This is a genomic window from Homoserinibacter sp. GY 40078, from assembly GCF_008017545.1.
In the GTDB taxonomy this organism is placed as follows: Bacteria; Actinomycetota; Actinomycetes; order Actinomycetales; family Microbacteriaceae; genus Homoserinibacter.
In genome coordinates this window covers 335416-450062 of sequence record NZ_VRTZ01000001.1, presented here as the reverse complement: position 1 = coordinate 450062, position 114647 = coordinate 335416, and the positions used below count along the sequence as shown (strand labels likewise).

Sequence of the window (114647 nt, the reverse complement as noted above, 5' to 3'; positions counted from 1 at the left end):
CGCGTGCCCGTCGCCCAGCTCGATGCGGGCGCGCGGCACCTCATCGCTGCCTTCGACCTCGATGACGGCGCTGCCGTGCACGTCGCCCCTCGCGGCCTCGACCCGGAGGTGAGCTATCGAGTGACCGACCTCGCCACCGGTGCCGAGCGCGTCGCCGCGGGATCCGAGCTCGCTGCGGGGTGGACCCTGAGCGACGGCACCGATCCCGCCACCCGTTCCTGGCTGCTGCTCGTCGAGCCGGCCGCCTGATCCGGAAGGACACCATGCACGACGATCGCGAGCTCGTCGAGGCGCGCCTCGACCGGTTCCTGCGCGACCATCTGCGTCCCGCGCTCTACCGCGATGCGCGTCCGCTGCAGGCGACCGCCTGGCAGGTGCCGCGGGAGCCGGTGCCCTTCGCCGAGGCATCCACGCAGGTGTTCACCCCGGTTCCGCTCGGCTGGAAGTGGGGGCGGGCGTGGTCGACGGTGTGGCTGCGGATCACCGGCGAGCTGCCTCGCGAGTGGATCGACTCCCCCCAGCCCGGCACGCGCGCCGAGATCCTCATCGACTTCGGCTACAACCGCTCGCGCAGCGGCTTCCAGGCCGAGGGGCTCGCCTATCGCCCGGATGGCACCCTCATCAAGTCGATCGCGCCGATGAACTCGTACCTGCCGTGGTCTGCCGCCGACGGCCCGATCGACGTGTTCGTGGAGGCCGCCGCCAACCCGGATGTCGCGGGCGACTACGACTTCGACCCGACGCCGTACGGCGAGTGGGACACCGCGCCCGACGAGCCGCTCTACGAGCTCAAGCAGCTCGAGGTGGCGCTCATCGACGAGACCGTCTGGGAGCTGCTACAAGACGTCTGGACCCTCCGCGGCCTCATGCTCGAGCTGCCGGTCACCTCGTCGCGGCGGCATGAGCTGTTGCGCGCTCTCGAGTCGATGCTCGACGTGCTCGATCCGGACGACATCCCCGGCACGGCCCAGGCCGCACGCGACGCCCTCGCCGACGTCGCCGCGCGACCCGCGCATGCCTCCGCGCACCGCGTGGTCGCGACCGGGCACGCCCACATCGACTCCGCGTGGCTCTGGCCGCTGCGCGAGACGGTGCGCAAGTGTGCACGCACCTTCACCAACGTGATGGCGCTCATGGACGAGCACCCGGACTTCGTGTTCGCGTGCTCATCGGCGCAGCAGTACCAATGGATGAAGGAGTACCACCCGCAGGTATTCGAGCGGATCCGCGAGAAGGTCGCCGCGGGGCAGTTCGTGCCCGTCGGCGGCATGTGGGTCGAGTCCGACACCAACATGCCCGGCTCCGAGGCGATGGCCCGGCAGTTCATCGCCGGCAAGCGCTTCTTCCTCGAGGAGTTCGGGGTGGACTGCGAGGAGGCCTGGCTGCCCGACTCGTTCGGCTACTCGGGCGCGCTTCCGCAGATCGTCGCCGCGGCGGGCGAGCGCTGGTTCCTCACCCAGAAGATCTCGTGGAACCAGACCAACAAGATGCCGCACCACACCTTCCGCTGGGAGGGCATCGACGGCACGCGCGTGTTCACGCACTTCCCGCCGGTCGACTCGTACAACTGCGAGATCTCGGCGGCCGAGCTCGCCCACGCGGAGGCGAACTTCAGCGAGAAGGGACGCGCGACCGTGTCGCTCGCGCCGTTCGGCTGGGGCGACGGCGGCGGCGGCCCGACCCGCGAGATGATCGCGGCCGCGCACCGCACCGCCGACCTCGAAGGGTCGCCCGCCGTGCGCATCGGCACGCCGCGCTCGTTCTTCGAGGAGGCGGAGGCCGAGTACCCCGACGCCCCCGTCTGGAACGGCGAGATGTACCTCGAACTGCACCGCGGGGTGTTCACCTCGCAGCTGCGCACCAAGCAGGGCAACCGCCGCAACGAGGCGCTGTTGCGCGAGGCCGAGCTGTGGGCGGCCACCGCATCCGTGCGCACCGGCTTCGCGTATCCGCAGGACGAGCTCGACCGGGCTTGGCAGACGGTGCTGCTGCTGCAGTTCCACGACATCCTGCCGGGTTCGGCGATCGCGTGGGTTCATCGCGAGGCCGAGCGCCGTCATGCCGAGGTGAGTGCAGTACTCGAGCGCATCATCGCGGAGGCGCTCTCGGCGCTCGCCGGTGACGGCGACGACGAGCTCGTCGTGAACGCCTCGCCCTTCGCCCGCGGAGGCGTGCCGCCGCTCGCCGCCGCCCCCTCCGCATCCGCAGCCCCCCTTGGGGAGGATGACGCGCCGCCCCCGACCGAGTCCCAGCTCGCCGGCGGCGTGTCGTCCTCCCGAAGCACCATCGGGGACGTGCTCGACAACGGCATCGTGCGCGCGGTGATCGACGACCACGGCCACCTCGTGTCGCTCGTCGCTCATGCCGACGGCCGCGAGGCGATCCCCGCCGGGGAGCCCGCCAACGTGCTGCGCCTGCACCGCGACCTGCCGAACCTCTGGGACGCCTGGGACCTCGACGCCCACTACCGGCGCACCGTCACCGAGCTGACCGAGGTCGCCGAGCGGCGCATCGAGCACGCCGACGACGGATCGGTCGCCGTCGTGACGGTGCGTGTACTGGGTGCCGAGCGGGAGCAGCCCTCGACCATCACCCAGCGCCTCGTGTTGCGCCCGGGCGCCGACGCGATCGAGATCGAGAACCTCGTCGACTGGCACGAGCGCGAGAAGATCCTGAAGCTCGCCGTGCCGCTCGATGTGCACGCGGATCGCATCGCGGCCGAGACGCAGTTCGGCCACATCTTCCGCTCCACGCACGTGAACACCAGCTGGGATGCCGCACGCTTCGAGGCCTGCCAGCACCGCTTCGTGCACATCGCGGAGCCCGGATACGGGGTCGCGATCGCGAACGACTCCACCTACGGCTACGACACCGGCCGCCACACCCGCGCCGACGGGGGAACGACGACCACCGTCCGCTTCTCGCTGCTGCGGGCGCCGCTGTTCCCTGATCCGGAGTCGGATCAGGGCGAGCACATGATGCGCTTCCGCATCCGGCCGGGTGCCGCGATCGGCGACGCCGTCGCCCTCGGGTTCGACCTGCAGAACGCGCCGCGCCGCATCTGGGGCACCGCGTTCGCGCCGCTCGTGACGTCGAGCGATCCGGCGGTCGTCGTGCAGACGGTGAAGCTTGCGGAGGACGGCAGCGGCGACGTGGTCGTGCGGCTCTACGAGTCGCGCGGCGGGCGGGCGCGTACGCGCATCCGTCTCGATGCGGCCGCCCGAAGCGTCGAGCTCACCGACCTGCTCGAGCGTCCGCTGCCAGAGCAGGAGGGCATCGCCGGTTCGACCGCTGAGGTCGAGCTTCCCTTCCGGCCGTTCCAGCTGCGCACGCTGCGCTTCCGGATGCCGCGATGACCCCGCGCCCGCAGCCGCTCGACGATCTCGGGGCGCCGCTCGGCCTGCTGCCGACCGCTCCGACGATGACGACGAGCGCCCGCGTGATCGAGCTGAGCGGCCACGGCGGACCGCACGAGTGGCGGTTCCGGTGGTCCGCGACCCCGGTCGACGACGGCTTCGAGCGGCCCGACTACGACGACTCGGCGTGGGGCGGCGTGCTCGTGCCGGCGAGCTTCGTGATGCCCGCACTCGACGGGGTGATCGGCGCCCCACACGGCGCGCCCGCCTACACGAACGTGAGGTACCCGTTCCCGCTGGATGTGCCGCATCCGCCGGATGCGAACCCCGCGGGCGACTACCGTCTCCGGTTCGCGCTCGACGAGGTGCCCCCGCGCGCGGAGTTGCGCTTCGACGGCATCGAGGGCGCCGGGACGGTGTGGCTCAACGGGGTGCTGATCGGCTCGACCCGCGGCAGCCGCCTGCCGTCGTCGTTCGATGTCTCGGGGGCCCTCGCCGCCGACAACGTGCTCGCGGTGCGCGTGCACACCTTCTCTGCTGCGTCGTACCTCGAGGATCAGGACGAGTGGTGGGCGCCGGGGATCATCCGCGCCGTCACGCTGCGTGAACGACCATCGGACGGCGTGGACGCCGTGCGGGTGCGGGCCGATTGGGTGGATGGCGTGGCCCTGCTGCGTGTCGAGATCGACACCGCCGCCACGGATGTGGTCGTGTGGCTGCCGGAGCTCGGCATCCAGGTCACGCCGGGAGTGGACACCCCGCTGCCCGGCGCAGCACCCTGGTCGGCCGAGTCGCCGTGCCTGTGGCGTCTGCGCGTCGGAACCCCGGGCGAGACGGTGGAGCTGCGCATCGGGTTCCGCACGATCGAGATCGTCGACGGCGTCTTCCGGGTGAATGGCGCCCCCGTGCGATTCCGTGGGGTGAACCGGCACGAGCACCATCCGCGATTCGGGCGGCACGTTCCCGCCGAGGTGTTGCGCGAGGAGCTGCTGCTCATGAAGCGCAGCAACGTGAACGCGATCCGCACTTCGCACTACCCGCCGGATCCGGCGATGCTCGCGCTCGCCGACGAGCTCGGCTTCTGGGTGATCGACGAGTGCGACTTCGAGACCCACGGCTTCGGCGATGCCGCGTGGCGGGGGAACCCCACGGACGATCCGAGGTGGGAGTCGGCGCTCCGGCACCGGGCCGCCCGGATGGTCGAGCGCGACCGGAACCATCCGTCGATCGTGCTCTGGTCGCTCGGGAACGAGGCGGGCGTCGGCCGGAACCTCGCGGCGATGGCCGACGAGATCCGCGGGCGCGACGACACCCGACCGCTGCACTACGAGGGCGACCAGAGCTCGGCGGATGTCGACGTGTGGTCGCGCATGTACGCGAGCCACGACGAGATGGAACTCATCGCGCGCCGCGCGGAGCCCCCGCTCGACGACCCCGCCCTCGATGCGCGGCGCCGCGCGATGCCGTTCGTGCAGTGCGAGTACGCCCACGCGATGGGCACCGGCCCCGGCGGACTCACGGAGTACCAGGACATTTTCGACTCGTCCGATCGGATGATGGGCGGGTTCATCTGGGAGTGGCTCGAGCACGGCATCGAGGCGACGCTCGACGGCATGCCGGCGACGGCATATGGCGGTGACTTCGGCGAGCCGGTGCACGACGGCAACTTCGTGATCGATGGGCTCGTCGCCGCCGACCGCACCCCGCGGGCCCAGCTCGCCGACCTCGCGCAGGTGTTCGCGCCGGTGGCGATCTCGATGGGAGAGACGCTTGTCGTCCGCTCGCGCCTCGACCACACGGATACCGCGCACCTCGTGCTCCGATGGCGGATCGAGAGCGGCGCGAGGGTGATCGCGACCGGCGAGCTGCCCGCCGATCCGATCCCACCGCGCGGCGCGGTCGAGCTCGATTGGCCGGTGGCCGTCGCGTCCGCTCTGGCGGAGCCGGGGAACGTGGTCGTGGTCGAGGCGGTCGACGCCCACCAGCGCCCGTGGGCGGATGCGGGCGCGGTGGTCGCACGGGTCGCCCGGTCGACGGTCGATGCCCCGACGGCTCGCCCCGCCGCCCTGTCCGTGCCCGACGGCACGCTCGACCTCGACGCGCTCCAGCTTGATCCGCGCACCGGAGCGGTAACCGCCATCGGCGGTGTCGAGGTGCAGGACTGGCGCCTCGAGCTCTGGCGCGCCCCGACCGACAACGACCGCGGCGTCCCGTGGGATCTGCCGGAGCTGGCACCGGCTGCGGACCGCTGGGCCGCGCTCGGTCTCGACCGGCTGGTCTCGCGGCTCGTCGGCATCGAGCGCGAGCCGGGCCGAGTGGTCGTGCGTACCCGGGTGGGTGCCGCAGCCACCGACGCCGCAGTCGACATGACGTGCACGTGGACCGCGGCCGAGGGCGGGCTCCGGCTCGACCTCGCGCTCGATCCGATCGATGGGGTGCCCGCCGAGTGGGCGCGTGCCGGGATCTCGTTCGCCCTTCCCGCCGCTCCCGATCGGATGGCGTGGCAGGGTCGCGGCCCTGGCCCCGCCTACCCCGACACCGGCCAGGCGGCCGTGCCCGGGTGGTTCGAGGCGAGCGTCGACGAGCTGCAGGAGTGCACCGTCCGCCCCCAGGAGGCGGGGGCGCGTGCCGAGGTGGCGTGGCTGCGGCTCGACTCGGCATCCGCTGGCCCGGCATCCGCCGCGCTCGAGGTGACGGCCGACCCCGCCGTGGCGGTCACTGTGCGCCCCTGGTCGACCGAGCACCTCGCGGCGGTCGAGCACGACCACCTGCTCCGCACGGACGGTCGCACCCACGTGGTGCTCGACCTCGCCCAGGAGGGCGTCGGCACGGCCGCGTGCGGGCCGGGCCCGTTGCCTGCGTATCGACTTCCGGCACGAGCGTTGCGTGGGGCGTTCACCTTCCGCACCGACCGGGCCCGCGAATCATGACAGAGAGAAGGAACCCCATGAGCACACGCACCGCACTCGTCACGGGAGGCGCCAGCGGACTGGGCGCGGCGACGGCCGAGCGGCTGCGAGCCGAGGGGCTCCGCGTGGTGACGATCGACCTCGCGCCCGGGGCCGACCATGCCGTCGACGTGACCGATGACGCTGCACTCGCGGCGCTCGTCGCCGAGCTCGGGGGAGTGGACGTGCTCGTCAACTCGGCGGGCGTGGTCGGGCCGAACAAGCCGCTCCTCGAGACCACGGCGGAGGAGTGGAACCGCACTCTCGCGGTGAATGTATTGGGAACCGTCGCGACGATCCGCGCGGTCGCTCCCGGGATGGTGGAGCGCGGCTGGGGCCGCATCGTGAACATCGCGAGCATGGCGGGGAAGGACGGCAATCCGAACCTCTCCGCCTACAGCGCCAGCAAGGCCGCGGTGATCGCCCTCACGAAGTCCGTCGGCAAGGAGCTCGCCACGAGCGGCGTGCTCGTCAACGCCATCGCCCCCGCCGTGATCGCGACCCCCATGAACGCCACCACGGCTCCCGAGGTGCTCGAGCACATCACGAGCCTCATCCCGATGAAGCGGGTGGGGAAGCCGGAGGAGGTCGCCGAGCTGATCGCGTGGCTCACGAGCGATGCGGTGAGCTTCTCGACGGGCGCCGTATACGACATCAGCGGCGGACGCGCCACCTACTGACGGCCGCGGCCGGGAACGGAGACAACAGATGAAGCTCATGCGCGTGGGTGAGGCGGGGCACGAGGTGCCTGTCGTGCGGGTCGGAGACGACCTCGTGGTCGACGTGTCGGAGGTGACGCCCGACTTCGACGAGGCGTTCTTCGGCGGCGGCGGCCTGGCGCGGCTCGCATCCGCGGTGCCGCAGCTCGTCGCGGAGGGCCGCGCGGAGCCGCTGGGTGGGCGCCGCATCGGTGCGCCGATCGCGCGGCCGCACCAGATCCTCTGCATCGGCCTCAACTACTCCGACCACGCCGCGGAGTCGGGCATGGCCGTGCCCGATGAGCCGATCCTCTTCACGAAGAGCCCCAACACGCTCGTCGGCCCCGACGACGACGTCATCATGCCGCGTGGAGCCACGAAGCTCGACTGGGAGGTGGAGCTCGGCATCGTGATCGGGAGCCGCACCAGCTACCTGCCGGATGTCGACGCCGCCCGCGACGCGATCGCCGGCTACGTGCTCGTGAACGACGTGAGCGAGCGGGCGTTCCAGCTGGAGCGCTCGGGGCAGTGGGCGAAGGGCAAGTCGGCCGAGACGTTCAACCCGGCGGGTCCGTGGCTGGCGACCCCCGACGAGCTCGACGACGTGCTCGCGCTCGGCATGAGCCTCGACGTGAACGGGGTGCGCCGCCAGACGGGCACGACCGCCACGATGGTCTTCGACCCGTTCACGATCGTGCACTACCTCAGCCAGTTCATGGTGCTGGAGCCCGGCGACCTCATCAACACGGGAACCCCGCCCGGGGTGGCGATGGGCATCACCCCGCCGCCGTGGCTGCAGGTGGGCGACGTGATGGAGCTCGCGATCGACGGCCTCGGCACGCAGCGGCAGCAGGTGGCGCCGCCGCGCTGACGCGGAGGGGGCTGGTGGAGGTAGCACCAGGCGTGCGAACATGAGCGCACCTTGGAGACGGAATGGAGCCCGGCATGAGGATCACGTCGATGTGGGGCAAGGTCACTTTCGTTTTCGCGTGGATCGTCGTCGGCCTGTTCCTCTTGGCGATGGGTGCGAGCACCGAGTCGGCCGCCGTGGTCGTCCTTCCCTACGTGAACCTGTGGATCTTCACGCTGGTGGGGGTCCGCGTGTTCCGCGGCAGGGGCGAGGCGATCGCACCGCCGAGGGCATGGTGGAGGACCGCTGCCACCGCGCGGGCAAGCTTGATCTTCGGCAGTGTGCTCGGGCTGCTGGCGCTCATCCTGGTGGTCGGGCTCGTTGCGCAGCCGTCTGATTTCTCTACCCTGAGCACGGTTCTCGCCCTGAGCTACCTGGTGCCCGTCGCTGCACTCTTCATCCACGCCGGTCTGCGCCTTCGCGCGGCACCGCCTCCACCGATCACCGCAGACCTGAACAGGCGGCACTCGCGAACCGTCTTCCGGTGAGTTCGGCGCGCCGCGGCGTGGTTCGCGCCGTCGCGCGGGCCCGGTCCGGCTGATCCGCTGCAGAAATGCAGGAGATTCTTGCGAGCACCCGCCGGTTTCCCATGTCTGTCGTTGATCGGCCGAGGAAGTTCCTGCATTTCTCGCGTGAGACGCACGCGGATCGTGTCGCCGGTTATCGGATCTTGACCGAATGTCTAGATCGAGGGCGATAGGTTTTGCGGGAGGAAGCGAATATTCCTCCTGAGGGGCGGCGATGCGACGAGTACACGACGAAGGTCGCCGCATTGAGCGGTATCGCATGACCGGGGATTCGGCGTGATCCCTGAAGGGCTGCCCCAGGTTCTCTTCTTCCTTGGGCTCGCCTGTTTGGCGGCGTCCGCCATCCAATTCGCCCTCACTCCGCTCATGGGCCTGCGGATGGCGGCGAACGTGAGATGGGCGTGCCCGCGCCACGCCTCGTGGTGGACGAAAGAGCGCGCCGAGCGGATGTCGAAGATCGGTGCGGTGTGCTTCGCGGCTCTCGGTCTGGTGCTTCTGGCGGCCGGGGGAGTTCTCTTCGTGCTGAACGGAGCCCGGTGGTGAGCTCTGCGAGCGAAGGCCACGTGACGGAGTTCGCGACGAGGGTCCTGGCCGTCAGAGGTCGGCGATGATTCGGGCGTACGTGTGGATGATCGTGGGCGGCGTGGCGGCGGCAGTCGCCGCGCCATTTCTCCCTCTGACCGGATGGGACCGATTCGACACGTTCGTGCGTGCTCTCGGGCCGATCATCGCGGGATCCGGGGTGCTGCTCGTCGCGATGTCGGTGCCGACGCTCGTCGGGCTCCGGTCGTTGCGCAAGGCAGAACCGGGGCTGCTCCTGCTGGTGTGCAAGGGCACGCGAGGGCTCAATGACGGGATCGCGAGAAGCCGCCATGCGTCTGACTTCGACAGGCCCCGGATACGGGGGGACTTCTTCCTCGGAGCAGACAGCTCGGGTCTGCGGATGTGGTCGGGGGTGCGCCTGATGGGGTCGATAGCGGCGGAGGACATCCTGTCGATGGGCATCGGCACTGTTCAGCTTGTGCGCCGAGAACTTTGCCTCCGGATGGAGGTCGCGGCCCGCGAAGGGCGCCCCTCGGTGCTCGAGATACCCATCGGCCGCGATGGTTGGGAGACTTGGGCGATATCGAAGCGGCCTGAGCTGGAGGCTCGGATCGAACAACTCCGGGCCGCGTTGCAGAACCACCGACCACAGGTGAATCAGGAGGAAGCGTGACAGACGGCGGAGAGACGGATGGGGATCTGCGGGCCCGGCGGGGGTACTGGATCGCCACGGTGGTGGCTCTCGTGGCGGCGTTCCTTACGGTGATTCCTACGTTCGCGTTCATGTTCTCTCGCCCCTATATCTCGATACCCGCGGGCGTGATCTGGCTGACGGCGATGCTGTCGGTGTGGCTCATCGATCGCCACATGGCTCGCCGGGGGCTCGCCTCGTTGTGGCAGGGCAACCGTCCGCGCTGGCCGAAGTGACAAGTCGAGTCATGCGTCGGGGCGCCAAGCTCGCGGGCATCGTGCTGGTCCTCGCGCTGTCGGTGGCCGCCGGCGTGATCGGTGCGGTGTGGTCGTGGGTGTTCCTGCCGCGGGTGGTGGATCCATCCGTCGTGCGCGCGTGGACGGAGATGGGTCGTCCGAACCCCGGGCTGATCTTCATGGCCGAGGTGCTGGCGCGCGTGGCGTTGGCAGCGATCGTGATCGCATTGGTGATCGTGATCCGATCTCGATTGGTCGGGTGGCACCTCTTCTGGGCCTCACTCGCGTGGGCCTCGGCGGCGGGTGTTGTGGCGGCCGTGGCCACCACCTTCCCGGGCCTGCTCGTGATGGCCTACGTGGATCGGGTCGTTCCCGACTTCTCGCTTGGCCCGGTATCCGCGGAATATGACGCCGCGAATGCGCTGCGGCTGGCGTGGGGGCCCGCCCTCTTCGCGCTAGGAGTCGTGTCGACCGTCATCGCGGTGGTTATCGGTCGTGGGGATGTCAACCGCGAAGAGGTGCGTGCGCAACAGCGGGGGACCGGGGGTCGGCCGTGACCGTAGTATCTGTGGTCGACTCGGTGGATGAGAGCTTCGTCTACCTCACTGATGACGACCTGTGGCCGGCCGTGCGGTGGCGCATATTGGGACCAGATGCAGTTCTCGAGTGCGAGTTGGTGGATCGCGAGCGCGGTGTCCCCCTGGAGTACGTGAATCTGCCGTGGCTCAATGAGGCGATGCCGATTGCGGACGCTCGAGCGTACGAGGTACTGGAGCCGTTGTTACGGGATTGTGGTCATTGGGTGCGGATCGACGTGCGGGGGCGCACGGATCAATTCCATGGGTTCGTTTCGACTCGCCGTCTTGATGCGGTCGATGATCGGTCCGAGATTTCTCGCCTGAAGGCGACCGGGAAGCTGATGAACATCCGGCGGCTGGTTCTGAAGGACGAGATGGTCGCTGGTGTGAATGCGTTCACGTTGTCGATCTGGCCGTGGGGTCCGATCTACTTCTCTCAGGACGTTGTCGATGCGGTCAAGGGTGCCGGTCTGACGGGGTGGACGTGGTCGATCGTCTGGTCGAACGAGTCCGGCTACGAGGCCGTCGAACAGCGTCTGTTCGGCTGGTGAGGCGCCGACCATGAAGCGGATGGACATGATCGCGTACCCATCGGGGTGCCGCTTCTGCGCCTCGTCTGCGGTGCCGGTGGGCCGAGCGAAGGGACCGCGACAATGATTGCGAAGGCGCGCTGGTCAGGGTCTCGCGGATCCCGGGTTCGACGCGCGTCGGCGCTTCTGGCGATGGTCATAGCGGGCGCAGCGCTGCTCTCCGGATGCGGGCCCGACGATTCGCCACGCGCCCGACTTCTGGATGGGCAGACGATGTTCGCGCTGTGCGAGCGGATCGACGCGGCAGCGATCGAGGTCCGGGTCGGGCCGGGAGGGAAGGACCCTCTCGATTACCCACCCATCTGGAAGGTCGAGGGGGAGCACGTGTTCGAGGTGGGAGACACCATCGTCGTCGGGCAGGTGCCCGACGACATGGAGGAGGTTCAGCCGGTCGGCGAGTTCGATCCCGCCCGAGACGGGCTCGATGTGACCGTGCTTCCCTCCGATCGCGGAGGCAACGCCCAGGAGAGCTGGTGGGGTCCTGGTGCAGTGCAGGAATCCGAGTGGACCAGCGGCCTCCCCGACGATCCGTGCCAGTAGGCGGAGAGGGGCTTTGTGCTTCCATCGAGCCTCCGGAACCCATATTGTTTGAGCAGGCCTCACCTGTGTTGAAGGGTGGCCGAAACCATCGAGGGAGTCGTCGTGAGCATCGTTGATCTGTCCGCAGGGACGACTATCGGTGTTCGCGGGGGGCGCGTTCATTGAGGTGGCTGAAGGTCGTAGGTGCGCTCCCGTTGATCGTCTGTGTCGTCTCGTGTGCACCCGCCTCAGGCCAACAATCTGAATATGCGCATCCGGTTGTCATGGCGGCTGTCACAGACAACCGCGTGGAGTCGGCGGCTCTCGAGATCTGCGAGAAGGCCTCCTCTCCTGGCGGCTTCGTTGCGGCCTTCGAGAGCACGGCAGGTGAGGTTCGCGAGATCGCGTCGGCACCTCCCGGCGGAAGCCCGCGCGATCTGAGTGGGCTGCCGGCGGACGACGCGGCCACCGTCAGCGTCTGCATATCGGGAGGGAACTCGCTGTTCCAGGCTGTGTGGTTGACAGAGACCGAAACCGGAGTCGTAGCGATCTTCGATGACGCGGGACAGCTGGCAGAGATCTAAGACGGCAGGCGCGAGTAAGGAGCAGGGGAGATCAATAGGTGAAGAGAGACGACATCCAGCTGCCGTGGTCGCGCACCGGGTGGTGGGCCGATGAGATTCACAAAGAAGAGGACACCGACGTGTATCGGGCCGTCGATGGTGCCGACGGGCGTATTCGTGCCCGAATGCCACGGCATCGCCCGGGAGCAGTCATCGCTGTAGGGACGAACAACCCATATCTGAATCTTCCGATCGTTGCCGGGTCGGTTTGGCTCTGCGTGTTCCTGGTGGGCAAGATTCCGGAGCTCGTCTGGGTATGGGTGCCCGTTGTCGTTTTCTTCGGACTGATTTCCCTGTTCATTCTGGTGATGTCCGTGATCCGGATACCGGTGTGGCACCGTGCCAGGAAGATTGCGCGGGAGCACATCGCCGAGCACGGCGGGGAATTCCCGAAAGACCTTCGCTGGTTCATGTGAGCTGCTCGACCCGAGGGAAGGTGACCGCATGCCGTTGGCTGTTGCGTTGATGTTGGCCGGATCGGTTTTCGCGCTGACAGGGTCCGCATCGATCCTGTGGCGCTTCGTGCAGGATCGGCGGGGCCGCCGGCCAGGTGAGTGGAGAGCCGCACCATACTCGGCGGTGGTGTGGATTTCGGTCTTCGGGCTCATCGCGCTGGTTCAGGGGGTGGTCGTGGCGGCTCAGGGCAGCCCGGTCGGATGGTTCGGGCTCGTGGGGGCGTTGGGTGCGGCGGTCCTCTTCGGAGTGCCGGCGGCTCTCATGATCATCAGCTCATGGCCCAGCGCGATGCGGTGGGCCATGGAACACGACACCGTCTATCCGCCGTGGCGGCTCTGCGTCGGGTCGCTCGTTCTCAGCTTCGCCCTGATGGGATCCGTGTCGTTGGTCATCGCGACGTTCGTGTATTGGACGTAGCGGTGGACCGGCCCACTTGTTCGACGAGACAGATGTGCTCATCGGGACCGGAGTAGGTATGGGATACGCGGGTGCGCTCGTTGGGGCGAGTGCGTTCATGGTGATGAGCGCCGCAAGCCTTGTGTGGCGGTTTCTCGAAGTGCGTGCCGGGGATCGGAGACACCGTTCGCTGAGGGCTCCTTCTTACGCGGTGGGGGCAGTTCTGCCTCTGTTTGGCGTGGGCCTGGTCGCCGTGGCGCTTGCCTATGGTGAAGGCTTGCCCGTTTGGCTATGGGCCGTCGTTGGTGCGTCTGTGGGGCTGGCCCTTGCAACGCCCGGGGCGATCATCGTCGCGACGTTCTGGCCGCTGGTTGTCGACTGGGGCGAGACCAGAGCGGCGATCAACCCGCCGTGGCGCGTGACCTTCGGGTGCGCCCTCATCGTGCTTGGCGTCTGCAGTTGCGTCTTCGTCCCGCTGACGGCGGCACTCTTCGAGAGGTCGGCGTAGCAAATGAACTGGCCCCCGCTCGAGAAGCGCAGGCATGGTTGGTGGGAAGCAACATTCATGGGAGGGAAGACACTTTCCCATCCGCCGTGGGGCGCGGCCGAGGTTCAGCCGGTCGAGTGTTCGCAAGCCAGTGGGGGATGTAGATGACGAAAGGTTGGATCAACGCGGAGGAGGCTGCGGCGGCGCGGGCGGAGCATTATGCGCTGGTCACCGAGCCGATGCGTGCGGACCTGGCCCGGATTGGGGTCGAGGTTGAGCGGCTGAGCGAAGTGGATCCGGCCAATGCCGAAGCGATGCGGATCATTCGCGACAGGTACGCCGACGTGCAGTCCGATTTGGAGGCGGCGATGGATGCGACCTACCTTTTCGGGGATGCTCGCGCACAGCCTGCGGGGGGCCGTTGGTTGGTCTATGAGGGGTTTCCGTTGTTGGAGCGAATCCTTCCCCCGCCGGATCTTGACGCGGCAGTGCTTCTTGACATGCGCTACTTCATCGGTGATGCGTTGCGTCGCAATCGGGATCCGGAACTGTTCGATGGATTGCATGAGATCGCCCGGCGTAGCGAACTGGGGTTAGTTCGTGTTGGTTATGTCTCAGCCCTCGCGAGTCACAAGTCGCGCGCCCAGGAGCTGGTACCTGTGATGACGGAGTTGCTTGATGACGACGAGATGTGGCCCACGACTGCGCTGGCTGTCGCGCGTCTGCGCTTGACGGAGCTTCGCCCACGGATTCAGCAGCGTGTGGAAGAAGCTCCCGGCTGGAAACGGTCCTACGGCAAGCGGGCACTGAAGTCCCTCGACCGCCCACCTCGAACGTGACGCCCGGGATCCTGAGCATGGCGCTCGTCGGTGATGATCTCCCTCGTCCAGAGGTCGGCGTGGTGAGTCGTCGTCGCGTGGAAGGAGTCTGACTTGGCCAAGCTGTGGGGAAGGAAGACATTCATGGTTCGAGTGAGCGCGAACTTCGCCGTGGATTTGCACGACGTTGAGGCCGTGCCCGAAGGCGTCATCCGACGCCCAAGGTGGCCCGCGGGTCGACACGCTCTCTCGACTCGGGTTGTCGGGCTTGAGGACGAGTCTGGTGAGCAGCTGGTCGATTGGTTCGAAGAGACCCTCCGGAATCAACTGCTGTACCCGGACGGCCGTGTCGGCGCCAGCCCCTGTCCACCCGAGAACTGAACCGGAGGGTCCGGAGCATGAGTGCATCGTCCGAATCGCCCAGCACCGCCACGGCACCCACGCGAGTCATGTGGCAGATTCTGGACACCCTCTGGCGGACGGTAGCTGTGCTCGCCGTTGGTTTCGTCGTCGTCTTCGTCGGCGACATCGACATCGCAATCCGTGTGGGGACCTTCGGGCATCGAACTGCCGGCGTTCAGCCGGGGGTATTCACCGCGCTCATTCAGTCGGCGGTCGTCGTCCCGATCGTCGTTGTCGCGTGGCCGACCACGGTCGTGCGAATGGCAATCGCTCTGCTGGGGGTTGTGGCGGCGGCATGGCTGACGCTCGACTTGCGAACCGACGGCACGTTCGGCGTCGGCCCGGGCGAGTGGGCGCTCCTGGTTGCACAGAGTGGACTGCTGCTCGCCATGCTGTTCGTGTACTGCCTATGGATGCGCCGGGCCGACTCGTCGCCCGGCTCCGTCGCATCGGTGCTGGGGCTCGCACTCGGCGGAGCCGTTGCCGCCTTGATCACTCACGCCTGGTTCGGCTTCGTGTTGTTCGGGTTCGCGACGCTTCTCGCATTCGTCCGCCCAAGTTCGCCATGGCGGAAGGTTCTGCGCACCTATGCTTGGGCGCTTCTGGTCGCGATACCGCTCGCCGGACTGCTCGTACTGACGGCCGCGCGCTGAGCTTGAGCGCGGCGACCAGTACGATAAACAGAACGGTTCTCAGCTTTCACCGAGAATCGGGGCCGGTGCTCCAGGTCGGCGTAATCAGCTCTATGTCAAACAGAGGAGATATCTGAATGGCCGATGAGACCTCCGAGCCCACCGAGCCCACCCCCTGGACGCGCTACCAGAAGACCATCGCCGTCCTCGTGGTTGGTTTGTTCATCTCGTGTGGAATCACGAGTTTCATCGGCACCATCTTGTTTTGGATCGGGTCGGCGCTCAGCGCTGTGCTCATCGTCATCTTGGTGATCGTCGTGCGGCGTCACGAGAAGAACAAGCGCGGCGACGTGTCTTCGGACCGCGCCGAAAACGCGGAGCGACATGACTGACACGGAGGCGAAGAACACCCGCCCGTACTGGGCGGCCACCATCGTCCTGCTCGTGATCATCGCGGTTGGGTTCGTCGTGATGGGCACGTTCTGGTTCTCGCGGCCGGTCGTCGGAGTCCCTGCGGGCATTGTGGGTGCTCTCGGCTTGGGTGCGTTGTGGTTCGTCGACCGTCGCATGGTTCGACGCGGTCTGGGCACCTTCTGGTATCGAGGACTTCACCGTCGACCCCAGAAATAGGCGGGGCAGCCCCGAGGCTATGTGGCGCAGTTGGCGGATCGAGGGGATCGCGGGGTTGGTTTCATGAACTGGTACAGGAATCGCCTCTGGCGGTGGAATCGGTACTCGATCCTGGGGGTGATCGTTGGCGGCGCGTTGTGCGTAGGTGTGATTTTCGCCTCGGCGACCGGTTTGGTTGGCGGGACGTGGTGGGGGGTCGTGACAGGCGCTGCGGTCGGGCTCGGCGTCATGATTCTCGGCCGCATCGGCAATACGGATCCGCCCGAGCCGTCAGACGCGGAGAGCTCTCATGGGCGAACCGAGGAGTGAGTCGTCGGCGGGAGCGTATCCCCTGTCCAGGAAGACGCTAATCACATGTGGTCTCGAATACGCGGAACGGGCAGGGCCGCGCGGGTAGTGGCTACTGCCAGCCTGATCGTCGTGGCGGTCAGCGTCGTCGGCAACTTTCCGAGCCTTGACGGCGTTAATGCGTCGCTTGCATGCGTGTTTCTCGCGGTAGCGGTCGCGGCCTTCATTCGCTCCATCTTCATCGGGGTGAAGGTAGGTGAGGCCGGTGTGCGACTGGTGTCCTGGTTTCAAACGCGGACGTTCAGATGGTCCGAGCTGAGGCGCAGTGACGCGGTTCCCTATTACGGATTGTGGAGCAAGGGAGCAGAGACGAGGCTTATCTCGATGATTCAAGTGACTCTGGCCAACAACGTTGCACTAAAGGTATACGGGACGATGGGGGCACCTCGGGCAACAATTCGGCGCGCAAAGATCCTGAACGACATGATTGCGGAGAGGATCGAGCAACTGCCGTGAACGTGTGTGACCAGTGGTCCGAATCGGAATACAGCACGGGGTAGCCGAACATATGGACACAGCAAGCAACCAATCTCCGTCGACTCCTGAGGTACATGTAGCAGTGGTAAAGCCGGTTCTCAGCGGCGTCATCGTCGCTGTTTCAACAGTTGTCGTCGAGCTGCTGCTTACGGTCATTCCATGGATTGGCGACCCGCCGCCCGCGTGGGGATTCCCCGTAGGGCTCACGCTGACTGTTGTTGTCTTCGTAGCGCTGGGGATGGGGATAGTTGGGGGAACTGCAGTCGCGGTTGCACTTGCGGTTGCGTGGCTCCGTCGGGGAATAGCGCCCGCTGCAGCCGTGGTGTTTTTTGTGTGCCTGGCGGTTGCGATCGCCGCTCTTCTCCTTCTCGACCTCGACGTTTGGCCGGGCGCATTCGTTCGTGCTGGCGGTATTTGCCTGATGTTCCTTCTCGCCTCATTGCTGCTTCAGCGCCCCCCGCGTAGGCGGGAGCTCAGGGCGGCTGAACACAGTCCCAACTCTGAAAAGTAGAAACTGTGTCCGCACGTCTGCCCGCTACTGTCGTCGTCGTTCCTGGCACCGTGTACAACCCCGGCACAGTTGCCCCCATGGCGTAAGGAGCACAGCAATGTCAGTGATGGTTCGACTGAGCGCGCACTTCGGTGTGGACCTGTACGACGTTGAGGCCGTGCCCGAAGGGTTCATCCGGCGCCCCAGGTGGTCCCTCTGGAGACACGGTCTATCGACTCGGGTTGTCGGGCTTGAGGACGAGTCTGGTGAGGAGCTGGTCGATCGGTTCGAAGAGACCCTCCGGAATCAACTGCACTTCTTCGAGAAGAATGCGGATGTGAGGAGGTTCCTTGATGAGGGGCGAGGTTTCCTGTTCGTAAGCGTGTCATTCGAGGACCGGCCAGGAACCTTGCGCATGCCCAGCGATTTTTTAGCAGGTTGGGGCGCGCTGGGCGGCAATGTCATAGTCGAGATCGTCTAGCGCATGCTCAGCGACCTCGAGGCGAGGTGCCCTCTGCATCCAGCCACCCCCTACACCCCCACCCACTCCCCCGAGCCCGCTGACGCGAGTACCGCATCCGTGATCCGCGCGGCGCGCTCGCCGTCGGCGAAGAGTGGCAGCCCGTCGGGGGTGTCTCCGTTGACGGCGGCGGCGACGTCACAGACGAATGCCGTGAAGGCGTCCTGGTAGCCGAGGGGGTGGCCGGCGGGGAGCACGGAGAGGCGTGCGGCATCCGGTGAGAGCGCGGCGGGGTCGCGGGGTTGCAGCACGGACCCCTCGCGGCGTCCGATCCACAGCAGCTCGGGGTTCTCCTGCTCGAACCGCAGCGACTCCGCCGATCCGTGCAGTTCGAGCACGAGCCCGTTCTTGCGCCCCGGCGCCACCTGCGACACCAGCAGGCTCGCCACCGCGCCGCCCTCCAGCTGCGCGAGCACCCCGACGAGGTCTTCGGTGGTGACGGCACCCGAGGTGGGGCGCTCCCCGATCACGGTGCGGGTGATCGCCTGCAGCCGCGCGATGCGGTCGCCGGTGGTGAACTCCAGCAGGTCGCACAGGTGCGAGCCGATGTCTCCGAACGCGCGCGACGCGCCTCCCGCGGCCGGGTCGACCCGCCAGTTGTCGTCGTCGGATCCGAGCAGCCAGTCCTGCAGGTAGGCGCCCTGCACGCTCGCGATCGTGCCCGTCGCACCGGATGCCACCCGCGCCCGCATCTCGCGCGCCATCGGGTGGAAGCGGTATACGAACGGCACCGCCGCGACGAGCCCCGACGCATCCGCCCGCTGCACGAGGTCGGCCGCGTCGGCCACGTTCGTCGCGAGCGGCTTCTCGCACACCACGTGCTTTCCGGCGGCGAGTGCCGCGGAGGCGAGCTCGTGGTGGCTCGCGTTCGGGGTGAGCACGTGCACGATCGACACGCGGTCGTCGGCGAGCGCGGCCGCCGCATCCGGATAGGCGGTGTCGATGCCGAGGCGGGCCGCCGCGGCCGTCGACCGCACGGGTGTCGACGCCGCGATCCCCACGACCGTCAGGCCCGCCGCTCGCGCCGCGCGGGCGTGCACCTCGCCCATGAACCCCGCCCCGATGAGGGCGACACCGGGCCGATGGGTCATGCGATGGTCCTCTCCGCCGGATCCCAATCCTCCGGCAGCGCTGCCGGCACCTCGACGGTACTCGCGATGTCGATGAGGCGACCGTCGGTCTCCGCCGAGTCCTGCAATGCGACCATCACATCGAGCACGTGGAACGCGAACGCACCGGATGCGCGCTCCGGCCGACCCGCGCGAATCGCCCGCGCCAGCTCCACGACCCCCGCACCACGCGAGAAGGTCGACCCGACCGCCGGATGCGGCTCCGCATCCGCCGCCGTCTGGTGTCCGTCCCGCCACAGCTGCAGGTCGCCGTCGAAGTTGTTCGGGTCGGGCAGCACGAGCGTGCCCTCCGTGCCGGTGACCTCGACGACCCCCACATAGGGCTTGCTGCTCTGGAACGAGAACACGCTCTCGGCGCTCGTGCCGTTCGCGAAGTCGAGGAGGCCCGCGACGTGTGTCGGCACCTCCACCGGGAACTCCTGCCCCGCCTTCGGCCCCGACCCGATCGTGCGGGTGAGGCGCGCCCGCGACCCGCGGGCCGTCACCCGCGACACCGGGCCGAGCAGTTGCACGAGCGTCGAGAGGTAGTACGGCCCCATGTCGAACAGCGGCCCGCCGCCGCGGGCGTAGAGGAACTCGGGGCTCGGATGCCACGACTCCGGCCCCGACACCTGGAACAGGGTGAGGGCGGTGAGCGGCTCGCCGATCGCGCCCGCGTCGATGAGGCGCCGCGCGGTCTGCACCCCGGCCCCCAGCACGGTGTCCGGTGCGCACGCCACCCGCAGCCCGGCGCGCTCCGCCGCGGCGAGCAGCTCGCGCCCGCCGTCGCGGTCGAGGGCGAACGGCTTCTCGCTCCAGATGTGCTTGCCGGCTGCAAGGATCTCGAGCCCCACCGACACGTGCGCGGCGGGGATCGTGAGGTTCAGCACGATCTCGATGTCGTCGCGCGCCAGCAGCTCGGCCACCGTGCCGGATGCGGGCACGCCGAACTCGGCGGCGCGGGCTGCCGCGCGGTCCACGTCGAGGTCGGCCACCATCTTCACGCTCACGTCGGCGGCCTGCGTGAGGTTCGCGAGGTATTGGGTGCTGATGACGCCCGCGCCGATCACGCCGACGCCGACCGGCCCGCTCACGCCTCGACCCCCAGCTCCGTCACGAACTCGACGCCCGCGGCGAGGCCGTCGAAGAGGTCTCCCGCATACTCGTCGAACTCGAGCACCGGTCGCGCGTTCGGCGCGGCGGCGAGGATCTCGCGGATCGGCAGCTCACCCTGGCCTGCCGGCTGCTGCTGTGAGGTGTCGCTGGTCACCGGTCCGTCTTTCACGTGGATCGCCGCCACCCGCTCGCCGAGCCGTTCGAGCAGCGCTACCGGATCGGCCCCGCCGACCGCCGCCCAATAGGTGTCGAGTTCGAGCGCCACGTCATCCGGCAGCAGATCGGCGAACACCTCGATCGCGTGCGCGCCGTCGATGCGGATCTCGGTCTCCCAGTGGTGGTTGTGGTACCCGACGCGCATGCCGTGATCGGCCGCTCGGCGCGCCGCCTCCGCCAGCTCGGATGCCACCGCCGCGATCGCGTCGCGGTCGCCCCAGCGCTCGGGCATGACCGCCGGTTCGATGAGGATCTCGACGCCGAGAGCGGATGCCGCCGCCAACGCCGCATCGAGGTCCGCCTCACCGACGAGGCTTGCGTGGCTCGTCGGGGCAGCGAGGCCGTGCGCGGCGAGTGCGGGTTCGAGCACGGGAGCGAATGCGGGGAGGTCGTACGGCTCGACGTTGCGGAAGCCGAGCTGGGCGAGCCGCGCGAGGGTGCCGTCGGCATCCGCGGCGATCGCGTCGCGCACCGTATACAGCTGTACGGACAGGGACGGACGGGGCATCAGGTCTCCAGAGGATTCGCCGCAGGGCACTCGTCGGCGGCCCTGCCGCTTTCATCATACCAATGGGGCTCCGGGCCGACGATGCGCACCCGAGCCGCTCTCCAAGCCTCCGCACACCTCCGCGTAACACAGAATTCACACCCGGCGGTCACATGTGATCATTGGGCGTGATCTAATGAGAGACAACAGCGTTTACTCTCATTCAACCAGCGCCACCCCGATCGCTAGGAGCCCGCGTGAGCCCCTCCCGCCTTGCCGACCTTGCCGCAGCAGACGGCGTCCGCTTCATCCTCGCCACGTTCGTCGACATGAACGGCAAGCCGTGCGCCAAGCTCGTGCCGGTCGAAGCCGCCGCCGAGCTGGAGGCGGGTGAACTCGGTTTCGCCGGCTTCGCCGCCGGCGCCATCGGCCAGCGCCCCGAAGACCCCGACATCCTCGCGGTGCCCGACCTCGACAGCTACACCCCGCTCGGCTTCATCCGCCCCGGCCTCGCCCTCGTGCACTGCGACCCGCACGTGAACGGCGAGCCCTGGCCCTACGCCCCGCGGGTGATCCTCAAGAAGGTGCTCGCCGACCTCGCTGCGCAGAAGCTCGAGGCGAAGGTCGGTGCCGAGGTGGAGTACTTCCTCGTGCACCGCCACGAGGACGGCACGCTGCACCCGGCCGACGCCCGCGACACCTCCGGCCAGCCCTGCTACGACGCCCGCGGCGTCACCCGGATGTACGAGCACCTCACCGGGGTCTCCGAGGCGATGAACTCCCTCGGCTGGGGCAACTACGCCAACGACCACGAAGACGGCAACGGCCAGTTCGAGCAGAACTTCGCCTACGCCGACGCCCTCACGACCGCCGACCGCGTCGTCACCCTCCGCTACATGATCTCGATGCTCGCCGAGAGCCGCGGCATGACCGCGACCTTCATGCCGAAGCCCTTCACCGACCGCACCGGCACCGGCATGCACCTGCACATGTCGCTGTGGCGCGGAGACGAGCCGCTCTTCCCCGGCACCGACGACGCGCACGGCCTCGGGCTCTCCTCCCTCGCCTACGGATTCGTCGGCGGCGTGCTCGGCCACGCGCCCGCGCTGCTCTCGTTCATCGCGCCGACGGTCAACTCCTACAAGCGCCGCGGCGCGACGAGCACCGCCTCCGGTGCCACCTGGTCGCCCACCCGCGCCAGCTACGGCGGCAACGATCGCACCCACCTCATCCGCGTCCCCGACGGCAACCGCATCGAGCTACGCGGCACCGACGGTTCCGCGAACCCGTACCTCGCGATCGCCGCGACCCTCGCCGCCGGTCTCGACGGCATCGGCCGCGGCGTGCAGCCCGGACCCCCGAGCCGCCCCGGCACCTTCCCCGAGGGCGCCGCCACCCTGCCGCCCACGCTGCTGCACGCGGTGGAGGCGCTGCGATCCGACGAGCTGCTGCTCACCGCGCTCGGCGGCGACGGCACCATCGGCCGCTACTACGCCGACGTCAAGGAGGACGAGTTCCTCCGCTGGCACAACACGGTCACCCCCTGGGAGATCGACACCTACCTGACGGCCGTCTGACCCGGCCGGGACGAGAGAGGAACACCATGTGCGGAATCGCCGCGCTTCAGATCAAAGACCCCGCGCTGCGTGACCGGCTCGGCGACCTCCTGCACGGGATGCTGTGCGAGGTCGTCGACCGCGGACCCGACTCGGCAGGCATCTCCGTCTACGACGACGAGACGCTCACCGCATCCGGATCCGCGACCGTCAGCCTGCTGGGGGTGACCGTCACCCCCGACGAGCTGCACGCCGCGACCGCCGCCGAGCTGCCCGCGGGCACCGAGCTCACCGTGCGCGGCATGGGAGACACGACGCTCGTCAACGCCGACGTGCCCGTGGCCGACCTCGTGCACGCCCTGCGCAAGGCCGCCCCGGATGCGCGCCAGATCGGTCGCGGCACCCACGTCGCGACCCTCAAGGGCGTCGGCAACCCGGTCGAGCTCGCCGACGAGTTCGGTCTCGTCTCCCGCTCCGGCACCCAGGGCGTCTCGCACACGCGGATGGCGACGGAGTCGGCGGTGACCGCATCCGGATCCCACCCCTTCACCGTCGACGACGACCTGTGCCTCGTTCACAACGGCTCGTTCTCGAACCACGCCACGATCCGCCGCACCCTGCGGGCGCAGGGCGTGGAGTTCGACTCCGACAACGACTCCGAGGTGGCCGCGCGCTACCTCGCCGTGCGCCTGCGCGCGGGCGACGACCTCGAGACGGCGCTCGAGCACCTCAAGGAGGAGTTCGATGGCTTCTACACGCTCGTCGTCACCACCAAGGACGGCCTCGCCGTCGTGCGCGACCCCATCGCCTGCAAGCCGGCCGTGATCGCGGAGACCGACCAGTGGGTCGCGATGGCATCCGAGTACCGCGCACTCGCGGGCCTGCCCGGCATCGAGAACGCCCGGCTCTTCGAGCCGGCCCCCGGAAAGGTCTACACGTGGGCACTGTGACCGAGATCGTCATCGACCTCGCCGCCACCGGCGTGCGCACGCTCAACGCGGCGCTTCATGAGGCGGCCGATGGCGAGAGCTTCCAGGTGCTGCACCCGCAGGGCGCGCACAACGTCGCCGTCGGCATCACCCGCGAGGTGAGCGTCGAGGTCGACGGCCACGTCGGATACTTCGCCGCCGGGATGCACCAGCGCGGCGACGTGACCATCAACGGCAACGCCGGCCCCGGCGTCGCCGAGAACATGATGTCGGGCCGCGTGCACGTGACCGGCGACGTCTCGCAGTCCGCCGGCGCCACAGCAGTCGGCGGACTGCTTGTCGTCGACGGCTCCACCGGCGCCCGCTGCGGCATCGCGCTGCGCGGAGCGGACATCGTGGTCGGCGGCGACGTCGGCCACGTGACCGGATTCATGGCGCAGGCGGGGCGCATCGTCATCTGCGGCGACGCGGGCGATGCCCTCGGCGACTCCATCTACGAGGCCCGCATCTACGTGCGCGGCAGCGTCGCCTCCCTCGGCGCCGACTGCATCGAGAAGCCCATGCGACCCGAGCACCTCACCGAGCTCGCCGAGCTGCTCGCCGCAGCCGGTCGCACCGAGAGCCCCGACGAGTTCCGGCGCTACGGATCGGCCCGCAAGCTCTACCACTTCGACCACGACAACGAGTACTAGACATGTCTGAGAACCCCGCGCTCCGCGCCTCCGCGACCTTCGACCGCGCCACGATCGCCGAGATCCAGCGCGCCGCCGAGACCGGCATCTACCGCATCCGCGGATGGGGCGCCAAGCGCCCGCTGCCGCACTTCGACGACCTGCTCTTCCTCGGGGCGAGCATGTCGCGCTACCCGCTCGAGGGCTACCGCGAGCGCTGCGACACCGACGTGAAGCTCGGCGGGCGCCACGGAGCCGTGCCGGTGCACCTCGAGATCCCCATCACCATCGCGGGCATGAGCTTCGGCGCCCTGTCGGCGAACGCGAAGGAGGCCCTCGGACGCGGCGCCACCATCGCCGGCACCTCCACGACCACGGGCGACGGCGGCATGACCCCCGAGGAGCGCGAGCACTCGGAGCGCCTGGTGTACCAGTACCTGCCCTCGCGCTACGGCATGAACCCCGACGACCTCCGCCGCGCCGACGCGATCGAGATCGTGCTCGGCCAGGGCGCGAAGCCCGGCGGCGGCGGACTGCTGCTCGGCCAGAAGATCAGCGAGCGGGTCGCCGCGATGCGCACCCTGCCCCAGGGCATCGACCAGCGTTCGCCCTCGCGGCATCCGGACTGGACCGGCCCCGACGACCTGACCATCAAGATCGCCGAACTGCGCGAGGTGACCGACGGGCGCATCCCGATCTTCGTGAAGATCGGCGCCTCCCGCCCCTACTACGACACCTCCCTCGCCGTGAAGGCGGGCGCGGATGTCGTGGTGCTCGACGGCATGCAGGGCGGCACCGCCGCCACACAGGACGTCTTCATCGAGAACGTCGGCATCCCCACCCTCGCCGCGATCCCGCAGGCCGTCGAGGCGCTGCAGGAGCTCGGGGTGCACCGCGAGGTGCAGCTCGTCGTCTCGGGCGGGATCCGCACCGGAGCGGATGTGGCGAAGGCGCTCGCGCTCGGCGCGGACGCCGTCTCCATCGGCACCGCCGCGCTCATCGCGCTCGGCGACAACTCCCCCGCGCTCGCCGACGAGTACGCCAAGCTCGGCTCCGCGCCCGGCTACTACGACGACTTCCAGGCGGGCCTCGACCCGGCCGGAATCACCACCCAGGACCCGGAGCTCACCGCCCGGCTCGACCCGGTGGAAGGTGGCCGACGCGTCGCCAACTACCTGCGCGTGCTCGCGATGGAGGCGCAGACCATCGCCCGCGCGTGCGGCAAGTCGCACGTGCTGAACCTCGAGCCGGAGGACCTCGTGGCGCTCACCCTCGAATCCGCCGCGATGGCCCGCGTGCCGCTCGCCGGCACCAGCTGGATTCCGGGGGCCTGACGATGCCTGCCCCGATCGTCGTCGTCGGCGCCGGCCTCGCCGGATCCGCGACCGCCTGGCGTCTCGCCCAGCAAGGCCGGGAGGTCGTGCTCGTCGAGGCGGTGCGCCCCGCGCACGCGGGCGGCAGCTCGCACGGCTCCGCGCGCATCTTCCGCCACGCCTACCCCGACCGCATGTACGCCGAGCTCACGGTGCGGGCGCTCGCCGGGTGGCGCGAACTGGAGGCGGCATCCGGCCGCGGCGTGCTCACCACGACCGGCGGCCTCGACTTCGGTGCGCACCGTCCGGTCGACGAGATGGCCCGCGTGCTCGACGAGGTCGGACTCGAATCCGAGATCCTCGACCCGGATGCGGCGCGCGAGCGCTGGCCGCACCTCGCGTTCGACACCCGCGTGCTCACCCAACCGGACGCCGGGGTCATCGACGCCGAGACGGCGGTGCGTGAGATGACCCGCCTCGCCGTCGAATCTGGCGCGCGGCTCGAGACGGGCTGGCGCCTCGCCTCCGTGGAGGACACCCGTACCGGGCTGCGCCTGGTCTCCACGGACGGCGGGGTGCTCGACGCCTCGGTCGTCGTGGTCGCCGCCGGCGGGTGGCTGCCCGAGCTGCTCGACGCCCTGCCCCTGCCGGATGCGGCGCGCGCGGCGCTGCCGGAGTTCCGCGTGAGCCAGCAGCAGGCGTTCCACTTCCGCTTCCCGGATGCGGCTCCCGCCGACCCGGCCGACTGGCCGATCTTCGTCGACAAGGGCCGCCTCTCGGTCTACAGCCTCCCCGGTGGACGCGACGCCGACTGGGCCGGCTTCAAGATCGCCGAACACGACGGCGGGCACGACACCACGGCATCCGGTCGGGACGGACTGGTCGACCCCGCCGCACGCGAGCGGATCGTCGGCTACGTGCGCGAGCGCCTGCCCGAGATCGACCCGACGCCCTACGCCGAGACGACGTGCCTCTACACCTCCACCCCCTCGGAGGACTTCGTGATCGACCGGGTGGGGCGCATCGTGCTCGCCTCGCCCTGCTCCGGTCACGGGGCGAAGTTCGCGCCGCTGCTCGGCGAGCTGATCGGCGGGCTCGCGACAGGGGACGGCGACGTGCCCGACCGCTTCCGCCTCACCGCGGGGGCGTCCGCCGGCTGAGGCCGCCCGCCTAGGATGGGCGACGATGTCGACGAGGAGCAGAGCCGCGCGCGAGGGTGACCCCGGCCGTTCCGCGGCGACGGATGCCACGGGCGAGGTGCCGCCGCTCGAGACCGTCATCGCGGCACGCGTGCGCGAGTACCGGGTGGCCGCGGGGCTCAACGCCGCCGAGCTCGCCGCGAAATCGGGCATCTCGCGCGCCATGATCTCGCGCATCGAGACGGCCACGACCTCGGCGAGCCTCTCCACGATCGAGCGCCTCGCCGACGCGCTCGCCGTGCCGGTCACCGCCCTCTTCCGCGGTGTCGACACCGAGCGGGAGGCCGCCTTCACCCCGGCGGGCCAGGGCAGCGTGACCGCGCGCAGCGGCACGCGCCTCGGTCACGAGTACCGTCAGCTCGGGCTCCTGAAGGGCATCGACGGCGCGATCGACCCGACGCTCGTGACGCTCACCGAGTCGTCGGCCGTGTTCCCGCTGTTCCAGCACCCCGGAACCGAGTTCTTCTACATGCTCGAGGGCGTGATGGTCTACGCCCACGGCAGCCACAGCTACACGCTGCGGCCGGGCGACTCGCTGCTCATCGACGGCGAGGCGCCCCACGGTCCGCAGGAGCTGATCGAGGTGCCGATCCGCTTCCTCGCGATCGGTCAGCTGCACGCGCGCTGAGCCCCAGCGTCGCGACGAGCCCCACCCCGAGGAACCCGGCGGCCGTGAAGGCCGAGAGCCGCGTCGCCTCGCTGAACGCGGCGCGGGCGGCATCCCCCGCATCCGTCGACTGCGCATCGAGCGACGGGATCGCGGCACCCGCCGAATCGACCACGAGATCGACCACCTGCTGCCGCGCGTCACCCGTGAGCTGATCGGGCAGCCGGTCGTCGAGCTGCGCTCCGAGGGAGGTGAACAGCACCGTGCCGAGGATCGCGATGCCGAGCGCCGACCCCACCTGCCGCGAGGTCGACTGCGTTCCAGACGCCTGGCCGCTCTGCTCCACCGGCACGTCCACGAGCACCACTCCCGTGAGCTGCGCGGTCGCGAGCCCCACCCCGAACCCGTAGACGAGCAGACCCAGCGCGATCTGCCACCACGGGGTGTCGGTGGCGATCACGAGCCCGATGATCACGAGTCCGACGATCTCGGAGGCGAGACCGGCGCGCACGACCCACACCGGCGCGACCTTGCCGGATGACGCTCCCGCGAACCCCGAAGCGATGAACGACCCGCCCGCGAGCGCGAGCAGCACGAACCCTGTCTGGAGCGCGTCGTATCCGAGCACGTTCTGCAGCCACAGCGGCAGCGAGAGGATCACCCCGAACTCGCCGAGCGACACGATGAGCGCAGCGATGTTGCCGTTGCGGAACGACGTCAGCCGGAAGAGCGAGAGGGCGATCATCGTCGATCTGCCCTGGCGCTGGCGGTGCACACCCCAGGCGATGAAGGCGATGAGCGCGGCGAGCGCGAGCGCGAAGGCGAACGGGATCGGCGAGACGCCGAGGGTCCAGAATTCGGGCACGTCGGCGCTCGTCCACCACCCGTAGGTGCGGCCCTCGATGAGGCCGAAGACGAGACTCGTGAAGAGAACCACCGAGAGCAGCGCGCCGACCAGGTCGATGCGTCCCGCATCCGGCGCCTTCGACTCCCGCACCACGATCAGGGCCCCGACGACGATCAGGATGCCGAGCGGCAGATTGATGCCGAACGCCCACCGCCACGAGAAGTAGGTCGTGAGCCAGCCTCCCAGCAGCGGTCCGACCGCCGCCATGCCACCGATCGTGGAGCCCCACACCGCGAACGCGATGCCGCGCTCGCGTCCGGTGAAGGTGGCGTTCAGCAGCGACAGCGTCGCGGGCAGGATCATCGCGCCGCCGAATCCCTGGATGACGCGCGACGCGATGAGCAGCTCACCGCTCGGAGCGAGGGCGGCTGCCACGCTCGCGAGGGCGAAGAGCGTGACGCCGAGGAGCAGCATGCGCCTGCGCCCCACGCGGTCGGCGAGCGTTCCGAACACGAGCAGCAGGCTCGCGAACACGAGCGTGTACGACTCCTGCACCCACTGAACCTCGGTCGAGCTGATGCCGAGGTCGTCGACCACCGACGGGATCGCGACGTTGACGATGGTCGAGTCGACGATGATGAGCGCCACGGCGATCGAGATGACCACGAGGCCGAGCCAGCGGGTGCGGGCGGATTCGACGGGCTGCTCCATGGCGGAACTCCAATTGCTAAGCTTGCTGAGCATTGTCACTGTAGACCCGAGGGAGCCGCATGCGCGACACCATAGACGACTGGCCCACCGGGCGGCTGCTGTCGGTCGCCGCGCGACTCGTGGAGCAGCGGTGGCGCGAGTCGCTCGAGCGGATCGGGCTCAGCCACGCGGGCCTGATCGTGCTGCATCTCGTGGAGCGCGATCCGCTTCCGCTCGGTGAACTGGCCCGCCGTGCGCGTGTGACCGCGCAGACCATGGGACGCACGGTCGAGCACCTGGAGCGGTCCGGCTACGTGCGGCTCGTGGCCGACCCGTCCGACCGGCGGCGCAAGCTCGTCGAGCGCACCGAGGAGGGCGGCCGGGTCTTCGACGGCATCGGGGCGATCGAGGCGACCGTCTTCCCGACCGTGGAGCAGGCAGCCGTGCTGCGGATGTCGTTGCTGCAGATCATCCGGCACGTCGGCGGCGACCCCGAGGCGCCGGGGCCCGATGGCGCCGATGATGGCCCCGCGCGTGCCGAACGAGGCTGACGACGCCCGGCCGCGCATCCGCTGCGACCGGTACTCTCGTGCCATGACTGCGGATGCTGCCGATGACCCGATCGCCGAGCTCGCCGGAATCCGGCAGAGCATCGACAACATCGATGCGGCCCTCATCCACCTGCTGGCCGAGCGCTTCAAGTTCACGCAGCAGGTCGGGCGGCTGAAGGCGGCCAACGGCATGCCGCCGTCGGCGCCCGAGCGCGAGCGCGTGCAGGTGGCGCGGCTGCGGGCGCTCGCCGAGGAGGCGCACCTCGACCCCGAGTTCGCCGAGAAGTGGTTCACCTTCGTGGTGGCCGAGGTCATCCATCACCACGAGCGGCTCGCCGGCGGCGTCGAGTCGTGAGTGACGCCTGGGATCCGCGGAACCTTCCCTCACTCGCCGGCCGCACGGTGGTCGTCACCGGCGGCAACGCGGGCATCGGCTACTTCACGGTCGAGCAGTTGGCGGGTGCGGGTGCGCGGGTCGTGATCGCGGCGCGCTCGGCCGAGAAGGCGGAGCTCGCGATGCGCTCGGTGCGCGAACGGGTGCCGGGTGCCGAGCTCGCGCACGTGCGGCTCGACCTGCTGTCGCTCGACTCGGTGCGCGAGGCCGCTGAGCGGATCGCGGAGTTCCGGCCGCTGCACGCGCTCGTGAACAATGCCGGGCTCGTGATCGCCTCGCGGACGCGCCTGCTCACGGCCGATGGTTTCGAGCAGACCGTCGGCGGCAACTTCTTGGGGCATTTCGCCCTGACGACGCTGCTGTTCCCCGCCCTCGCCCCAGACGGTCGCGTGGTGGGCCTCGGCAGCGACTCGACGCGGATGGTGCGGCTCGACGCCGACGACCTGTGGTCGGATCGCACGTACAAGCCGTTCCGCGCGTACGCGTTCTCGAAGCACGCGGTGCAGGGGTTTCAGCTGGAGCTCGCGCGCCGCCTCACCGCGGCGGGGGACTCGCGGATGTCGTTGCTCGCGCATCCGGGCTGGTCGACGAACGCGTATGCGGCGAAGCGGCCCGGCATCACCGATCGCGACCCGCTCGGGGTTCGTGTGGGCGAGGCGCTCTCCGGATGGGTGGGGCAGGGCAAGGACCACGGCGCCTGGCCGTCGGTGCGTGCGGTGGCCGACCTGGATGCCGTGAACGGCATGTACTTCGGCCCGAGCCGCATGCTGGCCGGCCGCCCGGTGCCGACGACCCCGGTGGCCTCCTCCGCGTCGTCGGCCTTCGGTGCGGCCCTCTGGTCCGACGCCGAGTCCCGAACCGCCACCCGCTTCCCGCTGTAGCCCGGGCCGCGCTAGACATGTCTGCGGCCGCCCAGACACCGCCGCGCGGGTGTCCGACGCGCACTAGAGATGTCTAGCGCGATGACGCGGGCCTGAGTTGGGTGTCGCTGACCCGCGCGTCAACTTGCCCCCAACCATCCCGGAGGGCAACTGGGCACGCGGATGGGGGAACGTTCACCCGAATTAGGCGGGACTTGCAGCCCAGATGTGCCATCAATCCCACCGGGGGGCGCGAACCCGGACATCCTCATCGGAGGGCACGCCTGAGCGACGCTCCCCACGTCGATACCAGACGTGCTGCCCAGATTTCGTCCAGTGACCGTCTTCGACGGCGTACAGCAACTCGCAGTCGCCGTCGATGATCGCGGAAACAACCTCGAGTACGGCTTCGAAGCCCTCATCATCGAGCCCCGCGATCCTCTCGCGATACCCGGGCCCCGCCGTGACAACCACTTCGTCGGGCGTCCACCAGTCGACCGTCACCATCCAGCCCGCCGCTCTCGGCACGAGAAGGAACGACGTGGCTGAGCCATGGAGTGAGCCGAACTCGCCGATCGCCTCGGCGAGCTTCCTCTTCACCTCACGCACCTCCCCACAGTAGGCCCGATGCCAGGCCGAGGGCGACGCCGTCGTCAACGGTGAGTGATCACGGTGGCCAATCGTCCATTGGTTGGGCGACGAAAGCATGATGTGCGGCAAACGCAGAGAGCGCGGTCGCGAGCATTCCGCGGGCTGCGCCGAAGCCAAACGATGGCGCGACGATGCGAGTCCCAAGCTCGGCCCACTCGGGGGCCAAGAGGACTCGCCCCCAGAGTGTCTCCTCGAAAACAGCAGCGACGACGGAAGTCCATTCCGGACGCCCGGCGGCGATGGATGAGATTACCCACGGTCACTAGACCCGCGCCTCCGATTCCGTGCCCGAGCATCGGATAGTCGTTCAAACCCACCGCTGAGAAGGCTCCGGGTGTGATGATGGCCCAGGGGATGGCGGGGGCCCGCGAGGTTGGCGAGCCCCCGCGTCGAGTCAGCATTTGGTGATTGACGCCTGCTGGTATTGCCACTGCGCGGACTTCGACCCGACACCCTTGAAGGTCGCCGATCCCCTTACGGCGGTTCGGTAGGTTCCGACAACGCAACGAGCGTCTCCAGTAGTGATCGTGAACTTCTGCCCCGACTGGAGCTGCGCTGCCGTGCGAGAGTTGCTGGAACCTGCGACGTCGCTCCACTTCCCGCCCGACCGTCTTTGCAGCTTGATGTCCGCCCGCGCGTTGGTCACAACGCCCCCTGTGCAGACCATGGTTGCCTTGCCGTCCATCCAGCCTGGGCTGCCGGAAGATGCATGCGGTGATTGCACAGTGAACTCGCATCTCACGTCGCCTACCGACGCGGCGCATCCTGTCATGGCAACTGATAGTGCGGCCGCCAACATGAGTGCAGCCGTGCATAGTGATCTCATCTCAAACTCCAATGTGGTGATGAGCTCCATAAGGTATTTCGGCGAGGGCGCACTGAGCGCTTGCGCAGCGGGAATTAAGTGCGCGACTGGGTGAAGTGCAGTGCTGGGGGAACGAGAATGCAGTGCTGGAGAGCCATTCAGACTGATACCTACGTGCAAGTGAGCAGACGCTGCAGTGCAGGCGGCAACGCGGTGTTGGCTATGTCACTTCCCGGCGGTTCGTGAGCGCGGGTTCGTGGTCGCCGTCACGGCACCGTTGGCGGGGAATGCTCAGCTCGCTCTCCCATCGACCGCGAGCGCGGGGGGACATCGACGTCCCCCCGGTAAAGCTCATCCCACCTCGCTCGCCTAGGTAAGTGAGTCAGTGCTGATGTGTTCTCGGCACCAAGCGCACCAAATCGAGGGAGGGATGTCGGATGAGGGATGCGCCGGATGAGGTGAAGCGGACGGGGAAACCGACAGGCGGTGGGAGCAACAACTCCCGCCGGGCGTGCTCTTCGCCGCTCCCACGTGCGGGTGCTCCCGCCGCATGGTGGGGCAGGGCGGGGGCGAGCGGGGCCGCGCTAGACATGTCTGCGGCCGCCCAGACACCGCCGCGCGGGTGTCTGACGCGCACTAGACATGTCTAGCGCGGGGAAGACAGCAGCAGCAGTCAGGCGAAGTGGGTGCGCAACGGCTCGCGGAAGGTCTGCGCCAGGTCGTCCACGGCGAGCGTGAACTCGCCCTGCAGCTCGAGGGCCGCGACGGAGTCGGTCACGCCGATGCGCAGCACCGGATAACCGCGTCCCTCGCAGAGGCGGGTGAACTTCACGTCCTCCTCGCGCGGCACCGCGACGAGCACGCGACCCGACGACTCCGAGAACAGCGCCGTCGCGAGATCCACACCGTCGCGCGCGATCAGCTCGTCGAGGAACACCCGCGCGCCGACGCCGAACCGCAGCACGCCCTCCGCGAGCGCGATCGCGAGTCCGCCATCCGCGAGGTCGTGGGCCGCGGCGAGCAGGCCCTCGTGCGCGGCGGCCGCGAGCAGCTCGGCGAGGTTCTTCTCGGCGTCGAGGTCCACAGCGGGCGGCAGGCCGCCCAGGTGCCCGTGCACGACACCGGCCCAGGCCGACCCGTCGAGCTCGAGCGCCGTGGTGCCCAGCAAGTACAGGTTGTCGCCCGCATCCTGCCACCCCGACGGCACCCGCCGCCCGACGTCATCGATGGTGCCGAGAACCGCGACGACCGGCGTCGGGTGGATCGGCACATCACCGGTCTGGTTGTAGAACGACACGTTGCCGCCGGTGACCGGGATACCGAGCTGCAGGCATCCGTCGGCGAGCCCCTCCACGGCGCGCGAGAACTGCCACATCACCTCGGGATTCTCCGGCGACCCGAAGTTCAGGCAGTCCGATACCGCCGCGGGCACAGCGCCGGTCGCCGCGACGTTGCGGTACGCCTCCGCGAGCGCCAGCTGCGCCCCGCGGTACGGGTCGAGGTAGCAGTAGCGGCCGTTCGCGTCCGTCGCGAGCGCGAAGCCGAGCCCCGAGCCCTCGTCGACGCGCACCATGCCGCCGTCGTCCGGATACGACAGCGCCGTGTTGCCGAGCACGTACTTGTCGTACTGCGATGTGACCCAGCTCTTGTCGGCCAGGTTCGCCGAGCCGAGCAGCGTGAGCAGCTGCGCCTCCAGCTCGGCACCGCCCGCTGGCCGCGGCAGGGCGGATGCGGAATCCGCGTTCACGTGATCGATCCACGTCGGGTAGGCGACGGGTCGCTCGTACACGGGCCCGTCAACCGCGACCGTGCGCGGGTCGACGTCGACGATCGTCTCGCCCTTCCAGTCGATGACGAGCCGCCCGGTGCCGGTGACCTCGCCGAGCACGCTCGCCTCGACATCCCACTTTGAGGTCACCGCGAAGAAGCCCTCGAGCTTGTCGGGCGCGACGACCGCCATCATGCGCTCCTGGCTCTCCGACATGAGGATCTCCTCGGCGGTGAGCGTCGGATCGCGCAGCAGCACCTCGTCGAGCACGATGTGCATGCCGCCGTCGCCGTTCGAGGCGAGCTCGGAGGTGGCGCACGAGATGCCTGCGGCGCCGAGATCCTGGATGCCCTCGACCAGGCCGCCGCGGTAGAGCTCGAGGCAGCACTCGATGAGCACCTTCTCCATGAAGGGGTCGCCCACCTGCACGGCGGGACGCTTGCGGCCCGATCCCTCGTCGAACGACTCGGAGGCGAGAATCGACGCCCCGCCGATCCCGTCGCCACCGGTGCGCGCACCGAACAGCACGACCTTGTTGCCGACACCGCGCGCGTTGGCGAGGTGCAGATCTTCGTGCCGCAGCACGCCCACGGCGAGCGCGTTGACGAGCGGGTTCGCCTGGTAGATCGGGTCGAACCACGTCTCGCCACCGATGTTCGGCAGGCCGAGGCAGTTGCCGTAAAACGAGATGCCCGAGACGACGCCCGGCACGACGCGCGCCGTGTCGGGGTGGTCGATCGCGCCGAATCGCAGCGCATCCATCACGGCGACGGGCCGCGCACCCATCGAGATGATGTCGCGCACGATGCCGCCGACGCCCGTCGCGGCGCCCTGGAATGGCTCCACGTACGACGGATGGTTGTGGCTCTCGATCTTGAACGTCACGGCCCAGCCCTCGCCGATGTCGACGACGCCCGCGTTCTCGCCCATGCCCACCATGAGGTTCTTCGTCATCTCGGGGCTGACCTTCTGCCCGAACTGACGCAGCCACACCTTGGAGCTCTTGTAGGAGCAGTGCTCGCTCCACATCACCGAGTACATGGCGAGCTCGCCGCTGGTCGGGCGCCGGCCGAGGATCTCGCGGATGCGCTGGTACTCGTCGGTCTTGAGCCCGAGCGCCGCGTACGGCTGCTCCCTCTCGGGGGTCGCGGCGGCGTTCTCGACGGTGTCGACGACATGCGTCGAGGGGGTGCTCACGGGGGATTGCTCCTCATGACGGGGCGAGCTGATTCGCCACCATCCTACCGGCGCGACCCGCCACATCCGCTCGCCTGGTGCGCCTGCGCAGGCTTCCGGCTTTGCGCATCCGGCTCGGGTGCGCAAGCCTGGATCGATGGAACCCGACATCCTGCTCGACCTTCCTGCCGTGCGATCCTGGCCCGCCTTCGCGGTGGCCGTGGTGCTGGCGGTGGCCGCTGCCGTGCTCGCCGCCGTCGTGGTGCGGGGCGTGATGCGGGTGCTGTCGCGCCGTCGCGGATGGGATCAGACCCGCGTCGGGCGCATCGTGCGGCCGGTGCTGACGCTGATCTCGGTGATCGGTCTGTGGGTCGCGATCGCGGTCACTCTCCCCGAGCGGAAGTGGGAGGATGCCATCGACCACATCGCGTTGATCCTCGTGATCGTTGCGATCGCGTGGCTGATCGCCGGCATCATCGGGTTCGCGGTGGATGCGGTGCGAGCCCGCTACCCGGTCGACGTGGTCGACAACCGGATCGCCCGTCGCATCCGCACGCAGCTCGACATCCTGCACCGACTCGCGTCCGTCGTGCTCGTGATCCTCGCGGCGGGTGCGATCCTGCTGACCTTCCCCGGGGTGCAGGCCCTCGGCGCCAGTGTGCTCGCCTCCGCCGGTCTCGTGAGCGTCATCGCCGGTCTCGCGGCGCAGTCCACGCTCGCGAATGTGTTCGCGGGCATCCAGCTCGCGTTCTCGGATGCGATCCGCGTCGATGACGTGGTGGTCGTCGAGAACGAGTGGGGTCGCATCGAGGAGATGACCCTCAGCTATGTGGTTGTGCGCATCTGGGACGACCGCCGCCTCGTGCTGCCGTCGACGTACTTCACGACGACGCCGTTCACCAACTGGACCCGCAACTCGAGCGCGATCACCGGCACCGTGTTCCTCGATCTGGACTGGACGGTTCCGCTCGACGGCCTCCGTGAGCACTTCACCGCGTTCGTCGCCGAGCGCCCCGAGTGGGATGGTCGCGCCTCGGCCGTCGAGATCACGGATGCGCGAGGCGGGGTCGTGCAGGTGCGTCTGCTGGTCACCGCGGTCGACTCCGGCACGCTCTGGAAGCTGCAGTGCGCCGTGCGCGAGGAGATGGTCATCTGGGCGCAGTCGGTCTCGCCGCTCGCCGTGCCGCGCACGCGCGTGGCGATGATCGAGGATCTGGCCGAGAACTGACGACGCGTGACCGTCTCGGCATGGTCGCGCGCGCACGGTCGATCCAGAATTCCGTCATGAGCATGCGCCCGATCCGCCGACTGGTGATTCTGCACGGGTACACGGCCTCCCCCGCGAGCCACTGGTTCGGCTGGCTGGGCGACGAGCTCGCCGCGGACGGGGTGGTCACCTCGGTGCCCGCGCTTCCCGATTCGGATGCGCCGGATGCCGAGGCGTGGACCGCGGCGGCCGCCGACGCGATCGGCGACGTCGACGGGGGAACGGCGGTCGTCGGGCACAGCCTCGGCACGATCACGGCGATCCGCGCGCTGGGTCGCGTCTTCGCAGATCGGCCGGATGCGCGGCTCGGCGCCCTCGCGCTCGTCGCGTCGTTCGTCGAACCGGTGCCGATCTATCCCGAACTCGATCCGTTCGCCCGCGGGGTTCCGGCGCTCGGCTCGCTCGCGGCGCGCATCGACCGCCGTCTTGTGATGCGCTCGGATGCCGACCCCGAGGTGCCGATCGAGCTCACCGAGCCCGTCGTGCGCGGTCTCGACGCCGAGCTGCAGGTGGTGCCGGGCGCCGGCCACTTCATGGGTTCGGAGGGCGTGGTGACGCTCGAGCCTCTGCGCGACTGGTTGCGCGGCGCGCCCGAGTAGCCGACGGGTCGGGCGAGCCGGGCTGTGCTCCGGATCAGCTCCGCACGCCGAGGCCTGCGGCAGGGAGGATCACCTGGTCGATGTTGGCGATCAGGAACTCACGGTCGACCGGCTGGTGCAGCACGAGCGTGCGGTAGGCGGCGAGCGCGGGGCCGATGATCGAGAGCTGCTCGATATCGACGCTGGACGAGATCTCGCCCCGGTCGATCGCGCGTTGGAACAGGACGCGGTTGATCGCGGCTCGCGGCTCGATGAGGGCGGCGCGCGCCGTGTCGGCGAGTTCCGGATTGCGCACGAGCATCGACGCGATGCCCGCCATGAGCGCGAGCTTGCGCTCGCTGTCGCGGATGGTGGGCGGCTTGATCATGGCGATGAGGTCGCCGCGCAGCGTTCCCGTGTCGGGAAGGTCATCCGGATCGAGATTGCGTCTCTTCATGCACGCGACGGCGTCGATCACGAGGTCGGCCTTGGAGGGCCAGCGTCGGTAGACCGTCGCCTTCCCCGCCTTGGCGCGGGCGGCGACCATGTCGATCGTCATCCCCTCGTAGCCGGACTCGACGAGCTCGTCGAGCGCCGCCTCGAGGATCACCTCGTCGCGCGCCGGGTCGCGGCGGCGCCCCAGCTTCGTCGGCTCTGCGACGTCGGCCTGCGCCATCGCGGGCCCCCTTTCGTCACGGCAGATTACCAAGCGATTAATTCCGGTACCCATGATATCCGAAACTCACGAGTTCCGTATATAGTGCTCGTCATGCCTGAAATCTCTGCCCCGACGAGCGGCCGGCGCCGATGGATCACGCTCGTGGTCGTCGGACTCGCCCAGCTCATGGTCGTTCTCGACGCGACCGTCGTGAACATCGCCCTCCCCGCCGCCCAAGCCGACCTCGGCTTCTCCGACGGCAACCGCCAATGGGTGATCACCGCCTACTCCCTCGCCTTCGGCAGCCTGCTGCTGCTCGGCGGACGCCTCTCCGACCTCATCGGGCGCAAGCTCACCTTCCTCATCGGTCTCGTCGGCTTCGCCGCGGCATCCGCACTCGGCGGCGCGGCGAACTCCTTCGAGCTGCTCATCGCCGCCCGGGCGCTGCAGGGTGCCTTCGGCGCGCTGCTGGCCCCGACCGCGCTCGCCGTCCTCACGACGACCTTCGTCATCCCGCGGGAGCGCGCTCGCGCGTTCGGTGTGTTCGGCGCGATCGCCGGAGCCGGCGGTGCCGTCGGTCTTCTCCTCGGTGGCTTCCTCACGGAGTCGCTCGACTGGCGCTGGAACCTCTACATCAACGTCTTCATCGCGGTGGTGGCGTTCGTCGGTGCGCTCCTCTTCGTGCCCTCGGTCGAGCGGATCGGGCCGCGCCCGAAGCTCGACCTGCCGGGCACGGTCCTCGTGTCGGGCGCGCTCTTCGGCATCGTCTACGGCTTCTCGAACGCCGAGACGGAAGGCTGGGACTCCCCGCTCACGTGGGGCGTGCTCGCCGCGGCCGTGGTGCTCCTCGCCGGATTCGTGCTGTGGCAGCGCCGCGCCTCGCATCCCCTCCTGCCGCTGTCGATCGTGCTCGACCGCAACCGCGCGGCCGCCTACAGCTCGGTGCTCATCGCGGGCGCGGGGATGTTCGGCATCTTCCTGTTCGTGACCTACTTCATGCAGGTCACGCTGGGCTACTCGCCGATCCAGACCGGGCTCGCGTTCCTGCCGATGATCGGAATGCTCGTGCTTGCCGCGCAGCTCGGCACCAACCTGCTGGTGCCGCGCTTCGGCCCGAAGGTCATGGTGCCCACCGGCATGACTCTCGGCGTCGTGGGGATGATCCTGCTGACCCGCCTCGACGCGGGCAGCACGTACGCACCCGACATCCTGGTGCCGCTCATGGTGCTCGGCACGGCGATGGGCACGATCATGCCCGCCTCGATGCAGACGGCGACTCTCGGGGTCGACCGCACCTTCGCGGGTGTCGCATCCGCGCTCGTGAACACGAGCCAGCAGGTCGGCGGTTCGATCGGCACGGCCCTGCTCAACACGCTCGCGGCGACCGCGGCGGCGGACTACATCGCCGCCCACGCCCCCGTGACGGCAGAGGTCGCCGGGGATGCGGCGATCCACAGCTACGCGACCGCGTACTGGTGGGGCGCCGGGTTCTTCGCGCTCGGTGCCGTGGTGTCGGTGCTGGTGTTCCGGCGCAAGGGCCAGGGCCTCTCGCTCGCGAACGCGCACCAGGATCCGGCGGCAGAGCCCGTGCACCTCGGCTGACGCCGGCGGAACTCGGCTGAGGCGCCCCTCCGCCGAGCGCCCCCTCGTGTCCCCGTGAGAGTACGCACTTTTGCGTGCTCTCACGGGTGACGGTACGCAGAAGTGCGTACTCTCACGGAGCCGAGAGAGCGACGCAAACGTCGCGAGGGGTGGGGCGGCGTGGGACGGGGCGGGTCAGACGCGGGCGAGCACAGCCTCGACGGCCGACTGGAAGAACGTCAGGCCGTCGACGCCCGAGCGCATCGCCTCCGGCATATCGGGTCCGAACCCGGGCTCGGTCGCGTGCTCCGGATGCGGCATGAGGCCCACCACATTGCCAAGCTCATTCGTGAGGCCCGCGATGTCGCGCAGCGAGCCGTTGGGGTTCACGTCGAGGTAGCGGAACGCGACGAGGCCCTCCCCTTCGAGCCGGTCGAGGGTCTCCTCGGTGGCGATGTATCCGCCCTCGCCGTTCTTCAAGGGGATGACGATTTCGTCGCCCTCGGTGAAGCCCGAGGTCCACGCGGTCGACGCGTTCTCGACACGCAGGCGCTGGTCGCGGCACACGAAGTCGCCGTGGTCGTTGCGGATGAGGCCACCGGGTAGCAGCTGCGACTCGACGAGGATCTGGAATCCGTTGCAGATGCCGAGCACCGGCATGCCCTTGTTCGCGGCGTCGATCACTTCGGACATGATCGGCGAGTGCGCGGCGATCGCCCCGCAGCGCAGGTAGTCGCCGTAGCTGAACCCGCCGGGCAGCACGATCGCGTCGACGCCCTGCAGATCGTGGTCGCCGTGCCAGAGAGCAACCGGCTCACCCCCGCCGAGGCGGACAGCGCGCTGCGCGTCGCGATCGTCGAGCGATCCGGGGAAGGTGACGACGCCGATCCGTGCAGGCATCAGGCGACCTTGACCGCGACGACGTCTTCGATGACCTGGTTCGAGAGGAACTCTTCGGCGAGGCGCTGCGCTTCGGCGAGCACGGCATCCGTGACCTCGCCCTCGACCGTCAACTCGAAGCGCTTGCCGATGCGCACGGCGCTGAAGGCGCTGTGTCCCTGCTTGGCGAGAGCGCCCGCGGTCGCCTTGCCTGCGGGGTCGAGCAGCTCGGGCTTCGGCATGACCTCGACGACGATGGTGGGCACGGATCGACTCCCGGAGTTCGAGGGGCGGGGAACGCCTTCAGTCTACGGCCAGCACCAGGTCGGCGCGGTCGGCGCCCGCGCGGATGAGTGCGGCGTTGGTCTCGTCGGGCCCGGTCGCCCAGGCGCGGGCCGCGTCGGGCGTCTTGCCGTGCGCGACGTGCCGCGCGATGAGGCGCTCGAGGCGGATGCGTGGGTCGAGCCGCACGAACGCGACGAGATCCAGCAGCGCTCGCGCCTGCTCCCAGCCGTCGCGGTCGTGGAGCAGGTAGTTGCCCTCGACGACCACGATCCTGTGTGCGGGGGTGATGCGGATCGCGGCGGGCACGGGCTCCTCGATGTCGCGGTCGAAGGACGGCGCCGCCACCTCGTCGCTGTCGTCTCGGATGGCGCCGAGCACGCGCACGAACGCGGCCACGTCGAAGGTGTCGGGGGCGCCCATCCGGTCACGACGCCCCAGCTCGACGAGCCGGCGCTGGGGGAGGTGGAATCCGTCCATCGGGAGCACGACGGACTCCGACCCGAGGATCGCGGCGAGCTCGGCGGCGAGGGTGGACTTGCCGGCACCCGGTTCCCCCGCGATCCCCACCACGACCCGCTGGCCATCCGACGCCCGCTCGCGCACTCGCCGGGCGAGTTCGTCGAGGTCGACGGTCGCGGGTGCCGTGCTCAGCTGGATCGCCCCGGATCCGCGAGCTCGTCGAGGCCGCGCGGCCAGGCGTCGTCGATCGCCCAGCGGGCCCAATCCGCGTATCCGGATGCCGAGGGGTGGAACCGATCACGTGCAAAGAACTCGGGGCCGTACGGCGGTGGTAGCTGCTCGGTGATCATCCAGCGCGGGTCGCGCGCCACGACGAGCGCCGCGGCGCGTTCGAGGTTGCGCGAGTGGCGGTACAGCGTGCCGCGGAGGGGTTCGGGCAACAGCTCGAATCGGGTGAAGATCGGCAGGTTCGAGACGAGGATGCGCGCGTGCGGGTGCCGGTCGCTGAGGGTCTCGAGCAGGGTGCGCAGGTCGCGGGCGAACGCGCGCGCCGAGCGGGCGTGGATCGCGTCGTTGGCGCCGAGGCTGACGAACACGAAGTCGGCGGGTCGGGCGAGCGCGTCGGTGAGGTGCCGCTCGAGGAACTCCCCGGTGTCGGCGCCGTTCTCGGCCACGGCTCGCCAGAGGATCCCACGTCCCGTGCGGGCGTGAAGCTCTTGGGCGAGTGATCCGACGAGCGCTTCGTCCTGGGTGGCCGCTCCCGTGCCCGCGGCGGTCGAGTCGCCGATAACGAGCAGCCGCAGCGGATCCGTGCCCTCGATCGCGCCCTCCCATGGCAGCTCGGCGTCGGGCATGCGCTCCACCTCGCGGTCGAGGCGGCGCTTCTGCGCGAGGATCCGGGGGCCGTGCAGCACGAGGAACGCCCGGCTGGCGCGCAGCATCCGCGGATGCAGGGGGTCGTTCACGGTGCGAGTGTAAGCGTCTGTCTACCCTTGGCGGCTCACGCGGTGAGGCGTGTGAGCAGTTCGCGGTAGCGTGCGGCGGTGCGCTCGACGATTTCGACGGGCAGGGTGGGCGGGATGCCTGATCCGTCCCAGTTGGCGGAGAGCCAGTTGCGCACGATCTGCTTGTCGAAGCTGTCGAGGCGGTCGGCGCCGCCGGCGGCATAGAGCGAAGCGTCCCAGTAGCGGCTCGAGTCGGAGGTGAGCACCTCGTCGGCGAGGGTGATCTCCCCGGACTCCGGGTCGCGCCCGAACTCGAACTTCGTGTCGGCGAGGATCACGCCGCGCGACTCCGCGATCACGGACGCCGTGTCGAACACGGCGAGGCTCATCGTGCGCAGGGCCGCCGCATCCGCCTCGCCGACGAGCTCGACGGTGCGCTCGAACGTGATGTTCTCGTCGTGCTCGCCCATCGGCGCCTTGTAGGCGGGCGTGTAGATCGGGTCCGGGAGCCGGTCGCCGTTCCCGAGCCCGGCGGGGAGCGGGATGCCGCACACAGTCTGAGCGGCCTGGTACTCGGCCCAGCCAGACCCCACGAGGTATCCGCGCACGACGCACTCGATGGGGAACATGTCGAGCCGCTTCACGAGCATTGCGCGTTCGGCGATGTCGTCCGGCAGCGGCGCGGCGAGGGCGCCGAGCCCACCACGCGTCGGCTCGACGAGGTGGTTCGGCACGCCGGCCAACTGGGCGAACCACCAGAGGCTGAGCCGCGTGAGCAGAGCACCCTTGCCCGGGATGCCGGGATCGAGCACGTGGTCGAAGGCGCTGACACGGTCGGATGCGACGACGAGCGCGCGCCCGGGTTCATCATCCGAGAGGTACAGGTCGCGCACCTTGCCCGAGTACTCGTGGCGCCATCCGGCCGCTTCGAGGCGCGGATCGGCGGATCCGATCGGCGGGGTCATCGGACGACCCGCTCCGCGATGTCGTGGCGGAAGTGTCCGCCCTCGAGGCCGATCTTCGCGAGCGCGTCGTACGCGGCCGTCCGCGCGGATGCGAAGCCGTCACCGCGCGCGACCACGCCGAGCACGCGGCCGCCGGTGGCGAGGTAGCGGCCCTCGGACACCGCGGTGGATGCGTGCGCGATCGTGACGCCGGGCACGCTCGCCGCCTCGTCGAGCCCGGTGATCTCGCGACCGGTCGCGGGGTTCTCGGGGTAGCCCTCGCTGGCGAGCACCACGACGACCGCTGACTCGTCGGAGAACGTGGGGTAGGGGAGCCGGCCGAGCCCACCGGTCGCCGCGGCGAGGAGGAGCTCAGAGAGCGGGGTCGTGAGGCGCGGCAGCACGACCTGGGTCTCAGGGTCGCCGAAGCGGGCGTTGAACTCGATGACTCGAACCGCGGAATCGCCCGGCTGCCCCTCGTCGGCGACGATGAGGCCGCAATAGAGCAGTCCGATGAACGGGGTGCCCTCTGCTTCGAGAGTACGGACGGTGGGGAGCGCGATCGTGTCGAGGACCTCGTCGACGAAGGCGGCCTCCGAACCCCACCGCGCACTGAGCCAGGGCAGGGGGGAGTATGCGCCCATGCCGCCCGTGTTCGGGCCCTGGTCGCCGTCGTAGGCGCGCTTGTAGTCCTGCGCGGGGCTGAGGGGCACGACGTCGCGGCCATCGGAGAGGAAGAACAGCGACACCTCCTGCCCGGTGAGGAACTCCTCCACGAGCACCGTGCCGTACTGCAGGTAGTACTCGGCGTGGGAGATGGCCGCGTCGCGATCCTCGGTTACGAGCACGCCCTTGCCGGCGGCGAGGCCGTCGGCCTTGACCACGTGCGGGGCGCCCAGGTCGTCGAGGGCGGCGACGAGCTCGTCGAGGGTGGTGGCGCGGATGGCGCGGCCGGTGGGGACGCCGGCGGTGTCCATGATCCGCTTCGCGAACGCCTTCGAGCCTTCGATCGCGGCGGCCGACTTGCCTGGGCCGAAGACGGGTATTCCCGCCGCGCGCACCACATCGGCGACGCCCGCCACGAGCGGGGCCTCGGGCCCGATGACGACGAGCTCGATGCCGTTGTCGGTCGCGTAGTCGGCGACGATGCGACCGTTGGACGGGTCGAGGCTCACCGTCTCGACCTGCGCGGCGATGCCGGCGTTGCCCGGTGCGGCGGTGATCTCGTGCCCGGCGTGCTCGGCCAGGAGTGCTTCGACGATGGCGTGCTCACGGGCACCGGATCCGAGGACGAGGATCTTCACTCGGACAGGCTACCCGGGCGCGCTAGCGTCGATGTATGGCGGTGAGGCGGCGTATCGATCCGACCGCGGGTCGCGCGGCTGTGGAGGAGTGGATGCGCGGCGTCGGTGATCGGACCGTTGTCGCGACGGCGGTGCGTTATCTGCTCGAGCAATTGGCGACGGATCACGAGGGCAACGCCGTCGAGGTGCGGGTGCCGCCCTTCGGTGCGACCCAGGCTGTCCCTGGCCCGCGTCACACCCGCGGGACCCCGCCCAACGTCGTTGAGATGGATCCGGAGACATGGCTCTGCCTCGCGACCGGCTCTCTGTCGTGGGCGGATGCGCTGGCCGCAGCGCGCGTGGCCGCCTCCGGCACTCGCGCCGACCTCTCCCCCTACCTCCCGCTCCCCTGGTCCTGACGCCGGCTACTTCGCGCCATAGACATGTCTACGACGCGTCGGACACCGCCGCGCGGGTGTCTTCTAGGCAATAGCCATGTCTATGGCGTCCAGCCCAGACAGACGACAGCTGGGCAGGGGGTACCCAGGGAGGTGGGGGAGAATGGGGGCGTGGATGGTGAGCAGACCGGGCCGGACGCGAGCGGGATCGCACCGGGGGTGCACCAGGTCAGCGTGCGTCGGGCGCCGCGACTCGGCGTGTTCCTCATCGCCGGGGCGCTGTTCGGCGCGCTCGTGACGCTCATCCTCACGAGCCTCTACCCCGCGGACCCGCAGGTCGGGTTCGCCGCGACCTACGCGTACTTCCTCGTCTACGGCATCCCGTTCGGAGTGCTGATCGGAGCGCTGCTCGGGCTCATCCTCGACCGACGTAGCGAGCGCCGCCGCCGCACCGTCACGGTCGAGCGCGAGCACATCGACTGACCGCACTCTCCCCGAGCGCGGCCCCCTCGGCTCCGTGAGAGTACGCACTTCTGCGTACTCCGACGTGTGAGAGCACGCAGAAGTGCGTACTCTCACGGGACCGAGGGCTTCGCCCCGGGGCAGCGCCCGCGTCAGCTGAGCTGGTTGCGCTCGACCCACTCGAGGTACTCGGGGGTCACGGTGCCGGTGACGTACTCGCCCGTGAAGCAGCTCATCTCGAGGTCGGTGATGGGGGAGCCTTCGAGGATCGCGGACTTCATGTCCTCGACCTCCTGGTAGATCAGGTAGTCGGCTCCGAGCGCCGTCGCGATCTCGGGGATCTTGCGACCCGATGCGATCAGCTCGGCGCGCGTGGGCATGTTGATGCCATACACGTGCGGATACCGCACCGGAGGCGCGGCCGAGGTGAAGGTCACCGAGTTGGCGCCCGCCGCCCGCGCCATGTCGACGATCTCGCGCGAGGTCGTGCCGCGCACGATCGAGTCGTCGACGATGAGCACGTTCTTGCCGGCGAACTCGCTCGACATGGCGTTGAGCTTCTGCTTGACGCTCTTCTTGCGGTGCTCCTGCCCGGGCATGATGAACGTCCGGCCGACGTAGCGGTTCTTGTAGAAGCCCTCGCGGTACTCGATGCCGAGCTTGCGCGCCACCTGCATCGCCGCGGGCCGCGCCGAGTCCGGGATCGGCATCACGACATCGATCGCCCCCGACGGCGTGTACCGGGCGATCGTGTCCGCCAGCCGGTCGCCGAGTCGCAGGCGCGCGTCGTAGACCGAGATGCCGTTCATGATCGAGTCGGGCCGCGCGAGGTAGACGTACTCGAACGAGCACGGGATGAGCCGCGGGTCCTTCGCGCACTGGCGCGAGTACAGCTCGCCGCTGCGGGTCACGTAGATGGCCTCACCGGGAGCGACGTCGCGCACGACCTCGTATCCGCCCGATTCGAGCACGAGCGACTCGCTCGCCACGATCCATTCGGTGCCGACGAGCCCTTCGCTGCGGCGCCCGAGGATGAGCGGGCGGATGCCGAACGGATCCCGGAACGCGAGCAGGCCCTGGCCCGCGATGAGCGCGATCGCCGCATACGACCCCTCGACGCGCTCGTGGAGCGTCTCGATCGCGTCGAAGACCTGGTCGGGGTCGAGGTCGGTGCCGCGGATCTGCGACTGCAGCTCGTTGGCCAGCACGTTCACGAGCAACTCGGTGTCGGAGTTCGTGTTGAGGTGCCGCCGGTCGGTGTGGAAGAGCTCTTCGGTGAGCTCGCGCGTGTTGGTGAGGTTGCCGTTGTGCACGAGCACGATGCCGTAGGGCGCGTTCACGTAGAACGGCTGCGCCTCCTGCTCCTTCGACGCGTCACCGCGCGTCGCGTAGCGCACGTGTCCGAGGCCCATGGTTCCGAGGAGGCTGCGCATGTCGCGGGTGCGGTACGCCTCACGCACCTGGCCCTTGGCCTTCTGCATGTGGATGATCGACCCCTCCGAGGTCGCGATGCCGGTGGAATCCTGGCCGCGGTGCTGGAGGAGGGAGAGGCTGTCGTAGACCTGCTGGTTGACGGGGCTCGATGAGACGATGCCGACGATGCCGCACATTCTGCGGGCTGCTCCTGTGAGTCGTGGGGCGCGCACCGGATGAGGTACGCCTCATCCTCGCACACCGACCCGGATGCCGCCCGTGCGTCGACGAGCGCCGGGTACGCTGGGCGGGTGACGCAACGCTCCTCCGCCCCCGCGAAGTCCGGTCACGGCGACACCAGTTACGCGGCGGCCGGAGTCGATACGGCGGCGGGCGACCGCGCCGTGGAGCTCATGAAGGCGTCCGTCGCGCGTACGCACGGGCCCGAGGTATTGGGTGGTGTGGGCGGCTTCGCCGGCCTCTTCGATGCAACCGCCCTGACCGGTTACAGGCGCCCATTGCTCGCGACGAGCACCGACGGCGTCGGAACGAAGATCGCGCTGGCGCTCGCCGTCGACAAGCACGACACCATCGGCCAGGACCTCGTCGCGATGGTCGTCGATGACATCGTGGTGGTCGGCGCGAAGCCTCTGTTCATGACCGACTACATCGCCACCGGCAAGGTGCATCCGGAGCGGATCGCCACCCTCGTCGCGGGCGTCGCGCGCGCGTGCGAGGCCACCGGAACCGCGCTCGTCGGCGGCGAGACCGCCGAGCACCCGGGCCTCATGGCTCCCGACGACTACGACATCGCGGGTGCCGCGGTGGGCGTGGTCGAGGCGGATGCGGTGCTCGGCCCGGATCGCGTCGAGCACGGCGACGTCGTGATCGCGATCGCGTCATCCGGTCTGCACTCGAACGGCTTCTCGCTCGTGCGGCACATTCTCGACCAGCGCGGACTCGGCTACACCGACCACGCGGATGAGCTGGGCGGCATCGTCGGCGAGGTGCTGCTGGAGCCGACGCGGCTCTACACGGCGCCGCTGCTGCGCGTGATCGACGAACTGCCGGGCGCGATCCACGCGCTCAGCCACGTGACGGGGGGCGGCATCGCCGCGAACCTGGCGCGCGTACTCCCGAAGGGGGCATGGGTGGAGCTCGACCGCTCCACCTGGAGCCCCCAGCCCGTCTTCCGCACGCTCGCCGAGTGGGGCGCGCTCGCGCTCGGCGACACGGAGTCCACGTGGAACCTCGGCGTGGGCTTCTTCGCGGTCGTGTCGCCGGATGCGGCGAGCTCGGTCACCCGCGCGCTCGAGGCCGCGGGCCTGCCCGCCTGGGTCGCCGGCCGCGTCTCCACCGCATCCCACGACCTCGACGGATTCGAGCAGGGTGCGAAGGGCGTCGACGGAGGAGCCGTGCGGCTCGTCTCCGACTACGCGAACTGACGCTCTGAGCGCGCGCGCTGCCGCGTCGTCCTTCGGCGCGTCGTCCTGACGGATGGGTCCGACGCGTCAGGCGGTCTTGGCGTCGCCCTCGTCGAGCTCGTCGTCTTCGTCGTCACCGTAGGTGTCGGTGTACTCCGGCCACTTCTCGAGGTCTTCTTCGAGGCGGGGGTTACCGCCGAGTTCGCGCTCGAGCGCGCCGTAGTTCGTGTCCGGGCTGAAGTACTTCAGCTCCCGGGCGACCTTGGTGTGCTTTGCCTTCTGACGGCCGCGCCCCATGCGTGACCCCCTCGTTTCAGATGCCGGTATAGACAGTAAAAGACTGCCGGGGAGTCTATCACGCGACCGCTTTCCGCCCTGTTGGCACAAGGCCACGGCATCCTCGACATCCGCTGCGAATCAGCCTGTTCGTTCGTCACCTCGCCCGGGTAACGTGGGGCGGGTGACCCCGCGCCCGACCGACACCTCCGCGGTCATCGTCGGCGCCGGTCAGGCAGGCCTTTCGGTGGCCTACTACCTGCGCAGGCTCGGCCTGGAGGCGGGTAATGACTTCGTGTTGCTCGACCGCGGTCCTGCCGCGGGCGGCGCGTGGCAGTTCCGCTGGGAGGCGCTGCGTCTCGGTCTCGCGCACCGGGTGAACGATCTTCCGGGCATGGACGAGCTGGGGCTCAGCTTCGACACCGCCGATCGGGCGGCCCCCGCCCGCGATGTGGTGGGCGAGTACTACCGCCGCTATGAGGAGCACTACGGGCTGAAGGTCGTGCGCCCTGCCGACGTCACCCGGGTCCGCGCGACCCTCGACGGCTTCGAGGTGACGTTCGATGACGAGTACGGCGATCAGACGTTCTCCACCCAGGTCGTCGTCAATGCGACGGGCACCTGGGGGGCGCCGTTCGTGCCGTGGTACCCGGGTCGCGACGATTTCGAGGGCGCCCAGGTGCATACGGCGGAGTACCGGAGCGCCGAGGATTTCCGTGATCAGGATGTCGTCGTCGTGGGCGGCGGCACGAGCGCGATCGGATTCCTGCTCGAGCTCGAGGGGATCGCCCGCAACCTCACGTGGGTTGCCCGACGTCCGGTGGAGTTCCTCGAGACGCAGGAGCTGAACATCGAGGGCGGGACGCGCGCGGTGGCTCTCCAGGATGCCGCGGCACGCGAGGGCCGGGCCCTGCCGTCGATCGTGTCGACCACGGGGGTGCCGCGCACGCGTCGCATCCAGGCCGCCGTGGATCGCGGGCTGCTCGTCGCCCGGCCAATGTTCTCGCGGATCGAGCCGGACGGCGTCCGCTGGGACGACGGTTCGTTCGCGCACGCGGATGCCATCATCTGGGCGACCGGCTTCCGTCCCGAGCTGCGGCATCTCGCGCCGCTGAAGCTGCGCGAGCAGAAGGGCGGGGTGACCGTCATGGGCGGCGCCGCGTACCGCAACGCGGGAGTCTTCTTCGCCGGCTACGGCCCGAGCGCCTCGACGATCGGCGCGAACCGTGCGGGCCGCACCATCGCGCGGCAGGTGGTCGCGGCGCTCAGCGCTCTCGGCTACTGAACAGCCGCGGCGACGATCGCCCACCCGGCGGCAGCCGCACCGATGCCGAGCACGAGGTTCGTGCCGACGCTGATCGCCGCCGCCCGCATCCGCCCCTCGAGGGCGAGCTGGATGGTCTCGGTGCTGAAGGTAGAGAACGTCGTGAGGCCCCCGCAGAGCCCGGAGAGCACGATGTAGCGGGCATCCGCGCCCCAGACGCCCGACTGGGACAGCCCCAGCACGATCCCGCCGATGAGCGATCCGGCGACGTTCACAATGAGCACGGCCCACGGCAGTCGTGCGGGCCGACCCGCAAACATGCGGGCGACGAGGTGCCGCACGAGCGCTCCGACGGCTCCCGCCGCGACCGCAGCGATCACGACCGCGATGCTCATTCGTCCACCTCGGGTGCCATCGGGGTCATCCCGCGCGCCCCGACGCGGATGCCGGCCCAGGCCGCGGAGAGTCCCGCGACGATCGTCACCACGAGGTAGGCGACCGCGATGCCCCACTCCCCGGCGTCTGCGAGCGAGACGAGCGAGACGGCGAGAGCAGAGAACGTGGTGAACGAGCCGAGCAGGCCCGCGCCGAGCCCCGCGCGCAGCGCGTCGGATGCCGTGGGCCACACCCGCGCCACGAGTGCCCCGAGCACGAAGGCACCCACGACGTTCACGACGAGCGTCGACACCGGGAAGGCGTCATCCGCGTGAGGCAGCAGCGCATCCACGCCGAGACGCAATCCGGTGCCGATCAGGCCGCCGAGCAGTACCGCGAGATACGTCATCCCTCAGCGTCCCCGCGGACCGCGGTGCGCGGGCGCGGCGGGCGGCTTGGGTGCGCGGACGGGGGGACGCACGGGCTCGCCGCGGCGATCCTGGCCGGGGAGGGGGCGTGAGCGGCGCCCGTAGACGAGGTCGGAGGAGTCGAGCAGCCACGGCACGAGCGCGACGACGACCCCGTGTACGAGCAGCAGCTTGTGCCGGATGCGCCGCGCCTTGTGATTGTGGAGCAGGTTCTCCCACCAGTGCCCCACGACGTACTCGGGCAGGTAGACGGTCACGACCTCGGAGCCGTGTTCGGCCCGGTGCTGCTTGATGTACTTGATGAGCGGATGCGAGATGTCGCGGTAGGGCGAGGCCACGATCGTGAGCGGCACCTTGATGTTGTGGGCGGCCCACTGCCTTTCGAGCTCCTCGCTCGCGTCGTCGTCGATGGATGCGTGGATGGCCTCGATCGACTCGTGCCGGGCGGCGATCGCGTAGTCGAGCGCCTTGAGCACCGGCTTCGACATGCGACCGACGAGCACGATCGCGTGGTCGCCCGAGGCGCCGAACATCGTCGTCGCGTCCGGAGCCACCTCGCGGTCGACATCGCGGTAGTAGCGGTTCACGCCGATCATCAGCACGATCAGGATCGCCATCACCACGAAGACGATCCAGGCTCCGTGGACGAACTTCGTGATCGTCACGATCACGAGAACGCTCGCCGTCATCGCGGCGCCGAGCCCGTTGATCGCGAGGCCTCTGCTCGCGGCACCGCGACGCTCAGTTCCGTTGCGGATTCCGCGGATCCAGTGGCGCACCATGCCGGTCTGGCCGAGCGTGAACGAGATGAACACGCCGATGATGTACAGCTGGATGAGCGTCGTCACGTTGGCCTGCGACCCGATCAGCAGCACGACCGCCACGGCCGAGAGTGCCAGGACGCCGTTCGAGTAGATGAGGCGGTCGCCGCGCGTCGCGAGCGCCTTCGGGGCGTAGCCGTCGCGCGCGAGCACCGAGCCGAGCAGCGGGAACCCGTTGAAGGCCGTGTTCGCCGCGAGCAGCAGCACGGCTGCGGTCGCCGCCTGGATGATGAAGAACGCGATCGAGTTGTTGCCGAAGGTCGCGGCTGCGACCTGCGCGATGAGGCTGCGCTGAGGCTGGGTCTCGCAGTCCGTGAATCCGACCAGGTCGCAGGCGTTCTCGGCGTAGTGCACCCCGGTGATGAGCGCGACGAGGGTGAGGCCCGAGAACAGGAGGATCGCGATCGACCCCATCGCCACGAGCGTGCGCTGAGCGTTCCGGATCTTGGGGCGGCGGAATGCGGGCACGCCGTTCGAGATGGCCTCGACGCCGGTGAGCGCCGCGCATCCGCTCGCGAAAGCGCGCAGGATGAGGAGCACGAACGCCGCCTGGGTGAGGGAGGTCTCGTCGACCGTCCAGGACGCGCTCTCGGCGACCGGGGCGTCACCGGCCGCGGTGCGCACGAGCGCGGTGATGATCATGACGGCGATCGAGCCGATGAAGAGGTACGTCGGGACCGCGAACGCCTTCGACGCCTCGCGTACACCGCGGAGGTTGATCGCGGCGAGTACCACGACGAATCCGACGGCGATCTCGATGCGGAACGGGTTCAGCTCGGGGATCGCCGAGATGATGTTGTCGACACCGGAGGCGACGGAGACCGCAACCGTGAGGATGTAGTCGACGAGCAGCGCCGCCGCGACCACGACGCCCGCCTTCTCGCCGAGGTTCTTCGACGCGACCTCGTAGTCGCCTCCGCCCGAGGGGTAGGCCTTGATGAGTTGCCGGTACGACGCGACGACCACGAGCAGCAGGAGCACGACGGCCGCCGCGACCGGAGGGGCGAAGCTCAGGAACGACAGCCCGCCGATGAGCAGGATCATCAGCAGCTCCTGCGGGGCGTACGCCACGGAGGAGAGCGGGTCGCTCGCGAAGATCGGCAACGCCAGGTGCTTCGGCAGCAGCTGTCCGTCGAGTTTCTCAGTGGGAAGCGGTTCGCCGATCAGCCAGCGCTTCGGCGATCGGGGAGCGTCCTCGGACGCTGCCGCGGCCTCATCAGTCACGGCGGGAAAGCATACGCCTGCCGTGGCTCGCGTCAACTCCGGCGCGACGGGACCATGTTCCCTGAGTGAACGGCGTCTGGCGCTCCTATGATCGTGCGGTGACGAACGGACGACCGAGGCGCCGATGGCCGTGGATCGCGGGGGCGATCGCGGTGCTGCTGCTGATCCCGGTGGCGATCCTCGGGGTCCCGATCCTGCTGCATCACGACGGCGGTGCGGCGAACCAGGAGCAGAGCGCTGAGGAGTGGCCGACGACGGTCGCGGCCACGGGTGACGACGGCCGTGAGCGGGAGCTCTCTGTTGTTTCCCCCGACCCGGGGGGAATCGTCGACACGTCGTCGCTCGCCGAGAGTGACCGGATCGTCGTGAGCGGCACCGGGTACGACGCGGGTCAGGGCATCTATGTGGCGATCTGCGCCATTCCCGACGACCCCGCGACACGTCCGGGTCCGTGCCTCGGCGGCGTTCCGGATCAGGAGGCGCAGGACGACGCGGAGGGCGAGATCCAGTGGGCGCCCTCGAACTGGATCAACGACGAATGGGGCTGGAAGCTGTTCGGTGCGCGGCCCTACGACGATGCGGCGACCGGCACCTTCACCGCGTACATCGAGGTCGTCGATCCCGTCGGGGAGAACCTCGACTGCACGCAGCAGGCGTGCGCGATCTTCACGCGCAATGACCACACGGCGCTCGGCGACCGCGTTCAGGATCTGGCGATCCCGGTCGGCTTCGTCGGCTGACCGCCGACGCGGGATCCGGTGCGGCTGGCTCGCCGTTCAGTTGCGCAGGGCGGCGGTCAGCTCGCGCAGCACCTGGTTCAGACGGTCGGTGAGCAGCTCGACCGTGTCGGCGGCGAGCGTGCCGCGGGCGACCTGCGCGCGCAGTTCCGAGCGGATGTCGGCGCGGAACGTCGTGAGCGCCGCCTCGGCCTCGTGCAGGAGGCGCCGCGACTCGGTGCGCGGGTCCTGATCCGGATGCGGTGTCGTCGCCCCGACGCGTGCGTCGTTCGCCGCGGCGGCGAGGTCGGCGCGCAGGGTGCGCATCGCATCCTGAACCGAGCTGCGCACTTCGTCCGCCAGGCGCCGGACCTGGTCGGTCACATCCGTCTCGATCGCGTCGAGTTCCTCGCGGCGTGCGGCGAGCTCCGCCCGCCCCGCGTCGGTGATGGCGTAGACGGTGCGGCGCCCGTCGGACTCCTTGGTGACGAGCCCCTCTTCCTGCAGCTTCGCGAGCCGCGGGTAGATCGTGCCGGCGCTCGGCACGTAGGTGCCGCCGAACCGGTCACCGAGGGCCTGGATGAGCTCGTAACCGTGCTGCGGCTGCTCGTCGAGCAGGCTCAGCAGGTAGAGGCGCAGGTGGCCGTGTGCGAAGACGGGCGGCGTCATGCGGTCACCGAGTGCAGGACGTTGATGTCGCCGGAGACCGTGTTGACACGCACGTCCGTCCAGTGCCCGTCGAGCACGCCGTGCCGATCCGTGTACCGTCCGCGGACACCGCTGATCGTCTTGTCGCCCAGCTGGAGGCGGCCGCTGACGGTGTGCACGGTGTACGCAGCGGGGGCGTCGGCCTCGAGACGCGCAGTCACCGAGCCCGAGACGGTGTTCACTCGAACCGCATCCGGGATGCCGGTGGCGTCGAGCATGACGGCGCTCGAGACCCCGTCGACCTCGAGCCGCGACACCTCGCCCGAGACGATCACCTCGCCCGAGACGGTGTTGATGCCCACGTCACCCGTGTGGTCGCGCACGGTGATCTCGCCGCCGACCGAGTTGATGCGGAGCTTCCCCGTGAGCCCGTCGGCGGCAATGTCGCCGGAGACCGTGTTGAGGTCGGCATCGGCGGTGAGCCCCGAGACGAGCGCTTCGGCCGAGACCACGCCGAGGGTGAGCGCGGTCGAGCGGGGCACGACGATGCTCAGTTCGGCACGGATCCGGGCGCCGAAGTTCTTGAACACCTCGATCCAGTTGTCCCAGCGCAGCTGGGGGTGGTCGATCTCGAGCCGGTCGCCGTCGACCCGCACGAGCAGGTCGCGGCCGACGACGTTGCGGATCTCGACGCGCACGGTCGGCTCGTCGTGCGCCACGATGTCGATGGATCCGCCGACGATGCCCACCTTCAGACGACGGATGTTCTCGAGGTCGATGACCTTCGGGCCGTCGACCAACCACTTCTCCTGAGCCATTGCTCGGCCCCTTCCTGAGTCTCGACACGCGATATATCGCGTGTTTCGAGAGACACGATATATCGCGTCTCGTCATCACGCAATACCGAATCCCCCGGCGCCGTAGACATGTCTATGGCCCCACAGACACCGGCGCGCGGGTGTCTAGGAGGTCGTAGACATGTCTATGGCGCCAGCACGCACGGGCGTTAGGGGATGAGGAGGGGGTCCGTCGGCACCCGGCCGTAGCCGTCGCGGGCCGTCACCACGATGGTGGCGACGGCAGCCCATGCGGCGAGGGAACCGAGGGAGAGGAGCACGATCATGCGGTCACCTCCTCTCCGCTGGAACTCTCGGCCACAGCGGGCCGTGAGACTGGCGTCGGCACCCGCAACAGAGGGAGGGTGACGCCCACCATCGGTCCGATGAGCAGCGCGAAGGCGAGGGTGCCGATGCCCACCTGGCCGCCGAGCAGCCACCCGATCGTCAGCACGGTCACCTCGATGCCCGTGCGCACGACCCAGATCGGCCACCCGGTTCGCGTGTGCAGGCCGGTCATGAGGCCGTCGCGCGGGCCCGGTCCGAGTCGCGCGCCGATATACAGACCGGATGCGATCGCGAGCAGCGCGAGCCCGCCCGCGAACAGCAGCCCCTGAGCGAGCGGCTCATGCTGCTGGGGCAGTGCATCCAGGGTGAGCTGGGCACTCGGGCCGATCAGGAGCACGTTGAGGACGGTTCCCACGCCGGGCCGCTGGCGGAGCGGGATCCACAGCAGCAGCACGGCCCCGCCGATGAGGTTGGTGACGAGCCCGAACGGCAGCCCGGTCTGCGCCGAAACACCCTGAGTGAGGACGTCCCACGGGGACACTCCGATGCCGGCGCGCACCATCATCGCGATGGCGACGCCATAGAGGAACAGCCCGACGAGCAGTTGCGCGATGCGTCGGGTCCAGATGAGACGTGGGGTCACGTCGAGCAGTCCACTCCCGAATTGGCCCTTGATCAAGGGTCCAATACGGCTAAACTGGCCGGATGAACACCCTGTCTGCTCGGGCATTGGCCTTGCTTATGGTGGATTGGCGCGGGTCCAGTGCGCCCGCGTATCTCGCGCTCGCCGACCGCATCCGGCTTCTCGTGCTCGATGGCCGTATCCCGCTCGGCACGCGCCTCCCGGCCGAGCGAGAGCTCGCTGCGCACTTGGGCCTCAGCCGCACCACGGTCTCCGCCGCCTATGCCGAACTGCGCGAGTCCGGATACCTCGAGAGCGTCCGCGGGTCCGGCAGCACCGCTCGACTGCCGCACGACGCCTCGATCGACATCGACCTCCTTGCGGACGCGCCTCTCGACTTCTCGAAGGCGTCGCTGCCGGCGCTGCCCGCCGTCGCGCACGCCGCCCAGGCCGCGGTCGAGCGGCTACCCGGGTTCCTCGCCGAGAGCGGGTTCGATGCGTTCGGCCTGCTCGTGCTCCGCCGCGCGATCGCCGACCGGTACACGGAGCGCGGGCTCCCGACCGAACCCGACGAGATCATGGTCACGGTCGGGGCCCAAGCGGCGATCCACCTCGTCGCCCGCACCCTTCTCGCCCGAGGCGATCGGGCTCTCGTCGAATCGCCCGGATACCCGCACGGATTCGACGCGCTGAAGGCGGCCGGGGCGCGCCTCGTGCCCGTCTCGGTCACGACGGAGGAGGGGTGGGATCTCGCCGGCCTCGAGCAGGCGTTCCCCCGCACGAGCCCCACGCTCGCGTACCTGATGCCCGAGTTCCAGAACCCGACGGGCCGCTCGATGGATGCCGCCACCCGTGAGCGCGTCGCGGAGCTCGCTGCGCGCGAGGGCACGACCCTCGTCATCGACGAGACCATGACGGGCCTCGGCCTCGACGGGCAACCGCGGCCCGCGCCCTTCCCGGCGGGACGCGGCGTCGTGATCATCGGATCCGTCGGCAAGTCGATCTGGGGCGGCCTGCGGGTGGGCTGGATCCGTGCCGAGCGCGACTTGATCCAGCGCTTCGCCCGTGCGCGCTTCGCGAGCGACCTCGGCACGCCGGTGCTCGAGCAGCTCATCGTTGCCGAGCTCGTGCCCGAGTACGAGCAGATCCTCGCGGGGCGGCGCGCCTACCTGCGGCAAGGGCGAGACCACCTGGCGGCGCGCATCCGCAGCACGCTGCCCGAGTGGCGGATGCCTCACGTCGAGGGCGGCATCGTCGCGTGGGTGGGCCTCGGTGCTCCCGTCAGCTCTCAGCTCGCGCTTGCCGCGCGCGCCGAGGGCCTCGTGATCGGCGCGGGTCCGCGGTTCGGGCTCGACGGAGTGTTCGAACGCTTCCTGCGCATCCCGTTCGGGCTGCCGATCGATCAGATCGATCGCGGAGTCGACGCCCTCGCCGAGGCATGGACGAATGTCACGCGCCACGCCCTGCGTCTCGACGACACCGACCTCGCTCACGTCGTGTAGCCAAGAGGCCGACCACGGGGGCTAACCCCCAGATTGCTGAGTCCGGGTTTCAGGCAACCGAACCCCATGGGATAGTGGCTGCCAGTGCACGGCGGCGTGCGCCTACTCCCGCCGCGACTGCGGCATCCACAGCAACCGGGGGAACCGTGTCTCTGCTTTCGGTCTTCAGCCTGCGTAACCGCGCACTCATCGCCCTGCTCACGGTGGTCGTCGCGCTCTTCGGCGGCTATGCGCTCACCGCGCTGAAGCTCGAGCTGTTCCCCTCGCTCACGCTGCCGAACGTGACGATCATCGCCACCTACCCGGGTGCGAGCCCCGATGTCGTCGAGTCGGATGTCTCGACGCCGGTGGAGTCGGCGATCCAGGGCATCGAGGGGCTCGAGTCGACCTCGGCGACCTCGTCGGCCGGTCTCTCAACGGTGCAGGCGTCGTTCTCGTACGGGACCGACCTCACGCGCGCCGAGCAGAAGGTCGAGCTCGCCGTCGGGCGGATCGAATCGCAGCTGCCGGACAGCGTCGACCCGCAGGTGGTCACGTTCTCGATCGGCGACTTCCCGGTCATCCAGCTCGCGGTCACGAGCGACCTCTCGACCGCGGACCTCGCCGGTCGGCTCGAGAACCTCACCGTCACCTCCCTCGAGCAGATCGACGGTGTGAGCTCCGCCACCCTCTACGGTGTGACCGGCCAGCGCATCACGATCACCCCCGACCTCGACGAACTCGCCGCCGCAGGACTCACCACCCAGTCGATCCGCGACGCGCTTCAGGCGAACGGTCGCCTGCTCGCTGCCGGTGAGATCGACGAGGACGACAAGACCCTCACCGTGCAGGCGGGCGACCGCATCGGATCCGTCGACGAGATCGAGAAGCTTCCGCTCATCGGCGGGGCGCCGTCGACCACGATCGGCGACGTCTCCAAGGTGGAGATCACCGAGAACCCCGTCACCGGCATCTCGCGAGTCAACGGCGAGCCCTCGCTCACCGTCGCGATCACCAAGACCCCAGCCGGTAACACGGTCGACGTCTCGCGCGACGTGACCGCCCAGCTCGACGACCTCGCCGCGGAGGTGGGAGGCAACACCGCCTTCACGGTCGTGTTCGACCAGGCGCCGTTCATCGAGAGTTCGATCGAGTCACTCGCCACCGAGGGGCTGCTCGGCCTCGGCTTCGCGGTGCTCGTGATCTTCGTGTTCCTCCTGTCGGTGCGCTCGACCCTCGTCGCCGCGATCTCGATCCCCGTGTCGGTGCTCATCACCTTCGTCTCGATGCTCGCCGTGGGATACACGCTCAACGTGCTGACCCTCGGCGCGCTGACGATCGCCATCGGCCGCGTCGTCGACGACTCGATCGTCGTGATCGAGAACATCAAGCGCCATATGGGACTCGGGGAAGACAAACGCACCGCCGTGCTCGGGGGTGTGAAGGAGGTCGCGGTCGCGATCACCGCCTCCACCGTGACGACCGTCGCCGTGTTCCTGCCGATCGCTCTCGTCGGCGACATCACGGGCGAGCTCTTCCGCCCGTTCGCGCTCACCGTGACCATCGCGCTCGCGGCGTCGCTGTTCGTGGCGCTCACGATCGTGCCCGTGCTGGCCTACTGGTTCCTCAAGGAGAAGCCGCGCCACGAGCACGACGCGACCCTCGCCGATCCGGAGCACCCGGCCGACGAGCTCGAGCATCCGACCCCGCTCCAGCGCGGCTACCTCCCGATCGTGCGTTGGACCGTCAAGCGACCCGCCGTCACGATCGTCGCGGCGGCGCTCGTGCTGCTCGGGACGCTCGCACTCGTGCCCTACGTTCCCACCAACTTCGTCGGCGACTCCGGTCAGAACACCTTGAGCATCAGCCAGAGCCTTCCGGCGGGTGCGAGCCTCGAGGCGAAGGACGCTGCCGCTAAGGAGCTCGAGACCGCCCTCGGCGAGGTCGACGGGATCGAGACGGTGCAGGTCTCCGTCGGATCCAGCGGTGGCACGAGCGGCGCACTCGCCGCGGTGTTCGGCGGCAGCGGATCCACCACGTTCTCGATCACCACTGACGAGTCGGCCGACCAGGAGAAGCTGCGCGCCGACGTTCAGGATGTGATCGACGGTCTCGACCCCGACACGGTCGGCACGGTCTCGGTCAGCTCTGGATCCGGCGGCGGCGGCTTCTCGAACGACATCGCGATCGAGATCACCGCCCCCGACTCCGACACCCTGGCGACCGCGGCGGATGACGTGCTCGCCGCGATGAAGGACCTCGACGTCACCCAGCAGGCCGAGTCGAACCTCTCCGAGACTCAGCCGTTCATCGAGATCCGCGTGAACCGTGCCGATGCTGCCGAGTACGGCCTCAGCGAGTCGGCGATCGGTGGCATCGTCGCCGAGGCGATGCTCCCCTCGGCCATCTCGTCGGCCGAGATCGATGGCAACACCCTGTCGATCTACATCGACAACCCGAACGCGCCGACGACCATCGACGAGCTCCGCGACTTCGAGATCCCGACGCCGGTCGGGCCGGTCGAGCTGTCGGAGCTCGCGAAGATCTCGGAGGTCGACGGGCCCGCCTCGATCTCCACCGAGCGCGGCGTGCGCACCGCGACGGTCTCGGTGACCCCGTCGACGGCCGATGTGGGCACGGCATCCGCTGAGGTGCAGGCGGCGCTCGACGAGCTCGACCTGCCGGATGGCGTCACCGCCGAGCTCGGAGGCGTGACCTCCGACCAGCAGGAGTCCTTCTCCCAGCTCGGGCTCGCGCTGCTGGCGGCGATCCTCATCGTCTACACGGTGATGGTGGCCACCTTCCGCAGCCTCCGCCAGCCGCTGCTGCTGCTCGTTTCGGTGCCCTTCGCGGCGACCGGCGCGATCCTTCTCCAGCTCGCCTCGGGCATCCCGCTCGGTGTCGCGTCGATCATCGGTCTGCTCATGCTCATCGGCATCGTCGTGACGAACGCGATCGTGCTCGTCGACCTGGTGAACCAGTACCGCGGTCGCGGGATGCGGGTGGATGAGGCGATCGTGCACGGTGCGAGCCGACGACTCCGGCCGATCCTCATGACGGCGCTGGCCACGATCTTCGCCCTCATCCCGATGGCTATCGGTCTCACCGGCCACGGCGGCTTCATCTCGCAGCCGCTCGCGATCGTGGTGATCGGCGGTCTGATCTCGTCGACGGTGCTGACCCTCGTCGTGCTGCCCTCGCTCTACTCGCTCGTCGAGGGAGCCAAGGAGCGTCGGGAGGCACGTCGCGCGGCGAAGGCCCAGCGGGTCGAGCCGGTGGCCTCCTCCGCGGAGTGACCGATCAGCCCTCGGCGGCCGCGTCCGCTCCATCTGTCGCCGGGGCGACCGGGAGTTCGCGCGGCGCGAGAGTGCGTGCGTAGAAGTCGAGTACGCGCGTCTTGAGATCCGCGTCGATCATCGCGATCGAGTGCAGGGTGCCGGTGACGGTGATGAAGGTCGTGTCGACGCCAGCATCGCGCAGACCACGGACGAAGAGCTCCGCCTGCTCCAGCGGGATCATCTCGTCGGTCGAGTGCGCCACGAAGAACGGCGGATCGCTCGGGTCGATCCAGGTGTTCGGCGACGCGGTGACCGCAGCGGGGCAGTCGTCGGCATCCGCGCATCCGAGGTACTCCAGCTGCACCGGCGCGAAGTCGTCGGTGACGGCGACGCCCGTCAGATCGATCGGCCCCGACAGCTCCGCGACCGCGGCGACGCGCGCTCCCGTGGTGAGGTCGCCGCTGCCGAGCGTGCCGAGGAGCGACACCAGGTTCCCTCCCGCCGAGCCGCCGAAGGCGCCGATGCGCGTGGGGTCGACCCCGAACCGCGTCACCTGCGCGTCGCTGCGGATCCATTCGACCGCGCGGATCATATCGTCGATCGCCGCCGGATACGGATCGCGGGGCGCGAGCCGGTAGTCCACATTGAACGTCGGGTATCCGGCCTTCGCGAGCCACTGGCACACCGCGCGCCAGGCGATGTTGTTCTTCGAGCCGCGGGCCCAGCTGCCGCCGTGCACGACGACGATCGCGGGGCGGGCGGCGTCGGTCAGAGGGTCGAAGTCGGGCGGCACGCAAGCGTCGAGCACGAGCGGGGTTCCATCTGCGGCGCCGTAGACGAGGTCCTCGACGACCGGCACGCTCGGATCCGTCGCGAGTTCGGGGTTCGTGGAGACCACCACACCCTCCACCTGCGTCGACTCGTCGCCGCGCGGTGCGCACGCCGACAAGGCAAGCGCCACGAGCACCGTGAGCCCGAGGGCGGCTCTCGTCGGGTGGGCGGCGCGCATGATCGGACTACCGTAACCCCGGGGACGCGCCCGAAGATTCTCGGCGGATCCTCGGGTGGAGCGGCTATGCTCGTGCGGTCGGCTCTCGACGATCCGCGGCATGTGCCGCGTGAAGCACTGTGTACGTCGGTCGGGCCGGATCGTCAGCGCATCCGTTGACGAGGACTCCACGAGGAGAACGGCCCCGGTCGCAGTCGGTCCGGGTATCTGCCGCGCGTGTGCGCGGTCTTCACTCACCATCAGACCCCGGAGACATCCATGCCGAAGAACACCCCTGCGCCCAAGGGCGCCAAGAAGCCCGCGGGCGCGCGCGGCACCGCGAAGAGCGCCCACACCAAGAAGAAGCTCGGCGGCCCGAGCGCGAAGCACCGCGGGTACACCCCCGATGCCGAGGCGCGCGGTGGCAAGAAGCCGCGCTGGAGCGCCGAGGAGCGCACCGCTAAGGGCCGCGCCGCAGACCGCCCCCGTGGCACGCGCGACGACCGCAACGCCGAGGACGGCCGCCCCAACTGGGAGCCGCGCGGCAAGGCGGCGCGTGCGACCGTCGAGCGCGCTCCGGCCGAGCGTCGCCGCGACCACGGCGGCGACAGCCGCCCGCGCTACGACCGCGCTGAGCGCCCCGCTCGCGACGAGCGTGGTGAGCGCCCCGAGCGCCGATACGACCGTGACGACCGCGCCGCGCGTTACGACCGCAGCGACCGTCCGGCCCGTGCCGACCGCGATGAGCGCCCCGCCCGGTATGACCGTGATGAGCGCCCGGCGCGTTTCGACCGCGCCACGCGCTCCGATCGCCCCACCCGCAATGACCGTGACGACCGTCCGGCCCGCTACGACCGCTCCGAGCGTCCCGCTCGTGCGCACGGCGACCGTCCGCACCGCCTCGCAGGAGACCGCCCCCACCGCAGTTCCTACGTTCGGGAGGACGACACGCGGCGCGGAGGCCGCTACGACGCGCGCACGGATCGAACGGATCGGTTCGACCGCGGCGAGCGCGCCGAGCGGCGTCCGATCGCCGAGGATGTCGTGCTCGAGCGCCTCGAAGCGCAGGCCGTCGAGGCGGCGGAGGTCGCCGGCACCTTCGCCGACCTCGGACTCGGGCAGAACATCGTGCGCGCGCTCGCGGAGCTCGGAGCCGAGACTCCGTTCCCGATCCAGTCCGCCACGATCCCGGATGCCCTCGCCGGGCGCGACGTGCTCGGCCGCGGCCGCACCGGATCCGGCAAGACCATCGCCTTCGGCGCCCCGATCGTCGAGCGCCTCATGCAGCTGCAGGCGGGCGAGCAGAAGCGCCGCCAGCCGGGTCGCGCTCCGCGGGCCCTGATCCTCGCGCCCACACGTGAGCTCGCCCTGCAGATCGACCGCACCGTTCAGCCGATCGCGCGCAGCGTGGGCCTGTTCACCACCCAGATCTACGGTGGTGTGCCGTTCGCACGCCAGCTCGGCGCGCTCGACCGCGGGGTCGACATCGTGATCGGCACTCCGGGCCGCGTGCAGGATCTCGCCAACCGCGGCAAGCTCGACCTCTCGAACGTGCAGGTCGCCGTGCTCGACGAGGCCGACCACATGTGCGAGCTGGGCTTCGCCGAGGTCGTGACCGAGATCCTCGATCAGGTCGACGGCGACGCGCAGAAGCTGCTCTTCTCGGCCACGCTCGACACGGGCGTCGCCGACATCGTGGAGCGCTACCTGCAGGATCCCGCCGTCTACGAGGTCGCCGGTGAGGACCAGGCGAGCTCGACCATCGAGCACCGCGTGCTGCTGCTGGATCAGCGCGACAAGCAGGACGTGCTCGTGGAGCTCGCGGCCGGCCCCGGCAAGAAGCTCGTGTTCGCGCGCACCCGCGCGTTCGCGGAGCAGCTCGCCGACCTGCTCGACGACCACGGCATCCGGTCCGAGCCGATCCACGGCGATCTCACCCAGTCGCGTCGTGAGCGCGCCATCGAGAAGTTCGCGAACGGCCGCGTCAGCGTGCTCGTCGCGACGGATGTCGCCGCCCGCGGCATCCACGTGGACGACGTGACCCTCGTGATCCAGGCGGATGCGCCCGACGAGTACAAGGCGTACCTGCACCGCTCGGGCCGCACCGGCCGTGCGGGCAAGACGGGCACCGTCGTCACGCTCGTGCCGCGCAACCGCCGTCGTCGCACGGAGGACCTCCTCAAGCGCGCCGAGATCGTCGCCGAGTGGACCCCGGTCGCCCCGGGCGACGCTCTCATCGAAGAGCTCGCGGGCCGGTAATGTCCGCGGTGCGCCGGGAGGCTAGGCCACCCGGCGCACCGCGACCCGGCGCCGCCCGCTGGTCGCCCACGACCCGGCGGCTATCACGAGGGGAACGCCGCCCGCGACGAGCGCGAGCTGCAGCCACGGCGGCGCGAACTCCGTGAGCGGGCCGCTCGTCACGGGTGCCCCCGTCGCGTGCGCTACCCACGTCGCAACTGCGAGCGCGAGCACCGGCAGCAAGCCGATCGCGGCGCCGAGCAGGGATCCGATCCCCGATATCACGATCGCCTGCCAGAACGCCACGGAGCGGCGGAGCGACGGAGGCGCGCCGATCGCGTCGAGCACCTCGTCGTCCCGTCGCGCGTCTGCGCGAGCAAGCCCGATCGCGATGGAGGCCGCCCCGAACGCGATGATCGCCGTGAGCCCGAGCAGCGCCCAGGCGAACGTGGCGCCGTATGCGCCGGGGCCGTTCTCGTAGTACGACCACGCCCCCGGAGCCAGCGTCTGCAGCGCGAGGTTCATGGCCTGCGACTGCTGGTCGCTGGGGGCCGCGTCCAGCCGCGCGAGCACCCGGATCGGCCCGTAGTCGATCCCCAGACGGTCGGCGGTCGCGGGTGCGAGGACCACCCCGACGGTCAGCTGGAACCCTGGATCCTCGTACATCGCCGGCACCTCCACCTGCGAGAGGGGCGTCGACCGCTGGTCCGGGAGGTAGGTGCTCATCGCAACCTGTTGAGCGCTCCACGTGTCGATCGTGAGCTCGTCGTCGGAGACGTACTGCGGATACAGCGCCACCGCGCCGCCCTGCTCGAGCATCCGCACAGCGGCGTCAGTCGGGCGGTGGCCGAGGAGCGCGGCGAGGTCGTCGGAGTCTCCGACGAGCAGGTGCGCGTCGCCTGTCCCCGTCAGGTAGTTGGGGCATGGGGTCACCGCGTTGGAGAACGGCAACGCGGGGCTGCCGCAGTCCGGATCCAGCCGCGCATACGGGAACACGAACTCCCGTTCGGATCCGTCACCGTCTGGCCAGACCTCCGGGTCCGGCACCCCCTCGATCACGGTGATCTCCTGCGGATCGTAGATGCCGCCGAGCGCATCCACGGTCGTGTGCACCTGGTCCTCGGTCGCGGGGTGCGGACCGTCCTCGTCGCGAGGGGCGATGTTCGCGATGAGGGTTCCCCGGGGGGCCGAGTAGAGATAGCCCGCATCGGTCGCCACCTGGTTCGACGAGACGAAGGTCATCGCGAATGACGCCACGAACACCGTGCTCATCACCGCGGCGACTGCGGGCACGGATCGCGAGTGGTTGCGGCTCGCGTCGCGGCTCGCCAGCCGTGCGCCCTCTCCGACCCGCGAGAAGGGCCGAGCGAGGAGCGCGAGGAGCGCGGGGGTGGCGAGCACGAGGCCGAGCTGGGTGGCGATCGCGCCGATCACGAGAACGGTGATTGCGACGACGGCGAGGTCGTTGTTGTACGCCGGCCAGTAGCTGAGCACCGCGAGGAGGCCGCCCACGGCGAGTCCGGCGAAACCCGCCAGCGCGATCACTGCTCCGGCGACGGCGCGTCGGGGCCGTGCGGGCCGCGGCCGGCGGGCTCCGCGCAAAGCCTGCACCACATCGATCCGGCGTGCGCCGACCGCGGCCGAGAGCGCGGCGATCCACCCCGCAAGCGTCGCGACGAGCAGCACCGTCGTCAGGACGAACACGTTCGGGTGGAATCCGGGGAGCGTCGTCGCATTGCCGTCGTCGCTGATCCGCAGGAACACCCAGCCGCCGCCCATGCCGAGAGCGACCCCCAGGAGTCCGCCGATGGCGCCGAGCACGATGCCGCCGGCCGAGACGATGCGTGCGATGAGGCCCGGTTCTCCCCCGACGCTCGCGATCGTCGCGAGTGCGCGCTGGTCGGCCCGCATCCCGACCACGAAGGCCGCGCCGGCGAGGAGGCACACCTGGAAGAGCGCGAACGACCCGAACATCAGGAACAGGGGGAGGAAGCTGACGATCGTGCCGAGCTCCGGCGACTCGGTCCACGGACGATCCTTGCCGACCGTGTAGTCGGCGGGTGCGCGCGGATGCTCGACCACCTCCCGCGAGTAGACCACCATCCCCGAGCGGTTGAGTTCGCGCACGGCATCCCAGTCGAGCGGGAGATCGGCCACGTAGTAGCTGGAGATCGACGGATCGGGGGCGTTGGCCGTGATCGTGCCGGTGCGGGCGAAGACGACGACGCTCGAGTCATAGCGCGCGAGGTCCTCGATGATCCCCACCACCATCAGCTCGCGGTCGCGGGGCTCGGTGACGTGCAGGGTGCCTCCGAGCCCGACGCCGAGCCGCTCGACCGCGGACCGGTTGACGGCGACCTCGTCTCGGCCGCGCGGCTCGCGCCCCTCGGCCAGGTGGTAGCGGCCGTCGAGCGCGGGGTCGCCGGCATCCCCCTCGACGATCGTCACCCCCGCGATGCCCGCCTCGGTGCGGACCGTGGCCGCCGATTCGGTGATCGTGAGCAGCCGGGTGCCCCGCGGGAGCACGTCTGCGGGATCGAGAAAGGGGTCGTTCTCGTCGAAGCCGGTCGCCATCCCGTTCGCGTCGGTGTCGCGCATGTAGCTCCAGGCCTCCGTGGGCGCCTGGTCGAGCGTGGGGTCGGGCGGCGACACCACCGAGACGAGCGCCTCGGTCTGCCCCAGCGTGTAGGTGAGACGCTCGTCGGTGGTCGGCACGGAGCTCGTGACCACGACGCCGGCGCCCGCGAGTCCCGCGGTCGGCAGAGCCACAAGAGCCACGATGAGGGCACTGCGACCCGGGTGCCGGCGTGCGGTGCGTGCCGCGATGCGTGCGGCGATCCGACCGCGGTGGCGCGATTTCGTGGGGAGCCCGTCGGCCCGCGTCCTCATGCGTGCCGCCCCACCATCGTCTCGACCCCGCGGTAGGCGGACTCGTCGACGATGCGGCCGTCGCGGATGAAGACGATGCGATCGGCCCAGGCTGCATGCCGGGCGTCGTGGGTGACGAGGATCGCCGCCGCGCCGTGATCCACGCGTCCGCGGAGCATCCGGAGCACGACCTCGCCCGTCGTGGAGTCGAGCGCACCGGTCGGCTCGTCGGCGAGGATGAGCGACCGGCCGCCGACCACCGCGCGCGCGATCGCGACGCGCTGCTGCTGTCCGCCGGAGAGGTCGTCGGGGAAGCGGTCGGCCTGCTCGGCGAGCTCGACCGTCGAGAGCGCGTCCCGGGCGGCGCGATGCGCCTTCGAGGTCTTCCATCCGTCGAGTTCGAGCGGGAGGGAGACGTTCTCGATCGCGGTGAGCGCGGGGACCAGGTTGAAATCCTGGAACACGAACCCGAGGTGGCGGCGGCGCAGGGCGGCGAGCTGCCCGGGCTTCAGGCTGCTGAGCCACTGCCCGTCGACGATGACCTCGCCCGAGGTGGGCCGCACGAGGCCCCCCGCGACGGTGAGCAGGCTCGACTTCCCCGACCCGGATGCTCCCATCACGGCGACGAGTTCGCCCCGCCGGATCTCGAGGTCGATCCCCGAGAGGGCGGTGACGGAGGTCGACCCCTGGCCGTACTGCAGCGAGACGCCGTCGAGGCGCAGCACGGGTGCGGCGGTCATCGTGCCGCCTCCGTCGACTCGGACGCGGGGCGCTCGGCGGGGCGGGGGTGGGCGGCGTCGCCGGGGTCCGGGTCGCGTCCGTCGCGGATCCGCGTGAGACGCCCCTCCACGTGGTCGAGCCAGCGGCTCTCCGCTTCGAGCTGGAAGATCATCGACTCGAGCACGAGCTCCCAGGCGAGGTCGCCTCGGTCGTCCGTGCGCTTGAGTCGGGTGAGATCCTGCAGCGCACCGAGGGTCGCCGACCGCTGCGTCTGGATGAGCGCCGTGATGTCGAGGCCCGGGATCGTCACGGCGAGTGCGAGCTTGATCGCCAGCTCGTCGCGCGTGGCGCCCTCCCGGATGACCGGCCGGGTGAGCCACGTGTGCGCGGCGTCGCGCCCCGCCGCCGTGATCTCGTAGAGAACCTGCACTTCGTCGGTGCTCGCTCCCCGCCGCACGAGGCCGTCGCGCTCGAGGCGGTCGAGGGTGGTGTACACCTGTCCGATGTTGAGCGGCCAGGTACCGCCCGTACGTCGCTCGAACTCGGATCGCAGCTGGTACCCGTAATTGGGCCCCAGCGAGAGGACCGAGAGAAGACCCTGCCGAACGCTCATGTCGCTCCTTGTGTGGTGGATGTGCGTGCTGAGTATATGCATACCGAGTATGCAGTCCGCGCAGCATCAGGGGAAACCCTGAACTCCGCCCGCGCATGAGCCCCACATGAACTCTTCGTGACATGACGAATCGGCCCTTGCGCAATGTCGGTGGCCCGGGTGAGGGTGTAAGTGGCCCCCGAACGGGGGGTAACCCGACCACGCTGTCCACCCCGAACAACGGAGAACCGCCGGTCATGTCAATTCCAGATTCCCGCGACGCCGCGCCCCGCCCCGCGCGTCGAACCCTCGCCGCCATCGCGGCGGCTGCCGTCGCAGCCCTCGGGCTCGCATCCCTGAGCGCCACGCCCGCGCTCGCCGCCGACACCACCCACACGATCGCCGAGGTACAGGGCACCGGCGCCGCCACCCCGCTCTCGGGTCAGACCGTCACGGTCGAAGGCGTCGTCACCGGCTACTACGCCGCCCCGTCGAACTACCGGGGTCTGTATTTGCAGACCGCCGAATCCGGAGGCGACGACGACGCCACCCCGGGCGCGAGCGATGGGATCTTCGTCTACTTCAACCAGCTGTATCCCGATGTCGAGATCGGCGATCTCGTACGGGTCACCGGCACCGCGGGCGAGTACCAGGGCCAGACCCAGCTCACCGCCACGAGCGCGTCGGCGTACGAGTTGATCACCGCTGACGTCGGCCTTCCTGAGGTCACGCCGCTGCCCGACACGGTGGTGGGCGACGACCGCGAGGCGCTCGAGGGCATGCTCGTCGAGACCACGGGCGACTACCGCCTCGCCTCCACACACGAGCTCTACAACTTCGGCTCCCTCTGGCTCTCCGCCGGAGGCGAGCTGGTGAAGTCGACCGAGACCACCGACGCCGGGCCCGCGGCGGATGCGATCGCCGCGTCGAACCTCGCGCGGCGCCTCGTGGTCGACGACGGCTACTCGATCCGCGTCGACAACAGCCAGCACGTCGGCGACCAGCCCTACCTCACCGCCGACACGGTGGTCCGCAACGGAGACCGCTTCGTGGCACCCGAGGAGGCGATGATCCTCGGGTACGGCTTCGACGCCTGGCGGCTGCAGCCGCAGATCCCGCTCACGGACGCCTCAGACGCGAGCTACAAGCCCACGTTCGAGACGCTCAACCCGCGCCCAGAGTCGGCTCCCGAGGTGGGCGGCGACGTCCAGTTCGGCAGCTTCAACGTCTTCAACTACTTCACGACCTTCGGGGGCGACGCGCGCGGCGCGGACGACGCCGAGGAGTTCGCGGAGCAGAAGGCCAAGGTCGTCGCGGCGATCAACGGACTCGGTGCCGACGTGATCGCGCTCGAGGAGATCGAGAACTCCGCGGTACTGGGCGAAGAGACGGACGAGGCGCTCGCCGATCTCGTCGACGGACTCAACGCGGATGCCGGTGCCGGAACGTGGGACTACGTGCGCTCGCCGGATGCGATCACCGAGGCGGGCAACGACGTCATCACGACGGCGATCATCTTCAAGCCTGCGCTCGCGACCCCCGTGGGCGACAGCTTCGCCGACACCGACGCCGTGTGGGACATCGCCCGGAAGCCCGTCGCACAGACCTTCGACATCGGCGACGAGCGACTCGTGACCGTCGTGGCGAACCACTTCAAGTCGAAGAGCCCGCCGTCCGGCAACACGGCCCCGGAGCCCGCGGACGGGCAGGGCTTCTTCAACTCAGAGCGCACCGCCCAGGCGGAGCGGCTCGTGGAGTTCGTGGACGGCATCGCCGACGACCCCGAGAAGAGCCCGGACGTCATCCTGCTCGGCGACTTCAACGCCTACGGCCAGGAGGATCCCGCCCAGGTGCTGACCGCCGCCGGGTTCACCGACCTGGTTCCGACGAAGGCCGAGGGCCAGTACACCTACACCTTCAACGGCGAACTCGGCTCGCTCGACCACGCCTTCGTGTCGTCGTCGCTCGCCGCATCGGTGACCGGCGTCGGGGTCTGGGGTATCAACTCGGCCGAATGGAGCGACCGCGGGTACGCCTTCGGGGCGACCGACGGCGAGAGCCCGTTCCGTTCGAGCGATCACGACCCTGTGATCGTCGGTGTGACCTCCGCCGCTCCCCCGGTCACGATCGACCTGCTGAGCATCAACGACTTCCATGGTCGGCTCGAGGCCACGTCGACGACGGCGGGCGCCGCGGTGCTCGGAGGCATGGTGCGCTCGTACGAGGAGCAGAACCCCAACACGCTGTTCGTGGGCGCCGGCGACCTGATCGGTGCGTCGACCTTCACGTCGTTCATCCAGAACGACGAGCCCACGATCGACGCGTTCAACGAAATCGGGCTCGACGCGAGCTCCTTCGGCAACCACGAGTTCGACAAGGGGCGCGCTGACGTGGATGATCGCATCCTCGAGCACGCCGACTGGCCCTACCTCGCGGCGAACCTCTACGACACCACGACGGGCGAGCCCGCGTACCAGGAGTACGAGCTGCGGGAGTTCGACGGGGTCACGATCGGATTCATCGGTGCCGTGACAGAAGACCTTCCGACGCTCGTCAGCCCGGCGGGCATCTCGACCCTCGACGTGCGCGAGGTGGTCCCCGAGGTGAACCGGGTGGCCGACCAGCTCTCCGACGGCGACGAGAGCAACGGCGAGGCCGATGTGCTCGTGCTGCTCGTGCACGAGGGCGCGGCGACGACCGACATTTCGAGCGCGACCGACGACTCCAAGTTCGGGCGCATCGTGAACGGGGCCGACCCCGAGATCGACATGATCATCTCGGGGCACACGCACCTTGCATACGACCACGATGTGCCGATCCCGGGCACGGACCGCACGCGACCCGTCATCTCGGCCGGCCAGTACGGCGCCATGTACGGCCACTCGACGATCGTCGTCGATCCCGCCACCGACGAGGTGACGATCGACACCGAGATCCTCGACCTGATCGGGGCGTTCGAGCCCGACCCGGCGGTGGCCCAGATCGTGCAGGATGCGGTCGACGTCGCCCAGGAGCTCGGCTCGGTCTCGCTCGGCGAGATCACCGAGGACATCCGCCGGGCGGTGCAGTCCACCGGATCCGAGAACCGCGGAGGGGAGTCGACGCTCGGCAACCTCATCGCCGACGCGCAGCTCGCGGCGACCGCCGACCTCGACACCGAGGTGGCTCTCATGAACCCGGGTGGCATCCGCGCCGACCTCGTCTACGCGAGCAGCGGCGCAGGTGACCCGGATGGCAATGTCACCTACGCCGAGGCGGCGGGCATCCAGCCGTTCGCCAACACCCTCGTCACGATGAACCTGACCGGCGACCAGCTGGCGCAGGTGCTCGAGGAGCAGTGGCAGCCCGAGGGGGCACCGCGGCCGTTCCTGAAGCTCGGGCTGTCGGAGGGGCTCAGCTACGTGTACGACCCCGCCGCACCGGCCGGGGAGCACATCACCTCGATCACGCTGAACGGCGAGCAGGTGACCGGCGACCAGGTGATCCGGATCGTCACGAACTCGTTCCTCGCTTCGGGCGGTGACAACTTCACGACGCTCGCCGAGGGGACGGATCGGGCCGACTCGGGCCGTATCGACCTCGACGCGTTCGTGGACTACATCGGCGAGAACTCGCCGGTGGCGCCGCCCACCGAACAGCGGTCCGTTGGCGCGACACTGTCGGCTCCCGCCGACGGCGAGGCCTACCTGCCCGGCGAAGAGGTCACGGCCGAGCTGTCGTCTCTGCTGTTCAGCGCGGTCGGCGACGTGGACGGCGACGCGACCGTGAGCCTCGACGGCACCGTACTCGGCACCGCGCCGGTGGACTTCGCGATCGTCGACACGCTCGACGAGCAGGGGACCTCGACGGTGACCTTCACGATTCCGGACGGCACGCCCGAAGGCGTCGCCGTGCTCGAGATCGGCGGCCCCGGCGGCACCCTCGTCGAGCTGCCGATCACGTTCGGGGCCGGTGAGGAGCAGGAGCCTGTCGCCACGCGTACGAGCGGGTCCGCGCCGTTCCTCGTGTGGCGTGGTACGCCGGTCGACTACAAGGTCACGGTGCGCACCGAAGACGGCTCACCCGCCGTCGGAACGCTCGTGATCCGCGATGGTCTCAAGATCGTCGCGCAGGTGGATCTCACCGCCGCCGACGCAGGCCACACGCGGGTGCAGCTCGGAAAGTTGTCCCGGGGTCTGCACGTGCTGACCGCGCAGTTCTCGGGCGACGGATTCGAGCGTTCGCTCAGTTGGCCGTCGCTCGTGCTGGTGCTGTAGAACCGCCCGCAGAGAGTGTGACGACCCCCGTACATGAAGGTGCGGGGGTCGTCGCCCCCCGACGACAACCCCCGCTCCGGACTTCTTCCCCCAAAGATTGGTCCGGGTACCTGGCGATGACGTTAGTGATCGCTGAGAGCTGGCCGCATGACCCAGAAGGGGGGACACCCGGACGGGGGTGACCTCTCCACCGATCGCGCCGGATCGGCCGCGCCCGTCGCAGGCGGCAGGTACCGTGGGCGCATGCCCTCCGCCCCCGATGTGCTGCACCGTGTCTTCGGCTACGCCGAGTTCCGCGGCGACCAGGCGGAGATCATCGATCAGGTCGTCGGCGGGGGCGATGCGGTCGTCCTGATGCCCACCGGCGGCGGCAAATCCCTGTGTTACCAGATCCCCGCACTCGTGCGGGAGGGCACCGGCGTCGTCATCTCTCCGCTCATCGCCCTCATGCAGGATCAGGTTGACGCGCTGGAGGCTCTCGGCGTGCGGGCTGCGTTCCTCAACTCCACCCAAGACCCCGACGCCCGCCGTCTCGTCGAGCAGCAGCTGCTCGCCGGTGAGGTCGATCTGCTGTACCTCGCCCCCGAGCGCTTGCGCCTCGACGCGACGCTGTCACTGCTCGACCGCGCCCCCCTCGCCCTCTTCGCCATCGACGAAGCCCACTGTGTCTCGCAATGGGGCCACGACTTCCGTCCCGACTACCTCGGTCTCTCCGTGCTCCACGAGCGCTGGCCCGACGTTCCCCGCATCGCACTCACGGCGACCGCCACCGACGCGACACGTCGGGAGATCGTCGAGAGGCTCCAACTCCGCGATGCGCGACAGTTCGTGTCGAGCTTCGACCGACCCAACATCCAGTACCGCATCGAGCCGAAGAACCAGCCGCTCGCGCAGCTGCTGCAGCTGTTGCGAACCGAGCATGCGGGCGACGCCGGCATCGTCTACTGCCTGTCGCGGGCCTCCGTCGAGAAGACAGCCGATGCGCTCGTCGCGGAAGGCATTTCGGCCCTCCCGTATCACGCCGGACTCGACGCATCCGTCCGTGCACGCAACCAGTCGCGGTTCCTCCGCGAGGACGGCATCGTGATGGTCGCGACGATCGCCTTCGGCATGGGGATCGACAAGCCCGACGTGCGTTTCGTCGCGCACCTCGACCTCCCGAAGTCGGTCGAGGGGTACTACCAGGAGACCGGTCGCGCCGGGCGCGACGGCCTCCCGTCGACCGCCTGGCTCGCCTACGGCCTTCAAGACGTTGTGCAGCAGCGCCGCATGATCCAGGAGTCCGAGGGCGACGCCGCGCACAAGCGCCGCACATCACAGCACCTCGACGCGATGCTCGCCCTCTGCGAGACGGTCGAGTGCCGACGGGTGCAACTCCTCGCCTACTTCGGGCAGGCCGCCGAACCGTGCGGCAACTGCGACACCTGCCTCGCCCCGCCCGAGGCCTGGGACGGTACCGTTCCTGCGCAGAAACTGCTCTCGACCATCGTGCGACTCCAGCGCGAGCGCAACCAGCGGTTCGGCGCGGGGCACCTCATCGACATCCTGCTCGGACGTGACACCGACCGCGTCCGGCAGCAGCGGCACGACGAGCTGCGCACCTACGGGATCGGCACCGAGCTCGGCGAGCAGGAGTGGCGCGGGGTGGTGCGTCAGTTGCTGGCGCAGGGGCTGCTCGCGGTGAACTCCGACGGATACGGAACGCTCGTGATCACCGAGAGCTCCGCATCCGTGCTCGACGGTTCACGCCAGGTGATGCTGCGACGTGAGCCCGAGCGCGTCGCGAAGCGCGCCAAGCGCACCGCAGGTGCCGAGCTTCCGGAAACGGCCCGGCCCCTCTTCGAGCGCCTCCGCGCCTGGCGCGCCGACGTCGCCCGCGAGCAGGGGGTGCCCGCCTACATCGTCTTCGGCGACGCGACACTTCGGGGCATCGCTCTGACCGAGCCGACGACGCTCGAAGAGCTCGGCACGATCTCCGGGGTCGGCGAGAAGAAGCTCGACGCCTACGGCGAGGCCGTTCTCGCGGTCGTGGCAGAGCACGCGCCGCAGCCCGTCGGCGCCGACCCCGCCGAGCCGCGGTAACCCACTCCTCGCGTCCGTCCTCGCGCCCCCGGACCACTCCTCCGCGCCCTCTGCCCTGCCCCGATCCGCCCCACCCTGCCCCGATCCGCCCCACCCTGCCCCCGTTCAGAAATGCAGGAGACCTGGCTCGTTGGCCCCGTTGCTTCCTGGATTGCGGCCCGCGGCAGCAAGAATCTCCTGCATTTCTGACAGCGCGAGCCGGAGGCAGCGCCGCGCAGAGGGGGTCGCAGCAGGGCGCCGGGCGGCGCCCGCGGTCAAGGCGGGGTGCCGCTACGCGTCGGGCGCGGCGTACACGCGCCGGCCGCCCACGAACGTCTGCAGCACCCGAGTCGCACCGATCTGATCGGCGGGCCCGTCGAACGGGTCGCGGTCGAGCACCACCAGGTCGGCGAGCTTGCCCGTCTCGATCGTCCCCGTGTCCGCCTCGCGGTGATTTACCCACGCGCTGCCGGCCGTGTAGGCGGTCAGCGAGGTCGCGAGGTCGATGCCCTGTTCCGGATGGAACGGCGGATACTCGCCGTCTTCGTGACCGGGGGCGGCCGTCCGGTTCACGGCGGTATGGATCGCCGCGAGAGGGTCTGGAGTCGACACCGACCAGTCGCTTCCCGCAGCGAGCACCGCCCCGGCGCGCTGCAGGTCGCCGAAGGGGTACTGCCACGCCGAGCGCTGCTCCCCGAGGAACGGGATGGTCAGGTCGATCATCTGCGGCTCGAGCGTCGCCCAGTAGGACTGCATGTTCGCCGCCACCCCGAGCTCGCGGAAGCGCGGCACGTCATCCGGATGGATCACCTGGATATGGGCGATGTGGGGACGGTTGTCGAGGCGGCCGTTCGCGGCGATGGCGTGCTCCACCGCGTCGAGGCACTGCCGCACCGCGCGGTCGCCGATCGCATGGAAGTGCACCTGGAAGCCGAGCGCGTCGAGGCGGGGCACCGCCTCGTTGAGGATCTCGGGCGGCACGAACGAGATGCCCGAATTGTCGGTCGGGTGGCCGTGACCGTCGTGGTACGGATCGATCATCGCGGCCGTGAAGTTCTCGGCGACGCCGTCCTGCATGATCTTCACGCTCGTCGCGCGGAAGTTCGCGCTCCGGTACCGCTCGCGACGCTCGACGAGCGAGTCGATCTGCTCGAGTCCGGCGGTGCGATCCCACCACAGCGCCCCGACCACACGCCCGGTGAGCAGACCCTCCGCATCGGCTCGCAGGTAGGTCGCGCCGGCGTCGCGCAGGTCCGCATATCCGCCGATGATGGCGTCCTGCCACGAGGTGATGCCGAACGAATGCAGGTAGGACTGACCGCGCAGCAACCCCGCGAGCATGCCGTCGTCATCGACGGGCGGGATGAGGCGATCGACGAGACTCATCGCGCCCTCGTGCAGGGTGCCGCTCGGTGCGCCGTGGGCGTCTCTCTCGATGCGGCCGTCCGCGGGATCGGGGGTCGACGCGTCGATGCCGGCCAGCTCCAGCGCGCGCGAGTTCACCCACGCGCCGTGGCCGTCGCGGTTCGGGAGGAACACCGGCCGGTCGCGCACTACCTCGTCGAGGAGTGCTGCTGTCGGTGTGCCGCCGGGGAATGCCGACATCGACCACCCGCCGCCGGTGATCCATTCCTCATCGGGATGCGCCGCCGCGTACTCGGCCACGATCGCGACGTATTCGGCAGCCGTGCGGCCCTCGTTCAGGTCGCAGCTGAGTAGCTCCAGCCCTCCGGAGACCGGATGGACGTGGGCGTCCTGAAACCCGGGCACGAGCATCCGCCCCGCCAGGTCGATGACCTCGGTGCCGGCGCCGACCAGTTCGCGCGCCTCCGCCCCGAGGGCGACGATGCGCCCCGCGCGCACGGCGACCGCGTCGGTGCGGGAGCGCACAGTCGTGGCAGTGAAGACGGGCCCCCCGAGGAAGACCAGCTCGGCGTCGGACATCTGACCTCCGGTGCTATCCGCCCGCCATGGTGCGGGCGATCTGGGCGGACGAGTCGCCTGCGCGCCGCAGCACGAGAGCGACCACGGCGAGTGCCGCGAGTGTGATGAGCAGCATGACGGTCGACACCGCGGCGATCTCCGGGCGCAGCCCACCGCGCAGCGCACTCAGTACGTACACCGGCCACGGCGTCGACCCCGACACCTGCACGAACGAGGAGACGATCGTGTTGTCGAGCGAGAACGTGAAGCTGAGCAGCAGGCCCGCGAGCACGGCGGGCATCGCGAGCGGGAGGGTCACCCGCCGGAAGGTGCGCAACGGCGAGGCGTAGAGATCGGCGGACGCCTCTTCGAGGTTCGCGGGCAATCCGACGAGGCGCGCCCGCACGATGTAGCTGACGACGGCGACCGAGAACAGCGAGTGGCCGATCACGAGTCGCACCGTGCCGTCGTTGAACATCGACAGGCCGAGGTCCTGGCCGAGGAAGACGAGCCACGGCAGCAGCGAGATCGCGTCGACGATCTCGGGCGTGACGGACACGAGGATGAGCAGCCCCATGAACCAGGCGGCCCAGCGTCCCGGTCGGCGCGCCAGCGCGATCCCCGCGAGCGTGCCGAGGAGCGTGGCCAGCAGCGCCGCGATGAAGCCTGTGCGCAACGACACCATGACCGCATCCGAGAGCACGTGCTTGCTGAACAGCGCGGCGAAGCTGTCGAGCCCGAACGCCTCGAAGCTCGAAAGCAGCCGCCCGGTGTTGAACGAGTAGATGACGATCACGATGATCGGCGCGAACAGGAACACGAGCACGAGTACGCCCCACACCGTGAGCAGCCTGTCGATGACGGGCTTGCGGAGGCGGTGGATGACGGGAGGGGCGTCGGTCGTCGAGGACGTGCTCACTGCGTCACCCCTGAATCCAGCCGCACCCGGTAGGAGCGCCGCAGCGGCCAGGAGACGAGCCACAGAGCGGCCCCGACCGCGGCGGCCGATAGCACGATGATGACGATCAGGGTGATCGCCATGGCCGACCCCAGGGCCCAGTTCTGCGCGGTTTGGAACTGCGCGGCCACGAGCTGACCCACCATGTTGCCCTTCGCTCCGCCGAGCACGGTCGCCGTGATGTAGTCGCCCATCAGCGGGATGTAGACGAGCAGCACCCCGACCACGATGCCAGGGCGCGCGAGCGGCAAGGTCACTCGCCAGAGCGTGCGGAAGCGCCCGGCACCCAGGTCGCGGGATGCCTCCCGCAGGGGCTCGCCGACCCGATCGAAGGCGACGTACAGGGGCAGGATCATCAGCGGAAGGTAGTTGTAGACCACGCCGAGGAGAACGGCGCCCCGGGTGTAGAGGATGTCGAACGCGGGCAGGCCGAGCGTCTGCGCCGCCTGCGACAGCCAGCCTTCGGGCGAGAGGATCACCTGCCACCCGATCGTGCGGACGAGGAAGTTCGTCCAGAACGGCACCAGTACGAGTGCGAGCAGCAGCCCTCGCCACGATGGGGGAGCTTTGACGGCCATCCAGTACGCCATCGGGGCCCCGATCAGGAAGCACAGGGCGGTGCCGGTGAGCGCGATGTTCATCGTCGCCACGAATGTGTCGAAGAAGGTCGGCGTGAGCACCTCGAGGTACCGGTCGAACGAGAGCCGATCGGTCGCGTGGGTCCCGAAGAGCCCGGGCTTGTATCCGAAGCTGTACCAGAACACGACGGCGACGGGGGCGATGAAGAACACCGCCAGCCACACCCACGCGGGGAGCGCGAGTGCGAGTCCCGGCAGCCGCAGCCTACGCACCCGCGGCGGCCTTCAACTTGTTCCAGATCTCGACGTTGCGCTCCTGCGCCTCGTTGATCTCGCCGTCCTGCATGGTGGCCAGCTGCTCGGGGGTGAAGAACACGAGGTCGAGCATCTCGAGCCCTGCTTCACGCGCCTGCGCCTCCACATCCTTGGCCCCGGTGTGGTACCCGATGTAGTCGAGCTGCGCGACCGCGAACTCCGGGTCGAGTACGAAGTTCAGGAAGGCGTGGGCCGCCTCGGGGTGCGGCGCGGATGCCGAGATGGCCCAGTTGTCCATCCACAGCTCCGTCGCGGGGGCACCGAGCACCCACTTCCAGCGGTCGGGCTCGGGCGAGTTCATGATCCCCAGTCGAGCGTCGCCGTTCCACGCCTGCATGAGCGCGTGGGTCGCCTGCGGGATCGCCGCTCCGCCCGGGTACGAATCGAAGGCCGCCAGATGCGGTGCCAGGTTCTCGATGAGGTACGCCTCGGCGGCGTCGATGTCGGCGGCGTCAGTCGTGTCCCAGTCGATGCCGTTCGCCCAGTAGTAGATCCCGGTGATCTCCACCGGGTCGTCGAGCACGCTCGTTCGGCCGCTGGCCTCGTTCTGGGCGGCATCGAGGAAGTCGTTCCAGGTGGTGAGCTCCCGGTCGATCACGGTCGTGTCGTACACGAAGCCGGTCGTGCCCCAGGCCTTGCAGATCGAGTAGGCGTTCTCCGGATCCCAGTCACGCGCCAGGTAGGCGGGGTCGACGTATTCGATGTTCGGGATCAGGTCGCGGTTCAGCGGCATCAGCAGGCCGTTTTCGATGAGCTGGGGGATGTAGACCCCGGTCGGGACGATGATGTCGTACCCGGACGTGCCCTTGGCGGCCACGAGCTTCGCGATCATCTCCTCGTTCGAGCCGTAGGAATCGAGGGTGATCTTCGGCCCGAGGTCGGTGGTGAACTGCTCGAGCACCTCGGGGGCGTCGTAGTCGCCCCAGGTGTAGATCGACAACGCGTTTTCGAGCGCACCCCCCGTGGCCCCGGGAAGCGGAGTGCCGTCTGGGGAGGTGCACGCGGCGAGCACCATCGTCGTCCCCGCGCCGGCGGCGAGGGCGAAGAACCCGCGACGTGAGAGCTCTCGGCGCACGATCGGGGCGGCGGCCTTGCTGGTCAGGATTCGGACGTCGTGCGATGAGCTCATGGGGTTCCTCTCGGTCAGGGGTGTGCGGGGTGGTCCTGTTCGTCGGAGTGGATCGTGGGAGGGGGCATGTACCCGCTCGTGTCTGTGGTGGCGGTGCCGCGGGCGAAGACCTGCACCGACTCGGGCCGCCAGCTCGCCCACACGCGCTGCCCGACCGTCAGATCGGGCGAGTGGGGCGCGGGGCGCCGCGACAGCAGCGCGGTGGATTCGTCGAGCTGCACGAGGAACTGCCGCATCTCGCCGAGGTGGGCGACGCCGATCACCTCGCCCTCGGCGCGGTTGACGGCGGCGGAGGGCGGATCGATTCCGAGCTCGACGAACTCGGGTCGCACCGCAGCGCGCGCGGGCTGACCGGCCGCCACGGCGGTGATGCCGTCTGTGGGGCGAAGGACCGCGCTCGGGGCCTCGACGGCGCCGCCGTCGGCGGTGACCGTCCCATCGAAGAAGTTCTGCTTGCCGACGAACGCCGCGACATAGGCGGATACGGGGCGCTGGTACACGGTCTGCGCGTCGGCGAGCTGCTCGATCCGACCGTCGCGCATCACGGCGATCCGGTCGCTCATCGACAGCGCCTCGTCTTGATCGTGGGTGACGAACACGAAGGTGATGCCGAGCTGCGACTGCAGGAGCTTCAGCTCCAGCTGCATCTCTTCGCGGAGCTGACGGTCGAGAGCGCCGAGCGGCTCATCGAGCAGCAGCACTGCCGGGCGGTTCACGAGCGCACGCGCGAGCGCCACCCGTTGCTGCTGGCCGCCCGAGAGCTGGGTGGGCTTGCGGTCGGCGAACCCGCGCATCTGCACCATGTCGAGCGCCTGCGAGACGCGCTCCCGCAACTCCGCTCGCGGGGTCCGGCGCTGTTGCAGTCCGTAGGCGACGTTCTCGGCGACGGTCATGTGGGGGAACAGCGCGTAGGCCTGGAACACCGTATTGACGTCGCGGCGGTACGGCGGAGTCCCGAGGACGCTTCGACCCGAGATGAGGATGTCGCCCGCATCCGGGTGCTCGAATCCGGCGATCATCCGCAGTGTCGTGGTCTTGCCGCACCCCGAGGGGCCGAGGAGCGAGAGGAACTCTCCCGGGCGGATCTCGAGCGTCAGGTCGTCGACCGCGGTCTGCGCGCCGTAGTGCTTCGTCACCCGGTGCAGCTCCACCGCACCGGTCGTCGTCTCGGTGGTCGCGCCGGGCATGCGGTCATTCAAGCGTGATCGCGTGGCAAACTCAACAATTCGATGCGGATTCCGTCGCCAATTGAGGAGATGGCACGTGGATCCGCCGCGAATGCGCCCGCTCAGGCGTCGGGGGCGTCGTCTGCCTTCTTCGGTGCCGAGCGGCGCGGCGCCGGCTTCGGTGCGTCGCCCGAGCCGATGGCACCGCCCGCGATCCCACCGAGGAGTGCCGAGAGGTCGAGGCCGGTGAGGTTCTTCACGACCGTCGGGATCTCGCTGGCGACGTCGGTAACCGTCTTCGTGACCGCCGACGCGCCTTCGTTCGAGATCACCGTCAGCTGCCCGATCGACGAGAGCGGCTCGGCGACGGCACGGGTGATCTCGGGCAGGCGCCCGATGATCTCCTGCGCGAGCGCCGCCTCGCCGTACTTCTTGAGCGCCTCGGCCTTGGCGTCGATCGCGCGGGCCTCGGCGAGACCCTCGGCGGCGATCGCGGCACCACGCGCCTCACCCTCGGCCTGGATACCGGCGGCCAGCGCCACCTGCTTGTCTCGTTCGGCGTTACCCGCGAGCCGAACGGCCTCGGCAGCAGCCTCGGCGTCCTGCACGGCGGCCACCTTGTTCGCTTCGGCGATGCGGGTGCGCTTGTAGGCGTCCGCCTCGGTCGCGGCGTTCGCCGCGTCGCGCTCGGCCTGAGCCGCCTGCACCGTGGCGTAGGCGTCAGCCTCCGCGGGCTTGCGGATCGTGATGTCGAGTCGCTCCTGCTCCACACGCGCCTGCTCGGCGAGAGCCTGACGCTGCTCGGCGGCGACGATGCGGTCCTGCTCGGCGGTGGCGAGCTGGCCCGCCGCGTTCGCCTCTGCGTTCGCGCGGTCCGTCTCGGCCTTGATCGCTGCCTGCTTGAGGCTGAGCGCCTTCTGCCGTTCCGCGATCTGCTCGGCCGCCTCGATGCGGGCGAACTCCGAGGCACGCATCGTCTCGGCTTCGCGCACCTCGGCGTTCTGGCGGGCGAGTGCCGCCTCCGCGCGGCCGAGGTCGGCGAGGTAGCTCGTACCCGGCGTCGAGATGTCGGAGATGTTGAGCAAGTCGACCTGCAGACCCTGCTCGGCGAGGTCGGCCTTGGTCGCCTCGACCACGGCCTCGGAGAGCGCGTTGCGGTTGGAGATGATCTCCTGGATCGGCATGTTGCCGATGATCGAACGGAGCGAGCCCTCGAGCGACTGCTGGATGATCTGCGTGAGCGAGTTCTGCTGCGACAGGAAGCGCTGAGCGGCTCGACGCACTCCCTCGGCGGTCCCGGAGACCTTGAAGTTCACCGACGCCTGGATCGCCAGCTTGATGAAGTTCTTGTCGACACCCTCGACGACGATGCCGATCTGGCGCTGTTCGAGCGACACGAGGAAGCCCTGCTGCAGGATCGGCCAGATGAACACACGGCCGCCGATGACGACCCGCTGGCCGGAATCCGGCTCCTCGAGGCGGCGCCCCGCGCCCCGCCCGACGATCACCATGGCGGAGTTCGGCGGCACCCGCTTGATGCGCCCGGCGACGAACGCGAAGACCGCGAGGGCGACGATGACGAGCGCAATGATGGCGAAGACGGTGATGTTGTCGGAGAAGAAGTTCACAGCCGGATCTCTCGTGGTGGTGGTGGTCGGGGTCAGTCGTCAGTCGTCAGTCGTCAGTCGTCGGCACGGCGCGCTCGACGCGCACACGCGAGCCCTGCAGCTCGATCACGCGGATGCGCGTGTCGCGCGGGATGGTCTCGTCGGCGAAGGCGAGGCGCGTCTCGATCTCGTGGGGGCCGTCGAGGCTGACCTCACCCGAGGTGGTCGTGACCGTGGAGCGGGTCACCCCGTAGAGGCCGACGGGGGAGCTGGGTGTGCCGTCTTCGCTGCGTCGGAGGCTGCGGATGAGCAGCTGCACCCCGATGAGCACCGCGATGCCGATGATCGCCGAGATGAGGTAGGCCGACCAGATAGGCAGGCCGTTCGAGACGACGATCGCGCCGGATGCCCCGAATACGACGAGCGCGCTGCCCACGGCGGTGCCCGAGATGGCGCCGTCGAGGAAGTCGAGGATCTCGTCGAAGATCAGCGACACGAGCAGCATCAGGAGCCCGATTCCGCCGACGATGAGGAAGGGGAGCATGCTGCGAGTCTAGGGTGAGGTCTTCTCGCGCGGGGAGGACGATTCACATTCCACCGCAGGCATGGCTCGGTGGGACGCTGGAGGGTGTGCGCTTTCTCGCCCGACTCGTCCTCGCGCCGCTCGCCCGCCTGATCTTCCGTCCCCGGGTCGTGGGGCGCCGCAACGTGCCCCGACGCGGGGGCGTGCTGCTCGCCAGCAACCACCTCGCGTTCATCGACAGCATCGTCATCACGCTCGTCGCGCGGCGCTCGGTGTCGTTCATGGCGAAGTCCGCATACTTCACGGGCCGCGGCCCGGCGGGGCGACTGCAACGCGGGTTCTTCCGCGGCGTGGGTGCCGTGCCCGTCGAGCGCGGCGCGGGGTCCGCAGCGCAGGACGCCCTCGACGCCGGACTGCGGGTGCTGCAGGAGGGGGAGGCGTTCTCGATCTACCCCGAGGGCACCCGCTCCCGCGACGGACGTCTGTACCGCGGGCGTACCGGGGTCGCGTGGCTCGCGCTGACCGCGGGGGTACCGGTCGTCCCGGTCGCCCTCGTGGGCACCGACCGGATGCAGCCGGGCGGCGCCGGCCCCATCCGGTTCGCCCGCGTGACAGTGCGATTCGGCGAGCCGATCGACCTCTCGGTGTACGGCCCGGCGACCTCGGGGCGGGCCCGACGCGAGGCGACGGATGCCGTGATGGCGGCGATCCAGCGAATGTCCGGGCAGGAGGCCGCGGGCGTCTACAACGAGCCGCCCGCGACGACCGTGCGCGAGCGGGTCGGTCGGCTTCTGCACCGCGAACGACGCTGACGGTGACCCCGCGAGCGCCGCGATTGGGGGAACCCGACAACCCGCATCGCCCCGCGCGGCGGGGTTTTCGTACCCGGTGACGAGACTTCCGCCACCGGCTGCGCACCGACCTACCGTGGATGGATTCCCCAACGCATCCATGGAGGAACGCGATGACGCGCACTCAAACCGGACCCGACGTCGAGGCGGAGCTGCCCGACGACGTGAGCACGCCCCGTGGCGCCGCGACCGAGTCGGCGGCGCTCGCGGTCGACACCGCCTGGCTCGGTGAGTATCTGCTCGGACGCTGGGCCGACGACCGGCGCGAATCCCGCAGGCTCGCGTCTCGGTCGGAGTTCCACTTCGTCGGCGATCTCTCGCTCGAGGAGCATCGCGCCCGCGTGCTCGGTCAGCTGCACCGACTCGTCGAGGAGAAGGCCGTGCATCGGGCTTTCCCCACCCGCTTCGGCGGCAGCGACGACCACGGTGGCAACATCGCCGCCTTCGAGGAGCTCGTGCTCGCCGACCCCTCGCTGCAGATCAAGTCGGGTGTGCAGTGGGGCCTGTTCGCCGCGGCGATCCTGCACCTCGGCACGACCGAGCATCACGAGCGCTTCCTGCCGGATGCGATGAGCCTCGCGGTGCCCGGCGCCTTCGCAATGACGGAGACGGGGCACGGATCCGACGTCGCCTCGATCGGCACGACCGCCACCTACGACCCCGCTGCGGAGGAGTGGGTGATCCACACTCCGTTCCGCGCGGCGTGGAAGGACTACCTCGGTAATGCGGCGCTCCACGGCCGTGCCGCGGTCGTGTTCGCGCAGCTCATCACGGGCGGCGTGAACTACGGCGTTCACGCGTTCTACGTGCCCATCCGCGACGAGTCGGGCGCGTTCGTGAGCGGCGTCGGCGGCGAGGACGACGGGCTCAAGGGCGGCCTCAACGGCATCGACAACGGCCGCCTGCACTTCGACCACGTGCGGGTTCCGCGCACCAACCTGCTCAACCGCTACGGCGACGTGGCCGCGGACGGCAGCTACACGTCTCCCATCGAGAGCCCCGGGCGGCGTTTCTTCACGATGCTCGGCACCCTCGTACAGGGGCGGGTGTCGCTCGACGGCGCCTCGACGATCGCCGCGAAGCTCGCGCTCCACATCGCGATCAGGTATGGCACCCAGCGGCGGCAGTTCACCGGCGGCACGCGCGACGAGGAGGTGCTGCTCGACTACCAGCGTCACCAGCGTCGGCTCCTTCCCCGACTCGCGCAGACGTACGCCATGTCGTTCGCGCACGAAGAGTTCCTCGACCTGTTCGACCAGGTGTTCTCGGGCACGAACGACACCCCGAGCTCGCGTGAGGATCTCGAGACGATCGCCGCGGCGCTCAAGCCGCTCTCCACCTGGGGCGCGCTCGACATCCTGCAAGAGGCCCGCGAAGCCTGCGGAGGCGCAGGCTTCCTCGCCGAGAACCGTTTGACCCAACTGCGCGCCGACCTCGACATCTACGCGACCTTCGAGGGCGACAACAATGTGCTCCTGCAGCTCGTCGCCAAGCGCCTGCTCAGCGACTACGCCCGCAAGTTCCGCGGGGCGGACTTCGGCGCGATGGCTCAGTACGTGGCGGGACAGGTGGGTGAGGCGGCGGTCAACCGCAGCGGCCTGCGTCAGCTCGGGCAGAGCATCGCCGACTTCGGATCCACGGCACGATCCGTCGGCTTCGTGCGCGATGAGGCGTCGCAGCGTCAGCTCTTGACCGACCGCGTGCACACCGCGGTCGCGGAGATCGCCGGCAAGCTTCGCCCGGCGTCGAAGCTCGCTCCCGTCGACGCGGCAGCGCTCGTCAACCGCCACCAGAACGACCTGATCCAGACCGCTCGCGCGCATGCTGAACTGCTCCAGTGGGAGGCGTTCACGCGGGCGCTCGCGCGGGTTCCTGAGGGCGACACGAAGCAGGTGCTCACCTGGCTGCGCGATCTGTTCGGCCTGGGGCTCATCGAGAAGGACGCCGCGTGGTACCTCGTGCACGGGCGCCTCTCGGGGCAGCGCGCCGCGGCGATCACCGCCTACATCGACGACCGTCTGCTGCCGCGCGTCCGGGAGCACGCGCTCGAGCTGGTGGCCGCGTTCGGGTTCACGCCCGAACTCGTGCGGGCCCCGATCGCGTCGGGCGCGGAAGCCGAGCGTCAGGATGAGGCGCGCGCCTACTACGAGCACCTGCGGGCATCCGGCGAGGCGCCCACCGACGAGAAGAAGGCACGCGCCGCCCGCAGTTGAGCCCCGCCCGCCCCGCCCGGGCTACCGAGATCAGCGGCTGAGCAGCGGCTGGTACTCGGGGTGGTGCTCGATGTACGAGGCGATGAAGGGGCAGAGCGCGACGACGCGCGTGCCCTCCTCCGCAGCGACCGCGTCGAGCGCCGACTTGGCCAGCAGCGAGCCGAGCCCGCGTTCCTGGATCTCGGGGTCGACCTCGGTGTGCGTGAAGATAATCACTCCGGGTTCGCGGCGGTACAGCGCTTTGCCGATCTGCTCGCCATCGCGCTCGAGGACGAAGCGATGGCGCTCGGGGATGTCGACGACGCGATCAGTCATCCCCCGACGCTAACGGGTCACTCGGTCCCGCGCTCGATGACGCGGGTCGGCATCACGGTGATGATCGGCACGGCGTGGCCCGCGATCCGTTGCAGCAGCACATCGACCATCCGTCGGCCGAGCTCCACGGTCGGCTGTTCGACGGTCGTGAGCGGGGGGCTCGACGACTGCGCGGCGTAGTCGTTGTCGAAGGTGACGAGCCCGAGGTCGCGCGGCACGATGCGTCCGGTACCGCGGAGCACGTTGAGCGCACCGGATGCCATGAGCGAGCTGGCGACGAACAGGCCGTCGATCGCGGGGTCGCGTTCGAGGAGCCGCCGCATCGCGGCTTCGCCGCCTGCCGGGCTGAAGTCGCCGTGCTCGATGAGGTCGGTCGGCATGCCCGCCTCCTCCAGCGCGCGGCGCCAGCCCTCCGCGCGGTCGAGGCCCGCAGACATGTCTGCGGGGCCCGCGATGGTCGCGATCCGGCGACGCCCCCTCGCCACCAGACGATGCGTCGCATCCGAGGCGGCGGCGACGTTGTCGACGTCCACGTAGTACGCGTCCGACCCCTCGGCGCTCATCGGCCGTCCACCGAAGACCACCGGGATCGACTTCGCCAACTGCACGTAGGAGCGGTCGTCGGAGTGGTGCGAGAGCACGAGCGCCCCGTCGACGTTGCCCGCCTGCAGGTATCGGCGGGTCTTCTCGGCGTCCTTCTCGGCGGCGATGAGAAGGCTCAGCGTGTAGTCGGTGTCAGCCAGGTACATCGCGATGCCCTGCACGACGGTGGCGAAGAACGGGTCGGCGAAGAACCGCGCCGTGTTCTCCGGGATCACGAGGGCGATCGACTGCGTCCGTCGGCTCGCGAGGATCCGCGCGGCGCGGTTGGGAACGTAGCCGAGGTCCTCGATCGCGCGATGCACGGCCTCGACCGCGGCCGGGGCCACCTTCGGCGACCCGTTGACGACCCGCGAGACAGTGGAGCGGGATACACCCGCGACGGCCGCCACACGCTCAAGCGTCGGGGGGCCGCCAGGAGGTTCGGGTGCCATGGGCGTTCATCCTATGGGGTGGGGATGCGCGACCCCGCGGCGACCGCGGCGAGCGCATGCCCGGAGTCCTTGATGATCCGCTCCTGGGTTTCGTAGTCGACGTAGACGACGCCGAAGCGCTTCTCGTAGCCCCACGCCCACTCGAAGTTGTCGAGCAGCGACCACGCGAAGTAGCCACGAACGTCGGCCCCTTCCGTGATGGCGGCGGCGACCGCCTCCAGGTGCCGCTCGAGATACCCGACCCGATCGCCGTCGTGCACGCCGCCGTCGGCGTCGACGACATCCGGCCACGCGGACCCGTTCTCGGTGATGTAGAGCGGCGGCAGTTCGGGGTACTGGCGCGTGAGGCGCAGCAGCAGCTCGCGCAGCCCGTCGGGGTGGATCTCCCAGCCCATGGCGGTGCGCGGCAAGCCGCGGCTGGGAGAGGTCACGAACTCCGATCCGATGAACCACGACGAGGTGGTCTTGTCGGTCGGCGCCAGCCCCGGCGGGGTGTCGGGCGGCAGCGGATGCCCGGAGACGTTGTCGTCGTGGTAGTGGTTGACGCCCAGGAAGTCGATCGGCTGGGAGATCGTCCACAGGTCGCCGTCGCGCACGATGTCCTCGAACCCGTGCCCCGCGATGTCGCTGAGGAAATCGCTCGGGTAGGCGCCTCGGAGGATCGGCTCGAGGAACGAGCGGTTCCAGAGCGCGTCGATGCGTCGGGCGGCGTCGAGATCGACCGGGTCGCTCGGGTCGGCGGGCACGGCGTTGGTGAGGTTCAGGGTGATGCCCAGCTCTGCGGCACCGCGGGAGCGGAGCTCCTGCACTGCGAGACCGTGCGCGAGGTGCTGGTGGTGCAGCGCGGCGAGTCCGGCGCGCGGCTCCTGGCGCCCCGGGGCGTGCTCGCCCCCTGCGTAGCCGATGAGCGAGGAGCACAGCGGCTCGTTGAACGTCGTCCACCGTTCGACTCGATCGCCGAGGGCGTCGTGTACCGCGACCGCGTACTCGAGGAAGCGCTCGGCCGTGTCGCGGGAGGCCCATCCGCCCTTCTCCTCGACCGCCTGGGGGAGATCCCAGTGGTAGAGGGTGAGCCAGGGCAGCACGCCGTTCGCGAGCAGCTCGTCGACGAGACGGCTGTAGAAGTCGAGCCCGGCCGCGTTCACGGGGCCGTCGCCCGGTTTCACCCGGGCCCAGCTCACCGAGAAGCGGTAGGAGTCGAGCCCGAGACCGGCGATGAGGTGCACGTCCTCGGGCATGCGGTGGTAGTGGTCCACCGCGACCTCCGGCGTATCGCCACGCGCGACGTTCCCCGGCACCCTCGCGAAGGCGTCCCAGATGGAGTCGAGCTTGCCGTCTTCGTGGGCGGCGCCCTCGACCTGGGCGGCGGCGGTGGCTGCACCCCAGATGAAGCCCTCCGGCCAGCGGAAGCCCTCGGGCAGAGCGAGCGTCATCAGCCCTTCACCGCCCCGGCCATGATGCCCTGCACGAGCTGGCGCCCCGCGACGATGAACAGCAGCAGGAGCGGGATCGTGGCGAGCACCGCGCCTGCGAGCACGACCGTGTAGTTGACGTACTTCGCGGACTGCAGCTGGCTGAGCGCCACCTGAAGCGTCGGGTTGGATCCTGCGACGATGAGCGGCCACAGGTAGTCGGTCCACGCGGTCATGAAGGTGAACAGACCGAGGATCGCCATCGCCGGACGCGCGGCGGGGACGCCCACATGCCAGAACGTGCGGATCATCGAGGCGCCGTCCATGCGCGCCGCCTCGATGAGCTCGTCGGGGATCACGTCGACCAGGTACTGCCGCATGAAGAACACGCCGAACGCGGTGACGAGCGTCGGCACGATGATCGCGCCGAGCGTGCCCGTCCAGCCGAACTCCTTCATGAGGATGAAGAGAGGGATGATCCCGAGCTGGGTGGGGATTGCGAGCGTCAGGATCACGAACAGCATGAGGCCGTTGCGCCCGCGGAAGCGCAGCTTCGCGAACGCGTACCCGGCGAGGGTTGAGAAGAACAGCACCGAGACGGTGATCGCGGTGGAGACGATCACGCTGTTGGCGAGCGCCTTCCAGAAGTCGATCGTGGCGAACACCTCGGCCGCGTTCTCGAAGAAGCGGCCTCCGGGCAGCAGCGGCGGGTACGAGAGGGTCAGCACCGTCGTGTCGCTCGATCCGGCGACGAACGACCACCACAGCGGGTAGGCGCTGCCCACGAACCATGCGCTCAGCAGCCCGTAGGTGAGGAAGCCGGGTCGGCCTCCGCGGATGCCGCGACGGCGTCGGGGCGCGGGTGCGGCGGCGGGACGGGTGAGGGCGGTCATGGCAGGCGCTCCAGGTGGTTCTCGGCGGCTGTCGGGGCGGCCGTCTCGGCACGGTGTCGTTCGAGCCGGCGCGCGGTCCGTCGCTTCGCGGCTTTGGTCTCGTTGGAGGCGATCCCTCGCGAGAGTGCGTAGTTGACGAGTCCGATGAGGACGATGATCACGAGCAGGATGAAGGCGATTGCGGCAGCCCGCCCGAAGCGGTCCTGGTTGAACGCCATGTTCCAGATGTAGAGAGTGGTCGTCTCGAACTGGTGGTAGGCGCCGCCCGGGGTAGCGGTGGTCGCATCGAAGAGCTTCGGCTCGGTGAAGATCTGCAGCCCGCCGATCGTCGCGGTGATCACCACGAAGATGAAGGTCGGGCGGATGCTCGGAAGCGTGATCGACATGAACCGGCGAACGCGTCCCGCGCCGTCGAGCGCCGCGGATTCGTAGAGGTCCGTCGGCACCGCCTGCATCGCGGCGAGCAGGATGAGGGTGTTGTAGCCGGTCCAGCGCCAGTTGACCATCGTGGCGATGGCGACGTGACCGGCGAGCGTGTCGTGCTTCCAGAGGATCGGGTCGATGCCGATCGATGCGAGCAGGTTGTTCACGAGCCCGTAGTCCTCGGAGAAGATGCTCGAGAAGATGAGCGCGACCGCGGCGGGCGTCACCACATAGGGCAGCAGGACGCTCAGCCGCCAGAAGGTCTTCGCCCGCAGGTTCTGGTCGAGCACCGCCGCGATGAACGTCGCGGCGATGAGCTGAGGGATCGCCGACAGCAGGAAGATGCTGAAGGTGTTGAAGAGCGAGTTCCAGAACCAGGGGTCGGCGAGCTCGGTGGCGTAGTTCTCGAATCCGACCCACTCACGCGGGCCCGAGAGCAGGTCCCAGTCATTGAGCGACACGACGAACGTGTAGAGCAGCGGGAACAGTCCCACGAGCCCGAACAGGATGAAGAACGGCGCCACATAGATGTAGGGCGAGTACTTCACATCCGCTCGGCTCAGCCGCTGACGCAGGGTGAGGGTGGTGCGGGGGGACGCCGGGCGGGCGTCAGTCATCGGATCCTCCGATCCTTCCGAGGCGAGGCCCCTCGGATGCAGTGCCTCCGAGGGGCCTCGCGGGGTGGGGATGGTCAGCCGATGAGCTGCTTCAGCGTCTCGATCGCCTGGTTCCAGGTGGTCTCGCCATCGGCTTCGCCCGCGTCGAGTGCGGTACGCGATGGGCCGAAGACCTGCTCCTGGATGAGGGCGTCATCCGGGCCCTTGAACTGGGCCACGACACCCTCGGCACGGGATCCGAGGATCTCGCCGATGGGGGCGTCGTTGAAGAACGCCGTGAGGTCGCTCTCACCGGTCACGCCCGGGTCGGTCTGCGCCGCGATGACGCTCGGGAAGGTGCCCGCGGCCTGGAACGACGCGACCTGCTGCTGCGTGTCGGTCAGCCATGCGGCGAGCTCGGCCGCCTCCTTCGGGTGCTCCGAGGTGGTCGGGACGGTGAGGAACGAACCACCCCAGTTGGCTGCGCCGCCGGGGAAGACGTCGGCGAAGTCCCATCCGCTGGAGGCGTCGCCGCCGGCGGCCTCGGTGTTGCCCTTCACGACGCCGAGCATCCAGCCCGGGCAGACGAAGGTGGCGAAGGTGCCGTCAATGAAGGCCTGACCCTTACCCCAGTCCCACTGGGCCTGGTTGGCCGAGAGGCCCGCCTGCTGGGCGTCGGCGAGCTGGAGCCAGAAGCTCTTCAGTGTGTCGTTGCCCTCGACGTTGAGCGAGCCGTCCTTCTTGTAGTAGCCCTCGTCCTGCTGGTTCACGAACGCGTTCCAGAGGAAGCCCGACTGGTCGTAGAAGGCCTTGCCGGTTGCGGCCTGGTACTCCTTGCCGACCTCGAAGAACTTGTCCCAGGTGGCGCTGTCGCCGCCGAAGAGCTCGGCGACCGAGTCGCGGTCGCTCGGCAGTCCGGCCGCCTCGAAGAGCTTGCCGTTGTAGCACAGACCCTCGGGGCCGATGTCGGTGCCGTATCCGATGATGCGGCCGTCGGGGTCGGTGGCCTGCTCGACCTTCCAGTCGACCCAGCGGTCCTTGATGTCGTCGGCGCCGTAGTCGCGAAGGTCGGTGAAGGTGTCCGACACCTCCATGACGGAGCCGAGCCAGCCCTCTTCGACGGCCTGGACGTCGGGCAGGCCGCCGGAGGCCTGCTTCGTCTTCCAGTCGGTGAGAGCGTTGCCGCCCGTGTCGATGTTGGTGGCTTCGATGGTGATGTTCGGGTGGTCGGCCTCGTACTGCTCGTACAGGCCGTCGAGACCCATGGTCCCGAAGGTGGTGACGGTGAGGGTGATCTCCTCGTCTCCGGAGGATCCGTTGTCGCCGCCCGAGCACCCCGTGAGGGCGAGAGCGAGCACAGCGGTTCCGGAGAGAGCAGCAGTGGCGGTGCGGCGTGAGAGCTTCACGTTCACTCCTTTGTGTGCGTGGATAAGGGGAATAGATCCTGTGTGAGAGCGCTCCCTCGGGTTGCGTGGGAGCGCTCCCACAGAATCGGGGACAGGATATGCAGGTCTGTGAGGCGATGTCAAGAGAGCGCTCCCACGGCTGTGCGTCGGCGTCACACAGCACCGGATGACGGGCCCCGCCGCCGTATGCCAGGTGCCCTCGGAGGGGCCGGAGGTATCATTCCGCGGTGAGCGTGCTGGAGAACCCCCCTCGTCCGACGCCCGAACCCCTCGTTCGTCCGCGGGACCGCCGCCGCGCCCAACTGCGCAGGCGACGTATCGTCGCGCTCATCATCGCCGCCGCTGTCGTCGTCGGAATCGTGCTGGTGGCGGTGCTCGTGCCGCCCGCCATCGCCCGCGCGGTCGCCGTCTCGCGCTACGACACCGCCGCGGCGAAGGTCGCCGAGCTTCGGCAGGGTCTCGACGATGCGTTCGCCGCTGCCGGGGTGGACGGCGGACCCGCCGCATCCGTCGCGCAGGTCGACGCCGTGCTCGCCGGAGGCAGCCCGCTCGTGACGAGCGACGCGGCCGACGCGCTGCGTGCCGCCGCCGACGACGCGAGCGCTGCCGTCGCGGGCGACGACGCGGCGCTTCTCACCCGACCGGCGCTCGACACCGCCACCGCATCCGTCGCCGACCTCGACGCAGAGTCGGCCGTGCTCGAATCCGGTCTCGCCTCGCTCACGGCGACCGTCGCCGCGGCACCCGACCAGGTGGCCGCCGCGGCCGCAGAGCTCCAGACCGCGTGGAGCGACTTCCGCGCCTCGCTCCAGGCGGAAGGCGCGTCGCTGCTCAGCGACTACGCCGACGCCGAGAAGAGCACCGAGGACGCCTTCGCAACGGCCCTCGCCACGGTGCAGGACGCATCCGCGGGCGACCTCCCCGCCGCTCTCGACGCCGCGACGGCCGCGTCGCAGGTGATGATCGCCGACGCCGAGGACTACCGCGCGAAGGTCGTCGAGTCCGCGACCGGCGCGCAGCCGACCGGCGGCGATGTGTCGGCGCAACTCGAGTACCTCAACACGTACTGGAAGGACTACAACCTCGCCGACTGGGGCGACTACAACGCCTACGGCGGCGACTGCGTGAACTTCACCAGCCAGGGCCTCATCGCGCGCGGCTGGAAGATGGACGGCACCTGGAGCTCACCCGGCGCGAACGGGTTCGCCAGCAAGGCGTGGATCTCGACCACCGCCATGGAGGCGTACCTGAAGTCGCTCGGGTTCGTGTCGCACGGCGCCGACGACCTCGACCGGGTGCGCCCCGGAGACGTGGGCATCTTCGACTGGGGCGAGACGGGCTCGGGCGTCGACCACACCATGACGGTCTCGAAGGTCGAGTACACCGCCGACGGCCCGATCGTGTACTTCGTGAGTCACAACGAGGACGGCGACGCGCGCGAGTTGCAGCACGTGCTGTACGAGCAGCACACCGACTCGACGGTGCGCATCTACTCGATCGCGTAGCGCGATCGGATACGGGGTGCGCGCTCAGCCGAGCGCGGTGTCCACGATCCGCTTCGCCTCAGCCTGCACTTCGGCGAGGTGCTCCGGGCCGCGGAACGACTCCGCGTAGATCTTGTAGACGTTCTCGGTGCCGGATGGGCGCGCCGCGAACCAGGCGTGTTCGCTTGTGACCTTCACGCCGCCGATCGCCGCACCGTTGCCGGGAGCGTGACTGAGCTTCGCCGTGATCGGGTCGCCGGCGAGAGCATCCGCCGTGATGTCGTCGCCCGACAACTTGCCGAGCCGTGCCTTCTGCTCGGGGGTCGCGGCGGCGTCCACCCGGGCGTAGGCCGGATCGCCGAACTCCTCGGTGAGTTCGCGGTACAGCTGCGACGGGCTCTTGCCGGTGACCGCGCGGATCTCGGCGGCCAGCAGGGCGAGAAGGATGCCGTCCTTGTCGGTCGTCCAGGCTTTGCCGTCGAGCGTGAGGAAGCTCGCGCCGGCGCTCTCCTCGCCGCCGAACCCGACCGATCCGTCGACGAGCCCCGGCACGAACCACTTGAAGCCGACGGGGACCTCCCAGAGGCGCCGGCCGAGCGACCCCGCGACACGGTCGATCATCGAACTCGAGACGAGCGTCTTGCCGATCGCGGCGTCCGTGCGCCACCCGGGTCGGTTGCCGTAGAGGTAGCGGATCGCGACGGCGAGGTAGTGGTTCGGGTTCATGAGCCCGCCGTCGGGGGTGACGATGCCATGGCGATCGGCGTCGGCGTCGTTGCCGGTGAGGATCGCGTAGTCGCCCGCGCGCGCCACGACCGAGGCCATCGCCGAGGGGGACGACGGATCCATGCGGATCTTCTCGTCCCAGTCGAGCGTCATGAACGCCCAGGCCGGGTCGACGAGCGGGTTCACGACGTCGAGGTCGAGCCCGTAGCGTTCGCCGATGAGCTTCCAATAGCCGACGCTCGCGCCTCCGAGCGGGTCGGCGCCGAGCTTCAGGCCCGAGCGCGCGATCGCATCCATGTCGAGCACGTTCCGCAGGTCGTCGACGTACTCGCCGCGGAAGTCGTATCCGTCGACACCGCTCGGCTCCGAGAAACGCACATCGCGGTTGCCGTCTTCGATGATCGCGTTCGCGCGGCTCGCGATCCAGCCCGTGGCATCCGAGTCGGCGGGGCCGCCGTGCGGGGGGTTGTACTTGAAGCCGCCGTCGCGGGGCGGGTTGTGGCTCGGCGTGATGACGATGCCGTCGGCCTGCGGGCGACCCGCGTTCTCGGTGTTGTAGCGGATGATCGCGCGGCTGAGCGCCGGGGTCGGCACGTAGTCGTCGAACGAATCGGCGATCGCGTGGACGCCGTTCGCCTCGAGCACGCCGAGCGCGGTGGTCTGGGCGGGGGCGGAGAGGCCGTGCGTGTCGGCGCCGATGAAGAGGGGCCCGGTGATGCCCTGCGCCGCACGGTACTCGACGATCGCCTGCGTGATCGCGGCGATGTGCGTCTCTGTGAAGGCTCCGTCGAGGCTCGACCCGCGGTGGCCGCTCGTGCCGAAGACCACACGCTGCGCCGGGTCGCTCATGTCGGGCGTGCGCTGGTAGTACGCCTCCACGAGCTCCTTCACGTCGATGAGATCGGATGCCTGCGCCGGAGTTCCTGCCCGTGTCTGCATCCCTCTATCTTGATCCCCCGTCCCCTATCCCGCGAGATGTCCGTTTCTGACCGTCTCGCGCGCGAGACGGTCAGAAACGGACATCTCGCCAGATGGGGGACGGGCACCCGAGCCCCGATAGGCTCGCGGGGTGTACAGCTACCTGGGGCCGGCCGGAACCTTCACCTGGGTCGCGCTCGCCCAGGTCCCCGAGGCCGCCGGCGCCGAGTGGCACAGCGTCAACAACGTGGGCGAAGCGCTCGACGATGTCGTGAGCGGCCGCAGCGTCGCCGCGATGATCGCCATCGAGAACAGCGTCGAGGGTGGCGTGAGCGCTACCCAGGATGCGCTCGCCAAGATCCCCGGTCTGCGGATCATCGGCGAGTATCTCGTTCCCGTGAACTTCCAGCTCGTCGCGCGACCCGGCACCCGCCTCGAGGATGTGAAGGTCGTTTCCGCGCATCCCGTCGCCTACGCCCAGTGCCACCTGTGGCTCGATGCGACCCTCCCGAGCCACGGGCACATCCCCTCGACCTCGAACGTGGCGGCGCCCGCCGAGCTCCTCGAGTCGGACATCGCGGATGCTGCGATCGCGCCTCCCGGCATCACCCTGCACTACCCGCTCGATGTGCTCGCGGAAGACATCGCCGATAACCCGGACGCGGTCACACGCTTCGTGCTCGTCGCGCAGTCGACGGCCATCCCGCCGCGCACCGGTGCGGACAAGACGAGCGTCATCGTCGAGCTGCCCACCGACCAGCCGGGCGCGCTCGTCGAGATGCTTGAGCAGTTCGCGACCCGAGGGGTGAACCTCAGCCTTCTCGAGTCGCGTCCCATCGGCGACGCCCTCGGCCGCTACCGCTTCATCGTCGACCTCGACGGTCACGTGCACGACGAGCGCGTCGCGGATGCACTGCTCGGCCTCAAGCGGTTCAGCCCCAACGTGCAGTTCCTGGGTTCGTACCCGCGCGCCGACAAGCAGACCGTCGAGGTGACGAGCCGGTACGACGACCAGGTGTTCATCGACGCCCGCGACTGGCTGCGCGACATCCTGAGCGGCGCGCCGCTCGACTAGCCGGCTCCCGACCCGCCGAGCGAACTCACGCACTGCTCGAGTGCGTGTGTCAGGGCGACGCGGTCGAATGCGGTGAGGCCGGCGAGCATCCGCTGCTCGACGCGGTCGACGAGCTCCTGGGCGCGGTCGAGTGCCTCGTCGCCGGCGGCCGTGAGCACGGTCGGCAGCGCGCGCCCGCTGTCGGGCTGTTCGGGTCGCCGCACGATGCCGCGGTCGGCCAGCTGCCGCAGCATCGTGTTCATCGACTGGCGGGTGACGAAGGTGCGCCGCGCCAGGGTCGCCGCGGAGATGCCGGGCTCGCGGCGGAGGTGATGCAGGCAGGAGTACTGCGACACGGTGAGCCCGAGCGGTTTGAGGGCCTCCTCCATCCTCAGGTGGAGGAGGGATTGCGCCTGCTTCAGCACGTAGCCCACCTGGGCATCGCTCTTGACCATGTCAGCATCCTGACATACCTTGGATGTCAGGAAACTGACATTAAGGAATCGCCATGAGCATCACCGGTCCCGACTTCATCGCCCTCCAGGTACGCGACCTCGACGCGGCCGCGGCCTTCTACGAGGAGGTCGTCGGCCTCACCCGCGCCCCGTTCTCGCCCCCTCACGCCGTCGTCTTCGATACCCGACCGACCTTCGCGGTGCGCGACCCCGCCCCCGGCGTCGACCTCGAGGCCGGTCCGCTCGGTCTCGGAGTCGCGCTCTGGCTGCACGATCCGGATGCGGCGGCGCTGCACGCAACCCTCGCGGCCGCGGACGTGAAGATCCTGCAGGAGCCCTTCGAAGGGCCGTTCGGCACCACGTTCGTCTTCCAGGACCGCGACGGCTACGCCGTGACGGTGCACAGCCGCACCACGGAGGGCTGACTCCGACGCCTCGGGGCCTGTGGTCGGCTATGACGCGGCGGGCATCCGCACGACGAGCGCCGCCGGATCCACGTGCGACCGGAATCCGGTGATCAGGCCGAACTCGTCGCCGTCGAGCTCGAACTCCTCCGGGCGGTCGAGTGCGATGTCGAAGCGGCGCCCCCGCAGGTAGCGCATCGCGCGCACCGGCCGACTGCGCAGGCCCAGGAGCTTCCGCCCCATCTGGCTGCGCCGCAGCACGCCGTTCTCCCACACGATCCCGACCCACACGCGCGCCCAGCCGGTGAAACCCTCGGGCCGCAGGGTCACGATGTCCAGCAGGCCATCATCGAGCTCGGCGTCGGGCAGAAGAAGGATGTTGCCGGGCAGCGAGCCGCAGTTGCCGACGAGCACGGTGTGGGCGCGGGTCACACGCTCGGCGCCCGAGTCGAGGGTGTACCGCACGCGCAGCACCTGCTTGTCGACGAGCGAGCGCGCGATCGCGTCGACGTACGCCAGCCAACCCACGCGCTTCTTGAGCTCGGGGTTGGTCTTGGCGATCATCTTCGCGTCGAGCCCGAGCCCCGCCATCACGAGGAACACGTACTCCTCCGTCTCGTCGCTGTCGGGGCGATCGATCTCGACCACTCCCACATCGATCGCCGAGTCGTATCCGGTGAACGCGTGCCCGACGGAGACGTCGAGGTGGTTCGCGTTGAGGTCGAGCCCGAGGTTGCGGGCGAGCAGGTTGCCGGTGCCGGACGGCAGCAGCGAGATCGCGACGCCCGTGCCGCGCAGGGACTGGCCCACCGCGCGGACGGTGCCATCGCCTCCAGCGGCGACCACCACATCCACGCCTTCCGCGACGGCCTGCGCGGTCTGGCCATAGCCCGGGTCGTCTTCGCTCGTCTCGAGCCACAGGCTCTTCGCCCAGCCGGCAGAGCTCTCGGCGGCGGCGACTGCGGCCCGCAGCTTCGCCAGGTCGACCTTGATCGGGTTGTAGACGATCGCGGCGCGCTTGGGTGAGCCGGAGGCCGCGGGGGTCATGGCTACACGCTAGGCCATGAGCTGTCGGCGCGGCAGGCTCTTAGACTTGAGGCGTGATCGACCCTGTGCTGCTGCGTGAGACGCCCGATGCCGTGAGAGCCTCGCAGGAGAGCCGGGGCGCATCCGCGGCCGTGGTCGACGAGGCGATCGAGGCCGACACGGCCCGCCGTTCCGCCATCTCGGCGTTCGAGTCGCTGCGCGCCGAGCAGAACGCGTTCGGCAAGCAGGTGGCGAAAGCGCCGAAGGAGGAGAAGGCGGCGCTCGTCGCCCAGGCGCAGGACCTCGCGGCGCGCGTGAAGGAAGCCCAGCGCACCGCCTCCGAAGCCGAGGCGCGCTTCACGGAGGTCGCCGGTGCGATCCCCAACATCGTGCTCGACGGTGTGCCCGCTGGCGGGGAGGACGACTTCGTCACCCTCCGCGAGGTGGGCGAGCGCCCGACGTTCGACTTCGAGGCGCGCGACCACCTGGAACTCGGCGAACTGCTCGACGCGATCGACATGGAGCGCGGTGCGAAGGTGTCGGGGGCGCGGTTCTACTTCTTGAAGGGCGTCGGCGCCCGGCTCGAGCTCGCGCTGCTGCAGCTCGGCCTGCAGCGGGCGGTCGAGGCGGGGTTCATCCCGCTCATCACCCCGACGCTCGTGCGGCCGGACATCATGGCCGGCACCGGGTTCCTCGGCGCGCACGCCGACGAGATCTACCACCTTCCCGACGACGACCTCTACCTCACGGGCACGAGCGAGGTGGCGCTCGCCGGGTACCACAAGGACGAGATCCTCGACCTCGCGGGCGGCCCGATGCGTTACGCCGGATGGTCGACCTGCTACCGGCGCGAGGCCGGCAGCCACGGCAAGGACACCCGCGGCATCATCCGCGTGCACCAGTTCCAGAAGCTCGAGATGTTCAGCTACGTCGACCCGGCGGACGCCGAGGCCGAGCACGAGAAGCTGCTCGCCATGCAGGAGGGGATGCTGCAGAGCCTCGGCCTCTCGTACCGCGTGATCGACACCGCCGCGGGCGACCTCGGCACGAGCGCGGCGCGCAAGTTCGACGTGGAGGCGTGGGTTCCCACGCAGGGCGCCTACCGCGAGCTCACCTCGACGAGCAATTGCACGACCTTCCAGGCGCGCCGCCTCGACATCCGGCACCGCGGCGCCGACGGACGCACGACCCCCGTCGCGACGCTCAACGGGACGCTCGCGACCACCCGCTGGATCGTGGCGCTGCTCGAGACGCATCAGCAGGCCGACGGATCGGTGCTCGTGCCGGAGCCGCTGCGACCCTTCCTGGGGCTCGACGTGCTGGAGCCTGTGAAGTGACCGCCGCCGCCTCGAACGAGCGCTGGCTCGTCGGTCTCGACATCGACGGCACGGTGCTCCACGAGGACGGCACACTCGATCCGCGGGTCGTGGCGGAGGTCAAGCGCGTGCGCGACCTGGGGCACGAGGTCATGCCCGCCACCGGCCGCTCGGTGTCGATGACGCTTCCCGTGATCGACCGGCTCGGCATCTCTCCCGCCTTCGCCGTGTGCGCGAACGGCGCGATCGTGATGCGCAGAGATGCGGAGGCGCCGGTCGGGTACCTGCGCGACCGGGTCGAGACGTTCGACCCCCGCGAGGTGCTGACGACCATCCGCAGCCACCTGAGCGGCGCGAGCTTCGCCGTGGAGGACGCCGAGGGGCTCTTCCGGTTCACGGGAGATTTCCCTGAAGGCGCGCTCGCCGCCGGTCGGCGTCAGGTGGACTTCGAGGAACTGCTCGCCGCGCCCGCCACGCGCGTCGTCGTCCTTTCGCCCGGGCACGCCATCGAGGACTTCCTCGAGGTGGTGGAGCGGATGGGCCTGCACAAGGTGAGCTACAACGTGGGCTGGACGGCGTGGCTCGACATCGCGCCCGACGGAGTCAACAAGGGCACCGGTATGGAATATGTGCGCGAGCGGCTCGGCATCCGCCGCGACCACGTGCTCGTCATCGGCGACGGGCGCAATGACATCGACATGTTCGAGTGGGCGGCCGAGGGCGGCGGCGTCGCGCTCGCAATGGGGCAGTCTCCGGAGGAGGTGCGTGCGGTCGCCACCGGTGTGACCGGCACGGATGTCGACGGGGGAGTCGCCAGCGCCCTCGCACGGTATTTCCAGGGTTAGCGGCCTCCGCTCCCTTACACTCAGATTCGGTCAACCGAGGAGGGCTGTCCGAGCGGCCGATGGAGCCGGTCTTGAAAACCGGTGGGCAGAGATGTCTCGTGGGTTCGAATCCCACGCCCTCCGCTGCATGTCGTTTCGTGCTGTCGAGTGAAAGAGGTGTCTGTGTCTGAGGAGGAGCTCCGCCGCGACCGATCGCGTGCCGCGCGCGCCCCCCGCGCCACAGGCATCGCTCGCCACGGGCGCCTGCCGCGGTCGAACGCCTGGAAGACGGCGTTCGGCGTGATCGGCAGCGCGCTCGCTGTGGCGCTCGTCGCGACCACCTCGGTCGCGGCGATCGCGGTGCACCAGTTCAGCTCCGAGCTCGGAGAGAATGCCGTCGTCATCAACGAGACGTCCGTGCCGATCCCCGAGATCGGGGCGTACGAGGGCGGATTCAACATGCTCGTCGTCGGGTCGGACGCCTACTACGACCGCGACAGCACCCTCAACGACGTGAACATACTCATCCACGTCTCGGCGGATCAGACGAGCGCGACCGCGGTCAGCATCCCGCGCGACCTCGTCGTTCCCTTCCCGCCCTGCACGAACCCGGAGACGGGCACCTCCACGAGCGCTGCATCCGGCCTCCCGATCAACAACGCGCTCTCGTACGGCGGACTCAAGTGCGTGGTCGACGTGGTCGAACTGCTCACGGGTCTCGAGATCCAATACGCGGGGATGATCGGGTTCGGCGGCGTCATCGCCATGTCGGATGCGGTCGGTGGCGTCGAGGTGTGTGTCGCCTCCGACATCGACGACTCGTACGTGGGGCTGCACTTGAAGGCGGGTTACCGCACTCTGAAGGGTGCGACCGCGCTGAAGTTCCTCCGCTCGCGCCACGGTGTGGGCGACGGCTCCGACCTCACCCGCATCAGCTCCCAGCAGGTGTACCTGTCGGCGCTGCTACGCAAACTGAAGTCGGATGACACCCTCACCGACGTGGGCAAGCTGATCTCGCTTACCCAGGCGGCGGCGAAGAACATGAGCCTGTCGGAGGAGCTCACCCAGCCGGCGACGATCATCGCCATGGCGAAGGCGCTCAACAACATCCCGATGGATCGCATCACCTTCGTGCAGTACCCGGGCACGACCGGCGTGGGCGGTATCTACACGGGCAAGGTCGCTCCGATTCAGGCCACGGCCGACGCGCTCTTCGCGGCGATCAAGGCCGACAAGGCGGTCGGCGTCGAGGAGGCCGGAGACGGCCGTGGCTCCGTAGCCGACCCGAACGCGACTCCGGAGCCCAGCGAGACGCCGTCCTCCGACCCCTCCGCAAGCGCCGACCCGTCCGCGTCCCCGACGAAGACGTCGGAGGCTTCGGAACTGGTGACGATCCCCAACCTGCGGGGCCAGACGGCCGCCGATCAGACCTGCACGATCGGCAACTGAGCAGGCCTCCGAGCTGTCCGATCGGCCCGCCTCGTGTGGGTATGATGGGCAGGCATCACCAGGAGACGTCGCATAGTCCGGTCGAGTGCACCACCCTGCTAAGGTGGAGTCCCCTCCGGGGGACCGAGGGTTCAAATCCCTCCGTCTCCGCTCGTCAAAAGCCCAAACGGATCATTCCGGTCGCGTGGAACGCGCGGTGTAGTGGATCCGCCAACTGGACGGGCTGGCACTGGGCTCGATCGTGGCAGTCTGCGCTCGGGTGAATGAAACTGTGAGTTGTTACCGATGCCGGACCTTGCAAAGGGCTTAGGCGCGCTTGTCGGTCGGCTGGGGCCCCGCCGGGCGTTCCCGACGTGCACTCGCCCCGGAGGAATGTCATTGACTCAACCATGTAAACGTAAGCTAAGCTGAGTGCTTAGTCGTCCGGGGGCATCCCCGGTTTGTTACCCGGGGAGTCGACCCCGGTTTGTTGCAGATGCCCGGCGGAATCGCCGGGCATCTTTCGCAGATGCGACGGCTCGTTGCCCGTCAGGAACCCAGTAGCGTTCGCGAGAACCGCCTCGCGCGTTCGCTTGTCGAGTCGCCCCAGCGTCTTGTAAACATAGCGCTGTTGGGTGCTGAAGAGACGATGGGTCTGAACGACGCTTGCTCGCTCGAGTCCGAGGCGGTCCCACTCGATGAGCACGACCGACCCAGCGTCTTCGAAACGGGCATCAGAACTCGACACGCTCGCGACTAGCAGGATTGCATCGGGTGACGACCAGTTCTCGCTGGCCAACGCAACCGCCGGGCGCGGCTTGGCGTCAACGCCGCTAGTCAACGGAAACGCGACGATGATCAGGTCGCCGACGCTGAGTGAGCGTGAGTCGTTCATGGATATTCAGGCGCAGCGTCGAATAGGGTCGTAAAATCGGTGGTCACGAACTTCCAGAGTGTGCCAGAGTCGCCAAACACGATCACCGGAGTTTCATCCGCACGTTCTTTCCGAACTTCGTGCACGCGCATGACTGCGACTTTCCCCATGCGATAGAGCGAATAGCTCGGCACGACCGACAGTCTGCGAATACTTACACCCCTAATGAGTTCGTGCTTCCCTCCGTCTTCGGTCAGCACTACCTGTTCGTTGGCGGCTGCGGTATCTGGGAAATGGCCCTCTTGAGTCTCAGGTGGGTACTTCGCTCGAAGCGACTTCACGCTGTCCAGTGTTGTCGCTATTACGCGCGCAACGCCCTCGGTAGTCGGGTACTCGAAGCGGGTGAGCAGCTGGTCAAGTAGGGGTTGGTCGTCAGGGGAAGGGATGAGCACTCGAACGCGCCCTCCCGTACGTAAAAGCTCGAGGAGTTCGGTCCAGTGATTCTCCAGCCATCGCTGGGCGCTAACAAACATGATGTCAACGTCGCGCGAGGCCTTGATTGCTGTGGCGAAGCCGTCGATGTATTCCGAAGTGCCGCTCAGGAAGTCCTTGATGTCCGCTCTTGCAGCTCCTTCGCGGATGTCGACGGCGGAGAGCACCTCCTCTGTGAGTCTTCGGCGAAGAAATACCTCAAGGGCGATCGACAGCGCAGCAACCGCTATCAAACCGGTACCGAACGCGAGCAGAACCTCGTTCCAGTGAAAGTCGGTGCTGAGTAAGACGAAGAGGCTTCCGGCAGCTAGTGCTCCGAGGATGAGCGCCACCATGGCGATATTGGTGCGCAGAATCGCCAAGGCGTGGCGGAGCGACATCGATCGCTTCGAACCTGCATCGACCACGTTTTCCCTTCCATCGCCGCAGCACGGGGCGCTCCATCATATTGGGTCGGCGCCTCAGCAGGTATCCCGCGACATTGGAGCTTCGAATGCAAATTGCTGGAGTTTTGCTTGCCATCCGCACAACGGGGCTGCATATTAGGAATTAGATAGATGTGGCAGGTCGCATTGCGAAGCGCACTCTTGAGGGTCGAAGCTAGAGTGCCCCGCGAGGATCCGGGCGATCGCTGTGTTGGATTGGCGTTGTCTCTCGCCCTTTCCATCGCCAGTGGCACGCTAGATCGAGATCAGCTCGATCCTCTGAGTCGCGGAGCACGGCCTGACGACCGGCGGCAAGCGGACGATCTTGTCATGCAGGACCTACGGCCGCACGGCTGCGGCATTCGACGGCCGAACGTCCTATCGCCCTGTCGCACCTTGGGGGCGAGCAGATCGGCGGTTGATATGGCTCAGAGCAACTCGGAAGCCTGTGGCGCTACTACCAGGAGCAGTCCGCGCAAGCCAGACAGCACGAGAATTTTCGGGCGACCGCGTCACCACGCTTAGCAGGAGTGCGGCTGAGGCGTCCGACGTTCCCGCCGGGATCGTCCTAGTGTTCCTCAGCGTGGCGGGCACCCTGCTGAGCCTCAAGCCATCCATCCGTGGAGCTCGGTCGAGCCTTGACGAGCGGTAGCGCCTGACATGCGAAATGCCGACCACTGGTCAAGGGTCCGCCTCCACCGCTAAGTTCACGACATGGTCGCTTTCCAGACAGTGGTGAGCGGCGCTGGAATATCGAGATCCTGGCCATCCGAGCTGCCCGACGGCGACCAACTGGCGGCTTTGGCGTGGCGGCTGGTGGCGGATCGCGCGGAGGCGCTCTATCCCCGACTCGGTGCCGTTATCGGCGAGGCGGAGCGGCGCATCGCGAGCAGTGCTGACGGGCTACGACTCGAGCAGTTGATGGCAGTGATGGCCCGTGACGTCCCGCTGGATGTCCTGGCGGGCGTGTACGGAGTGATGGATGATGCGCTGCCGAACACCGACCATCGGACTCTGGTGTCGGCCGGGCGCGTTGATCACTTCACGTTGAACATGGATTCGCTCCTGGAGCGGGCCGCAGAAGGTGCGGGCTCGATCATCTCGCTGGTGCACCTGCATGGCATCCACTTCGATCCGAGTTCGATCATCACCACCATCGAGCAATACCTGGACGGACTTCCCGAGCCGCTCAGCTCCGCGCTGGCGGAGGCGCTAACCGGGCGGGAGGTTCTCGTCGTCGGGTACAGCGGACGGGACCGAGATGTGCTGCCGATGTTTCTCCGGTATCCCCCTGCGCGGCTCACATGGCTCGTTCATCGCCGCGATGGCGAACCAGAGATGGACCGCGACCATGACGAGGACCTCGAGCCCGAGGCCGCCGAGATGTTGGCCCGGTTACGCGAGCGAATTGGGCCCGGGCGCGTGACGACACCCCGCGCTACGCTCAGCGAGATGCTGGAACCGCCTCGTGCGGCGTCGACCCATCGCGGCGAGGAGGAGCGGCGGGGCGGGCGTGCCCTAACCGCGTGGAGTCTTCCGGGTTCCGCTTTGGAGAGGATCTCGAGCGTCGACCCTTCCTGCATCCTGATGGCCGTCGGAGCCGTGATGCTCGAAGTCGGGATGTACTCGGAAGCGCTCGGCCCTCTTCGGCGAGCACGGCCCCGACCAGCAGATGCGCGGATCCGTCGGCGCAAACAGATCGGACGAGCACTCGCAAAGACGGGCCAGCCTCGGCGCGCTCTTTGGAGCTTCATGGCCCCGATACCGAGGGTCTCACCGGTGAGGCAGGTGATGTCGATGCTCACCGAGGTCGCGAATGTTGCAACCGCTGCAGGCCTCCCTGCGCGCGCGATCTCGCTTGATCGAATGATTGTGGACTCTGCGGAGCCCTTGCGGCGTGCTGCGCTGTTGGCGCGCAGTCGGAGAGGTCAGCGGATGAACCTCCAAGGTCACTTCGGGGCTGCGCTCGCCGAGTTCGATCAGATCATCGACGCCGAGGACGCCGATCGTCTGGCCGGTCTGTCCCAGATTGTCGATGCACTCACATGGGCTGCGGATGTGGAGAAGGTCCGAGGAAACTATGCGGCTGCTCTGGACCGTATCCGCCGGGCCGAACTGGAGGTCCCGTACTCAAATCGTTCTCAGCGTGCGTGGGTGGCGTGGAAGAGAGCGGAGATCAGGATGTTGTCCGGTCTCGACCCGCGTCAAGCCGAGGAAGAGCTGGTCGACGCGGCCGCTCTCGCCAAGAGCTCGGGCGACCGCGCGGCGGAGTACTGGGCGACGGTCACTCTCGCTGGGGTGCGGGGCGCCGATCCCGAGACTGGTCTCCGCACGCTTCGCCAGGCCGAGGCGCTTCAGCCGAGCCCGCGTGCAGATGCGCGGGTCTATCTGCTGCTCCAGCGTGCTGAGATAGCAAGGGCGAGCGGCGCGCTTGAGGATGCGGCACGTGATCTCTTGCGGGCGCGCGGCATCATCTCGAATCGGAGCCGTCTCCCGACCGGATATGCCAGTGCGTCTCGAGTGATTGACCTCATCGAAGCAAAGATCGCCTTCGCCCGCGCGGACCCCGGGGCTGTTGCGTCGCTTGCGAACGCTGCGGCAGCTTTCGATGCCCTGGAGATGCATGGCGCTGCGTCCCACACACGAATATGTCACGCGGAGGCTGCAGGAGTCAGTATCAGTGACGCCGAACTCGGCTCATGGGCGGAACGGGGCTGGCGACTCGAGGCAGAACTGGCTCGTCACCCGTCACCCACTGCGGCGTTGTGGCAGCTCATTCTCTGACCCGCGTCGCGCGTTCCAGCAGCGTCAGCACGTGCTCGAACGGCTTGCCGGATGCGCGGGTCATGCCGAGCTCGCAGGTGCGGTTCGCCGAGACGTAGGCGGCGTAGTCGCGCTCGGCCAGCTCGGCCGCCTCCGGCGCGGTCGCCGATGCGGTGAGCTCCGGGTGCAGCAGGCCGCGGTCGCCGGCGAAGGCGCAGCACCCCCACGCGTCGGGAACCACGACATCCGGGGAGAGGGCGCGCGCGATGCCGACGAGGGCGTCCGTGGTGCCGAGAGCGGTCGTCGAGCAGGTGGGGTGCACGGCGACCGACTCGACCGCGCGGGTCACCGTGAGGTGCCCGAGCAGCTCGTCGCGCACGAACTCGGTCGAGTCGATGAAGCGCAGCCCCGCGTACTCGCTCCCCGCAGCGGCGGCGATCGTCGCCATCGTCTCGAGGCCTTCGGTGCAGGATGCGGCGTCGCACACGATCGGCAGCTCGCCGCCCCGGCTCGCCTCCCAGAGCGCGGGCAGCACGCGCTCGCTCATCGACTGGTATCCGCCGGTGAAGCCCTTCGACTTCCACGGGGTGCCGCAGCAGAGGCTGCCGATCCCGTCGGGGATCACCACCTCGACTCCGGCGCGCGCCGCGAGTCGCAGGAAGGCATCCGCCGATCCGAGCGGGCGCTCGTCGCCGTCACCCCCGGGCTCGGGGCCGAACATCGTGCCGATGCACGCGGCGAAGAACACCGCCTGCGCCGCAGGCACGGGGCCGGTCGCGCGTGGCCGCGGCTGCCCTCCGCGCGGCAGGCCCGAGTCGTAGCGGGGCACGGTGTCGGCACCGAGAACGGCGCGGGCGGCGTCCGTCACTCCCGTGACGAGCGGCGCGGGGAGCACATCGGCGATCGTGAGGGCGATGCCGCCCGCTCGTGTCGTCGCACCCCACGCGCGCGCCGCCGCGCCCCACACGGCGGCAGGGACCGCGGCTCGGTTCTCAGCGCGCAGGCGCCGCACGAGATCGCCGGTGTTGATGTCGACCGGGCACGCGACCGCGCACATGCCGTCGACGGCGCAGGTCTGCACCCCGTCGTAGTCGTAGTCGGCGCGCAGCGCGGCGGCGAGGCGATCGTCGCCGTCCGCCTCCGCGATCGCGATGTCGCGCCGAAGCCCGATGCGCTGCCGCGGCGTGAGGGTGAGATCCCGGCTCGGGCAGCTCGGCTCGCAGTAGCCGCACTCGACGCAGCGGTCGACCTCCGACTCCACCCGAGGCAGTCGCTTCAGGTGCTGCAGGTACGAATCCGGGTCGTCGCTGATGATCACCCCGGGGTTGAGAATGCCCTGCGGATCGAACAGCGCCTTGATCTCGCACATGATCGCGTAGAGCTCGTCGCCGTACTGCCGGTGCACGAACGGCGCCATGACCCGGCCGGTGCCGTGCTCGGCCTTGAGCGACCCGCCCACCCCGAGCACGAGCTCCACGAGTGCGTCGGTGAACGCGCGGTAGCGCTCGACCCCGTCGGCCTCCGTGAAGCGCTCGGTGAGCATGAAGTGCAGGTTGCCGTCCTTGGCGTGGCCGAAGATCACCGAGTCTTCGTATCCGTGCTCGTCGAAGAGCGCGACGAGGTGCTCGCAGGTCTCGCGGAGGCGATCCACGGGCACGACGATGTCTTCGAGCAGTGCTGTCGAACCCGAGGGGCGGGCGCCGGCGATGGCGGGGTAGAGGCCCTTGCGCACGCGCCAGAGCGCGGCGCGCTCGGCGGCATCCCGCGTCATCCGCGGCGCGCCCGCGAGGTCGAAGGATGCGAGCAGCACGGCGACCTCGGCCTCGCGCGCGGCGAGGGCATCCGGGTCGGTGGCGTGCAGCTCGACGAGCAGCGCCGTGTGTGCCGCGACCGAGAGCCCCGCGATCGCCTCCGGCACGTCGGCGAGTCCCTGGGCCACGGCGAGCGAGCGCGCATCCATGAGCTCGACCGTGGCGAAGCCGGCCTCCACGAGCGCCGGGATCGCCTCGGTCGCCCGGTCGAGGTCGGGGAACACGAGCAGCCCGGTCGAGATCGACGGCATCACCTCGACGGTCGCGAACGTCGCCTCCGCGACGAACGCGAGCGTGCCCTCGCTGCCCACGATGAGGTGGCTCAGGATGTCGATCGGCCGGTCGAAGTCGAGCAGTGAGTTCACCCCGTAGCCCATCGTGTTCTTCATCGAGAACTGCTGCCGCACGCGCGCGACCGCCTCGGGCGAGTCGAGGAGGCGACGTCGCAGAGCCGTGAGCCCCGCATGCAGGGCTGGCGCGGATGCCGCGAGCCGTTCATCCGCGTCGCTCGCGCCCGTGTCGAGCACTGTGCCGTCGGGCAGCACGACGATCATCGATTCGAGGGTGCGGTAGCTGTTCTGCGTGATGCCGCACGCCATGCCGCTCGAGTTGTCGGCGATGACTCCGCCGATCGTGCAGGCGATCTCGCTCGCCGGATCGGGGCCGAGTTTGCGGCCGTGGCGCGAGAGCCGCGCGTTCACCTGCCGCACGGTCGCGCCCGGCTGCACCCGTACCCGCGCCCCTGCGTCGAGCACCTCGATCCCGCGGAAGTGCTTTCGGGTGTCGACGAGGATGCCGTCGGAAACGCCCTGCCCAGAGAGGCTCGTGCCGCCCGAGCGGAACGCGATCGGTCGCCCCGCCGCGGTCGCTGCCGCCATGATCCGCCGCAGCTCATCGGTGTCGCGCGGGGTGGCGATCGCCTCGGGGATGAGCGAGTAGTGGGATGCGTCGTGCGCCATCGCGTAGCGCTCGATGGTGCGCCCGGTGACCTCGACGCCGTCGAGGAGCACGGGGTCGAGCGGGGTGGCGACGGTGGCGGGACTCATCGTGCTCCTTCGCAGATTGTCCGACAAGTCTACTGAACTGACGGCAACTATCCTGATGGCCGGGAGGGCTGCGCGATGGCGATTCAGGTGACCGGCGTGGTGGACGCGGTGGCGAACGAACTGCGCGCCGCCGTGTTCGACGGCGAGCTGGCGCCCGGCTCCCTCGTGACGGAGGCGTGGGCAGCCGAGCGCTTCGAGGTCGCCCGGTCGAGCGCCAAGGCGGCCATCGAGAAGCTCGTGGCCGAGGGGCTGCTGCAGCGCACCCCGCACCGCAGCGCGCGGGTCCGGCCGCTCGATGAGGCATCCGTGCGCGACATCTACCGCACGCGTCGACGCATCGAGGCGGAGGCGCTGCGCGAGCTCGCAGCCGAGCGACGGGTACCGAGCGCCGCGCGCGAGGCGAACGACGAGATCGCCCGGCACCTCGGCGGATCGTCGATCGACATCGTCGACCCCGACATGCGCTTTCACACCGAGATGGTCGACGCGATCGGCAGCGAGCGCACCTCGCGGGCGTACCACGCGCTCGTCGCCGAGGTGCGGATGTGCATGGCGCAGGTGCAGGGGCGGCGGCTGATCCCCGTGGATCAGATCCTCGACGAGCACCGACGGATCGTGGAACTCGTCGCGGCAGGGGACGGCGAGGGTGCGGTTGCCCTGCTCGCCGAGCACCTGGGGCGTGCGGAAGAGCGCCTCGCCGCTGCGATCTCCTAGCCGCTAGGTCGCTGGCCGGATCAGATCGGTCCGGCTCACCCCTGACCTGGCGGGCAGAGGCCCGCCGATCCCGTCAGCGAGTGGATGGCCTCCGTGGGCGCGGCGGAGCTGATCGCGATCTGCGCGGCATCGGCAGCCCAGGCGGCGACGTCGTCAGGGTCGGCGGAGCCGACGTATCCGACAGCGATGCCGCTTCCCTCGACCGTGGGGCCGGCCTTGACGATGGTGAACCCCACCTCGTCGCCCTGGTCGTACTTCGCCCGGAAGAGTCGAGTGACAGCGTCCGTCATCTCAGCGAGGCTGTACCGGGCCGGGTGGATCTCGACGTCGAAGCGGCTCGGCACCTCTGCCAGGTAGTCGGCGATACGCGAGCCGGGCTCGCCGACCCAGTACACGTCGATCGTGCCGGTGGTGATGCCGACCCTCATGCCCGCGAATCCGTCTCCGGCCTCCGTTGGCGAGCCCTCTGCCCCCACGAGATCACTGAGCCCGTCCGCGATCTGCTCGAGCGTCGGCTCGTCCGGCGGCACGTCGTCAGGGTCGGTGCTCGTGGGCGCGTGGTCGCCCGCGGCAGGCGGCGTTCCCGTCGCGCCGTACGCGGCCACCGCGCCACCGACTCCCGCGGCGGCCCCCACGAGCAGCAGGGCGGCGGCACCGAGAAGACGCACGGCGGGGGATCGTCGATCGGTGGCGATGTGGCCGATCAACGCGCCGCGGATCGCCTCCGCGCGCGACGGAGTGAAGTCGTCGTCCATCAGGTGCCTCCTTCGGGCGTAGGCCGGGTCTCGCTGAGACGTCGTACGCGATGTCGGAATCTCGACAGCCGCATCTTCGCGGCCGACTCGCTGAGACCGAGCGCCGACGCCGCCTCGCGCACCGTGAAACCCTCGAGCGCGGTCATCGACACGAGGTCCGCGTCGGTGCGGGAGGCGGCCGCAAGGGCGGACCGGATGTCCGCCGAACGATCGTCGACCTCGTGGCGCTCGGCGGGGTCGGTCGCGGGCTCCGGCGCCGGAAGGCTACTGAGGAGACGCTCGTACCGGCGACGTGATCGACTCGCGTTCCTTGCGACGTTCCGCGCGGTGACGATGAGCCACGGCAGCAGCGATCCGTCCACGAATCGGGTCGACGCCCGGCGCCGCCACAGCTCCAAGAACGTCGCCGCGGTGAGGTCTTCGGCGTCCGCGCGATCGAGGCCCGTCGAGCGTAGGTGCCGGAAGACCCGAATGTGATGACGGTCCCAGATCACGCCGAAGGCGCGGGCGTCTCCTCGAAGCACCTGCGCCCACACGTCGCGATCGTCGTTCTCCACTACTGAAGAATGTCCGAATCCCCGGGATCGGTCACGTCCCGATCGGGTGGGTCGTAGCCGCCTCAGCCCAGGGCGTCGACGAGTCCCTGGCGTCGCTGCGGCATCGCGCGTGACGTGGTGTCCCACACCTGCGTGATCCGGTCGGTGTCGAACCGCGGCCACCCGGGGTCACCCGTGCGGATGAAGCGCACCCAGGCGGCGTGCATCTCGCGGGCGAGGTCGGCGGGGGCATCGGTGCCACCGAGCGCGACCGCATCGTCGGTGTCGAGTGCATCGAACACGAACCCGAGTTCGACCGCGTGGGCGGCGCGCAGGTCGCGCACCGGGCTCTGCCAGGCGAACTCGTACACGTAGGTCGGAGTGCGGCGGGTTCGCGCCAGGCGGGTCGCGGGCGCGCGAACCAGCTTCTCGCCGAGCAGCTGGCCCAGCACCTCGCCGGGGTTCGCGTCGGGGAACGCGGCGCGGGCCTCTCTCGCCGCCCGCGCGGAGATGCGGAGGGCCAGGCGCCCCGCCACGGCGGTGAGTCCGCGGATCTTCTCCAGCGACTCCGGCCGGAACCAGATCCGGTATTCGTCGGTGTTCGTGCCGATGAGGATCGGATGCGGAAAGTCCACGAGCGCGTCCCGCGGAGCCTGCGGCAACGTCGCGGGGTCGAGTGCGAGCGAGAACGACGCCGTCGAGCCCGAGAGGAGGGAACCCCCTCGGTTGAGCTCGGCGCGCGCGCGGATCAGGTCCTGCGGCGGGACGGCGCTGAAGGCCTCGCGGGTCGGACGGATTCCAAGATGCTGGGCGATCGCGGCCGATGCGCGCCCGGCGCGCTTCGGGGGATCCGCGTCGAGCGGGCCGGATTCGATGATCGCGCCGACGATGAGTTCGCGTGAGTCGGGGCGCGAGGCGAGCGCCGCCACCAGCAGCCCACCCGCGGATTCGCCCATGAGCGTGATGTGCGACCGATCGCCCCCGAACGCCGCGACCTCCCGGTGCACCCACTCGAGTGCGAGAGCCGCGTCGAGGAGGCCGAGGTTGAGCGGGGAGCCCTCGAGCACGCTGAAGCCTTCGATGCCGAGGCGGTAGTTCGCCGAGACGAACACGATGCCTTCGCGCGCGAAGGTCGACCCGTCGTATCCGGACTGCGCGGAGGAGCCCCGTTCGAGAGCACCGCCGTGCAGCCACAGCACGACGGGTGCATTCGCCGCGTCGGCCGGGGCCCACACATTGACGGTGAGGATGTCGTCGCCCTCGATCACGACAGAGTTCAACAGCTCGGCGATGTCGCCGCCGTAGGGCGGCTGCGGAGCCGTCGCTCCGAATCGCGTCGCGTCTCGCACACCCTCCCAGGCGTCGGCAGGCTCGGGTGCGGCGAACCGTCGCTCATCGAACGGCGGCTTCGCGTACGGGATCCCGAGGAACCTCCGGATGCCGTCGCGCTCGCGTCCGGCGAGTGCGCCGGTCGTCACGCGTGCCTCCGCCGCCCGGTCGGTGTCGTCCCCTGTGTGCGATGTCACGCACCGAGCCTAGGGGGGCCGGCTTGCCGCGGCCTGTGGGGGCGGGCGATGGCCGCCGCGCTCCGAGGAGTCGGGATGCGCTCTACGGCATGAAGGTGCCGCCGTTGGCATGGAGCACCTGACCGGTCACGTACGCGAAGGCATCCGACGCGAGCAGCGCGATGAGCTGCCCCATCTCGTCGGCGGTGCCCATGCGTCCCGCCGGGATCTTCTCGGCGAGCGCCTGAAGCGTTTCCGGGGAGTTCGCCTCCCGAGGTTGCGCGGTGTCGGTGAGGCCCGGGGCGAGCGCGTTCACCCGGATGCCGTGGGGGGCGAGCTCGAGCGCCATCGTGCGAGTGAGCGCGTCGACGCCCGCCTTGCTCGCCGCGTAGTGGGCGCCGAGGGGCTGGCCGCGCACGGCCGATGACGAGAGGTTGACGATCGAGCCGCCCTCGCCTCCGGCGATCATGGCGCGCGCTGCCGCCTGCCCGACGAATGCCGCGGACCTGAGGTTGACGGCCAGCACGCGGTCCCAGAGCTCGTCGTCGATGTCGAGGAAGGCGCGCCGCGGGAAGACACCTGCGTTGTTCACCAGGATGTCGAGCCGACCCCAAGCGTCGACGCAGCTCTCGACGATCTCCGAGGCTGTCGGCACCCGAGCGAGGTCTCCGGCGATCACGAACGCGACGCCTCCGCGAGCACGGATCTCCTCGGCGACGCGGATGCCCTCGGGCTCGTCGAGCACATTGAGTGCGACTCGCGCCCCCGCGTCGGCGAGAGCGATCGCCGTCGCTCGGCCGATGCCCTGTTGGGCTCCGGTGACAAGGGCGGTTCGCCCCTCGAGCGGCGGTGCGATGTGCCGGGGTGATGGGGCAGAAGGGCTCACATTCGTTCCGATCATTTGTTACAGCTGGGAAAACTTCGGCCAAAAGACTTGCTGTGCAAACGTTCTTTCAATCTACTTGTGAAAGAACGTTTGCACGGGAGGTCAAGTGAAGTTGGCAATGGTGGCCACGGGGGGCACGATCGCGTCGCGCAGCGACGGACGTGGCGCACTCGTGCCGGTGATCCGGGGAGCTGAACTGCTCGCCGGGGTGCCGCTCGCACCCACGACCACGGTCGAAGTGGTGGACCTCGAACCGGTTCCGAGCTACGCCACGACCCTCCCCGCGATGCTCGCCGTGGTCGATCGCATTCGCGGTCTGCTCGACTCCGGATGCGATGGCGTGGTCGTCACCCACGGCACGGACACTCTGGAGGAGATGGCCTTCCTGACCGCCATGCTGCTGCCTCGCGATGCGGCGGTCGCGCTGACCGGAGCCCAGCGTCCCGCGAGCGAGACCGACACCGACGCCACGCGCAACCTCAAGGATGCCTTCGCCGTCGCGTGCAGCTCCGTGCCCGTCTCGGTGGTGATGGGCGGCCTCGCGATCGCCGGAGCAGAGGCCCGCAAGGTGCACAGCTCCGCGATCGACGCCTTCTCGGGAGGCCCTGCCGGCGCGCTCGCGCTCATCGACGATGGCGAGGTCATCCGCCTCTCGAGCCCCCTTCGCGGCGCGGTGTTCGCCGGGACCTCCGACATCGCGATGCCGCGGGTCGACATTGTGAAGGTCGGCGCCGGGTCGAGCTTCGAGCATGTGGAGGCCTCGATGGCCGCCGGTGCCCGAGGCATCGTCCTCGAGGCGATGGGTCGCGGGAACCTGGGCGACGGGGCCGTCGAGGCGGTCCGCGACGCCGTCGCCGCAGGAGTCACCGTGCTCCTCACCTCGCGAACGGGCGCTGGCGTCGTGCGCCCCGCCTACGGGCTCGGGGGTGGAGCCGATCTCGCCGCGGCGGGCGCGATCTTCGCGGGAGACCTCACCACCTCGCGTGCACGGGTCGCCTTGTCGCTCGCTCTCGGGTCGCCCGGTCTCGGGTCGCCCGCCGAGATCATCGAGCGCGTCTGGAGGGGCGCATGACCGCCGCATCGGCCATGGTGATCCGGGAGTGGGGTGGACCCGAGGTGCTCCGGATGGAGGCCGTCGAGATCCCGGACCCGGCACCGGGCCAGGTGCTGCTCAAGGTGCTCGCGGCATCCGTGAACCACCTCGAGCTCGAGATCCGCGCGGGTGTCTCGCGCATGCCGATCTCGCTTCCGCACGTGCCGGGTCGGGAGGTCGTCGCCGAGATCGCGGCCGTCGGAGACCCGGAATCGCCCTGGGAGCCAGGATCGCGTGTCGTGCTCCTCCCGCATGTTCCCTGCGGGGCCTGCGCCAACTGTCTGAGCGGCGCCGCCAACATCTGTCTGAACGGATGGATGCCCGGCATCCATGCCTGGGGTGGTCACGCCGAGTACATGCTCGCCCCCGAGCGGGGCCTGCTCGCAGCTCCCGATCTCCCGGTCGAACTCGTCGCCGCCCTCCCGATCTCGTTCGGCACCGCGTGGCGCGCGCTTCACGCGACCGCGCAGGTACGAAGCGGGGAGTGGGTCGCTGTCGCCGGAGCGAGCGGCGGACTCGGGCACGCCTGCTTGCAGGTGGCTGCGCTTGCCGGCGCCCGCCCGATCGCGCTGGTCCGCGACCCGAACAAGGCCGACTTCGTTCGTGCCTGCGGGGCGGTGGAGGTGCTCGTCACGAGCGAGACCGACTGGCCGGAGCGCCTCGTTGCCCTCACCGACGGGGGCGTGGACGTCTTCATCGATCATGTGGGCGGGTCGAGTCTCGAGGGCGGCGTCGCGGCTCTCGCCGATCGCGGTCGCCTCGTCGTCGCCGGCGGGCACGGTGGGGAGTTCCCCGCGCTCGACGTGGTGCAGGTCTTCCGGCGAGAGCTGCGGCTGCTGGGGGTGCGCAGCCAGCGCCCCGACGACGTGCGCGCCGTGCTCGATCTCGCGGTCGCCGGTCGGTTGACGCCGAACATCGCCGAGGTCCTCCCCCTTCGTGAACTCGCACGCGCGCATGAGCTGATCGAGAGCCGGTCGGTGACGGGAAAGGTGGTGGTGCGGCCGTGACGGACGCGGTGGAGAAGGCAGGCGGTCCCACGCGGGACTTCACGGGCTACGGTCCGCAACCCCCGAAGGTCGAGTGGCCGGGCGGCGCGCGCGTGGCGGTGAGCCTGTGCATGAACTACGAGGAGGGCGCCGAGCGCAGCATCCTCGACGGGGATCCGCGCAACGAGTGGGTCGGAGAGATCGGCTACGTCCCGGAGGATCAGACGGCGCGCGACCTGTCCCAGGAATCGGTGTACGAGTACGGCAGCCGCGCGGGCATCTGGCGCCTGATGCGCCTGTTCGAGAAGACGGGCACCCCTGTCACGTTCTACGCGGCCGCTCAGGCCCTGCAGCGAAACCCCGAGCTGGCCCGGGCGATCGTCCCCGCGGGCCACGAGGTCTGCGGGCA

The 114647-nt window shown here is 69.4% G+C and carries 105 protein-coding genes and 2 tRNA genes (2 of these 107 only partly in view); 59 read left to right on the top strand and 48 right to left on the bottom strand.

The window, feature by feature from the left end:
- The 22 genes from FVQ89_RS02170 to FVQ89_RS02065 form a co-directional block, all read left to right on the top strand.
- A protein-coding gene (locus FVQ89_RS02170) for an alpha-galactosidase (protein WP_147900280.1) crosses the window boundary here: on the top strand, positions 1–249 show its final stretch. 1767 nt of this gene lie to the left of the window's left edge; 249 of the gene's 2016 nt are visible here — the last part of the coding sequence; its start codon lies beyond the left edge, outside the window; the stop codon is at positions 247–249.
- 14 nt (positions 250–263) lie between these two features.
- Entirely contained in the window at positions 264–3356 is a 3093-nt protein-coding gene (locus tag FVQ89_RS02165; protein ID WP_147900279.1) for a glycoside hydrolase family 38 C-terminal domain-containing protein, read from the top strand.
- Entirely contained in the window at positions 3353–6286 is a 2934-nt protein-coding gene (locus tag FVQ89_RS02160) for a glycoside hydrolase family 2 TIM barrel-domain containing protein (protein WP_147900278.1), read from the top strand. Before FVQ89_RS02165 ends, FVQ89_RS02160 begins: the two co-directional genes overlap by 4 nt.
- Before the next feature lie 17 nt (positions 6287–6303).
- A complete protein-coding gene (locus tag FVQ89_RS02155) occupies positions 6304–6984 on the top strand; it encodes an SDR family NAD(P)-dependent oxidoreductase (RefSeq protein WP_147900277.1) in 681 nt (226 codons plus the stop codon).
- A gap of 28 nt (positions 6985–7012) precedes the next feature.
- Positions 7013–7873, top strand: coding sequence for a fumarylacetoacetate hydrolase family protein (locus tag FVQ89_RS02150; protein WP_147900276.1), 861 nt, complete (start codon positions 7013–7015; stop codon positions 7871–7873).
- 89 nt (positions 7874–7962) lie between these two features.
- Positions 7963–8400, top strand: coding sequence for a hypothetical protein (locus FVQ89_RS02145; RefSeq protein ID WP_147900275.1), 438 nt, complete (start codon positions 7963–7965; stop codon positions 8398–8400).
- A 315-nt stretch (positions 8401–8715) separates the two neighbouring features.
- Positions 8716–8982: a hypothetical protein gene (locus FVQ89_RS02140; RefSeq protein ID WP_147900274.1), complete on the top strand. Its 267-nt coding sequence runs from the start codon at positions 8716–8718 to the stop codon at positions 8980–8982.
- A 79-nt stretch (positions 8983–9061) separates the two neighbouring features.
- Positions 9062–9655: a hypothetical protein gene (locus FVQ89_RS02135; protein ID WP_147900273.1), complete on the top strand. Its 594-nt coding sequence runs from the start codon at positions 9062–9064 to the stop codon at positions 9653–9655.
- Positions 9652–9909, top strand: coding sequence for a hypothetical protein (locus FVQ89_RS02130; RefSeq protein WP_147900272.1), 258 nt, complete (start codon positions 9652–9654; stop codon positions 9907–9909). The genes FVQ89_RS02135 and FVQ89_RS02130 overlap by 4 nt, the downstream gene beginning before the upstream one ends.
- 11 nt (positions 9910–9920) lie before the next feature.
- Positions 9921–10466, top strand: coding sequence for a hypothetical protein (locus FVQ89_RS02125; protein ID WP_147900271.1), 546 nt, complete (start codon positions 9921–9923; stop codon positions 10464–10466).
- A gap of 11 nt (positions 10467–10477) precedes the next feature.
- Positions 10478–11038 (top strand): imm11 family protein, encoded by a 561-nt coding sequence (locus FVQ89_RS02120; protein ID WP_147900270.1) that lies wholly within the window; start codon positions 10478–10480, stop codon positions 11036–11038.
- A 252-nt stretch (positions 11039–11290) separates the two neighbouring features.
- Positions 11291–11617, top strand: coding sequence for a hypothetical protein (locus tag FVQ89_RS02115; protein WP_147900269.1), 327 nt, complete (start codon positions 11291–11293; stop codon positions 11615–11617).
- Positions 11618–11778: 161 nt separating this feature from the next.
- Positions 11779–12180, top strand: a complete 402-nt coding sequence (locus FVQ89_RS02110) for a hypothetical protein (protein ID WP_147900268.1) — start codon at positions 11779–11781, stop codon at positions 12178–12180.
- 38 nt (positions 12181–12218) lie between these two features.
- Positions 12219–12635 (top strand): hypothetical protein, encoded by a 417-nt coding sequence (locus FVQ89_RS02105; RefSeq protein WP_147900267.1) that lies wholly within the window; start codon positions 12219–12221, stop codon positions 12633–12635.
- A gap of 166 nt (positions 12636–12801) precedes the next feature.
- On the top strand, positions 12802–13092 hold the full coding sequence (locus tag FVQ89_RS02100) for a hypothetical protein (RefSeq protein ID WP_147900266.1): 291 nt from the start codon (positions 12802–12804) through the stop codon (positions 13090–13092).
- Between the two features lie 16 nt (positions 13093–13108).
- A complete protein-coding gene (locus tag FVQ89_RS14355) occupies positions 13109–13579 on the top strand; it encodes a hypothetical protein (protein WP_187264858.1) in 471 nt (156 codons plus the stop codon).
- Positions 13580–13722: 143 nt separating this feature from the next.
- Positions 13723–14397 (top strand): hypothetical protein, encoded by a 675-nt coding sequence (locus FVQ89_RS02090; protein ID WP_147900264.1) that lies wholly within the window; start codon positions 13723–13725, stop codon positions 14395–14397.
- Between the two features lie 377 nt (positions 14398–14774).
- On the top strand, positions 14775–15431 hold the full coding sequence (locus FVQ89_RS02085; protein WP_147900263.1) for a hypothetical protein: 657 nt from the start codon (positions 14775–14777) through the stop codon (positions 15429–15431).
- A 116-nt stretch (positions 15432–15547) separates the two neighbouring features.
- Positions 15548–15802, top strand: coding sequence for a hypothetical protein (locus FVQ89_RS02080; protein WP_147900262.1), 255 nt, complete (start codon positions 15548–15550; stop codon positions 15800–15802).
- Positions 15795–16040: a hypothetical protein gene (locus FVQ89_RS02075; protein WP_147900261.1), complete on the top strand. Its 246-nt coding sequence runs from the start codon at positions 15795–15797 to the stop codon at positions 16038–16040. The genes FVQ89_RS02080 and FVQ89_RS02075 overlap by 8 nt, the downstream gene beginning before the upstream one ends.
- A gap of 420 nt (positions 16041–16460) precedes the next feature.
- On the top strand, positions 16461–16844 hold the full coding sequence (locus tag FVQ89_RS02070) for a PH domain-containing protein (RefSeq protein ID WP_222706027.1): 384 nt from the start codon (positions 16461–16463) through the stop codon (positions 16842–16844).
- A 629-nt stretch (positions 16845–17473) separates the two neighbouring features.
- Complete coding sequence (locus FVQ89_RS02065; RefSeq protein ID WP_147900259.1) at positions 17474–17836, top strand: hypothetical protein; 363 nt, start codon at positions 17474–17476, stop codon at positions 17834–17836.
- Positions 17837–17886: 50 nt separating this feature from the next.
- Here FVQ89_RS02065 and FVQ89_RS02060 read toward each other — a convergent pair whose 3' ends face one another.
- From FVQ89_RS02060 to FVQ89_RS02050, 3 genes are read right to left on the bottom strand one after another with little or no spacing between them, the layout of a single operon-like run.
- Positions 17887–18966 (bottom strand): Gfo/Idh/MocA family protein, encoded by a 1080-nt coding sequence (locus tag FVQ89_RS02060; protein WP_147900258.1) that lies wholly within the window; start codon positions 18964–18966, stop codon positions 17887–17889.
- Positions 18963–20078, bottom strand: a complete 1116-nt coding sequence (locus FVQ89_RS02055; protein ID WP_147900257.1) for a Gfo/Idh/MocA family protein — start codon at positions 20076–20078, stop codon at positions 18963–18965. Before FVQ89_RS02055 ends, FVQ89_RS02060 begins: the two co-directional genes overlap by 4 nt.
- A complete protein-coding gene (locus FVQ89_RS02050; RefSeq protein WP_147900256.1) occupies positions 20075–20824 on the bottom strand; it encodes a sugar phosphate isomerase/epimerase in 750 nt (249 codons plus the stop codon). The genes FVQ89_RS02055 and FVQ89_RS02050 overlap by 4 nt, the downstream gene beginning before the upstream one ends.
- Positions 20825–21060: 236 nt before the next feature.
- Between FVQ89_RS02050 and glnT the strand changes: the two genes are divergently transcribed.
- From glnT to FVQ89_RS02020, 6 genes are read left to right on the top strand one after another with little or no spacing between them, the layout of a single operon-like run.
- On the top strand, positions 21061–22380 hold the full coding sequence (gene glnT, locus FVQ89_RS02045; protein WP_255513366.1) for a type III glutamate--ammonia ligase: 1320 nt from the start codon (positions 21061–21063) through the stop codon (positions 22378–22380).
- A 26-nt stretch (positions 22381–22406) separates the two neighbouring features.
- Positions 22407–23309: a glutamine amidotransferase gene (locus tag FVQ89_RS02040; protein ID WP_147900254.1), complete on the top strand. Its 903-nt coding sequence runs from the start codon at positions 22407–22409 to the stop codon at positions 23307–23309.
- Positions 23297–23980: a hypothetical protein gene (locus tag FVQ89_RS02035; protein ID WP_147900253.1), complete on the top strand. Its 684-nt coding sequence runs from the start codon at positions 23297–23299 to the stop codon at positions 23978–23980. Before FVQ89_RS02040 ends, FVQ89_RS02035 begins: the two co-directional genes overlap by 13 nt.
- Before the next feature lie 2 nt (positions 23981–23982).
- A complete protein-coding gene (locus FVQ89_RS02030; protein WP_147900252.1) occupies positions 23983–25293 on the top strand; it encodes an FMN-binding glutamate synthase family protein in 1311 nt (436 codons plus the stop codon).
- Between the two features lie 2 nt (positions 25294–25295).
- Positions 25296–26432: an FAD-dependent oxidoreductase gene (locus FVQ89_RS02025; protein WP_147900251.1), complete on the top strand. Its 1137-nt coding sequence runs from the start codon at positions 25296–25298 to the stop codon at positions 26430–26432.
- Between the two features lie 25 nt (positions 26433–26457).
- Positions 26458–27099, top strand: a complete 642-nt coding sequence (locus tag FVQ89_RS02020; protein WP_147900250.1) for an XRE family transcriptional regulator — start codon at positions 26458–26460, stop codon at positions 27097–27099.
- Here FVQ89_RS02020 and FVQ89_RS02015 read toward each other — a convergent pair.
- Complete coding sequence (locus tag FVQ89_RS02015) at positions 27011–28636, bottom strand: DHA2 family efflux MFS transporter permease subunit (protein WP_147900249.1); 1626 nt, start codon at positions 28634–28636, stop codon at positions 27011–27013. The genes FVQ89_RS02020 and FVQ89_RS02015 overlap by 89 nt on opposite strands.
- A 59-nt stretch (positions 28637–28695) precedes the next feature.
- Between FVQ89_RS02015 and FVQ89_RS02010 the strand changes: the two genes are divergently transcribed.
- Genes FVQ89_RS02010 through FVQ89_RS02000 form a run of 3 tightly spaced genes read left to right on the top strand, consistent with a single transcriptional unit; the run spans position 28696 to position 30441 of the window.
- A complete protein-coding gene (locus FVQ89_RS02010; protein WP_255513365.1) occupies positions 28696–29166 on the top strand; it encodes a MarR family winged helix-turn-helix transcriptional regulator in 471 nt (156 codons plus the stop codon).
- 43 nt (positions 29167–29209) lie between these two features.
- Positions 29210–29521, top strand: coding sequence for a chorismate mutase (locus FVQ89_RS02005; RefSeq protein WP_147900248.1), 312 nt, complete (start codon positions 29210–29212; stop codon positions 29519–29521).
- Entirely contained in the window at positions 29518–30441 is a 924-nt protein-coding gene (locus FVQ89_RS02000; RefSeq protein ID WP_187264856.1) for an SDR family NAD(P)-dependent oxidoreductase, read from the top strand. The genes FVQ89_RS02005 and FVQ89_RS02000 overlap by 4 nt, the downstream gene beginning before the upstream one ends.
- 213 nt (positions 30442–30654) lie before the next feature.
- Here the strand turns inward: FVQ89_RS02000 and FVQ89_RS01995 are convergent, their stop codons facing one another.
- Together FVQ89_RS01995 and purL are read right to left on the bottom strand one after the other, a co-directional pair.
- Complete coding sequence (locus FVQ89_RS01995; RefSeq protein ID WP_147900246.1) at positions 30655–31020, bottom strand: hypothetical protein; 366 nt, start codon at positions 31018–31020, stop codon at positions 30655–30657.
- Positions 31021–32549: 1529 nt separating this feature from the next.
- Positions 32550–34841 (bottom strand): phosphoribosylformylglycinamidine synthase subunit PurL, encoded by a 2292-nt coding sequence (gene purL, locus FVQ89_RS01990; protein WP_255513364.1) that lies wholly within the window; start codon positions 34839–34841, stop codon positions 32550–32552.
- 136 nt (positions 34842–34977) lie between these two features.
- Between purL and FVQ89_RS01985 the strand changes: the two genes are divergently transcribed.
- Together FVQ89_RS01985 and FVQ89_RS01980 are read left to right on the top strand one after the other, a co-directional pair.
- Positions 34978–36048, top strand: a complete 1071-nt coding sequence (locus FVQ89_RS01985; protein ID WP_147900244.1) for a mechanosensitive ion channel family protein — start codon at positions 34978–34980, stop codon at positions 36046–36048.
- A 56-nt stretch (positions 36049–36104) separates the two neighbouring features.
- A complete protein-coding gene (locus tag FVQ89_RS01980) occupies positions 36105–36686 on the top strand; it encodes an alpha/beta hydrolase (RefSeq protein WP_222706026.1) in 582 nt (193 codons plus the stop codon).
- Positions 36687–36720: 34 nt separating this feature from the next.
- Here the strand turns inward: FVQ89_RS01980 and FVQ89_RS01975 are convergent, their stop codons facing one another.
- Positions 36721–37341, bottom strand: a complete 621-nt coding sequence (locus FVQ89_RS01975; protein WP_147900243.1) for a TetR/AcrR family transcriptional regulator — start codon at positions 37339–37341, stop codon at positions 36721–36723.
- Between the two features lie 93 nt (positions 37342–37434).
- On the opposite strand from FVQ89_RS01975, the gene FVQ89_RS01970 reads away from it, so the two are divergent.
- Entirely contained in the window at positions 37435–38925 is a 1491-nt protein-coding gene (locus FVQ89_RS01970; protein ID WP_147900242.1) for an MFS transporter, read from the top strand.
- A gap of 174 nt (positions 38926–39099) precedes the next feature.
- On the opposite strand, the gene purQ is transcribed toward FVQ89_RS01970, so the two are convergent.
- From purQ to purD, 6 genes are read right to left on the bottom strand one after another with little or no spacing between them, the layout of a single operon-like run.
- A complete protein-coding gene (gene purQ / locus FVQ89_RS01965) occupies positions 39100–39804 on the bottom strand; it encodes a phosphoribosylformylglycinamidine synthase subunit PurQ (RefSeq protein ID WP_147900241.1) in 705 nt (234 codons plus the stop codon).
- Positions 39804–40049, bottom strand: coding sequence for a phosphoribosylformylglycinamidine synthase subunit PurS (gene purS, locus FVQ89_RS01960; protein WP_147900240.1), 246 nt, complete (start codon positions 40047–40049; stop codon positions 39804–39806). Before purS ends, purQ begins: the two co-directional genes overlap by 1 nt.
- Positions 40050–40086: 37 nt before the next feature.
- Positions 40087–40719 (bottom strand): nucleoside/nucleotide kinase family protein, encoded by a 633-nt coding sequence (locus FVQ89_RS01955; RefSeq protein ID WP_147901447.1) that lies wholly within the window; start codon positions 40717–40719, stop codon positions 40087–40089.
- On the bottom strand, positions 40716–41492 hold the full coding sequence (locus FVQ89_RS01950) for an SGNH/GDSL hydrolase family protein (RefSeq protein ID WP_147900239.1): 777 nt from the start codon (positions 41490–41492) through the stop codon (positions 40716–40718). Before FVQ89_RS01950 ends, FVQ89_RS01955 begins: the two co-directional genes overlap by 4 nt.
- Positions 41493–41527: 35 nt before the next feature.
- Complete coding sequence (locus FVQ89_RS01945) at positions 41528–42436, bottom strand: phosphoribosylaminoimidazolesuccinocarboxamide synthase (RefSeq protein WP_147900238.1); 909 nt, start codon at positions 42434–42436, stop codon at positions 41528–41530.
- Positions 42433–43719 carry a phosphoribosylamine--glycine ligase gene (purD, locus tag FVQ89_RS01940; protein ID WP_147900237.1) on the bottom strand — a complete coding sequence of 429 codons (1287 nt, stop codon included), beginning with the start codon at positions 43717–43719 and terminating at the stop codon, positions 42433–42435. Before purD ends, FVQ89_RS01945 begins: the two co-directional genes overlap by 4 nt.
- Before the next feature lie 35 nt (positions 43720–43754).
- Here purD and FVQ89_RS01935 point away from each other — a divergent pair, with 35 nt between their 5' ends.
- Together FVQ89_RS01935 and FVQ89_RS01930 are read left to right on the top strand one after the other, a co-directional pair.
- Positions 43755–44117 carry a sterol carrier family protein gene (locus FVQ89_RS01935; protein ID WP_147900236.1) on the top strand — a complete coding sequence of 121 codons (363 nt, stop codon included), beginning with the start codon at positions 43755–43757 and terminating at the stop codon, positions 44115–44117.
- Positions 44118–44267: 150 nt separating this feature from the next.
- Complete coding sequence (locus FVQ89_RS01930; RefSeq protein ID WP_147900235.1) at positions 44268–44579, top strand: hypothetical protein; 312 nt, start codon at positions 44268–44270, stop codon at positions 44577–44579.
- Between the two features lie 131 nt (positions 44580–44710).
- Here the strand turns inward: FVQ89_RS01930 and purF are convergent, their stop codons facing one another.
- Complete coding sequence (gene purF, locus FVQ89_RS01925) at positions 44711–46168, bottom strand: amidophosphoribosyltransferase (RefSeq protein ID WP_147900234.1); 1458 nt, start codon at positions 46166–46168, stop codon at positions 44711–44713.
- Positions 46169–46282: 114 nt separating this feature from the next.
- On the opposite strand from purF, the gene purM reads away from it, so the two are divergent.
- A complete protein-coding gene (gene purM, locus FVQ89_RS01920) occupies positions 46283–47416 on the top strand; it encodes a phosphoribosylformylglycinamidine cyclo-ligase (RefSeq protein ID WP_255513361.1) in 1134 nt (377 codons plus the stop codon).
- 66 nt (positions 47417–47482) lie between these two features.
- On the opposite strand, the gene FVQ89_RS01915 is transcribed toward purM, so the two are convergent.
- Positions 47483–47692, bottom strand: coding sequence for a DUF3073 domain-containing protein (locus tag FVQ89_RS01915; protein WP_147900232.1), 210 nt, complete (start codon positions 47690–47692; stop codon positions 47483–47485).
- Positions 47693–47855: 163 nt separating this feature from the next.
- Here FVQ89_RS01915 and FVQ89_RS01910 point away from each other — a divergent pair, with 163 nt between their 5' ends.
- Positions 47856–48956 carry an NAD(P)-binding domain-containing protein gene (locus tag FVQ89_RS01910; protein ID WP_147900231.1) on the top strand — a complete coding sequence of 367 codons (1101 nt, stop codon included), beginning with the start codon at positions 47856–47858 and terminating at the stop codon, positions 48954–48956.
- Here the strand turns inward: FVQ89_RS01910 and FVQ89_RS01905 are convergent.
- The 3 genes from FVQ89_RS01905 to FVQ89_RS01895 are packed head-to-tail and all read right to left on the bottom strand — an operon-like array spanning position 48950 to position 51783.
- Complete coding sequence (locus tag FVQ89_RS01905; RefSeq protein WP_147900230.1) at positions 48950–49330, bottom strand: CrcB family protein; 381 nt, start codon at positions 49328–49330, stop codon at positions 48950–48952. The genes FVQ89_RS01910 and FVQ89_RS01905 overlap by 7 nt on opposite strands.
- On the bottom strand, positions 49327–49719 hold the full coding sequence (locus FVQ89_RS01900) for a CrcB family protein (protein ID WP_147900229.1): 393 nt from the start codon (positions 49717–49719) through the stop codon (positions 49327–49329). Before FVQ89_RS01900 ends, FVQ89_RS01905 begins: the two co-directional genes overlap by 4 nt.
- 3 nt (positions 49720–49722) lie before the next feature.
- Entirely contained in the window at positions 49723–51783 is a 2061-nt protein-coding gene (locus tag FVQ89_RS01895) for an APC family permease (protein ID WP_255513360.1), read from the bottom strand.
- 98 nt (positions 51784–51881) lie between these two features.
- Here FVQ89_RS01895 and FVQ89_RS01890 point away from each other — a divergent pair, with 98 nt between their 5' ends.
- Positions 51882–52523 carry a hypothetical protein gene (locus tag FVQ89_RS01890; RefSeq protein ID WP_147900228.1) on the top strand — a complete coding sequence of 214 codons (642 nt, stop codon included), beginning with the start codon at positions 51882–51884 and terminating at the stop codon, positions 52521–52523.
- A gap of 36 nt (positions 52524–52559) precedes the next feature.
- Here the strand turns inward: FVQ89_RS01890 and FVQ89_RS01885 are convergent, their stop codons facing one another.
- The 3 genes from FVQ89_RS01885 to FVQ89_RS01875 form a co-directional block, all read right to left on the bottom strand.
- Entirely contained in the window at positions 52560–53168 is a 609-nt protein-coding gene (locus tag FVQ89_RS01885; protein WP_147900227.1) for a PadR family transcriptional regulator, read from the bottom strand.
- Positions 53165–53965, bottom strand: coding sequence for a DUF4097 family beta strand repeat-containing protein (locus FVQ89_RS01880; protein WP_147900226.1), 801 nt, complete (start codon positions 53963–53965; stop codon positions 53165–53167). Before FVQ89_RS01880 ends, FVQ89_RS01885 begins: the two co-directional genes overlap by 4 nt.
- Positions 53966–54266: 301 nt before the next feature.
- A complete protein-coding gene (locus FVQ89_RS01875) occupies positions 54267–54836 on the bottom strand; it encodes a YitT family protein (protein WP_255513500.1) in 570 nt (189 codons plus the stop codon).
- A gap of 140 nt (positions 54837–54976) precedes the next feature.
- On the opposite strand from FVQ89_RS01875, the gene FVQ89_RS01870 reads away from it, so the two are divergent.
- Positions 54977–56395, top strand: a complete 1419-nt coding sequence (locus tag FVQ89_RS01870; RefSeq protein ID WP_147900224.1) for a PLP-dependent aminotransferase family protein — start codon at positions 54977–54979, stop codon at positions 56393–56395.
- Between the two features lie 146 nt (positions 56396–56541).
- A complete protein-coding gene (locus FVQ89_RS01865) occupies positions 56542–59670 on the top strand; it encodes an efflux RND transporter permease subunit (RefSeq protein WP_147900223.1) in 3129 nt (1042 codons plus the stop codon).
- Between the two features lie 4 nt (positions 59671–59674).
- Here FVQ89_RS01865 and FVQ89_RS01860 read toward each other — a convergent pair whose 3' ends face one another.
- Complete coding sequence (locus FVQ89_RS01860) at positions 59675–60661, bottom strand: alpha/beta hydrolase (RefSeq protein ID WP_187264854.1); 987 nt, start codon at positions 60659–60661, stop codon at positions 59675–59677.
- A gap of 258 nt (positions 60662–60919) precedes the next feature.
- Between FVQ89_RS01860 and FVQ89_RS01855 the strand changes: the two genes are divergently transcribed.
- Positions 60920–62899: a DEAD/DEAH box helicase gene (locus FVQ89_RS01855; protein ID WP_147900221.1), complete on the top strand. Its 1980-nt coding sequence runs from the start codon at positions 60920–60922 to the stop codon at positions 62897–62899.
- A 21-nt stretch (positions 62900–62920) separates the two neighbouring features.
- Here FVQ89_RS01855 and FVQ89_RS01850 read toward each other — a convergent pair whose 3' ends face one another.
- Genes FVQ89_RS01850 through FVQ89_RS01840 form a run of 3 tightly spaced genes read right to left on the bottom strand, consistent with a single transcriptional unit; the run spans position 62921 to position 67079 of the window.
- Complete coding sequence (locus FVQ89_RS01850) at positions 62921–65767, bottom strand: hypothetical protein (protein WP_147900220.1); 2847 nt, start codon at positions 65765–65767, stop codon at positions 62921–62923.
- On the bottom strand, positions 65764–66486 hold the full coding sequence (locus FVQ89_RS01845; RefSeq protein WP_147900219.1) for an ABC transporter ATP-binding protein: 723 nt from the start codon (positions 66484–66486) through the stop codon (positions 65764–65766). The genes FVQ89_RS01850 and FVQ89_RS01845 overlap by 4 nt, the downstream gene beginning before the upstream one ends.
- Complete coding sequence (locus tag FVQ89_RS01840) at positions 66483–67079, bottom strand: PadR family transcriptional regulator (RefSeq protein ID WP_147900218.1); 597 nt, start codon at positions 67077–67079, stop codon at positions 66483–66485. Before FVQ89_RS01840 ends, FVQ89_RS01845 begins: the two co-directional genes overlap by 4 nt.
- A 236-nt stretch (positions 67080–67315) precedes the next feature.
- Between FVQ89_RS01840 and FVQ89_RS01835 the strand changes: the two genes are divergently transcribed.
- Both FVQ89_RS01835 and recQ read left to right on the top strand, forming a co-directional pair.
- Positions 67316–71314 (top strand): ExeM/NucH family extracellular endonuclease, encoded by a 3999-nt coding sequence (locus FVQ89_RS01835; protein WP_147900217.1) that lies wholly within the window; start codon positions 67316–67318, stop codon positions 71312–71314.
- A gap of 147 nt (positions 71315–71461) precedes the next feature.
- On the top strand, positions 71462–73396 hold the full coding sequence (recQ, locus tag FVQ89_RS01830) for a DNA helicase RecQ (RefSeq protein WP_222706025.1): 1935 nt from the start codon (positions 71462–71464) through the stop codon (positions 73394–73396).
- 270 nt (positions 73397–73666) lie between these two features.
- Here recQ and FVQ89_RS01825 read toward each other — a convergent pair whose 3' ends face one another.
- The 7 genes from FVQ89_RS01825 to FVQ89_RS01795 form a co-directional block, all read right to left on the bottom strand.
- Positions 73667–75319, bottom strand: coding sequence for an amidohydrolase (locus tag FVQ89_RS01825; RefSeq protein WP_147900215.1), 1653 nt, complete (start codon positions 75317–75319; stop codon positions 73667–73669).
- Between the two features lie 13 nt (positions 75320–75332).
- On the bottom strand, positions 75333–76217 hold the full coding sequence (locus FVQ89_RS01820) for an ABC transporter permease (RefSeq protein WP_370454438.1): 885 nt from the start codon (positions 76215–76217) through the stop codon (positions 75333–75335).
- Positions 76214–77107, bottom strand: coding sequence for an ABC transporter permease (locus FVQ89_RS01815; RefSeq protein WP_255513359.1), 894 nt, complete (start codon positions 77105–77107; stop codon positions 76214–76216). The genes FVQ89_RS01820 and FVQ89_RS01815 overlap by 4 nt, the downstream gene beginning before the upstream one ends.
- Positions 77100–78278, bottom strand: coding sequence for a spermidine/putrescine ABC transporter substrate-binding protein (locus FVQ89_RS01810; RefSeq protein WP_147900214.1), 1179 nt, complete (start codon positions 78276–78278; stop codon positions 77100–77102). Before FVQ89_RS01810 ends, FVQ89_RS01815 begins: the two co-directional genes overlap by 8 nt.
- Before the next feature lie 14 nt (positions 78279–78292).
- The gene (locus tag FVQ89_RS01805; protein ID WP_147900213.1) at positions 78293–79465 is read right to left on the bottom strand and encodes an ABC transporter ATP-binding protein; all 1173 of its coding nucleotides are present in this window, start codon (positions 79463–79465) and stop codon (positions 78293–78295) included.
- A gap of 101 nt (positions 79466–79566) precedes the next feature.
- Positions 79567–81072 (bottom strand): flotillin family protein, encoded by a 1506-nt coding sequence (locus FVQ89_RS01800; protein WP_147900212.1) that lies wholly within the window; start codon positions 81070–81072, stop codon positions 79567–79569.
- A 46-nt stretch (positions 81073–81118) separates the two neighbouring features.
- On the bottom strand, positions 81119–81595 hold the full coding sequence (locus FVQ89_RS01795; protein WP_147900211.1) for an NfeD family protein: 477 nt from the start codon (positions 81593–81595) through the stop codon (positions 81119–81121).
- Positions 81596–81681: 86 nt separating this feature from the next.
- On the opposite strand from FVQ89_RS01795, the gene FVQ89_RS01790 reads away from it, so the two are divergent.
- Entirely contained in the window at positions 81682–82386 is a 705-nt protein-coding gene (locus FVQ89_RS01790; protein ID WP_255513356.1) for a 1-acyl-sn-glycerol-3-phosphate acyltransferase, read from the top strand.
- Positions 82387–82538: 152 nt separating this feature from the next.
- Positions 82539–84638, top strand: coding sequence for an acyl-CoA dehydrogenase (locus FVQ89_RS01785; protein WP_147900210.1), 2100 nt, complete (start codon positions 82539–82541; stop codon positions 84636–84638).
- Positions 84639–84668: 30 nt separating this feature from the next.
- On the opposite strand, the gene FVQ89_RS01780 is transcribed toward FVQ89_RS01785, so the two are convergent.
- From FVQ89_RS01780 to FVQ89_RS01755, 6 genes are all read right to left on the bottom strand, one after another.
- Positions 84669–84953: a GNAT family N-acetyltransferase gene (locus FVQ89_RS01780; RefSeq protein WP_147900209.1), complete on the bottom strand. Its 285-nt coding sequence runs from the start codon at positions 84951–84953 to the stop codon at positions 84669–84671.
- Between the two features lie 17 nt (positions 84954–84970).
- Positions 84971–85987: a LacI family DNA-binding transcriptional regulator gene (locus FVQ89_RS01775; protein ID WP_147900208.1), complete on the bottom strand. Its 1017-nt coding sequence runs from the start codon at positions 85985–85987 to the stop codon at positions 84971–84973.
- Positions 85988–85998: 11 nt separating this feature from the next.
- Positions 85999–87420, bottom strand: coding sequence for a GH1 family beta-glucosidase (locus FVQ89_RS01770; protein WP_147900207.1), 1422 nt, complete (start codon positions 87418–87420; stop codon positions 85999–86001).
- Positions 87420–88292 (bottom strand): carbohydrate ABC transporter permease, encoded by an 873-nt coding sequence (locus tag FVQ89_RS01765; RefSeq protein ID WP_147900206.1) that lies wholly within the window; start codon positions 88290–88292, stop codon positions 87420–87422. Before FVQ89_RS01765 ends, FVQ89_RS01770 begins: the two co-directional genes overlap by 1 nt.
- Positions 88289–89332: a carbohydrate ABC transporter permease gene (locus tag FVQ89_RS01760; protein ID WP_147900205.1), complete on the bottom strand. Its 1044-nt coding sequence runs from the start codon at positions 89330–89332 to the stop codon at positions 88289–88291. Before FVQ89_RS01760 ends, FVQ89_RS01765 begins: the two co-directional genes overlap by 4 nt.
- A 74-nt stretch (positions 89333–89406) precedes the next feature.
- Positions 89407–90717, bottom strand: coding sequence for an ABC transporter substrate-binding protein (locus FVQ89_RS01755; protein ID WP_147900204.1), 1311 nt, complete (start codon positions 90715–90717; stop codon positions 89407–89409).
- A 227-nt stretch (positions 90718–90944) separates the two neighbouring features.
- On the opposite strand from FVQ89_RS01755, the gene FVQ89_RS01750 reads away from it, so the two are divergent.
- Positions 90945–92222 carry an amidase domain-containing protein gene (locus FVQ89_RS01750; protein WP_147900203.1) on the top strand — a complete coding sequence of 426 codons (1278 nt, stop codon included), beginning with the start codon at positions 90945–90947 and terminating at the stop codon, positions 92220–92222.
- Positions 92223–92246: 24 nt separating this feature from the next.
- Here FVQ89_RS01750 and pgm read toward each other — a convergent pair whose 3' ends face one another.
- Positions 92247–93866: a phosphoglucomutase (alpha-D-glucose-1,6-bisphosphate-dependent) gene (gene pgm, locus FVQ89_RS01745; protein WP_147900202.1), complete on the bottom strand. Its 1620-nt coding sequence runs from the start codon at positions 93864–93866 to the stop codon at positions 92247–92249.
- A gap of 130 nt (positions 93867–93996) precedes the next feature.
- On the opposite strand from pgm, the gene pheA reads away from it, so the two are divergent.
- A complete protein-coding gene (pheA, locus tag FVQ89_RS01740; RefSeq protein ID WP_147900201.1) occupies positions 93997–94920 on the top strand; it encodes a prephenate dehydratase in 924 nt (307 codons plus the stop codon).
- Here pheA and FVQ89_RS01735 read toward each other — a convergent pair.
- On the bottom strand, positions 94917–95354 hold the full coding sequence (locus tag FVQ89_RS01735) for a MarR family winged helix-turn-helix transcriptional regulator (RefSeq protein ID WP_147900200.1): 438 nt from the start codon (positions 95352–95354) through the stop codon (positions 94917–94919). The genes pheA and FVQ89_RS01735 overlap by 4 nt on opposite strands.
- A gap of 53 nt (positions 95355–95407) precedes the next feature.
- Between FVQ89_RS01735 and FVQ89_RS01730 the strand changes: the two genes are divergently transcribed.
- Positions 95408–95779: a VOC family protein gene (locus FVQ89_RS01730; RefSeq protein ID WP_147900199.1), complete on the top strand. Its 372-nt coding sequence runs from the start codon at positions 95408–95410 to the stop codon at positions 95777–95779.
- A gap of 27 nt (positions 95780–95806) precedes the next feature.
- Here the strand turns inward: FVQ89_RS01730 and FVQ89_RS01725 are convergent, their stop codons facing one another.
- Positions 95807–96805, bottom strand: a complete 999-nt coding sequence (locus FVQ89_RS01725) for a diacylglycerol kinase family protein (protein WP_147900198.1) — start codon at positions 96803–96805, stop codon at positions 95807–95809.
- Between the two features lie 53 nt (positions 96806–96858).
- Here FVQ89_RS01725 and serS point away from each other — a divergent pair, with 53 nt between their 5' ends.
- The 5 genes from serS to FVQ89_RS01700 all read left to right on the top strand — a co-directional run bounded on the left by serS (position 96859) and on the right by FVQ89_RS01700 (position 100523).
- Positions 96859–98121 (top strand): serine--tRNA ligase, encoded by a 1263-nt coding sequence (gene serS / locus FVQ89_RS01720; RefSeq protein ID WP_147900197.1) that lies wholly within the window; start codon positions 96859–96861, stop codon positions 98119–98121.
- Positions 98118–98945 (top strand): HAD family hydrolase, encoded by an 828-nt coding sequence (locus FVQ89_RS01715; protein WP_147900196.1) that lies wholly within the window; start codon positions 98118–98120, stop codon positions 98943–98945. The genes serS and FVQ89_RS01715 overlap by 4 nt, the downstream gene beginning before the upstream one ends.
- Positions 98946–98983: 38 nt before the next feature.
- Positions 98984–99068, top strand: a tRNA-Ser gene (locus FVQ89_RS01710).
- Positions 99069–99107: 39 nt separating this feature from the next.
- The gene (locus FVQ89_RS01705) at positions 99108–100373 is read left to right on the top strand and encodes an LCP family protein (RefSeq protein ID WP_147900195.1); all 1266 of its coding nucleotides are present in this window, start codon (positions 99108–99110) and stop codon (positions 100371–100373) included.
- Between the two features lie 61 nt (positions 100374–100434).
- Positions 100435–100523 (top strand) — tRNA-Ser (locus FVQ89_RS01700).
- Between the two features lie 265 nt (positions 100524–100788).
- Here FVQ89_RS01700 and FVQ89_RS01695 read toward each other — a convergent pair.
- A complete protein-coding gene (locus tag FVQ89_RS01695; RefSeq protein WP_147900194.1) occupies positions 100789–101247 on the bottom strand; it encodes a type II toxin-antitoxin system PemK/MazF family toxin in 459 nt (152 codons plus the stop codon).
- On the bottom strand, positions 101244–102125 hold the full coding sequence (locus FVQ89_RS01690) for a hypothetical protein (RefSeq protein ID WP_147900193.1): 882 nt from the start codon (positions 102123–102125) through the stop codon (positions 101244–101246). Before FVQ89_RS01690 ends, FVQ89_RS01695 begins: the two co-directional genes overlap by 4 nt.
- A 732-nt stretch (positions 102126–102857) precedes the next feature.
- Here FVQ89_RS01690 and FVQ89_RS01685 point away from each other — a divergent pair.
- Positions 102858–104927 (top strand): SIR2 family protein, encoded by a 2070-nt coding sequence (locus FVQ89_RS01685; RefSeq protein ID WP_147900192.1) that lies wholly within the window; start codon positions 102858–102860, stop codon positions 104925–104927.
- Here the strand turns inward: FVQ89_RS01685 and FVQ89_RS01680 are convergent.
- Positions 104917–107763, bottom strand: coding sequence for an FAD-binding and (Fe-S)-binding domain-containing protein (locus FVQ89_RS01680; protein ID WP_147900191.1), 2847 nt, complete (start codon positions 107761–107763; stop codon positions 104917–104919). The two genes, FVQ89_RS01685 and FVQ89_RS01680, sit on opposite strands and share 11 nt — an antisense overlap.
- Positions 107764–107838: 75 nt before the next feature.
- Between FVQ89_RS01680 and FVQ89_RS01675 the strand changes: the two genes are divergently transcribed.
- Positions 107839–108477: a GntR family transcriptional regulator gene (locus tag FVQ89_RS01675; RefSeq protein WP_147900190.1), complete on the top strand. Its 639-nt coding sequence runs from the start codon at positions 107839–107841 to the stop codon at positions 108475–108477.
- 35 nt (positions 108478–108512) lie between these two features.
- Here the strand turns inward: FVQ89_RS01675 and FVQ89_RS01670 are convergent, their stop codons facing one another.
- The 4 genes from FVQ89_RS01670 to FVQ89_RS01655 all read right to left on the bottom strand — a co-directional run bounded on the left by FVQ89_RS01670 (position 108513) and on the right by FVQ89_RS01655 (position 112159).
- Positions 108513–109232 carry a hypothetical protein gene (locus FVQ89_RS01670; RefSeq protein WP_147900189.1) on the bottom strand — a complete coding sequence of 240 codons (720 nt, stop codon included), beginning with the start codon at positions 109230–109232 and terminating at the stop codon, positions 108513–108515.
- Positions 109232–109789: an RNA polymerase sigma factor gene (locus tag FVQ89_RS01665; protein ID WP_187264853.1), complete on the bottom strand. Its 558-nt coding sequence runs from the start codon at positions 109787–109789 to the stop codon at positions 109232–109234. The genes FVQ89_RS01670 and FVQ89_RS01665 overlap by 1 nt, the downstream gene beginning before the upstream one ends.
- A 62-nt stretch (positions 109790–109851) precedes the next feature.
- Positions 109852–111294 (bottom strand): carboxylesterase/lipase family protein, encoded by a 1443-nt coding sequence (locus tag FVQ89_RS01660; protein WP_255513353.1) that lies wholly within the window; start codon positions 111292–111294, stop codon positions 109852–109854.
- An 82-nt stretch (positions 111295–111376) separates the two neighbouring features.
- Positions 111377–112159 carry an SDR family NAD(P)-dependent oxidoreductase gene (locus FVQ89_RS01655; protein ID WP_187264852.1) on the bottom strand — a complete coding sequence of 261 codons (783 nt, stop codon included), beginning with the start codon at positions 112157–112159 and terminating at the stop codon, positions 111377–111379.
- Positions 112160–112277: 118 nt separating this feature from the next.
- Here FVQ89_RS01655 and FVQ89_RS01650 point away from each other — a divergent pair, with 118 nt between their 5' ends.
- The 3 genes in view from FVQ89_RS01650 to FVQ89_RS01640 are tightly spaced (each overlapping or abutting the next) and all read left to right on the top strand, a layout consistent with a single transcriptional unit that may run on beyond the window.
- Positions 112278–113231 carry an asparaginase gene (locus FVQ89_RS01650; RefSeq protein WP_147900186.1) on the top strand — a complete coding sequence of 318 codons (954 nt, stop codon included), beginning with the start codon at positions 112278–112280 and terminating at the stop codon, positions 113229–113231.
- Positions 113228–114259: an alcohol dehydrogenase catalytic domain-containing protein gene (locus FVQ89_RS01645; protein WP_147900185.1), complete on the top strand. Its 1032-nt coding sequence runs from the start codon at positions 113228–113230 to the stop codon at positions 114257–114259. The genes FVQ89_RS01650 and FVQ89_RS01645 overlap by 4 nt, the downstream gene beginning before the upstream one ends.
- A protein-coding gene (locus FVQ89_RS01640) for an allantoinase PuuE (RefSeq protein ID WP_255513352.1) crosses the window boundary here: on the top strand, positions 114256–114647 show its start. The gene runs 556 nt beyond the window's last position; only the first 392 of its 948 coding nucleotides appear in the window; the start codon lies at positions 114256–114258; its stop codon lies beyond the right edge, outside the window. The genes FVQ89_RS01645 and FVQ89_RS01640 overlap by 4 nt, the downstream gene beginning before the upstream one ends.

Excerpts from the sequence above, each read along its gene's own strand:
- FVQ89_RS02165 (WP_147900279.1), top strand. The coding sequence starts at position 264 with ATGCACGACGATCGCGAGCTCGTCGAGGCGCGCCTCGACCGGTTCCTG.
- FVQ89_RS02160 (WP_147900278.1), top strand. The coding sequence starts at position 3,353 with ATGACCCCGCGCCCGCAGCCGCTCGACGATCTCGGGGCGCCGCTCGGC.
- FVQ89_RS02155 (WP_147900277.1), top strand. The coding sequence starts at position 6,304 with ATGAGCACACGCACCGCACTCGTCACGGGAGGCGCCAGCGGACTGGGC.
- FVQ89_RS02150 (WP_147900276.1), top strand. The coding sequence starts at position 7,013 with ATGAAGCTCATGCGCGTGGGTGAGGCGGGGCACGAGGTGCCTGTCGTG.
- FVQ89_RS02145 (WP_147900275.1), top strand. The coding sequence starts at position 7,963 with ATGTGGGGCAAGGTCACTTTCGTTTTCGCGTGGATCGTCGTCGGCCTG.
- FVQ89_RS02125 (WP_147900271.1), top strand. The coding sequence starts at position 9,921 with ATGCGTCGGGGCGCCAAGCTCGCGGGCATCGTGCTGGTCCTCGCGCTG.
- FVQ89_RS02115 (WP_147900269.1), top strand. The coding sequence starts at position 11,291 with ATGTTCGCGCTGTGCGAGCGGATCGACGCGGCAGCGATCGAGGTCCGG.
- FVQ89_RS02090 (WP_147900264.1), top strand. The coding sequence starts at position 13,723 with ATGACGAAAGGTTGGATCAACGCGGAGGAGGCTGCGGCGGCGCGGGCG.
- FVQ89_RS02085 (WP_147900263.1), top strand. The coding sequence starts at position 14,775 with ATGAGTGCATCGTCCGAATCGCCCAGCACCGCCACGGCACCCACGCGA.
- FVQ89_RS02080 (WP_147900262.1), top strand. The coding sequence starts at position 15,548 with ATGGCCGATGAGACCTCCGAGCCCACCGAGCCCACCCCCTGGACGCGC.
- FVQ89_RS02075 (WP_147900261.1), top strand. The coding sequence starts at position 15,795 with ATGACTGACACGGAGGCGAAGAACACCCGCCCGTACTGGGCGGCCACC.
- FVQ89_RS02065 (WP_147900259.1), top strand. The coding sequence starts at position 17,474 with ATGTCAGTGATGGTTCGACTGAGCGCGCACTTCGGTGTGGACCTGTAC.
- FVQ89_RS02060 (WP_147900258.1), bottom strand. The coding sequence starts at position 18,966 with ATGACCCATCGGCCCGGTGTCGCCCTCATCGGGGCGGGGTTCATGGGC.
- FVQ89_RS02050 (WP_147900256.1), bottom strand. The coding sequence starts at position 20,824 with ATGCCCCGTCCGTCCCTGTCCGTACAGCTGTATACGGTGCGCGACGCG.
- FVQ89_RS02040 (WP_147900254.1), top strand. The coding sequence starts at position 22,407 with ATGTGCGGAATCGCCGCGCTTCAGATCAAAGACCCCGCGCTGCGTGAC.
- FVQ89_RS02030 (WP_147900252.1), top strand. The coding sequence starts at position 23,983 with ATGTCTGAGAACCCCGCGCTCCGCGCCTCCGCGACCTTCGACCGCGCC.
- FVQ89_RS02025 (WP_147900251.1), top strand. The coding sequence starts at position 25,296 with ATGCCTGCCCCGATCGTCGTCGTCGGCGCCGGCCTCGCCGGATCCGCG.
- FVQ89_RS02020 (WP_147900250.1), top strand. The coding sequence starts at position 26,458 with ATGTCGACGAGGAGCAGAGCCGCGCGCGAGGGTGACCCCGGCCGTTCC.
- FVQ89_RS02015 (WP_147900249.1), bottom strand. The coding sequence starts at position 28,636 with ATGGAGCAGCCCGTCGAATCCGCCCGCACCCGCTGGCTCGGCCTCGTG.
- FVQ89_RS02010 (WP_255513365.1), top strand. The coding sequence starts at position 28,696 with ATGCGCGACACCATAGACGACTGGCCCACCGGGCGGCTGCTGTCGGTC.
- FVQ89_RS02005 (WP_147900248.1), top strand. The coding sequence starts at position 29,210 with ATGACTGCGGATGCTGCCGATGACCCGATCGCCGAGCTCGCCGGAATC.
- FVQ89_RS01985 (WP_147900244.1), top strand. The coding sequence starts at position 34,978 with ATGGAACCCGACATCCTGCTCGACCTTCCTGCCGTGCGATCCTGGCCC.
- FVQ89_RS01980 (WP_222706026.1), top strand. The coding sequence starts at position 36,105 with ATGAGCATGCGCCCGATCCGCCGACTGGTGATTCTGCACGGGTACACG.
- FVQ89_RS01975 (WP_147900243.1), bottom strand. The coding sequence starts at position 37,341 with ATGGCGCAGGCCGACGTCGCAGAGCCGACGAAGCTGGGGCGCCGCCGC.
- FVQ89_RS01970 (WP_147900242.1), top strand. The coding sequence starts at position 37,435 with ATGCCTGAAATCTCTGCCCCGACGAGCGGCCGGCGCCGATGGATCACG.
- purQ (WP_147900241.1), bottom strand. The coding sequence starts at position 39,804 with ATGCCTGCACGGATCGGCGTCGTCACCTTCCCCGGATCGCTCGACGAT.
- FVQ89_RS01945 (WP_147900238.1), bottom strand. The coding sequence starts at position 42,436 with ATGACCCCGCCGATCGGATCCGCCGATCCGCGCCTCGAAGCGGCCGGA.
- FVQ89_RS01935 (WP_147900236.1), top strand. The coding sequence starts at position 43,755 with ATGGCGGTGAGGCGGCGTATCGATCCGACCGCGGGTCGCGCGGCTGTG.
- purF (WP_147900234.1), bottom strand. The coding sequence starts at position 46,168 with ATGTGCGGCATCGTCGGCATCGTCTCATCGAGCCCCGTCAACCAGCAG.
- FVQ89_RS01915 (WP_147900232.1), bottom strand. The coding sequence starts at position 47,692 with ATGGGGCGCGGCCGTCAGAAGGCAAAGCACACCAAGGTCGCCCGGGAG.
- FVQ89_RS01905 (WP_147900230.1), bottom strand. The coding sequence starts at position 49,330 with ATGAGCATCGCGGTCGTGATCGCTGCGGTCGCGGCGGGAGCCGTCGGA.
- FVQ89_RS01900 (WP_147900229.1), bottom strand. The coding sequence starts at position 49,719 with ATGACGTATCTCGCGGTACTGCTCGGCGGCCTGATCGGCACCGGATTG.
- FVQ89_RS01885 (WP_147900227.1), bottom strand. The coding sequence starts at position 53,168 with ATGACGCCGCCCGTCTTCGCACACGGCCACCTGCGCCTCTACCTGCTG.
- FVQ89_RS01880 (WP_147900226.1), bottom strand. The coding sequence starts at position 53,965 with ATGGCTCAGGAGAAGTGGTTGGTCGACGGCCCGAAGGTCATCGACCTC.
- FVQ89_RS01875 (WP_255513500.1), bottom strand. The coding sequence starts at position 54,836 with ATGATGGTGCGCGCCGGCATCGGAGTGTCCCCGTGGGACGTCCTCACT.
- FVQ89_RS01870 (WP_147900224.1), top strand. The coding sequence starts at position 54,977 with ATGAACACCCTGTCTGCTCGGGCATTGGCCTTGCTTATGGTGGATTGG.
- FVQ89_RS01860 (WP_187264854.1), bottom strand. The coding sequence starts at position 60,661 with ATGCGCGCCGCCCACCCGACGAGAGCCGCCCTCGGGCTCACGGTGCTC.
- FVQ89_RS01855 (WP_147900221.1), top strand. The coding sequence starts at position 60,920 with ATGCCGAAGAACACCCCTGCGCCCAAGGGCGCCAAGAAGCCCGCGGGC.
- FVQ89_RS01850 (WP_147900220.1), bottom strand. The coding sequence starts at position 65,767 with ATGAGGACGCGGGCCGACGGGCTCCCCACGAAATCGCGCCACCGCGGT.
- FVQ89_RS01845 (WP_147900219.1), bottom strand. The coding sequence starts at position 66,486 with ATGACCGCCGCACCCGTGCTGCGCCTCGACGGCGTCTCGCTGCAGTAC.
- FVQ89_RS01840 (WP_147900218.1), bottom strand. The coding sequence starts at position 67,079 with ATGAGCGTTCGGCAGGGTCTTCTCTCGGTCCTCTCGCTGGGGCCCAAT.
- FVQ89_RS01835 (WP_147900217.1), top strand. The coding sequence starts at position 67,316 with ATGTCAATTCCAGATTCCCGCGACGCCGCGCCCCGCCCCGCGCGTCGA.
- recQ (WP_222706025.1), top strand. The coding sequence starts at position 71,462 with ATGACCCAGAAGGGGGGACACCCGGACGGGGGTGACCTCTCCACCGAT.
- FVQ89_RS01825 (WP_147900215.1), bottom strand. The coding sequence starts at position 75,319 with ATGTCCGACGCCGAGCTGGTCTTCCTCGGGGGGCCCGTCTTCACTGCC.
- FVQ89_RS01810 (WP_147900214.1), bottom strand. The coding sequence starts at position 78,278 with ATGAGCTCATCGCACGACGTCCGAATCCTGACCAGCAAGGCCGCCGCC.
- FVQ89_RS01805 (WP_147900213.1), bottom strand. The coding sequence starts at position 79,465 with ATGCCCGGCGCGACCACCGAGACGACGACCGGTGCGGTGGAGCTGCAC.
- FVQ89_RS01795 (WP_147900211.1), bottom strand. The coding sequence starts at position 81,595 with ATGCTCCCCTTCCTCATCGTCGGCGGAATCGGGCTCCTGATGCTGCTC.
- FVQ89_RS01785 (WP_147900210.1), top strand. The coding sequence starts at position 82,539 with ATGACGCGCACTCAAACCGGACCCGACGTCGAGGCGGAGCTGCCCGAC.
- FVQ89_RS01780 (WP_147900209.1), bottom strand. The coding sequence starts at position 84,953 with ATGACTGATCGCGTCGTCGACATCCCCGAGCGCCATCGCTTCGTCCTC.
- FVQ89_RS01775 (WP_147900208.1), bottom strand. The coding sequence starts at position 85,987 with ATGGCACCCGAACCTCCTGGCGGCCCCCCGACGCTTGAGCGTGTGGCG.
- FVQ89_RS01770 (WP_147900207.1), bottom strand. The coding sequence starts at position 87,420 with ATGACGCTCGCTCTGCCCGAGGGCTTCCGCTGGCCGGAGGGCTTCATC.
- FVQ89_RS01765 (WP_147900206.1), bottom strand. The coding sequence starts at position 88,292 with ATGACCGCCCTCACCCGTCCCGCCGCCGCACCCGCGCCCCGACGCCGT.
- FVQ89_RS01760 (WP_147900205.1), bottom strand. The coding sequence starts at position 89,332 with ATGACTGACGCCCGCCCGGCGTCCCCCCGCACCACCCTCACCCTGCGT.
- pgm (WP_147900202.1), bottom strand. The coding sequence starts at position 93,866 with ATGCAGACACGGGCAGGAACTCCGGCGCAGGCATCCGATCTCATCGAC.
- FVQ89_RS01735 (WP_147900200.1), bottom strand. The coding sequence starts at position 95,354 with ATGGTCAAGAGCGATGCCCAGGTGGGCTACGTGCTGAAGCAGGCGCAA.
- FVQ89_RS01730 (WP_147900199.1), top strand. The coding sequence starts at position 95,408 with ATGAGCATCACCGGTCCCGACTTCATCGCCCTCCAGGTACGCGACCTC.
- FVQ89_RS01725 (WP_147900198.1), bottom strand. The coding sequence starts at position 96,805 with ATGACCCCCGCGGCCTCCGGCTCACCCAAGCGCGCCGCGATCGTCTAC.
- FVQ89_RS01695 (WP_147900194.1), bottom strand. The coding sequence starts at position 101,247 with ATGAACGACTCACGCTCACTCAGCGTCGGCGACCTGATCATCGTCGCG.
- FVQ89_RS01685 (WP_147900192.1), top strand. The coding sequence starts at position 102,858 with ATGGTCGCTTTCCAGACAGTGGTGAGCGGCGCTGGAATATCGAGATCC.
- FVQ89_RS01680 (WP_147900191.1), bottom strand. The coding sequence starts at position 107,763 with ATGAGTCCCGCCACCGTCGCCACCCCGCTCGACCCCGTGCTCCTCGAC.
- FVQ89_RS01675 (WP_147900190.1), top strand. The coding sequence starts at position 107,839 with ATGGCGATTCAGGTGACCGGCGTGGTGGACGCGGTGGCGAACGAACTG.
- FVQ89_RS01670 (WP_147900189.1), bottom strand. The coding sequence starts at position 109,232 with ATGGACGACGACTTCACTCCGTCGCGCGCGGAGGCGATCCGCGGCGCG.
- FVQ89_RS01650 (WP_147900186.1), top strand. The coding sequence starts at position 112,278 with ATGGTGGCCACGGGGGGCACGATCGCGTCGCGCAGCGACGGACGTGGC.
- FVQ89_RS01645 (WP_147900185.1), top strand. The coding sequence starts at position 113,228 with ATGACCGCCGCATCGGCCATGGTGATCCGGGAGTGGGGTGGACCCGAG.